Genomic DNA, 113,227 nt, shown 5'->3' with positions numbered 1-113,227 from the left:
ACGTATTTCGCATCCTCGCGGCGCATCGACACCGGAACCAGAATGCGGATCTTGTCGGCGGTCGGTTCCTCGCCGCGCTCGTACAGCACGGTTCGGTAGGCCGACGCGACGGCGGCGAGGGCGACATCATTGACGGTCACGTCGAAGGCGGCACGGATCTCCCCGATATCCGCCAGTGACGCGCGCGCGACCGCATAGCGCCGCTGTCGGCCGATCGGGCCGTTGAACGAGGACTCGACGGTCGGCGTGACGGCGGCGGAAACGACCGGTATCAGGGCACGCGCCAGGTCGATGGCCATCCTCGGCGTGGCAAGCGACAAGCGAATGCCCTGGGCGGCCATGTCGAACACACCCGTTCGCCGCCGCGTCCCGGTGCTCGTGCGCGGTGCACGCGTGCCGGATTCCGGATCGCAGAAGCTCGTGAACAGGCTTATGCCGGAGACCCCGTCCACCATGGTGTGATGGGCCTTGATGATCAGCGCCCAACGGCTGTCCGTCAGATGCTCGACGACCACGCATTGCCACAGCGGGTGATCGCGGTCGAGTCTTTCCTCGAATTCGGTCGCGACCAGTTCGCGCAGCGCCGCCTCATCGCCGGGCTCCGGCAGCGCCGTCCACCGGAGGTGATGTGCCAGATCGAAATTCGGATCGTCCTCCCACACCGGCGCGGTGAGATCCAAGGTTGCCCGGCGCACTCGCTGGCGGAGCCGGATATTGCGGGCCGAGCTGCTGGTCATCGCCGCGGTGAACTCCGCGCGGGTAGGTGCCGGACCGGCGAGGATCGCCACCGCACCGATTCCGAGACTGATGTGGCGGTCGGTGTCTTCCAGTTCCATGAAGCCGGAATCCAGCGGGCCCAATCCGGTCATCGCCGACGCCTATCCCGGCAGCCGCCGCGGCCTGCGCCATCGGCTGGGAAACTGCCTACCACAACGACAATTCTCATCGGTGGCGCGCTGCGGGGTGGAGATGCCAAGGTAACCGGGGACGGTGACGTTGGCCCCCAGGTGTCACTGCTCGCCGCGTTCATCCCATCGCGAGGTCGCGTCGGCGGAAGGCGACCACCGCGGCGCCGAAGCATCCCAGCCCGATCGCGGTGATCCACAGCGCGGGCGCGAGTGCGAAGTCCTGCATCGGCACTCTGGCCAGCGCGTGGAACGGGCTCAGCTGCAACGACCAGTTCGGCGCCTGCAGAGCGCTGCCCAGTGCGTCCCACAGGAAGACGGTCGCCACCAGCGCGTAGACGAAGGCGACCGCGCGCGGCGCCATGCCGAGCACCGCCGCGGTGACACCGACGGTGACCACGATGAGCGGCAGGCTGTTGGCCGCCGCCGCGAACAGGGAACCGAGCCCGACTCGGACGCCGGTTGCCGCCGCACCGGCCCAGATCGCCAGCGCGGCGATCACGCACACCGCCATCGCGAGACCGACGGCCAGCAGTGCCCGCCCGCACAGCCAGCCGATCCGTGAGCGCGGCATCGCCAGTACGATCTCCAGCCGTCCCGATGCTTCTTCGCCGCGCGCGGCGACCAGCAATGTCACTGCGAGCAGCGCGGCGATCAGTTGGATCAGGGAATAGAACGCGGCGATGAAGCCGTCGACGGCGATCTTGTCGCCGAAGAACTGGGCATATACCGGTGTGCGGCGCACGAAGTCGAGCGCGGTCTTCACCATGGCGCCCATCAGCAATGCGTAAGCTGCCGTGCCGACCAGCCAGAAAGCCAGATGCGCCGCCTCATCGCGCAGCGCGGCCTGCCATGACGCACCCAATAGCGCCCGGCGGGCCGGTCTGCTGTCGCGCACCGGCAGCACACCACTTCCGACATCCCGCATCGCCAGTAGCGGCAGCGAAACCACCACGGGCGCCACGATTCCCACCGCGATAACGGCAAGTACCAGTGGCGACGGCGCGGCGGGCGGGCGCAACAGCTCGAACCAACCCAGCGGCGTCACCCAGCGCAGCCACGGAATTCCGGAGCCGATATCGGCCGGTGCGCGCAGGATGAAGGCGACCACCAGAATTCCGGCCGCCAGCAATCGGGCCGCCCGGACGGTGCCCGCCAGCTGACTGGTCAGCGCCGCGATCGCCGCGAACAGCAACGCCGGAACTACCAGCTGGAGGCCGAGTTCCACGCAGTTGGCAAAGGTGATCAGATGCTGTGATACGCCATCGGCCGCCAATGCGGACACACTCACCGCGCCGATCACGATGGCCTGTAGCGCTGTGGCAATCAGCACTGCGGCGAACCACCGCCGCCGCGGCTGCAGTCCGCTGAGCACCAACTCGCCCCGGCCAGCGTCCTCTTCGCCACGCAACGCCCCGGTGGTGATGATCGCGGCCCACATCGCCATGATGATTCCGGCGAAAGTCATAGTGCGCCACGCGACCCATCCAGCCGGATCAGCGATGTCATAGGGGTAGCCGTACAGCACCCGCAGTGCGGTGTTGTTGACCAACGGCCCGAGTATCGCTGTGCGCGTGGCCTTTTCCGGGAATACCGAGACGAATGCCTGCAGCTGCGCTGTGCACATCACCGCCGTCAGGACCGTCATCGCGAGCAGCGACATCCGGTTGGCGCGCAGCCTGGCGCGGACGATGAGCGCCCCGCCGCGTACGGCCTCGTTCATCGCTGCGCCTCGGATTCGATCCGGCCGGAGTCGGTGGTCCCGTCGTGATAGTGGATGAGGAATATCTCTTCCAGGCTCGGTTCCCGGCTGTCGAGGGTCACCACCGGCATCGCGGCCAGTGCCGCGAGCAACGGTCCCATATCACCGCGCACCTGCAACGCCAGATGATCGCCGTGGTCGGCGACCTCCACACCAGCAAGGTGGCGTAGCGGTTCGATATCGATATCGGGTTCGGCGAAACTCACCTCGACACTGCGGGCCGACAGATGCCGCAGTTGCGCCATGGTGCCTTCGTCGATGAGCCGACCCGCGCGCAGGATGCCGACCCGATCACAGACCGCCTCCACTTCGCTGAGCACATGGGAGGACAGAAAGATCGTCTGCTCGCGTGCCTTTGCCTGGGCAACTGTCTCCCGGAACGCCGCCTCCATCAGCGGATCCAGTCCGGAGGTCGGTTCATCGAGGACCAGGATGTCCGCGCGCGTGGCAAAGGCCGCCACCAGCTGCACCTTCTGCCGATTGCCCTTGGACAGGGCGCGAACCTTCTTGTCGGCATCGAAATCGAAACGCTTCATCAGCACGTCGCGGTAGGCACGATCGCATCCACCCCGCAGATTCGCCAGATAGTCCAGCGTTTCGGCGCCGGTGAGCGCGGGCCACAGGGTGGGCTCGGAGGCCACATACGCACAGTGCCGATGCGCCGCGACCGGGTCCGACCAGGCATCGCGGCCCGCGATCCGCACCGAGCCCGCGGACGCCCGGTGCAGACCGAGCAGCACCCGGATCGTCGTGGTCTTGCCCGCCCCGTTCGGACCGAGGAAGCCATAGATCTCACCGCGGGAGATGTCGAGATCGAGCCGATCCAGCGCCAGCGTCCGGCCGTAGCGCTTCGTCAATCCGGATGCCTCGATGACCCCCATGGCGCACCTCCATCCATCCACGGATGTCACAGGTTCATTGTCGGCCCGGTTGCCGAGTGCGGGCTAGAGACTGCCGACACCCCAGGTGTGGTCCAGTACGTCCGCTCGCGGACGAGCGTGCGCACCCCACCGGCCGGGGCGGAATATCCGGCCGGTCCGGGCGATGCGCTAGGCCCGAGCCCGGAAGGTCCAGCCGGGGACCAACTGTTCGATCTGTCCGTGGCATTCGATTTCGATCGGTGGCAGGTTTCCCGGCTCTGACCGGACCTCGATGTCGCCACCGCTGACCCGGATGCGGAGTCGGTGCCCGCGGTAGGTGATCGGGAACGTCAGCGCACCGAGCGATGGCGGCCAGTGCGGCGCGAATATCAAACGTTCGCCACGGGTTTCGAGTCCGGTGAAGCAGCGTTGCAGCAGATCGATGCTGCCCGCCATCGCGCCGAGGTGGATACCCTCCGCGGTGGTGCCGCCCTGGATGTCACCGATATCGGACTCGAGGACGCTGTCGAAGAATTCCATGGCGCGGTCCCGGTTGGCGCGGGCCAGTACCCAAGAATGGACGACACTGCTCAGCGTCGAACCATGCGAGGTCCGGGCGAGGTAGTAGTCGATGGTGCGGGGGATCATTTCCGCGGGTAGTTCGTAGCCGAGTTCTCCGAGCAATTCTCGCAATTCGTCGGCGGACAGCAGATAGAACAGCATCAGCACGTCGGCCTGTTTGGCGGCCCGGTAGCGATTGATGTCGTCGCCCTCGGCCTCGAGTATTCGGTCCAGTCGTTGTATGTCGCCGTACCGTTGCCGGTAGCGCGCCCAATCCAGTTCGGCCAGTTGGTCGTAGCCCTCGAACTGGCTGATGACGCCATCATGGAACGGCACGTACATTCGGCGGCCGACATCGGCCCAATGCTGCGGCTCCGATGGCTGCACACCGAGGGTTTCCAGCAACTCGGTGCGTTCGCGCGGCGCGAGCAGGTCCAGTGCGTCGAGTGCCCGGCGCAATGCCCACACTGCCATGATGTTGGTATAGGCATTGTCGTCGATGCCGTCGAAAGGCCGTGCCGGATAACCGGAATGGAACTCGTCCGGGCCGATCACCCCACGGATGCGGTAGCGGTCCCGGGTGGTGTCGTAGGTGGCGATACCGGCCCAGAACCGGGCGATCTCCACCAGCATTTCGGTGCCGCATTCCCGGAGGAACTCGCGGTCGCCGGTCACCTGGTAGTACTGCCACACGTTGTGGGCGATCGCGATTCCGATGTGGTTCGCTCGCTGGCTCGGGTCGGGATTCCAACGCCCGGATCGTGGATTCAGATGCAACTGCTGACTTTCCTCGCGCCCATCGCTGCCGGACTGCCACGGGAACATCGCACCGGCGTGGCCGTTTTCGTGCGCGGCGCGGCGCGCCTCGGGCAAGCGCCGGTAGCGATACCGGAGCAATGATCGGGTCAGGGCGGGAAATCGCAGGTTCAGTACCGGGCAGACGAACAGTTCATCCCAGAACACGTGTCCGCGATACGCCTCACCGTGCAGTCCGCGCGCCGGGACGCCCACGTCGAGGTCGGCGGTATTGGGCGAGAGCGTCTGTAGCAGATGCAGCAGATGCACGCGCAGGACACGCGCCGCGTTCTTGCGGTCGGCGAGCTCGATGGACAGCCGGTCCCACAGGCGTTCCCAGGCCGCGACATGGCCTTCGAGGAGTTGCTCGAATCCGCCCTCGACACCGAGCCAGCGCACCACCTGCTCCTCCGGAGTCGAGATCGCGTGATCACGCCCGGTGCAGACAGCGACCATCTTCTCCACGGTGACCGCCGCCCCGGCGGCCACCTCGACGGTGAAATCGTGTCCGATCGCTGCGTCTTGTTCGACGAATTCTCCGGCACCGACGGTGACTTCCCCGTTCTGCAGGATCCTGCTGCGCGCGGCGAGCGCCACCGGAATTCCGGATTGGCTGGTCCGCACCGTCAGCAATACCGAATCCGCGGACAGTTTCGTCCCCCGGACTCCGGTGAGATGGTCGCCGGACAACCCCCGATAGCGTTCCACCAACAAATTTCGCACGGCCCCGTCGATCGCCGAACGGATCACGAGGCGTCCCGACCAGTTTTCGGCGACGACCGTAGCCCGCAGGGCACAGACATGCGGTCGGTGCATAGCGACCAGCCGGCGCTGCTCGACCGTGGTGATCCGGCCCGCGGCATCGCGGAACCGGAACCGGCGGGTGAGCAGCGCGCGGCGCAGGTCCAGTTCCTGCCGGTAGGACAGCAATTCGGCGGTGTCGACATCGAACCACCCGCCGTCCTCGATCCGGAAGGACACCGGCAGCCAGTTCGGCAGGTTGACCAGACTCTCGTTGGCAACCGTGTGCCCGGCGATCTCGTCGGTGAGCCGGTTGTAGATACCGGCTGCGTAGGTCCCGGGATAGTGGTGCTCCCCTGCCCGTGCTTCCGGCGCCGCGCCACGCGTGGCGAAGTAGCCGTTGCCGACGGTGCACAGTGCTTCGCGGAGTTTCTCTGTCTGCGGGTCGTAACCGTCGAAGACCAGTGTCCAGGCATCGGCCGCGTCCGCGTCGGATTCCCGATGCAAGGTCCCGGCAAGTCGGTCGAGGAGCTTTCTGACCCGGCTCGGTCCGTCCACCGCGAACCAGGCGGCCGTGCGCCGATCGCCATCTTCGCTGTGGCGCACCACGATTCCGATCCCGTGTGCCGTGACCGCGTCGAAGGCGTCCTCGTCGGTCAGATCGTCGCCGAGGTAGATCGGCAGCTCTGGGCGAGGAAGCTGTTCCAGGATCCAGTCCAGCGCCCGGCCCTTGTCCCAGTCCGTATCGGGGCGCAGCTCGGTCACCTTGCGGCCGTTGCAGATGCGGAGCCCGGACTGTTGCGCGACCGCGTGTACGGCGCCGATGACGCGGGCCACAACCTCCGGCGCGGCGTTGCGGTAGTGCACCGCGACGGCGAATCGCTTGTGCTCCACCAGAATTCCGGGAGTATCGGCCATTCGGTGGGTGAGCTCGTCTGCGGCAGCGGCGATGGCGTGCTCGGCGGCCGGTGCCTCGTCGTGCACGTGGTGGCCGCCGTCGGGATCGAGCAATTCGAAGCCGTGGCTGCCCGCGTACCAAATCCCGTCCAGCCCAATCCGTTTGCGCAGGTCTGTGAGATCGCGACCGCTGATGATCGCGACCGGGCAGACACCGGCGAGTTCGGTGATCGCGGCCGCCGCGCCGTCGACGAGTGCGGCGGCGTCCGGATCGGGCACGATGTGGGCGAGTGTTCCGTCGAAGTCCATCAGTACGGCCACATCGACGGTATCGAGTAGGGCCGATATCCGGGGCCAGGATTCCAGCGCACCGGGAATCTCCGACATGCGCCGGAACCCGGCCCGCACCCGCACCTCGGCCAGATCGGAAACCACGACATCGGCTCCGTGCGAACGCAGTTGATCGGCGTGCCCGGTTCGATCGATGCCGATCACCAGTGCGAAACCGCCCCGCCGCCCGGCCGTCACTCCCGCCTCGGCATCCTCGACGACGACCGTGCGGCCCGGATTCGCGCCGAGCCGCCGAGCCGCCTCGACCAACATGGCCGGATCGGGTTTTCCCGGCAGCCGCATGTCTTCGGCGACCATCCCGTCGACCCTTACCGCGAACAGGTCCCCGATCCCGGCCGCATCCAGCACCTGGGCACAGTTGCGGCTGGCCGAGAAGACCGCGGTTCCGATCCCCGCGCCGCGCAGTTCACGCACCAATGCGACGGTGGACTCGAAGACGGGGACGCCGTTGCGGGCCAGCCGATCCCGGAACAGATGATCCTTCCGGTTGCCGAGGCCGCAGACCGTGGCGGCGCCCTCGGGATCGGACGGATCCCCCCAGGGCAGTGAAATGCCACGTGCGGCAAGGAAATCCGCGACACCGCTGTACCTCGGCTTACCGTCGACGAAGCGCTGGTAGTCCGTGGCGGTGAAGGGCGAGTGATCCTGCCCGGGCTCGGCGGGGCGCGACGCCAGGAAGGCGTCGAACAGTTCGGTCCACGCGGCGGCGTGCATCGATGCGCTGTCGGTGACCACCCCGTCCATATCGAAGATCACCGCGTCATATCGGCGCGCGTCGATCAATCCCGCGGCCTGCTCGCCAGCTTCCACAGCTCAAGCCTGGGGCGATTCACCGGCCCGATCAAGAGCCGTAAGTCATGTGGAGCACGGCGTTGACAGGGCCGATCGCACCGTCCTGACGGTACCGATGGCCCAGCGGCCGCAGGTGGCGCTCATCGACGGCCTCCGGCGTCCCGGACCAGCGCGGCATCGGCCGAGTAGGTACCCGCCCCCACGATGAGCAAGAACACGCTGCCGCACAATTGGGCCAGGTCGACGCGGGACTCGTGCACGAAGTCCCACCACCCGGACTTGTCGGTGAACAATGCTGCCTCGCCCCAGAGGATGGGCAATTTGGTGATCAGCAGTGCTCCGACCATATCCACGATCATCGGGATCGCCGCCAAGCGCGTGAGCAGACCAACCAGAATCAGCGCACCGCAGCCGATTTCGAATATCCCGTCGAGTGGGGCAACGAACCCCGCCGCCGGGATATCGAGCTTGTCGAACCGGCCGGTGCCGAGCGCATCGGGCCGCAGAAACTTCAGAATGCCCTCGAAGAGAAAGACCGCGCCGACATACAAGCGGATCAGCACCACCGCGGCGGGCGCGGTGGTCTCAGTGATTCGGGCGAGCCAATTGCCGTTATCGAACATGCGACCTGCCTTTTCGGCCACAATTCTAGGTGGGTCGGAGATCCCGGGTGTACCGGATGCGGTGGTCGGTGAGGCGGGCCCGCTCCGCACATCACCACCGAGCCGCCGAAGCCCGGCCATACGGTGACCTTCGGCCCTGTTCGTCGTAACGTCACCATCGAACGATGAGCGGAGAGCCGGAAACTAGCCACAAGGAGGCCCATCGTGACTACCGCCCAAGACATCATGCGGTCCGATGTGGAATGCATCGGCGTGCGCGACACCATGGACACCGCCGCGCAGCGCATGCTCCGGTATGACGTCGGTGCGCTGCCGATCTGCAACGGGGAGGGGTGTCCCGTCGGCATCGTGACCGACCGCGACATCATCGTCAAGGTTGTCGGTGTCGGCGCGAATCCGAAAACAACCACCGCAGGTGAAATGGCGCAGGGTGCCGATGAGTTGCACACGGTCGAAATCGAGACCGATATCGATGATGTGGTGGCACTCATGGAACGATTCCGGATCCGGCGGCTCCCGGTGACCGAGCACGGCCTGCTTGCCGGCATCATCACCGAAGCCGACCTGGCACGACACCTGTCGGAGGCGACAGTCGGCGAGTTCGTCGAGGCGGTTTGCGCGCCGAACCTCCCGAGCGTCGCCGAGGCTTGATTCGTTCGGAACGCGGAATCGCAGGCTGAGCGCTACGAAGTTCGGGGTGCCCAGCAGGACCAGCGATGCCGCACACGATCCAGCGCGGAACCCGCTACCAGGGCCCGATCAGCGTGAGCGAATGACGATCATCGGGACCTCGACCGAATGCAGCAGGGTATTGCTGGTCGATCCGAGCAGCATGCTCGAGAAACCGCCGCGGCCGTGACTGCCGACGATAACCAGTTGGGCGTTCCCCGATTGGTCGAGCAGTGCGCGAGCGGGCCTGTCGGCCACGGTGATCCGGTGCACCGCCACGTCCGGATAGCGTTCGCCGAAACCTGCGAGACTCTCCGAGAGCAGGGCCTCGGCGACATCGTGGGCGGCATCCCACCCCGCGACGGGCAGGTCCGTTGCGCTGGTGTCGCTCCAGGCGTGCAGAGCGATGAGGTCGACCTTGCGGCGGGAGGCCTCCTCGAAGGCGATGTCGACCGCGGGCACACTGTTGGCGCTGCCGTCTACGCCGACCAGCACCGGCTGGGTCGCCGATACCGCATCGATCGCCGACATCCCGTGGATCACCGCGACCGGGCAGTGCGCGTGATGGGTCACGGCGGTACTGACCGAGCCGAGCAGCCCACGCTGGAACGCGCCGAGGCCCCGGCTACCGACCACCAACATCCCGGCGTGTGCAGAGCGCTCGATCAGTGTCATCGGAACCAGCTCGAACGTCACCTCGGTGGTGATGGCAAGGTCTTCCCCCGGCGCGGCGGTGCGCGCCACACGAGCGGCTTCGGCAACTATGCGCTCGCCGCCGCGCCGCAGCCACTCGGTATCGTCCTCGGTCAGCAGTGCACCCGGCCCGAAGCCGGTGGGAATCGCTACCGAGGTGAGGATATGCAGCGGCCTGTGGTGCAGCGCGGCTTCGACCGCTGCCCAGGCCGCGGCCTGATATGAATTCGCCGACCCGTCGACGGCCGCGAGGATCGGCTTATCCAGTGCTGTCAAATGTGGGGCGGAATCGCCCGTCACGGGCATTCCTCGGCAATCGGGCGACCGAGATTGCGCCACTGCCGGACCCATCCGGTGCTCTGTTGCCGAGGCGCCAGCCAGCCCCCGGCGAGCAGCAGCAGCCATGCGCTCAACCAGAGACCGGCCAGTGCCGCCAGGCTCGCGCCGAGACCGGCCAGTGCTGCCTCGGCCAGACGCGGTGGAGCCGATGTCGGAGCGCCGTCGGGTCCGAGCCATATCGGCACGTCCTTGCCGAGGGCCGCACTGCGGGGCACCCGCACGATCGCGATACCTTCCCGGCCGTTGTCGTTCCATTGCACCGTCGCCTCGAAACGACGTGCCGGAGTCCACACCGGCGGGGTCGTGACCGTCGCGCTGACCACGAATTTCGTCGCCTGCTCAGTCTGAATGCGGGCGGCCTCGGAGGAGTAGACGGCGGTGCCGATCGCCCCCGCTATCGGCACGGCGACGACCACAGCGAGCAACACAACGATCCGCAACAGTGATGCATTTCGATTCAATAGGCGTATCGGCGCGCGCGGGCTTCGCAGCGGCAACAACCACAGCCGGATGAGGCGAGTCCACGAGTCGTGGATCGGGATGACGGCGGACATCTGGGGCACCTCTGTCGACGGCTTCTACTACAACTTCGAGCATCCCGCTCGATCCGATCCGTGGGCAGAGACGAAAGTCATACACCGTTAGGGTCCTCCGACCCGCATCACACTCCGCCCGGATGGCTTCGACCGCGCTCGGCAGCGTGGGATAGAGGTGCTGGTTGCCGCAGAACCCGAAGAAATACGTGCCGACACTGCTTCAGCATTGAGCGCCGCGATCCCCAACGGACGGCCGAAATTCACCAGGTGTCGAAGGTCCTGGCGAATGTCCGACTTCGACCCTGCCGCGCCGATCACGCGGCGCGCATACTCAGCCTGAGCGGGCACGATCGTAGGGAGGATAGATCATGAGACATCAACGAGTTGCCGATGTCATGGCCCGCGACGTGGTCACCGTCCCGGTCGATGCACCGCTCCCGCAGGTGGTCCGTACCCTCGCCGAACGCCGTGTCAGTGGCGCCCCGGTGGTCGACGCGAACGGTTCGGTGGTCGGCATCGTCACCGAGGCCGACCTGCTCGGCAAGCAGGCCAGTGCCGGGGTGGCCGCACAGGCCTCGACATGGCGTCTGTGGCGGCGCAAATTCTTCGGCCGCGGCGTCACCGCACGGACCGCCGCCGACTTCATGAGCGCCCCGGTGATCACGGTGGAGCCCGGCACGCGAGTCAGCGCCGCCGCCGCGATCCTCGCCCGCAACCACATCAAGCGCGCACCGGTGGTAGACGCCGATGGCAGACTGCGCGGCATCGTCAGTCGCAAGGACCTGCTGTCGGTCTACCTGCGCGCCGACGCCGAGCTGGCCGCCGAGATCCGCTCCGAGGTACTCGATCGGGCGATGTGGGTGCCACCGACCGATGTCACCGTCGAGGTATCCGGCGGCGTCGCCACACTGCGCGGAAAGGTGGAACGGCGGAGCATGATCGAGGTCATCACCGCCCTCGCGACGGCGGTGGACGGCGTGGTCGAGGTGCGCAACGAGTTGGTCGCCGACACCGATGACACCCACATTCCGCCATCGACACCGGAGAATGTCGGCATCCTGCATCCCGAACAGTGACACCGCCACGGGTTTTCCGAGCCTCCGCTCACCACCAGTCCGGTGTCCCAATGGCAGTAGCGTCCTTCGGCCTACGGATCGGGGACCATCGCCAGCAGTTGGATCCGTCGGGAATTCGTACCGTTCGGGTATCCGGCTCAGCGCAGATCGAAGGGCTTCGCCATGAATTCTCAGCAGCGCGATAATCCACACCAGCTGGCCTCTGCACCGGTTGTCGTCGGCGTCGACGGGTCCGACGGGAGCCACCTCGCGGTCCGCTGGGCCGGGCAGGTCGCCGCGCTGCGCGGCCGTCGACTGCTCATCGTGCACGGCCTGGATCTCCTCGCGACCCAATCGCTGCTCGGCGGCTACCATGTGGTCCCCACCTCCGTGGTCGAAACCGTCCGTGCCCGCGGGGTGAAGATCGTTACCGCTGCCCGCGGGCTGGCCCACGACGTCGCACCCGAGGTCGAGGTCGCTACCGAGGTATCCGACGCGAGCCCGGCCCGGCTGCTGATAGATCTGTCGAAGTCCGCGTACCTGGTCGCACTCGGCGCCACCGGCAATGCGGGCATTTTCGCCCATCTGGGCTCCACGCTGCTCGCGGTCACCAGCCACGGGCACGGCAGTGTCGTCGTGGTCCGCCCGACCGATGCCGAACGACAGATCCGCCACGACGGGCCCGTCGTCGTCGGTATCGATGGCAGTCCCGTCAGCGAGTCCGCCATCGCGGCCGCGTTCGCCGAAGCGTCCGACCGCGAGACCAAGCTGATCGCCCTACATTCCTGGAGCGAATGGCATTTCGGCGAATTCGCCGGACAGGCCGGCTCCCATATCGATTGGCACGGTCTGGAAATCGCCGAGGACGCGGTGCTCGCCGAACGACTCGCCGGATGGACGGAGAAGTATCCCGATGTCCACGTCACCCGCAAGGTGTACCGGACCAGTCCGATGGATCGGCTGACGGAGTGGTCGAAATCCGCGCAACTGGTCGTGGTCGGCAGTCGCGGCCGAGGCGGTTTCACCGGCCTGCTACTCGGCTCCACCTCCAGCTTCCTGGTGCAGCACGCCCATTGCCCCGCCATGGTCACCCACTCCGGATAGCGGCATAGGCGTCACGCTCCCATGGCCTCATAAAGGAATCGACGATATGAATCCGATGCAGATGTTGTGTCAGATGTGCAGCCTGATGGGCGGTTGCCCGGGCGGCCCGATGTGATTTCCGGACATGGGCCGGTGAACAGAGCGAAGACTGCGCCATCTGGCACCGATGCCCCCTACCGCGCGGGCGGCCGAGCGACGAAGGTGAAGTGGCGGACATAGCCGTTGTGGCGCGACTCTCGGCAAGGAGTGCGAGCGATGAGTACCAGGGCCGACCGCAACATGATCGTTGTCGGCGTGGACGATTCGCCGACGGCGCTGAATGCGGCGCGCTGGGCCGCCTATCTGGCCGGTGCGCTGCACACGCCGCTGCTGATCGCCTGCGCACTGCCGCATGCGGTCAGCCCCGCACACCAGTTGGCCGACCGTATCCATTCGCCACACCTGTCCGATGCCGTCCGCGCGACACTCGAGCGCACCTGCCAGCTCGTGCGCACCTGCGATCCTGATCTGACCGTCAACGCGATAGGTCCGGAAGGCCCGCCAGCCGAAGCACTGGTGGCATTGAGCGCGCATGCGCGCATCGTCGTCGTCGGCGCACGGACTGCTTACGGGGAGCGGCTTCTCGGGCCGACCACAGTGCACGTCGCCCAGCACGCACACTGCCCGGTCGGGGTATGGCGTGGCGCGAATGGCAGGCCCATCCCGCGCGGTAAGCCGGTGGCGGTCGGCGTCGACGGGACCGAGCTCAGCATCCCGGCCCTGGCCCACGGTTTCGAGATCGCCGCGGCGCTCGAGGTGCCACTGACCGCGGTTCACTGCTGGCCGTCACGCATCGAACCGGTGGGCCACCATCTCGACCGGGGCGAGACGGAGCGAACTGTGCTGGCCGAGGCATTGGCGGGCTGGCGCACCGAGTATCCGGATGTCGAGGTCATGGAAATGCCCGTTCCCGGCCTGGCCCGCACGGTGCTGAAGGAGATAGCGCAGGAGGTGCAACTGCTCGCCGTCGGCAGCCACGGCCACCCGACCGCGACGGCGCTGATGTTCGGATCGACCAGCCGGGACCTGCTGCACCACACCACCTGCCCGGTACTCGTATGTCGGTCGTAAAGATACTGTCGTACAACGGAATACAGACTCGTTCGGCCAGTCAACCCTGATCCGGCCACGAGGCGTGAACTCGCGACACGTTCGGTCGTCGTCGATGAGATCGGCCCGCGCCTGTCCGGCTCGCGGCTTGTCGATCGGCAGCCGGCCGATGCGCCGACCGGGACCGTATCCGTCGTATCACCATCGTCTCGGTCCCGAGCACCGCGGGTCAGAGTCTCCGACCTGGACTGGTGCGAAACGTCCGCCACGGATCCGACTCTCGACCCTCGCCGCCGAAAACCGGCACACTGCCGCCATCGGGTCCGCGGATCCGAAAGCAGGACCATCGGCTCACCCGAGGGCACCCTTCGGCCCTAGGTCAGTGGCCGCGCTCAGCGCAGGCTGGGGCCCATAAACACCCGGAAGTACCCAGGAGGCCGACCATGCCGCATCATGACGATCCGCTCGGGCCCGCGGTGCAGACCGCGCACGACTGGCTGCGCGTTGTCGCCGACAGTCTCGATACCGACGACCGGGCCTTCGCCTACCGGGCACTGCGCGCCTGGCTGCACACCGTGCGCGACCGCATCAGTGTCAGCAGCTCGGCGCATCTGGCCGCGCAACTGCCCGAGGTCCTGCGCGGGGCCTATTACGAGGGCTGGGTGCCAAGTCATGTGCCGGCCCGGCACGGGGTCGGCGAATTCATCAGGCAATTCGCCCGCGAAGCCGGTATCGGTGCGGACGAGGTCGGGCCGGTCGCGGGTGCGGTCACGGCGGCGTTGTCGGAGCTGTTCTCCCCCGGCCAGTTGAACCGGATGTTCGCGGTGCTGCCGATGCACCTCTACGGCGTGCTGTGCGGTACGCGGACCGCGGTCGACGAGTCACTGATCGAATGGCAACCGGCCGCCGAGCAGCGCGCGGCCGGTCCGGTCGTCGAGCTCGAGGAGCGGGTGCGGGCGCTCGGCGATGCCGTCGCCGTACTGGCGCGCGGTCTCGAGCGACTGCCCGCGGACACCCCCGATAGGAATCGGTCGACCCAGGCGGCCCAGCAGGCACACCGCATTCTGCTCGCCGAAGGTCTGGTCGGTACCGACACGCGGGAGCGCTGACATGCTGCGTGCGACGATCCCGCTGGGGCGGGTCGCGGGCATTCGGGTCGGCACGCATTGGTCGGCGCTGGTCACCCTCGGCCTGTTCACCTATCTCCTCGGTCGCTCGCTCACCGATAGCTATGGGAACTCGGTGTCGGTCTGGTTGATCGCCGCGACCGGCGCGGTCGGTCTGTTCGCCTCCCTGCTCGCCCATGAGCTGGCACATTCGATCACCGCCCGCCGCCGCGGCACCCGCGTCGAAGTGGTCGTGCTGTGGTTGCTGGGCGGCGTATCCGAACTCGGTGACGAACCGAAGGATCCGCGCTCGGATCTGCGGATCGCATTGGCCGGACCGCTCACCAGCTTGGTGCTCGGCGCCGGGTTTCTCGGTGTTGCCGAGGTGGTCGGCGCGGTGGTCAGCGGGCCGGTGCCCGCGATGCTCGGGTGGCTCGGCGCGACGAATGTCATTCTGGCCATCTTCAATCTGCTGCCCGGCGCGCCGCTGGACGGTGGTCGGGTGCTGCGTGCGCTGGTCTGGAGGCACACCGGAGATCGGTTGCGCGCCGCCACCATTGCCGCGCGCAGCGGTCGGCTCGTCGGGCTCGGTCTGCTGATCCTCGGCGGCGCCGAGCTGCTCTTCGTCGGCGATGGTGGCGGGCTGTGGCTGATGCTGCTCGGCTGGTTCCTGTACTCGGCCGCGAATGGCGAACTGGCCGCCGCCGGACTGCGACATCGGCTGGGCGATACCCGGATTCGCGATGTCATGACCGAACATCCGCTGTCGGTTCCCGCCGACTGGTCCGTCGCCGACCTGCTGCGTTCTCAGATCGTGCATTCCGATCACCGCGTGTTCCCGGTGATCGATCAGGCGGGTCGGCCGATCGGCGAACTCGCCTGGTCCGATCTCGCGGCACTGCCCGCCGCGGCGCGCGAGAGTACGGCTGTGCGCAGAGTCGCCCGTCCGCTGGCGCCGACGGCCCGGGTGGTCGGCGACGAACCGCTCGCCACCGTGGCGTCCCAGGTGGTGCTGCGACCGGACTTCGACATCATCACGGTGATCGATCCGCACGGCCGACTCATCGGCGTGGTCACCGCCACGGATCTGACGCTGGCCGTCCAACGCAGCGCCCTCGGCCTGCCCGTCCACCGACCTGAACGGTATCGACCACCGAATACCACACTCTGACAAGATGATTCGGCCTATGAAGGGGCCGGGCGATGGGAGGCCCGCGATGAGCGATACGCAGGTCCGGCACGAAACATCTCGACCGATCTTCCGAGACCGGCACGAGGCGGGCCGGGTGCTGGCCGAACTGCTGGAGCATTATCGTGGCGATCCGGATGTCCTCGTGCTCGGACTGCCGCGCGGCGGGGTTCCGGTCGCCTGGGAGGTCGCCGCGGCACTCGGCGCACCGATGGACGCCTTGGTCGTGCGCAAACTGGGTGCGCCGGGACATCCGGAGTTCGCGATCGGCGCGCTGTCCTCTGGTGGGCGCATCGTGCTCAACGACGATATGGTGCGCGCGCTGCGGCTGACCGCCGATCAAGTGCGCAGCATCGCCCGCGACGAAGCCGAGGAGATGGTCCGGCGGGAGGCGGCCTATCGCGCCGACCGCGGCCCGATCGAGGTGACCGGACGCACGGTGATCCTGGTCGACGACGGATTGGCCACCGGCGCAAGCATGTTCGCCGCGATTGAGGCGATCCGCGAGGGCGAACCGAAGCGGATCGTGGTCGCCGTCCCCGCCGCACCGGAGTCGACCTGCCGAGAACTGGGCGCATCGGTCGACGAAATGGTCTGCGCGACAATGCCGATACCGTTCCGCGCGGTCGGTGAATGGTTCTGGGACTTCACCCAGGTCACCGACGAGCAGGTGCGCGCCCTGCTGAGCATCTCGACCACCGGCACTGCCGTCCCGCGCATCGACGCCGCAGCGACCGTCGGGGCCGCGGCCATCGACGCACCCGAGGGCATACCACCCACACACGTGCTCGAGGATCTGATCGGCGACGCGCGCTTGGTGCTGATCGGTGAGAGTTCGCACGGCACCAGGGAGTTCTACCGGTCTCGCGCGGCGATCACGCGGTGGCTGATCGAGGCGAAGGGCTTCACCGCCGTCGCGGCCGAGGCGGACTGGCCCGATGCCTACCGGGTGAATCGATACGTGCACGGGCGCGGCACGGACGCCACCGCCGGGGAGGCGCTGCGCGGATTCGAGCGCTTCCCGGCCTGGATGTGGCGCAATACCGAGGTCCGCGAATTCGTCAGCTGGCTGCGCGCCCACAACGCCGAGCAGCGGCGCGGCGACCAGCCGCAGACCGGGTTCTACGGTCTGGACCTCTATAGCCTGCACCGCTCGATGCAGGAGGTCGTGAACTATCTCGACCGCGTCGATCCCACCGCCGCGCAGCGCGCCAAGACACGCTACGCCTGCTTCGACCACGTCGCGGGCGACGATGCCCAGACCTACGGTTTCGCGGCCGCCTTCGGTGCGGGCAAATCCTGTGAGGCCCAGGTGATCCGGCAGTTGCTGGAGTTGCAGCGTCTCGCGATCGCCCGCGGCGAGCTGGAACCCGTCACCGCCGACGAACTGTTCGACGCACTGCGCAATGCCTGGTCGGTGCGCGACGCCGAGGCCTACTACCGGGCCATGTTCGGTGACCGGGTGTCCTCGTGGAATCTACGCGACCGGCACATGGCCGACACCCTCGACGCACTCGCCAACCATCTGAGCCGTTCCGGTGCGCGCGCCCCGGCTCGAATCGTGGTGTGGGCGCACAACTCTCACGTCGGCGATGCCCGCGCCACCGAAATGGGCGGCGAGGGCCAACTCACCCTCGGCCAGCTGGTGCGTGAACGCCACGGCCAGGACTGCCGTCTCATCGGCTTCAGCACCTGCTCGGGCACGGTGACCGCCGCCGAGGACTGGGGTGGGCCTGCCCGCCGCGAAACCGTGTGCACCGCATTGCCTTCGAGTCTGGAGGAACTGCTGCACGACACCGGTGACTCGGAATTCCTACTCCGCATGGACCTTTCCGGCGAAGCGGGAGAACTGCTGCGCCACCCCCGGTTGATGCGCGCGATCGGTGTGGTCTACCGGCCGGGTACCGAGCGCCAGAGCCACTACTTCCACACCCGCCCCGCCGACCAGTTCGACGCACTCGTCCACATCGACCGCACCACCGCGCTGGAACCGTTGGAGCCGACCAGCGACTGGATCACGGGCACCACGCCGGAGACGTACCCGTCCGGTCTCTGACCGACCACCGTCGGCACACATCATCGCCGTCGTTCGACCGTGCTGACGGCGATGCGCCTGGCCGGGCACCATCGGTGCACAACACGCAGCCGTGGCGCGGGGTCTTCGACGGCATCCGGCTGCACCTATATCGTGATAACGACCGGTTGCTGACCTCGGCGGACCCACTGGGCCGGCAGTTGGTGATCAGCTGCGGCGCGACGCTGCACCACGTGCGCACCGCCTTCGCCGCCGAGGGGTGGCACACCGACACCACGCGACTGCCCGATGTCGGACGCTCCGACTACTTGGCAATATGCGTCGCCCAGCGAAAGCGACAGCCGGTAGTTCACTCCGGGACCCGCTGAGGGTCAGCGGGTCCCGGGCGGCCTATCGATCAGGCACGGGCATGTTCGCGCGCCAACGCGCGGTCGCGCTGTTCCTCGAAGCGCGGGATCTTTACCCGCTGCATATCCTCTAGAAACGCGGCGAGCCGCTCTCGGATCTGTTCACCGCGTGCGCTGAAGTCGGTGCGGCCGAACAGATTCCACTGCCGCAATACCGGCCCCAGCACCTCTTCGAGGTGCTGGCGCAGGTCGTAGACACCGTGTTTGGCCATGAGCACGCCATTGCGGCGGAAGTTCGGCATACCGGCGCCGGGCATCCGGAAGTTCTCGACGATATTGGCAATGGCCTCGATTGCCTGATCCGGCACCAGATCCAGTGCCGCGCCACACATGGTGCGATAGAAGATCATGTGCAGGTTCTCGTCGGCGGCGATGCGCTGCAGCATCTTGTCGGCGATCGCGTCTGCACACACTCGGGCGGTGTTGCGGTGGGCAACCCGGGTGGCCAACTCCTGAAAGCTCACGTAGGCGACCGAATGCAGGAATCCGGCACCGCTGTCGACTTCGGCCTCGCCGACCCCCGACGAGAAGCCGCTGGTCATATGCACCATTCTGGCCTGTTCCAGCGCGACCGGATCGACGCCGCGGGTCACCACCAGGTAGTCGCGAATCACGGTGCTGTGGCGCATTTCCTCGGCGGTCCACCGGCCGACCCAGGTGCCCCATGCACCATCGCGGGAGAAGTTCTCGGCGATCTCGCGGTGGTAGGAGGGCAGATTGTCCTCGGTGAGCAGATTCGTGATCATCGCGGCCTTCGCGACCTCGCTCAGCCTGGATTGTTCGGCCTCCCAATCTGTTCCGCCGAGGGCGGCGAAGTTTCGCCCTTCGTCCCATGGCACGTAGTCGTGCGGATGCCAATCCTTGGTCATCGATAGGTGGCGGTGCACGCAGTCCTCGGCCATCGGCTCCAGTTCGGCGAGTATTTCGCGTTGGGTCAGCTCACGCGTCAATTGGTATTGCCTACCTTTCCTTCTCGATGAGTCCGTGGGCATCGGACCCCCATGCCACCACCGCGGCCCGGTGCCGCCCAGGGGCGACGGTCCTCGGCAACCCAGGACCGAATGCCCTCATCTCGCGGCCGCGAGCATGACCTCGGACGCAGCGGTGGGCCGACTCGCGCCGATGGTGACAATGGACCCTCAATCCGGTGCGCAATGCCCGTCGCGACCGCTGCTGTCGGCGCCGACACTCGAAGCATGAACACAAGCGATCGTGCGAGCACACCCGATCTGGAGGCGGTGCGATTGGCGCTGATGCTCGCCTGTCGGGCCCCCTCGGTGCACAACACCCAGCCATGGCACTGGGTGTTCGACGGCGCGCGACTGCGGTTGCACACCGACACCGATCGGCAGTTGCGCTCGGCCGACCCGCTCGGCAGACAACTGGTGATCAGCTGCGGTGCCGTCCTCGACCATGCGCGCCTGGCCTTCATATCGATGGGTTGGTTCGCCGAGGTCACCCGATTCCCCGATCCGAATGTGCCCGGGCACTTGGCCACCCTCGAATTCCGGCCGTGGCCGGGCGCGTTGAATACGACCGCCGCCCGGATCCGCGCCATCCGCCGACGCCGCACCGACCGGTTGCCGATGCTGGCACCGCCCGGCTGGCCCGACGTGCTCGCCGCGGTCCGCGAACTGGCCCGGCCACATCATGTGTCGGTCGATGAGATCGCCGAGAGCAACCGGCCACGGCTGGCCGCGGCCACCGAGCACGCCACCGCGCTGCGCCGCTACGATATGCCGTATCAAACCGAATTGCATTGGTGGACAGGGCATTCGGAGGTTAGGGAGGGTGTCCCGATGGCCGCGCTGGTATCGGATGCCGAGGCGGCCAGGGTCGATGTCGGGCGTCCCTTCCCGCCCGCGCCGTATTCGGGCCGCCGCGACCATCTCGAGGACCGGGCCCGGCTGGTGGTGCTCAGCACCCTTGGTGAGACGCCCGCGCAATGGCTGCATGCCGGCGAGGCGCTCTCGGAGGTGCTGCTCGAATGCACCGCACGCGGCCTGGCCACCTGTGCACTGACCCACATCACCGAACTCGCCACCAGCCGATCGGTGATCACCGACCTGATCCCCCACCCGGACCTACCCCAGGTCGTGGTCCGTATCGGCACCGCACCCGAAGACACCGACCCCACCCCGACACCACGGCGCCCGCTCGACGAGGTTCTGGAGATCAGCGCCGTCTGAGCGCCCACTTCGCATCCGCCTCGTCGCCACGATCACTGTCGGCAAGGTCGGAACCAACAGGTGGACGCCGGTCTTCGCGGCCAACACGGCCGCAGCCAGATCAAGAATGGGCGCCAGCACGGCGCGGTCGGCGCGGGAGGACGGCCGAAAGTCCCTCGGCGTGCGTCGGTTGGGCACTATGCGTGGACCTTGCGCGGACGTAGCGTCGGGGCAAAGAGTTCCGCGGGTAGTGGGCAGAGGAGAGCGAGATGCGCGCCCGGGTCGTCTACGAATCGATGTTCGGCAATACCGCAGCCATCGCCAAGGCCATCGCAGCGGGATTGGGCGAATACGGCGAGGTCGAGGTGCTGGATGTGGCGAGCGCCGCCCAGCGCCCCGCGCCGACGGTGGACCTACTCGTGGTCGGCGCTCCTACACATGCTTTCGGGATGAGCCGGACTCGAACCCGGCGTGACGCGGCAGCACGGACCGAGGCGCCGGTCACGGTCGACATCGGTATGCGGGAATGGCTGGACGCGGCGCTGCCGGTGCTGCCGGGCTCGCGGGCCGCGGCTTTCGGCACCAAGACCGCGAAACCGTCCTGGTTGCCCGGATCAGCTGCGCGAGGTGCCGGAAAACGGCTGCGGCGCTTGGGATATGAACTGGTGGACGCGCCGGCGGACTTCCGCGTCGAGGGCACCCTCGGCCCGCTCGCCGCAGGCGAGTTGGAACGCGCGCAGGCCTGGGCCGGTCGCGTGGCCCGCACTGAGCTCGACCGCGGCGCGGCCCGGTCCTGAGATCGGCGGAGGCGGCAATGGCGTACCGGGTCGAGGTCGTCGAATCGAACACCACCACCATGCTCGAGCTGCGCCGCATTGTGCGCGCCGACCAAGCGGGCGACGATGTCCGCGCGGGCATGCGGGCACTCTACGAGCTGGCCGAGCGCACCGGACTCGTTCCGACCGGAGCCCCCTCGACGACGTATTTGGGCATGCTCGGACCAGGTATGACCACCGAGGTGGACTTCGGCCTTCCGGTGACCGAGGCCGCACTCGATGACACCGCCGAGCAACTCAGCCTGCGCCATCTCGAACCGACCTTATTCGCCAGCATCAGACACCACGGCGACTACCACCGCATCGGTGACGCCTACCGCGCACTCGACGACTGGATCCGCCGCTCCAACTATCAACCGGTTGGACCGCCGACCGAGGTGTATCTGATCGCACCGGATGCGGCGGTACGATCTGGTGATCTCGTGACCGAGATCCGCAGGCCCGTCGCCGCCGCCCTCGCTATCCGGGTACCGGCACTGTTCGCCGATACCGTCTCGGAGCTTCGAAAGGCGTTGGCCGAGCAGGGATTCGGCATCATGACCGAGATAGACGTGCGCGCCACGCTGCAAACCGAACTCGACGTGCGTATGGACGACTATCTGATTCTCGGTGCGTGCAACCCGGTGCTCGCGCAGCGGGCGGTGGCCGCCGATCCCCGGGTCGGCCTGCTGTTGCCCTGCAATGTGGTGGTGCGCACCGACGGCGACGCCGTACTCGTCGAGGCGGTCGACCCGGTGTTGCTGCTGTGCGGCGAGGTGCTGCACCACACCGAGCAGCCCGAACTGCGCGCGGTGGCCCGAGAGTCGCGCGAACGCCTGGCAGCTGCCCTTGACCTTGTCGAAAAGCGCTTGCCGGATACGAAATAGCCGCAGTCGCGAGTGGCCGGATCAGGTGATCGGGTGGTCGTGGACCGTCCGATCGTTCAGCATGATGCCACCTCAGTGGCGTCGAAGGGATCCAATACGTCCTCGACCGGCCGCCGCGGCGTGACGGGCAGCGTCTCGGCACCCGTCGGCGCCCAGCCGATTCTGATCACGGCCTGGGGATAGCCGTAGTCGTCGAGGACGCCGACGCGGACCCGGTGCCGCATGGCCGGGATTTCGAGCGGTTCGGTCAGCAGACAGGTGGCCAACCCGATATTGGTCGCGGTCAGTAGCACCGCGCTCAACGCCTCGCCCGCGCACAGTCGCGAGAGTCGATCGTCGGCCGAGGTGCTCAGGACGAGGAGTTCGGCGCAATCGGGCTCGTGCGCTTCGTCGGACCATTGCACGCCATCATGCCTGCCACTCCACTCGGCCAGCTCGAGTGAATAGCCCGGGTCTCCCGCGTGCCGCTCGGCCGCGGCCCGCATCGCTTCGACCAAGCAGTCCCGCGATCTATCGGTCACCTGCCGCACGATCGCCCCCAGGGTCGCGGCGCGCTCGGTGACCAGCCCGAGGTATCCCGGCGGCACCGGCCACGAGCTGAAGTGCCTGCGATCGGTCCGCCTGCGACCGATGGCGGCGCTCAGCTCGATTTCGTGGGCAGTCGGCCGATGCCGTACCAGTTCGATCGATGCCAGGTGATTCGGTTGCGCCGGATTCGGCAGCCGGTGCACCACGGCCGACCAGCCGAGCGCCGCGAACGCGACCCGCAGATGATGCAGCGCCGCACCACAACTCACGACGAGATCACGTTGATCGGGGTCGGTCGAGGGGAGCGCCCGGGCCGGGTCCAGATACAGGTGCACGCTGCGGTCTCCGATCCGCCACCGCCACGGTTGAGTGTTCTGCGCCGACGGCGCCCGGATCGCGAGCTCCAGCGCCGCCCGCACGATGTGATCGTCGGGCAGTCCGTGATCCATTGCCGTCGTCCTTCCCCTCGTCCTTGGTCTCGTTTCACGGTTCCACCGCCACGGTGCCCCGGTAAGAGCAGGACGACCTCTTCTTGCGGGACTTCGGATGATGCTTGCCCGGATTCGCACACCGGTCCGGAAGTCCCGCCACATCGATGACCTTTGGCCATCACGCGGTCGCACTCGTTGCGAAATCCTGAGTGCATCGGCGAGACGCGATACATGCGTCGACAAAGACGGAGGTTCGCACCATGCCCGAATTCCATGGACGCAGCGCCGTCGGCCCGGGCGGCATCGGCGCGGCCATCGCACATCCGCCTGTCGAGTCCGGCGCAGGTGTCGTCGCCGCCGATCTCCTCGATGCCGAGGGCGCGGCGACGGCCGAATCTGGTGGCGCGACCGCGATATTGCGGCACCTCGACGTCACCGACGAACACCACTGGCGACAGGTACTCGACGACGCCGAAGCGAACTTCGGACCGGCCGAAGCGCACGGAACATGGCGATGAGTACGGCCGCTGCCGCGCAACTGCGGGAAACCCATACCGGCGTCGTGGTGCTGTGCGGGGACCGGGCGTACAAAACGAAGAAACCGATCGTCACCGACTTCCTGGATTTCAGCACGACCGAGCTGCGCGAGCGCGCCTGCGCCCGGGAAGTCGAGCTGAATCGGCGATTGGCACCGGATGTATATCTGGGCGTCGCGCACCTTACCGATCCGACGGGCGGCCCTGACGAACCGGTCATCGTCATGCGGCGGATGCCAGAAGACCGGCGATTGTCCAACATCCTGGCCGACCCGATCGTGCGCGGGCCGGAACTGGCCGCGCTGGTGGGGGTGCTGACCCTGTTCCACCGCACAGCTCGGCGCGGTCCGGAGATCGATCGCGCCGCAACACCGGAGGAACTGCGCGGCCGGTGGCGCCTGCTGCTGGACAGTCTCGTCGGACATTCGGCCGATGTCGTCGAACCAGCACGGCTCGCGCGGATCGATGAACTAGCGATGCGCTACATCGATGGCCGAAATCCGTTGCTGGCGAACAGGATCGCCGATGGTCGCATCGTCGACGGGCATGGTGACCTGCTCGCCGAGGACATCTTCGACCTCGCCGACGGCTTTCGGGTGCTGGACTGTCTGGACTTCGACGATCGACTGCGCTACGTCGACTGCCTCGACGACATCGCCTTCCTGGCCATGGATCTGGAATTCCTCGGCCATCGCGAGTTGGGTGATCGACTGCTCGAGGAGTATCTGCGCGCCACCGCCGACCCGGCACCGGTGTCGCTGCGCGATCACTACCTCGCATATCGCGCACTGGTCCGTGCGAAGGTCGACATCATCCGCTTCGGCCAAGGCGACACGGCCGCACGCGAGCGGGCACGCCGGCACGTGCGGATCGCGGTGGGCCACCTCGAGCAGGCGGCGGTGCGACTGGTGTTGGTCGGCGGTCTGCCCGGTACCGGGAAATCGACGGTGGCCGCCAACCTTGCGCTGGCCACCGGTGCGGTCGTCATCGCCAGCGACCATGTGCGCAAGCAGTTGCTGGCCGGGCACCAACTGACGGGTTCGATCGGGACCTACGGCGCGGGCGCCTACGCACCGGCGGGCAAGGCACGCGTCTACACCGAGATGCTGACCCAGGCCCACACCCTGCTGGGCTCCGGTGTGTCGGTGATCCTCGACGCCAGCTGGATCGACGCGACCGAACGACAGCGCGCGGCCACACTCGCCGAACGAACACACACCGACCTGGTCGAGCTGCGGTGCGTCTGCCCACCCGCGCTGGCCAGCGACCGGATTCGCCAGCGCGCGGCCGGCGAATCCGATGCCACACCCGATATCGCCATGGCCATGGCGGAGGCGACCGCCGCGTGGCCGGACGCGATCACTCTCGACACGACCATGCCGACGGACCACACCGCGGCCGCCGCGATGCAGGCGTGGCAGCGAACCGAATCGATACATCAAGGGATTTATGCCGATCCCGCGACCATCTCCGACGCGCCGAGTCTGCTGGCTCAGTAGTCTCGAATAGTAGGAGGTGTGCGGTGATGACCAGTGTCTTCTTGGTCGATGACCACCACATCGTGCGCCGCGGTGTGAAGGATCTGATCGATAGCGAACCCGATCTCGATGTCATCGGCGAGGCGGGCACCGTCGCGCAGGCCATGGCTCGCATTCCCGCGCTACGCCCGGAGGTCGTGGTGCTGGATGTTCGCCTCCCCGACGGCAATGGCATCGAACTGTGTCGTGAACTGCTGAATCAGCATCCGGAGCTGCACTGTCTGATCCTCACCTCGTTCACCGACGAGGAGGCGATGCTGGATGCGATTTTGGCCGGGGCCAGCGGATATGTGGTCAAGGACATCGGCACGGTGGAGCTGGTCGAGGCCATTCGCGAGGTCGGCGCGGGCAAGTCCCTGCTGGACAATCGTGCGGCCGCCGCCCTGATGGCGAAGCTGCGCGAGGAGGCCGGGGCCAAGAACGGGGTGGTGGCGAACCTCAGCGAACAGGAGCGCACGCTGCTCGGTCTGCTGGGTGAGGGGCTGACGAACCGGCAGATCGCCAGTCGGATGTTCCTGGCTGAGAAGACCGTCAAGAACTATGTCTCGCGACTACTGACCAAACTGGGGGTCGAGCGTCGCACCCAGGCCGCGGTGCTGGCCTCCAAACTCAACGAGCCCTCCAAGCACGAGTGAGTCAGCCGACACGATCAGATCGACCGATTGCTAGAGGCGATGCTGGTGGTCACCGCCGGGCTCGACCTCGACGACGCTCCGCGCTCGATTGTGCACACAGCCATCGAAATGGTGGAGTCGGATCGGTTCGTGGACGGCGCATCGGCGCAGGTGACGGCGTCCGCCAAGCCCGCAACGCCCGCTGCGGCGTCGATGCAATGGGCGTACGCTTATGTATCTACACCGGCCAGTAAGGTGTGCCACCGGTTCGCCGGGAGGTGGAGATGCTCAGCATCACCGAGCAGTTCAGCATCGAACGCGCCCCATGCGGGAAACAGCGGGGCGGGGCTCGTCACCGCGAAGACGACGAAGCGGGCCTGCTCATCGACGATCTGCATTACGACTGTGGCTGCCGCAAGATTCGGCACGAATACCACGACGGCAGCGTTCGGATCGAAACGGTCCGTCATGACGGCAAGGTCCTGATGGACGAGCACAGCGCCGATTTCGAGGTCTGACGCACGACGGTGGTGCCACCATGAACGCTTCTCACGATGTCGTGATCGTCGGTGGGGGCGGCGCGGGGCTGCGTGCGGCCATCGCCATCGCCGAACACAATCCGCAGTTGAGCATCGCGATCGTTTCCAAGGTCTATCCGATGCGCAGCCACACCGTCTCCGCCGAGGGTGGTGCCGCCGCTGTCGCCGGTCCCGGCGACAGTCTCGACGAGCATGCATACGACACGGTCTCCGGCAGCGATTGGCTCTGTGACCAGGACGCCGTTGCGGCCTTCGTCGAGGAGGCACCGCGGGAGCTGCTGCAGCTGGAGCATTGGGGCTGTCCATGGAGCCGCCGATCGGACGGGCACATCGCGGTACGGGCGTTCGGCGGCATGACGAACAACCGCACCTGGTTCGCAGCCGATAAGACCGGTTTCCACTTGCTGCACACCCTGTTCCAGACCGCACTGTCGTATCAGGACATCGTCAGATACGACGAATGGTTCGCCACGACATTGCTCGTCGACGACGGCAAGGTGGGCGGTATCGTGGCCATCGAACTGGCCACCGGACGCGTCGAGACCATTCTCGCCAGCGCTGTCATCGTGTGCACCGGTGGCTGTGGCCGGGTGTATCCGTTCACCACCAACGCCAACATCAATACCGGCGACGGCATGGCGTTGGCCTACCGGGCGGGCGCGCCGCTCAAGGATATGGAGTTCGTCCAGTACCACCCGACCGGCCTTCCGTTCACCGGCATCTTGATCACCGAGGCGGCGCGCGCGGAGGGCGGCTGGCTGCTCAACAAGGACGGCTACCGCTATTTGCAGGACTACGACCTCGGGACGCCATCACCGGTGCCGGTGATGCGGAGCATGGAACTCGGGCCGCGGGACCGGCTGTCGCAGGCCTTCGTGCACGAACTCGACAAGGGCCGGACCATCGGCACACCGTACGGACAGGTCGTCCACCTCGACCTACGCCACCTCGGTGCGGATCTCATCGATACGAAGCTGCCGTTCGTGCGCGAGCTGTGCTCGAAGTACCAGAACATCGACCCGGTCCGGGAACTGATCCCGGTACGTCCCGTCGTCCACTACATGATGGGCGGCATCCACACCGACATCCATGGCGCGACACCCCTGGCGGGCCTGTACGCCGTCGGTGAGGTCGCATGCGTCAGTATCAACGGCGCCAACCGGCTCGGTTCGAATTCGCTACCCGAGTTGCTGGTTTTCGGTGCGCGAGCCGGTCGCGCCGCCGCCGAGTACGCGAGCTCGACCACGGCCAGCCGGGCATCGGCGGTCCTGGCACGCGGCCGCGCCGAACAGGACCGGCTGGAACGAGGCCTCACCCGACATGCCGAGGGAACCGAGCGCATCGCCCAGATCCGCACCGAGATGCAAGAGACGCTGGAAACCAGTGCCGGGATCTACCGGGACGGCGACTCCCTCGCCGAGGCGGCCGAGAAGGTGCGCGAGCTTCGCGATCGCTTCGGCCGCGCTCGACTCGATGACCACAGCCGGGCGTTCAATACCGAACTGGTGGCGATGCTGGAACTGTCGTGCATGCTCGATGTGGCCGAATGCATCGTGGCCTGCGCGCTGGCACGGGAGGAATCCCGGGGTGCGCACCAACGGACCGATTTCCCCGCCAGGAACGACGAGCGGTTCCTGGCCCATTCGGTGATCAGTCGACAGCCGGACGGTTCGGGCCGCGTCTCGTACCTCCCGGTAACGATTACTCGCTGGCCTCCGGGCGAACGCGTATATGGGAGGTGATGGCGGTGGTGGACCGGATAACCCTGCAGGTCGCGCGCTACCGACCGGACCGAGATGACGAACCGGTACTCCAGCCGTATGAGGTTCCGCTGCGCAAGGAATGGACGGTGCTCGACGGCCTCAACTACATCAAGGACTACCTCGACGGAACGGTGTCGTACCGGTGGTCGTGCCGGATGGGCATCTGCGGCAGCTGCGGCATGACCGTCAATGGCGATCCACAACTGAGCTGCGCCACTTTCCTGACCGACTACGCGCCGGGCCCGGTGCGGGTCGAGCCGTTGCGCAACTTCCCGGTGATCCGGGATCTCGTCATCGAGATCAGCGACTTCATGCACAAGCTGACCGCGGTCAAGCCATGGCTGATCAGGAACGAACATCGGCCGCTCGATGAGGGCGAGTACCTGCAAACACCGTCCGAGATGGACGATTACCAGAAATACAGCATGTGCATCAATTGCATGCTCTGCTACTCGGCATGCCCGGTCTTCGCGCTCGAGCCCGAGTTCATCGGTCCGGCGGCGATCGCGCTGGCCCAACGCTACAACCTCGACTCGCGCGATGAGGGAGCCACAGACCGGCGCGACGTGCTGGCCTCCGCCGAGGGCGTGTGGTCGTGCACCTTCGTCGGCGAGTGCACCACCGCCTGCCCCAAGGGGGTCGACCCGGCGGGCGCGATCCAACGCTACAAGCTGACCGCGGCCACGCAATCGCTGCGAGATTTCCTCATGCCTTGGCGGGCACGATGACCACGACACCCCGGTTGTACCGAAAGCCGGTCGACACGTTCTGGTGGGCGCGACGTCGCTCGTACCTGATCTTCGTTCTGCGCGAACTCAGCAGCGTGTTCGTCGCCTGGTTCGTGGTATTTCTCCTGCTTCTGATCCATGCGGTCAGTTCCGGAAACGAGGAGTACCAGCGGTTTCTGAGCTGGAGCGCAAGTGGGTGGGTGGTCGCGCTGAACACCATCGCCCTGCTGTTCGTACTGCTGCACACGGTCACCTGGTTCGATCTCGCGCCCAAAGCGATAGTGGTGCGGGTAGGCAACCGGCGCGTTGCGCCGGGCGTGATCGTTGGGCTGCATTACCTGCTGTGGGGTCTGCTGACGGCGATCGTGTTGTTGGTGGTGCTGTGATGACCACCAACAAGATGAAGACGAACAAGATGTCCCTGGAACCGTTGGTGTGGCTGCTGTTCGGCATCGGCGGGATGGCCGCCGCGCTGCTCGTACCGGTGCTGCTGTTCCTGTTCGGCCTCGCCTTCCCGTTGGACTGGATTCCCGCGCCGGACCATGCGCACCTGCTCGCAGTGTTGCGTCATCCGGTTACCCGGCTGGTGCTTTTCGGACTCTGTGTGCTGGCGCTGTTCCATTGGGCGCACCGCTTCCGGTACACGCTGGAGCACGGCTTGCGGCTCGAACAGTTCAGTACATTGATCATCGCGGTCTGCTACGGCGGCGCCGTCATCGGCTCGGGGACCGCCGCTTATCTCCTGCTGCGCGTGCCGTCCTAATCGATCCAGGCGACAGCGCGCAGCGGAAACGAGCCCATCGCGCGCACTGGCGCCGGTAGTGCGACCAGCCTGGCGCCGATATCGGGAACCGCGTCCAGGTTCGTCATATGTTCGATGATCGGGATTCCCGCACCGAGCAGAGTGTGGTGGCACGGTCGGGTCGGCAGGGTCATATCGTCGATGTCGAGCGAGTCGATTCCCACCAGCGCCACATTGGCCGCGACCAGCGCATCGGCGACCTCGCCGACCAGGAACGGATGCTCGGGACCCCAGTATGCGGACGAACCCCACCGGGCCGACCATCCGGTGTGCACGAGCACCGCCTTGCCCCACAGCCGCGCCGGGTCGCCGAGCACATCCGGTCCCACCGCACGGATTTTCGCTGCGCGGATCATCACGATCGGCACGTTGAACAGCCGTTCCAGCGGCAGCTCGGCAATATCGGCCCCATCGGCGTGGAATTGGAAGGGCGCGTCGATATGGGTCCCGGTGTTGCCGACCATATCCACCCGCGCGATGTCGTAGGTCATATCGATCAGCGGCGACTGCTCACGCGAAACATCGGTGGTGACTCGCGGTCCGGGCAAGCCTGGATAGGTGAGCATGCCATCCGCGATCGGATGGGACAGCTCCACAACCGCCCTGCTCATACCAGGGACCGTACCGGCTCTCGGTCTTTAGAGGGTCGAACCAACGCTGATAGCCATATGAATCGAACAGAAACCGGTCTCGCTCTGATCCCGGAACGGTCCCGATTGTTGCGCCCCTACCGTGACTCAGGCTCAGGGAGTATCGAGCAATGGCTCATCGCTTCCGCCGGTCGTCCGGAGGGCGAGTGTAGGTTTCGGTGTCCAGTAGATCCGGCCGTTTTCGAACTCCTGGTAGGTCCCGGTGTCGAAAGGGATTTCGTCGGATGTCGGCCAACCGAGGAGCCCGTTCTCGAATCCGCTTCGGTTCCATCGCTCCCGGATTTCGCCGTGCACCCAGTACACCGGCCGACCGTAGCGCAGATAGAGAGCCCCGTTCTGGAAGCCCTGCACGTCGCCCCATGCTTCGCCGTTCGGGTCGCGCAGCACGGTGTGATCGGTGACCGGATAGCCCAAAGGTCCCGCTTCCCAACCTGTTTCCGCGTATTTCCCGAACAGCGATTCCGGGATCGGATGCGCACCGGTGGACGGATGCCAATAGATGTACCCGTGCTCGAACTGGACGAATCGGCCCACACCGTCGGCCGTCTTCAATTCGCCCTCGGGGCCCAGCCGCGAACCCAGCCAGGGCGATTCGGCCGCCTTCGCACCGATTTCGCCATCGGCGGGCGCGCCACCGGTGAACTCTCGGACGTGGCTTTCGAAGACGCCCCAGGGGAAGTTCCAGCCAACGTCGGTATGCGTGCCGATCCCGAGGCACTCGGTCACGTATTTGTGGTCGGAGATGCCGTCCCTGCGCGTATACGGCGGGGCGATGACATCGGTGGCGAAGCCATATTTCTTCGCGTCCTGAACGGCCAGCCACGCCGCTATCCGCAGGTCGTCTTCGATGGCCAGCCATTCTTCCCTCGACCAGGACGCCCGGCTGCCCGCGAAACACAGATTGATCGTCTGGCTGTTGGCATCCAGGACCGACCACGACGCGTAATCGGTATCGACGACATCGCAGACGATCCCGTCCTTCAGCGTGTAGTGATACGAGACGCCGTTGGCCGGGTTGTTGAGATACTCCGCCAGCGATTCGGCCGTGCCATTGCCTTCCTGGGTGTGCAGCAGGAAGTTGGTGATTCGAGCGCCCCAGCGGTCCGAGCGGGAGTTTCCCATCCGGTCGAGTTCGGTGTATGCGGGAGCGTTCACGATGTGTTCTCCTTGCGTCGCAGTGCGATTGATGGACCACTGCCCGAAGTCGGCAGCCAAGATGTCGTTGACATCGACCGAGCTTGCGTCGATGAGCGGGCCCGGATTGGTGGGGGTATCGATCACGCGCTGATAGAGGACGGCTTCGGGGGTATCGAGCCGGTTTCCGGACCATGCGCGCGTCTGCCAGGCCCAGTACCGGCCCTCGGAAGTCCGGCCGATCACGTCGTCTTCGATGGCCCAGGCGCACACCTTCGACGAGCCGTAGATACCGGTCCACTCCTGCCCGATCGAGTCGTTGACACCCCGGAAGAAGTCGACCGCCCCGTCGTTCCAGTCGTTCAGGCCGATGTCCTCGTCCACCGCGAAGAAGATCGGGCACCGGTCGGATCCACCGGCAGCGGAATGGATTTCCCTGGCCTGACGGCCCATCCGCTGCCCGCCGTGGTAGCCCGTGGTCCAGTCCGATGGCGCCTGGGCGTCACCGGGCTTTCCGTACTGCCATATCGAAACAATTTCGAGGCCAACGGCTTTCAGGCGATCGACATAGTCTTTGGTCACCGGCTTGGCGCCGAAATCGGCTCCCGGTCTGCTCGGTGATACATAGACGAGGACAGCACTATGACCGGCTGCCTTGATGGCCGCGGGATCGATCAAACGTGCGGCGAAATCGACTGCCGTCGACATGAGGGAACCTCCATCGGTCGAGGACGGCGGGTGCATGGCAGCGGCACTGGGTCGAGCCGGTTCGATCCGGCGGGTGCCCAGAGTGCCTGTGCCGCTTGAAATGCAGATGCGGGGTGACACCGTTGGGGTCTTCGGTGGGGTGGTCGACGGTCATGTCGGCCCCATGAGGTCCCGGTTGTCACGCGCCTCGATCACGATGCCCCCCATGAAGACATAGCCGACCGGCTGTAGCGAAGCAGTTGCCCTACCGAGTAGAGCAGGGTTCGTGACGCGGTTCCTCATCTGAACGGATGAGAACGACAGGCCCCGTCGATGACCTTCGGGTGAGTAGAATCGAGTGTCGGACTACTCGTGTGAAGTGCCTTCCCAAGACGTATGACAAACTCTGGATGATTGCCGTTTCTCTTGTGCTGCAGGTCATTTCATATGGCGATGACAATCGAGAGGTTCTCCGCAATCGTTGCGCGAATCAATCGCGCGGCGCTGCATCCCCGTGACTGGTCGCAGGCGGTGCACGATATCGTCACGGCGCTGGGCGCGCACCACGGCGGCTTGGTCGTGTCCGGCTCGAGTAGCCGACAGATGACCGCGTGTTCGCTCGGGGCGGACGACTTGCGCCACAGCTACAACGCTCGTTTCTGGCGTATCGATCCGATCGCGAGTGCGTTCGAGCACGAACCCGCCGGTGTCATCACGACATGCGAGGAACTGTTGGGGTCGGATTACCTGCGCAGGCATCCGTTCTTCCGCGACTGGACGGCTCCGCACCGGCTCGGAAACGGAATGCTTGCGCTTCTCACCAGTGGCGCAAAGACATCGTGGATCGGGGTGTACCCCGATCCGGGCCACGACTTCGACCGAGCACAGGCGATATCGACAATGCGCCTGCTGCTCCCCCACCTGCGGCACGCACTGAACGTTCAGTCCTGCTTGACAGATGTCCGGACCGAGCGTGATCGAATCATCGCCGTGCTCGATCTGCATCGGCACGGGCTGGTGATCGTATCGAGTTGCGGGGCAATCAGTTACGCGAACCCGTCGGCATTGTCGATCCTGGAATCGCGAGACGGCCTCGCCATGGGACGCTGCGGACACCTCGAGTCATTGGACAGCCGATCCGCTGTCAGTCTGCGCGCCATCATCAATTCGGCGCTGCGCGAATGCGGGCCGTCCGTCGGAGGGCGCGCCCTCATTCCCCGGCTCGGCGGCGGCAGTTCGTACGCACTGCTGGTGTTGCGGCTGGATCCGAGGGTCGGCCACGACGAGCGCACCTCGGCGGCGCTCGTCGTCATTGTCGACCCGGACCGGGAATTATCGGGCGGGTCGAAGGCGTTGCGGCAACTGTACGGGTTGACCGGGGCCGAAGCGCGCGTCGCGATGGCGGCGCTGCGCGGCGAAGGGCTGCGGTCGATCGCGGAGGAACTCGCGGTCTCGGTGAACACCGTGCGCACGCACCTGCAACGCGCCTTCGAAAAGACCGGAACGCATCGACAGGCCGAACTGGTTCGGATGCTGACAACGGTGCTGTCCGGAACCGGCCAGTTCGACAGACCTGCCGACACGATCGATGACCATGGGTGACTCGAGCCCGGGGCACGCGCCATCTCGTCCAGGAATCGTCATGGCTCCAGCCTCATCACCGATATGGAATGCGGGCGTTGGGCTCCCGCGCGACCCTCGACCGCTATGCGCTCGGGCCCGGCCGGAATCTAATACAAATTGGATTCATAACTGGGCGATCTGATCCCGAGGCAGTCAGGCGTCGCCGCCTAGCTTTCAGCGCGCTCCGCAGGTCCCCGTCGGGGTGTACTGGCAGGGGTTTTCGTTGCGGCCTCGGTACTGATCGTGGTTGTCGCTCCTGGAGCGCACTCCGGATCCGTAACCGCTGTTGTTCTGGCTGTGGTCGGTGCTATTGGGTCGTGCTCCGGATCCGTAGCCATGACTGTTCCCCGGGGCGTGCGAATCCCGAGGTCCGGCCGAGGCCGCGAAAAGGTGGGGTGAGGCGATCGTCAGGGTCACCAGCGCGATGCTGATCAGAGTCACCACCACCACTCGACGCACTGTCCAGAACTTTGTCGCGATCTCCATCAGTTATCATCCCGTCAATTAATGTGCCGCTATATAGCGATACGTTAATCGATGGTACGTCGTGAAGGGAAGGTCTTTTCGCGGATTCGTGCCCGCCAGATCGCGTCGGCGCCTCCGAATAGACCTGCTGACCTGCGCTTCTGGCGGTGACTCGGGTACGCGTGAGGCGAACGAGGTAGCTGGGCACAACCCGCCTCGGCCCAGGAGACTCCGACATCGGCACAGCCATACATTCGGCCACGATGCACTCGCGGAACCGCCCTCGCGCACTCGAACGGAGATCAGGGCCGTGGCCACCAGCCATTCGCGTGACGGGAAGGCGAGTGGGTCAGGTCCGGCGAACGGATATCTGCACGACAAGCGGATCGCTGGCTTCGGCTTCGACCGAACCGCATATCGGGGCGCTCACCACGCTGAAGCGCCGTGCGTCACGACATCCCGCGCGGTTCGTGACGACTCGGCCGCTCGCAACCGATCGGGCCCGGGCGAAGAAATAGCCCTGTTCGGTAGGTCAGCTGCCGTTCGAGGTGCTGGGAGATTTCGGCTGTTGCCGCAGGATCGTCGTCGTCGCGGTGCGGCAGTGATTCCGGTGGCCCGAGCCGAGATCGCACTGCTGGGCAGCCGCGGCCCCGGCTCGGGCACGCTCGGTGTGACTACTTGGCCGACAACATGTTCCGGCCACGGTCGGCGTCGGTCGCGGAGTCGCTCAGCGACGGGCCCGTTGGTGTCGGTCCAGGGGATATTCGGCGTCCGATGCTCGGCCGATCGGCACTCGGGCCGCTTTTCCCGGCTGCTCGGGCAGATGACGTCCGCCGGATGGCCGCGAGTACGCGGTGCTCATCGCAACTGAGTGTCTGGGCTGGGCTCGGTCGAGGCGGTGCAATGCGAACGCGGCGAGCGCGCCGATCACGATGAGCCCCAACCACACTGCCCAATCGACTCCGGCGGCGCGGGCGGCGCCGACTACGGCGCCGGTTGCCAAGTTGCCTGCCAGAATGCCGACGCCGACCACCGTGTTGTAGAACCCGTAATGGGTTGCCACACGCTTCCCGTTGGCCAGGGATACGACGGTGTCCATCTCGAACGGGAATACCGCCGCGGTGCCGACCGCCAGCAATGCCGCGGATATCAGCAATGCCACCACGGCCGCGCCGACGCCGAAGCGCCCGGGCTCCGGGATTATCACCAGGGGCAGGAATGACATGGCGAGTATGCCCATCCCGACGACCAGGCTGCGTCCTGTCCCCCACCTTTGACGGAACCAGGCGGTGACGCGTAGTTGACCGGCGACCGCTACCACCCCGGACACCACGAACAGTGCCGATACCAGGAGGTGTGCCCGCGCGCCCGCGATGAACTCCGCCTGCAGCGGCAATGCCAGATAGACCTGGAACGACAGCACATACGAGCCGATCATCGCGACCGCGAAGGCGAGGAACCGACGGTTCGCGACCACGGCCCGCCAGTCGTCGAGAACCGATGACTTCTCCTCGGCGAGTTCCGCCGGTCGGGTCGGGAGCGCGCACAACTGCGCCACCGTCAGCGCCGCGAATGCGAGCGCGGCGGTACCCGCGGTGACCCGGAAATCGACCGCCATCAGCGCGAGTCCGACCAGTGGTCCGGCCAGGATGCCCGCTTGATAGAAGATGTTGAACACGGCGAATGCCTCCACCCGCCGCTCCCCGGTATCGGCCGCGAGGTAGGCGCGCACCGCCGGGTTGAACAGGGCGCCCGCGAAACCTGTTGCCGCCGAAGCGATCAGCAGACCGGGCAGGGATGTCGCGAAGACCAGTAGCGCGAAACCGCCGGTGCGCAGCAGACATCCGGCCACGATCAGCGGTTTGTAGCCGAGCCGGTCGGCCAGCGTGCCACCGATCAGGAACATGCCCTGCTGCGAGAAGTTGCGCACACCCAGCACCAGACCGACGGCCCACGCCGCCAAGCCGAGCGGCCCCGCCAGATATCCGGCCAAATACGGCATCAACATGTAGAAGCCGAGATTGATGCCGAACTGGTTGACCATCAACAAACGTGCCGGGAGGTCGAAGCTGCGGAACTTTCCGAATACCGTCACCGGGCTGCCCCTCGAGCCGAAGCCCGTTCGCGCGGGTCGACAACTGTGCCGCAACGGGTCCAGGCGGTCACTACCCGTTCGCCCGGATGCGTGATGGTGTCGGGGTCGATCGGCGGCGCGGCATCGAGCAGTCCGTGCTCGGCGCAGTAGGTGTCGCTGTAGACGGTGTCGAAATAGCGTTGCGGGCCATCGGGAAATACGGCCGCGATCCGGGCATCGGCGTCGTGGGTGCGCGCCGCCCAGCCCGCGACCAGCGCCACCGCGCCGACGCTCCAGCCGCCGGTGGCATAGTGTGTCGCGGCCAGCGTGCGGCATGCCCACACCGCCTCCGGCGGTGCGACCCAATGGATTTCGTCGAACGCGCCGTAGTCGACATTTGTCGGGTAGATGCTCGACCCGAGACCCCGCATCAGCCGTGGTCCCGCCGGTTGGCCGAAGATCGTGGAGGCCACGGTGTCCACGCCGATGAGCTTCAAGTCGGGGTTGAACCGCCGCAGCACCCTCGCGACCCCGGCCGAATGCCCGCCGGTGCCCACCGCGCACACCAGAACGTCCACTGTCCCGAGCTGTTCCACGAGTTCGAGCGCCAACGATTCGTAGCCGTCGACATTGTCGGGGTTGTTGTACTGGTCCGGGCACCATGCTCCGGATTCCTCGGCCAGCAATTCGGCGACCCGATCCCGACGTGCTTGTTGCCAACCGCCGTTCGGGTGCGGCTGCGCGACGTGATCCACGCGCGCACCATAGGCGGCGAGCATCTGGGCGACGATGGGCTCCAAGCCTGGATCGGTCACCACCGTGACCGGATGGTGGTACACCATGCCGGCCAGCGCCAATCCCAAACCCAGTGTGCCGCTGGATGATTCAATGATTCGCGCGCCGGCTTCGAGCTCGCCGCGCGCTTCGGCTCGCCGCACCATGTGCAGCGCGGGGCGGTCCTTCATGCCGCCGGGATTGAATCCTTCGAGCTTGGCCCAGAAACCCCGACCGGCGGGTGCGAGCGGGGCGCCGACCCACAGTACCGGGGTGTTGCCGACCAGCGCGCGGGCCTGCCGGGCAGCGCCCGGCGCCGGAATCAGTGCCGGAGGCACCTCGGGCCAGTCGAGCACGATCTTGTTCATGACTGTCGCTTCCTGTATCGAGACCGCCATGCGGCGGTGCGGACGTTGCACGGCAGCGAACACCGGCCGACGACATACAACGTCGGCCTGGCGCTGACCGATCAGCGTCGGGCGATACAGAACCGTTCGAGAATGTCTCGACCAGCAGCGACGGGCGGGCATACCGGCGGACCGCGCACACCCCCGGCGAGCGTCGAGTGAATGGCTGCGGCAACGATGGCCACGACCGCGATCAAGGCGAGTAGGCGCAGCGCCGCGAAGTTCTCGGCCTCGCCCGCCCGCACCGATTTCACGATGCAATGGGCGAGATGCACGCCGCAGGATTCGTGCGAAGCGTCGATGACCACGTGAGGGGAATCGCCGAGGGCGACAGTGAGAATGTCTCCCGGCACCATTTGGCCATGAACATCGGAGTGCTCGTGGTCGTCCGTGTGAGCGCAGTGGACCATCGGCGCCACGAGCAGCATCGCGATGAGCACCGCTACTACGGAGCCACCGTGCCGCAACCGCCCGATGAGGTTCACAGTGAGCCAACTATAGCGACTGTCGGGCAACACGTAACCTACTACCTCCGTACGTACTTAGTTGCAGTGCGACGCATCACAGCTGTCGACCTTGCAGTTATACCCCCTAGGGGTATAACTTTCTCGATGTCGAACGAACAAGATCGAGAGGCCGAAACGATGACCACCCAGACTTACGCCGATCACCACGGCGCGCACGGCGATCACGCCGGGAACCACAACCACACCGCCCACGCCGGGCACGCGGCTCCGGCTGCCCACGCTGACCATGCCGGGCACCACGACCATGTCGGACATGGCGGCGGACTCCCGGGCGGACTTCAGATCACCCAGGACGGCTACCAATTGCAACTCGCGGACCCGATCATCGGGACGGGTGATATCGACTTCCGGTTCCGGATCCTCGGACCCGACGGCAAGCCGGTCACCGACTACACCGCCATCCACGACCGCGAGCTCCATCTGATCGTGGCCCAGCGCGAGCTGACCGGGTTCCGGCACGTGCACCCCCAGCTCACTGCCGACGGGACCTGGACCGTGCGCTTGCATCTCCCGGAGGCGGGCGCCTACCGCGTCTTCACCGATATCGCCCCGCGAGCCCTCGGCAAGACCATCACTCTCGGCGCGGACCTCGCCGTCGCGGGCGCATACGAACCGCGCCCAACCCCCGAGGCGACGCGCACCGCGATCGTGGACGGATACGAGGTGACCCTCGACGGCGAACTGGTTCCGGGTGCGGGCCGACTGCTCACCCTCACCGTCCGCAAGAATGGCGAACCGGTCACCGACCTGCAGCCCTACCTGGCCGCCTACGGTCATTTGGTGATCCTGCGCGCTGGCGATCTGGCCTACGTCCACGTCCACCCGAATGGTGAACCCGGTGACGGGGTGACCGCGCCCGGACCGGACATCACGTTCCATACCGCCGTGCCCGGCCCCGGAACCTACCGTCTGTTCCTGGATTTCAAGCACGGCGATGTCGTCCGTACCGCCGCCTTCACGCTGCCGACCACTGCCTGATCGCTGAAATCTGTTGAGCGGGTAGATCTTCCACCCGATCGCTGCCTGTCCCGGAGAGGAGTCCGTTATGTGCGAGTGCCGCTGTCGCAATATCCGCGATCCACCCGACTCATTTCCCAGGAAGGGTTTGCGATGCGCTCCATGCCCATGATCACCACACTGTTCAGCCACCGTGACTATCTGAAACTGTTCACCGCTCAGGTGTCGGCCCTGTTCGGCACCGGGCTCACCACCGTCGCACTCGGGCTGCTCGCCTACGAACTCGCCGGGGCGGACGCGGCGGTCGTCCTCGGCACCGCGCTGACCATCAAGATGCTCGTCTACGTGACAGTCGCGCCGGTGGTGGCCGCCTATGCCGACCGATTGCCCCGCAGGATCTTCCTGGTGGCGCTCAACGTCATCCGAGCCGCCATCGTGCTGGCTTTGCCGTTCATCGACCAGGTGGGGCAGATCTACGTGCTGATCGCGGTGCTGCAAACCGCCTCGGCCGCATTCACGCCCACCTACCAGGCGATCATCCCGGATATCCTGCCCGACGAACGCGAATACACCAGAGCGCTGTCGGCCGCGCAGTTGGCCGCCACCATGGAAACCCTGCTGAGCCCGATGCTGGCCGCGGCCGCACTGACCGTGATCAGCTTCCACTGGTTGTTCGTCGGCACCGCAATCGGATTCGTCATCTCGGCTGCCCTGGTGATCACCACCCGCATCCCGAACGCGACCGCCGCCACGCAGGGCTCATTCCGGGAACGCATCACGGTGGGCATGCGCATCTTCGCCGCGACGCCACGGCTGCGCGGCCTGCTCGGATTGAACCTCGTTGTCGCCGCGGCCGGATCGGTGATCATGGTCAATACCGTCAACTACGCACGCGACACCCTCGGCGGCACGCAGTCCGGAGTAGCGATGCTATTGGCCGCCAATGGGTTCGGCACCATGATCGTCGCGCTCTCGCTGCCCCGGGTCCTCGATCGGATCGGCGCCCGGCCGGTGATGCTGGCGGGTGCGGCCACACTGATCACCGGACTTGGCTCAGCCATCGCACTGTCGACCACCGAAAGCGGCGACTGGCGATGGGGCGCCGCGATCGGGGTGTGGGCGCTCATCGGTGCGGGCACCGCGGCGGTGCTGACGCCGACCGGGCAGGTCCTGCGGCGCTCCTCGCAACCCGCCGACCGCCCGGCGCTCTTCGCGGCGCAGTTCTCGCTGTCGCATCTGGCCTGGTTGATCACCTATCCGGTCACGGGATGGTTGACCACGGCCGCCGGTTTCACCACCACGTGGACAACGCTGGCGGTACTCGCCGCCGCGGGAATCACTGTGGCAGTGCGGATGTGGCCACGGCACGACCCGCAGGAGCTGACTCACCTACATGAAGTCGGCACCATCGCCCCGGCCCGGCTGGCTGATGCCGCCCGCGTCGACGAACGCCACTACCGGCACACCCACCTGTTCGTCATCGACGCCGAACACCGCTGCTGGCCGACACCGGCGGAACGGACGCTGGAACCCGCCGTGGCAGCGTAGCGATCGACACTGCTCGAGGCGAGATGCGGAGCGGGCACCCGAAACCGGGTGCCCGCTTCATCATTGCGTTTCGTCGATGAGGAGTGCGACCCGATCGACTCAGTTCTTGGCGAGTGCTTCGCCACGGATCCACTGGAACAAGGTGGGGTTGTCGGCTGTGGTGATGACGCCGACGGTGGCGCGGACGTAGCGGTCATCGTCCAGCATGGTCAACATGCTCGCGGCCAGGTCCACCCGAGCGGTGAACCTGCCGTCGGCGTGGCCCTCGACGACGGTGTAGTCGGTGACCGACGGCAGGTGGTAGAGCCCGCTCGGGCGCACGATCGTCCAGTCCAGATCGCTGGCGCGGATCAATGTTTCCATCCGCCGCATATCGTCGTACAGCGTTTTACCCACCACACCCGTCACATACGGCAGTAATACGCGGTTGAACAGCAACCCGCCATCGGAATACGGCTGCGGGTCGACAGCGCCGGAGCTGACGACGGCGAGCCGACGCACCCGATGCCGTTCCATGGCGGCGACAATATTGGCCACACCACGCGAATAGGTGCTGATCGGTTCCTTGCCGGCGGGCACTCCGAGCGCCGACAGCACCGCATCCCGCTCCGCGACCGCGGCGTCGACGGCCACCGGATCGAACACATCGGCTCCGACCACCTCGAGGTGATCATGGTGCAGCGGAAACGCTTCCGGCTGCCGGGTAACCGCGGTGACCTGATGTCCGGCGGTGAGTGCCTGACCGGTGAGCAGGCGGCCGGTGGGACCATTGGCTCCGAAGACCGTGATACGCACGACAACTGTCCTCTCTGGTTACTACGCCTGCTGGGACACGGCCAGGGCAGGCACACGCAGCGGGCCGAGGGCTTGCGCCCACGCCAGCAGCTCGTCGACCAGCCTGTGCACCTGCGCCACGTGGAGCTCCCGCGGCCGGAAATCCGTGAAATTCACGAAGTCCTCACCCAGCGTCAGCGCCACCTGCGGCCCGATATCCGCCATTCGCAGCACGCCCGCCTGCGCACGCAGCTTCTGCACCGCCATGACCGCGCCGTAGATGCCGTAACCGACGTAGGCGACCGGCTTGCCGGCCCACTCACGGTGCAGGTAGTCGATAGCGTTGCTGAGTGAGGCGGGCGGAGCGGTGTTGTACTCGGGCGTAACGAAGATGTAGGCGTCGCACGAGCCGATCCGCTCGGCCCACCGCCGGGTGTGCGGCTGCTGGCCCGGCGCCCGGCCCGCCGGAATCGGCTCGTCGAGCAGTGGCAACTGGTGGTCCTTCAGGTCCACGAGTTCGAACTTCGTGGCGTCGCCGGCGTATTCGGCCGCCAGCTGCTGTACCCATTGGGCCACCCGGTCACCGTTGCGGCCGGGCCGGGTACTGCCGATGATGATGCCGATCTCGAGCATGTTCGATCCTCCGGTGGTGCTGTTCATCAGAAGCTGGAAACGCCTGCGCGGGCGCTGGCGAACGCGCTGTGGGTCACCATTTCCTTGAGGGCGACCGCGGGCCGTCCGGCGACGTAGATGCGCCGGACCGTGTCGTCGGCGTGGGTGAACTGGGCTACCGCGTCCTTCCTGCCCAGCGAAAAGCCACGGCTGAAATACGGGAAGGAGTGCGGCTTGGGCTTGCGGCCTTTGCGCAGGCGAGCGAAATTGTCGGCCGCGTGAATGGCTTGCGGCAGTGCGGTATAGCAGGCGAAGCGCGCTCCGGGCACGGCCGCGCAGTCGCCGACGGCGAAGATCCGCTCATCGCTGACGCTGCGCAGGAACTCATCGACGACGGCACGACCGCGCGCATCGACGGCGAGACCACTGCGCGCCGCGAGGTCGGGGACACCTGACACGATCGCCCACAGGGTCAGATCGGAGGCCAGCTCCGAACCCGACCGCAGCCGCACGACACCGTCGAACTGCCCTGCGCCCGCACTGATTTCGGCCACCTCATCGTCGACGATCTCGACTGTGAGCCGTTCCAAGCCGGAGCGAACCCGCCCGTACGTGCCTTCGGAAAGGCCGCCGCCCACCGAGGAACCGACCAGCCGCACCCGCACATCCGGTCTGGCCTCGGCTATTTCGGCCGCCGTCTCGATGCCCGTCGGACCACCCCCGATGACGGTGACCTGGCCGCCCGCGGGCAGGTCGGCCAGCGCCGCGCGAGCTTGTTGCGCGCCTTCCCACGTGCCCACCGGGACCGTTCCCGACATCGGCACAACGGTGCTGCCCACGGCCAGGAAGGCGTAGTCGAAGTCGATTCGCTCACCGTCGGTGAGGGCGATGGCACCGTCGCCGATCTTGTCGACGGTGCCGACCCGTGTTCTGATGCCTTCCCGCAGCATCTCTGCCAGGGGCGTGGCCGCCGAGTATGTTCCCGCGATCTGCTGGTGCAGCCGTACCCGCTCCACGAAGTCCGGGCGCGGGTTGATCACCGTGATCTCGGCATCCTTCACCTTCTTGGCGACCCGGTTCGCCACGAGCGTGCCCGAGTAGCCGCTGCCCACTATCAACACCTGCATGTCGGCCTCCTGTCTGCGTAACTGGACGAACATAAGATGCCGACGGCCGCGCCGATGTGACGTCGCAGCAGCGTGACATCCGTCACCGATCAGAGATGTCACAAAGCGGGCGGGACCGGCGTCTGGTGTGTGTGGCACAGTCGAGAGCGGACAACAGGCAGGAGTCGGCGATGAGCGAAGGCGGCGAGCGAACGATCGATACGGCCGAGCCGTGGCCGCACGACCGACCGGACCCAGCCACCGATGCGTTCCTCGCGCACCGCAACCTGCTGTTCACCGTCGCCTACGAGATGCTCGGCTCGGCCGCCGACGCCGAAGACGTGCTGCAGGAAACCTGGCTGCGGTGGGCCGGAGTCGACCTCCCGACCGTGCAGGATCAGCGCGCCTACCTGGTGCGCATCACCACCCGCCAGGCCCTGAGCCGACTGCGCACCCTGGACCGGCGCAAGGAGTCCTACGTCGGCCCCTGGCTGCCCGAGCCGCTGCTCACCGCCCCCGACGTGGCCGAGGACATCGAACTGGCCGACAGCGTCTCGATGGCGATGCTGCTCGTGCTCGAGACACTCACCCCGACCGAGCGCGCGGTGTTCGTACTGCGTGAGGTATTCGACCTGGCCTACGACGAGATCGCCGAAGCCGTCGACAAATCCCCGGTCACGGTCCGCCAGATCGCCCACCGCGCACGGGCACATGTCGCGGCCCGCAGACCGCGCGGAGTCGTTTCCTCGGCCGAGACCCGAGACGCACTCGCGGCATTCCAGCGAGCGGTCGAAACCGGCGATATCCAGAGCCTGCTGGCGATCCTCGCGCCCGACGTGGTGGCGCTCAACGACGGTGGCGGCATCAAACAGGCCCTCCCGCGCCCCATCGTCGGGGCCGACCAGGTGGCTCGACTGTTCGCCGTCTACTGGAACACGATCGGCGCCACCGCGACGCTGCAACCGACCCAGGTCAATGGATACCCGGCACTGATCATCCGGCTCGACGGGGAGCTCGACAGCGTGATGGCGGTGCGCATCGACGACGGACTCATCAGCGGCGTCTACTCGGTGCGCAACCCGCAGAAGCTGTCGCATATGGAACGCGAAACCTCGCTGCACCGCTGACCCCGAAACGCGGACCCGCCTGCACGCGATGAACACGCACCCACAGCGCGGGCCGCATCGCGAAATCGAGTAGTGAACTACCCGTGACCAGCAGCGATAGCTGCTTGAAGCTGATGGTGCGGATCGCAATCCGAGCATGATGTGCGGGAGCCGGAGCCATGGGTGACATCGACGTGTGGAAAGACAGGGTGCTGTCGGTCCTCGACACCGTGCCCCCGGGCAAGACGGTGAACCAGAAGAGGTTGCTGACCATGGTCGCCGCGCGGTTCGCCGCCAAGTTCGAGGCGGGCGAACGCGATTCGATGGCCGGCGAGCCGATGTGGTGGTTGGCGGTTTCCGACGCTGTGAGCAAGCTGCGCGACGAAGAGTTCATCGCGCAGGGGGCGATCGAACTCACCGTGCTCGGCCGGAGCCAGGCGCCCGCCGCGATCCTCCGCGCAGCGGCCTATGTTCCGGCGCAGACGCAGACGCCAGCAAACGGCTCGCCGGGCAGGCTGCCGGTGGCGGGCGTGATCGCGCCACCGTTGCGCGCCCATCTCGAGACACGCAGATCCGAGCACGCCCGAACGGCCGCGATGGGTATCGCGATGCCAGCCGGGGCGGACGGTCCGATATCCGTCATGGTCGAGCTCAACGCCGGCTACGGCCGCGGCCTCAATGCCGCGTTCAACCGGCTCAAAGAGCTCTGGAAGCTTGTCATGGCTGCCGGTGCCCCGTACCGCCTCACAGACGAGTACGCGACCGGCCGGTTGACCCAGGACCAGATCGAGGGGCTCGTGTCAGCGGATGCCGTGGCGTCGGACATGCTGGCCCGGGCCATGCAACGCATCTGGCCGGATTTCGAAATCCACGGTCAGATCGACCAGTCCTTCGTGACGATCAAAGCCGAAGCCGCCCAACGATCGTTCAATGCCTACGGCGAGGGAATCGTCTGGGCCGTGGTGGATTCGGGCATAGACCAGAGCCATCCGCATTTCCTCGCCAATGCGACCCTCAGCGATCGATCCGTGCGCGATCTGCATCGGACCTGCCCGGGAGACGGACCTCCTGTTCGTGACGGTGCTCTCGTGGACGAGGAGGGGCACGGTACCCACGTCGCCGGAATCATCGCGGGCGGACTCAGCGGATGGGCGAAAAAGGTTGTCGTCACCGAGAATCGGTACAACACCGCCGACGGCGCCGAGCTGCGCCGGCGTACGGTCGCCGAGCCGGCGCGCCTTTGCGGGATCGCGCCGCGGGCAAGGCTGGTGAGTCTCAAGGTGCTCGGCGCGAAGGGGAATGAAACGGCACGCGTCGGGCGGGTGATCCAAGCGCTGTCCTATGTGCGCAAGGTCAACGCGGCCAGCGATAGCGCACTCCGTATCCACGGCGTAAACCTGAGCCTCGGCTACGGATTCGATCCGGCGTGGTACGCGTGTGGGAGCAGTCCGCTGTGTATCGCGGTCGACAAGCTCGTCCGCAGTGGCGTCATCGTGGTCGTCGCGGCCGGTAACTCGGCCTACGTCAGCCTCTTCGTCGAAGACCAGAACGCGCCCAACCGATTCAGCACCGGAATGACGATCAACGATCCGGGAAATGCCAAGCGAGCGGTCACGGTCGGTTCGACGCACCGCGATGCGCCGCATACCTATGGCATCTCCTACTTCTCGTCGCGAGGGCCGACCGGCGACGGGCGGATGAAGCCGGACCTGGTGGCTCCGGGCGAACGGATCACGTCCGCTGCCGCCGGCAAGCTCGGTGCGGACGCCTTTCGATCATTGGGCAGAGGTGAGGAAGGCGCGGCCGTGTATATCGAGCAGAGCGGCACCAGCATGGCCGCCCCGCATGTGTCGGGTGCCATCGCCGCGTTCCTGTCGGTCCGGCGCGAATTCATCGGCGACCCCGAATCGGTCAAGCAGATCTTTGTAGAGTCGGCGACGCCGCTGGGGCGCGATCGCTATCTCGAAGGCGGCGGACTCCTCGACCTGATGCGAGTCCTGCAATCCGTCTGAACCTGGCGACCAAGGAGTGATAGAAATGCCGGAATTTGTTGGCGATAAGCCACTGTGGATCGTTTCGTTCGATAAGGACGGCGATGTCGATCGGGTCGGCGCGGACGAACTCGTCGCGGGCGTGCGCGAGCGGGCGGTCACCGACCTGATGGTGTTCTCACACGGCTGGAACAACGACCGGAGTAAGGCGGTCGATCTGTATCAGCGGTGGTTCGGAAAGCTGGACACATTGCCGACCGTCGCGACGCGCCGGATCGGCTACGTGGGCGTGGTGTGGCCGTCGGAGCGCTGGACCGACGAACCGATCGGGGATTTCACGCCGGCCGCGGCGCCCACCGGAGCCGCGGCGGCGGGCCGCCGGGAATCCGTTCCCGCTGGATCACCTGCGCTCGATGCCGACACCTTGCAGATGTTGAAGGCGACCTTTCCAGATGGTGCGCAACAGCTCGATCGGATTGCGGAACTGTTGGGAACCGAAGAGCCGGACAGTGACACCTTCGACGAGCTGTTCGGACAGATGCGCGAGTTCAGCATCGCCACGTTCCCGGGAAATGCCGACAGCGAAGGCCCGGACGACAGCGCGGACACCGGGTTTCCCCCGATGCTCAGCCCGGACAACGATGCGTCGAAGGTGTTCCGGAACTTCGCGATGGAGCTGATGAGATCGGGCGTCGACCTCGATTCGGCGCAGGGTGGCGCTGCCGGAATCGGTGACTTTCTCGGGAAGGTGCTACACGGCGCCAAAGAGGCGCTTCGGACGCTGACGTACTGGCAGATGAAGAACCGCGCCGGTGTCGTCGGCGAGCAGGGCCTGGGACCGCTTCTGGGACAGTTGAATCGGGAATTCCCGAGTCTGCGCATCAATCTGATCGGGCACAGCTTCGGCGCGCGGGTCGTGTCGTATGCCCTGACCGGGCTGCCCGACGGCCTGGTCCCGTCGCCGGTGAAATCTGTCACGCTGCTGCAGGGTGCGTTCTCGAGCTTCGCCTTCGCGGATCCGTTACCGTTCGATCGGAACCGCCGTGGCGGTCTGGCCGGACGATCCAGCCGGGTGGACGGGCCCGTTTCGGTCTGCTTTTCCAGCCACGACGGAGCATTGGGCAATTTCTACCCCCTTGCGTCGAAGGTCGCGGGAGACAACGCCGCGGGCGCGCACGGTGACAATCCGTGGACGGCGATGGGAGCAGTCGGCGCATTCGATGTGGCCCAGGTAGAGCTACGCGGCGTAGGCGACGACTATCCGTTCGCCGGGGGCGAGCTGATCAATATCGATGCCTCCGACACCGTAATGAACGGCAATCCACCGTTCGGCGCACACAGTGACATCGTGCACGAAAACCTGGCCTGGGTTGCCGTGAAGGCAGGCAAGCTCGACACGCCGTGACCCAACTTCGACTCCCGCGAATGAGGGGTCGCGGCGGGGCGCATCTCGGGCATACGAGGATCCCATGGCGAACAACCCTCATCACCTGACGCGAAGCAGTAACCGAGCCGTTCCCAGCGATCCGGCGATCGCCACCCAAGCGGGACTGGCGGCGGTGGTCGCACGGTTCGCCGGCGCATGGGATGAGCAGGACTCGGCACCCGAGCTCGCCGAGTACCTACCCGGACCTGCCATATCGGAGTTCCGCAGGATCTGCCTCATCGAGTTGATCAAGGTCGATATGGTCAATCGGTGGCGGCGTGACGAACAGCCCAAGCGGCTCGGCGACTACACCAGTGAATTTCCTGAACTCCGGGCGATTCCGCTACCACCGGACCTGGTGTACGAAGAGTTTCACTGTCTGCAACGCAAGGGCGTGGCGATTGATTCGGCGGCATACGCGCAGACAGCCCGGTCTGGACTCGACACCCGCTACCGCAGCACGCTGATCGCAAGTCCACGCGCGCACGGTGCGCTCACACGTCTCGATATCGGTGACCGGATCGACGATTTCGACCTGCTGCTCGAGCTCGGGAGCGGCGCATTCGCAAGTGTCTTCCTTGCCCGTCAACTGTCGATGGAACGGCTGGTGGCACTGAAGATCTCCCACAATCACGGGATGGAGCCGCAGACACTGGCGCAGCTCGACCACCCCTATATCGTTCGCGTTTTCGACCAAAGACTGCTGGAAGATCGCGACCTCAAACTGCTCTACATGGAGTACGTCCCCGGCGGCACCCTGCTGAGCCTTTTACAGCGCGCCGTCGACGTGTCACCGAGTCGGCGCAGCGGCCGGTTGCTGCTCGATGTCGTCGACGAAGTGTTGGGCGAGAAGGGCATTCGTCCTACCGGGTCCGAAGCTCGCCGCACCATCGCCGCCCTGTCGTGGCCGGAAACGATTGCCTGGCTCGGCCGCAGACTCGCCGAGGCCCTCGACTATGCCGCACAGCGCGGTGTGCTGCACCGAGACATCAAGCCAGCGAATGTACTGCTGACTGCCGAAGGTGTCCCGAAATTGGCGGATTTCAATATCAGCTTCAGCAACCACATTCCGGGTGCCGGTCCCGCCGCATACTTCGGCGGGTCGCTGGCCTACATGTCACCCGAGCAGTTGGAAGCATGCCATCCGTATCTGCTGGGACGGGCCGAGGATCTCGACGCCCGCAGCGACATCTATGCCCTCGGAGTAATGCTGTGGGAGCTGCTGACCGGCCGAAGGCCATTCGACGACGAGACCGACGCCGGCGATTCGGCCCCTTCGCTCGAACGCATGCTCGCCCTGCGGCGAGGAGGAATCGGGCACACCGCACTCGCCGACCTGCCCCCTGACTGCCCCGAAACGTTGCGCCGTGTGCTGTCGACCTGCCTCGCACCGCGGCCCGAGGACCGATGGGCCTCCAGCGGCGAGCTCGCCCAACAACTGACACTGTGCCTGGACGCCCGGGCTCGAGATCTCGTCGACCCACCACGCGGCAGTATGCGGCAGCGACTTGCCCTGCGGCCGGTGCCGGTCGTGACGACCGCCCTCATCATCGGGCAGGTACTGGCTCTGCTCTATCTCTACGAACACAATGTGACGCTGTTGAACACGCACCTACCCGCCACGGGCAAGCCGACCTTCGCCAGGATGGTGACGATCGTCGGCGTCAGCTTCCACCTGTTCTGCGCCGGACTCATTCTCTACCTCTCCCACAGCGTCATCACCGTGCCGTGGGGAATGCGCAAAGGCAGACGATACAGCGCAGCAAAACTGGCGAGAACTCGATCGGACACCCTGGCCTGCGGCAAGCGCGCCGCGCTGATCATGTTGGCGGGATGGGCCTTAGCGCTGATCGTCCTCGGTACAACAGTGCTCATGGTGAGCGAACTGCCCGCCGGGATGCTGATCAACATCTTCGCCACCCACCTGCTGTGCGGGGCCATCGCAGCCGTATACCCGTACTTCCTTGTCGACTACCACGTGGTGCGCTGGTACTACCCGGCTCTGCTGCTCTATGGCAGAACTACCGCCACCGACGCCGAACAACTCGGCCGACTGGCGCGTCAAGCGACTCGAATGTTGCTGGCCGCCGCATTGATCCCGCCCCTCGGTGCGGCGCTCGGGACGATCTTCCTGGATCCGAGCGATCTGCGGTCGGTCATCGGCTCGATCATCGGTCTGACCGTGGGCGGGGCCGCTGCCTTCACTCTGTCGTTCGCGCTGTACCAGCCGCTGCGCGCAGATCTCGAAGCGCTCGGACGATCGGTCAATGCCGAACTACCGCACCGCGCACAACCGGGCCCCGACGCCGAGAATCGAGTCATACCAACGCATCACCGGTAGCTCTCGCCATGCGCCGACCGTTGGCTGTTGTGCGCGGCTGGGATCGAGGTCAGTACCGGGCGTTATTCGGTCAGCCCGCTCGGTGGGGCATCGGTGTCGGAGCCAGGTGGCATCATCGGCGTATGGTCACCGTCGAGGATGTGCGCGAACTGGCGCTTACCTTGCCTCGCTCCTACGAGGCGGTCGTCGCGGACCGCATCAAGTTCCGCGTCGGGCGGATCGTCTACATCGCCTTCTCCCGCGACGAATCCGTCATGGGCTTCGCCTTTCCCAAGGCCGAGCGCGCCACGCTCATCGCCGCCGAACCGGAGAAGTTCCGGCTGCCACGGCCATCGGATCAGCGCTACAACTGGGTCGACTGCTGGATGGCCGCGATCGACGAATACGAGATGCGCGAATTGATCATCGACGCTTGGCGAATGGTCGTACCAAAATTTCTGCACGACCATCCCAGCACATCCATCGCTCTACGTCGCCAGGGCTGAGACAGCGGCGCCCGCGAATTTCGGGAGCGAACAGTCACACCGCTGCTGTCAGGGAAAGATTCCAGAAGGCAGCGTAGCGGCCATTGCGGCGCAGCAGTTCGTCGTGGCTGCCTTGCTCCACGATTCGGCCATTGTCCACAAAGATGATGCGATCGGCGCGTTGGATGGTCCGCAGCCGATGCGCGACCAGCACCACCGTTCGGCCCGCCATGAGGCGTTCGATGCCTTCGTGGACGGCGGCTTCGTTCACCGGGTCCAGTGCGGAGGTCACCTCGTCCAGCAATACGATGGGCGCGTTCTTCAGCAATGCTCGTGCGATCGAAATGCGTTGGCGCTCACCACCGGACAGCAGTGCGCCGCCCTCGCCAACGTTGGTCGCCCATCCTCCGGGCAATCGCTCGATCACCTGGTCCAACCGCGCCGCCGTCGCCGCCGCCCGCACCTCGGCAACGCTTGCGTCGGGACGGCCGAGGCGTACGTTCTCCTCGATCGTGCCGTCGAAGAGATAGACATCCTGGAAGACAATGGCGATCTGCGCCATCAATACCTTCGTGTCGATCGCGCGCACGTCGACACCACCAACCCGCACCGCGCCCGCGTTCACGTCATAGAACCGCGCGAGCAACTGCAGCAATGTGCTCTTACCCGCACCCGACGGTCCGACAATGGCGAGCCGCTGGCCCGCTGGCACGGACAATGACACATCGTCGATCACCGTGCGGCCGCCGTGCTCGAATGCGACGGACTCGAACTCCAGGTCATGGCCGACCGGCCGGATCGGATCGAGAGCCTCCGGCAGCGGATCGGTGCGCAAGACCGTGTCGAGTCCGGCGAGCACGGAACGTGCGCCGCGCAGTTTGCCGCCGATAGCCGACAGTGACAGCAGCGGATCCGCACAGCGCGCTGCCAGCACCAGGATCGTCAAAACCTCTGCCGCGCCGATGCTTCCGCTGAGCGCGAGGTAGGCGCCCAGGAACAGCAATACGGTGAACACTGTCTGCACCGTGAGCGTCAAACCCAATACGCCGGGCAGCGCCGACAGGGTGGAACGGCGGGACGCGCGCTGGAGGTCCTGCAGCGAGTCGTCGAGCAACCGGAAGCGTTCGACGGTCCGACCGCCCGCGCGCAGCACCGGCTGGGCCTGGAGATATTCGACGACTCGCCCGGTGGCCTCATGGTCACGCTCGGCATGCTGCGCATCGGTGGTGGCTGTCGAGCGTCTGGTCCAGATCTGGATCGCCGCCACGATCGGTGCGGCGACCAAGGCGGCCAGCCCCATCTGCCAATTGAAGGCGAGCATCACGACGACGATCGTCAAAGGGGTCACACAGGCGCAGATGAACGGTGCGAGCAGATGCGCGATAACGCTCATCGCCTGTAGGACGCCACGGCTGGCCAGCACGGACACCTCCCCCACACGGTCTGCGCTGTACCAGCCGATGGGCAATCGGGCCAGATGATCGCCGAGACGGTGGTACATACCGCGCAATAGCGTTGTCCCGACGCGGAAACCGGACAGATCGCTGCGATAGCGCAGCGCCCCGTAGACCGCGACCGCGGTACCGAACGCGATCAGCCAGGGCCGTGCATCTCCGGGACTGCTCCCGAACAGTTCCCGCAGCACCGGAACCAGCAGTGCGTAGGACAAACCCTCGGCTATCGCGGTTGTGGTCATCAGGGCTACGGTGCGACGCACCGGCCTGGCGTACTCGTGTCCCAGCACGCGTAGCAGCATTCGAATCATCGGGGCTCGTCTCCTTGCGCTATGCCAGCGGGGTTTCGATCTCGTCGGCGATAGCCGATCGATGGGATTGCCAGAACGCGGCGAATCTTCCGTTCTGTGCGAGCAATTCGGCGGGCCTGCCGCGCTCGACGATCGACCCGTTCTCCAGCATCACGACGGTATCGGCGTCGGCGACGGTCTCCAGGCGATGGGCGATGACCAGAATTGTTCGATCCCGCGCCAGTGTCGAAAGGGCTTGGCGCACAGCCAGTTCGGTCTGCGGATCGGCGAAGGCGGTCGCCTCGTCGAGCACCAGAACGGGGGTGTCGGCGAGCAGGGCGCGTGCGATGGCGATCCGCTGTGCCTCGCCACCGGAGAGTCCGGCCTCTGCATTGATCACCGTTTCGTACCCGCGCGGCAACTCGAGGATTCGGTCATGAATATTGGCCAGCCGGGCGGCGCGAACCACGTCGTCGAGGTCGGCATGCGGTACCGCCAGCGCGATATTGTCCGCGACCGATGCGCGCAACAGGCGAACGTCCTGGAAGACGAAGGAGACCATCTGGTACAGCTCGCGGCTGCCGAGCTCGCGCAGATCGACACCGCCCAGCGCGACCGAACCGTGAGTCGGGTCGAAGAACCGCGGCAACAGCTGAACCAACGTGGATTTTCCGCTTCCCGACGGTCCGACGACCGCGGTGACCGTCCCCGGTTCGAGCACTAGATCGATCCCGCGCAGCACCTCGTGATCGGCGTCGTAGCCGAATCGAACGTCACGCAGCTCCACCCGGTGGCCTTGTGGCGCAACCGGTTTCGCGGGTTCGGGGAGCGACGGCACCTCGAGTACGTCTCGGATCCGGCCGACCGCGCGTCCGGCGGCTTGCATATCGTCGAAGCCGTGGCCCAGAGCCGCGACCGGAGCCGTCAGGCCCAGGCCGAGCAGTAGGAAGGGCAGCAAGTCGGCGGGTGCCATGCCGCCCGACGTGATCAGCGCCGCACCGCCGATCAGCACGACCAGCAGCACGAACGGCGGTGACAGCGCCAGCTGCATTCCCGCGGCGATCCCGGAGACACCGTGCACCCACTGATAGAAGCTGTTGACGAAATCATCTGCGGCCGTGCGGAATTTGCGATGGGCGCGCCCGGATCCGCCGAACGCCTTGACCACCGAGATACCCTGCACAAACTCGATGGCCGAATCCGAAATCCGCCCCATGGCCGCATCGAATTCCGTCTGCTCGCGCTGCCGGAGCGGGGTCATCATCAGGGGGACCAGCGCCATTGCCAGCACCACCGGTATCAGCGTGATCAGCGTGAGCCGCCAGTCGACGGTGAACAAGTAGATCAGCGATACCAGTGGCACCACGAATGCAGAGACGAGTTCGCCGGGGGTGTGGGCGATGAACGGGTGTACAGCACCCACGTCCTCCCCCACCACCTTTGCCAGCTCGCCGGTCCGGCGCTGGGACAACCAGCCGATCGGCACCCGCCCCAGCCGCTCGGCCAGTTTTCGGCGAAACGAGAGTTGTACTCGGCCGTCGAGAATATGCCCGATTCCCGATGACGCGGCTGTGCAGACCAGTCGGATGAACAAGCCGACCGCACCCGCGATCACGACGACCCGGACATGATCGTGATCGATCTGGTTGGGCGACAACAGGGTTCGACCCAATTCGACCACTGCCAGCAACGGCGCCAGACCCGCGATAGCGCCGATCACCTGCAGGATGACAACGGCCGCGAAACTCCGTACGTAGGGTCGCAGCAGCCCCGCCAGGCTCTGTCCCGCTGCGGAATCGGCATCCGGTGGTGATGTGGAATGGCCCCTCGCTTGGGCAAGGTGTGTGGTGGTCATCGCTATCCCGTCCCGCCGCGCCCTATCGCGCCGCTGCGCCAGAGCGCTCCAGCAAGTGGCTGCGCAAGTGAGCCAGGATCTCGGTGCGTGCGGGCCGGGCCGCGGGCACCAGGCCCGGCATGCTCAGGAAGGCGTGCACCGCTTCCGGGTAGCGGGTCAGCGTCACCTCGACGCCCGCCTTTCGCAGCCGCTCGGCGTAGGCCGGAGCCTGGTCTTCCAGCGTGTCCAGACCCGCGGACTGGATGAGGGCCGGAGCGAGTCGTGCGAGGTCGTCGCTCTCGATCGGTGAAATCGCCCGGGCGTCGAACGATGCGGGTAACGCAATGCGTTGCACGGCACGGCAATTGGCCGGGGTGGCGGTCGGGCTGTCGGCGTTCTCGGTGAACGAGGGGTACTCGAAGACGCGGGCGGTCCAGTCGAGCTGCGGGTTGATCAGCACCTGGGCGCGCACCGGCAGCCCGAGTTCCTTCGCCTTGATCGCGGTGAGCGCCGCGAGCGTGGCACCCGCACTGGCGCCGAGCAGGGCGAGCCGAGTCGGATCGGCTCCCCACACGGGAGCCAGTTCGAGTAGGTGGGACACGGACTCGTAGGCATCCTCGATGGGTGCGGGCACCGGGTGCTCGGGCGCCAGCCGGTAGTCGACCGAGATGACCACGGCCGGGCAGTTGACCGCCAGGTGACTGAGCAGCCAGTCGTCCTGATCCGGTGCGCCACCGATGAATCCGCCGCCGTGGAATGCGACGATCAGCGGCAGGTCCGTGCCCGCGCGCTCGGGCCGGTACACGCGAATGCCCAGCCGCCGCTCGGGCAGATCGAGGACGGGTGTGGTGATGGTCGCGCCCCGATCGGGCTTGCCGGTGGCGAGCCGACCGATCGCGGAGCGGCGCTTGCGGAACTGCGCTTCGCGCAATTCGATGACCGCATCCGGAGTGATCGAATCCCAGTCCGGTTCGGTCGATAGCGCGGTGAGAATTCGAACCCGCAGTGGAACTTTGCCTCGCATGATGTGCCCTCCGGCTGGTAGTGGTGCTCTGGTCGACCGCCGCCTTGCTGGCGGTATGGCGATACCCTGGCAGTTGTGACCGTGGGTGCGCTTTCGGAAATATGCGGTACGACAAAGTCGCCGCTGGTGTGGGTGCGGCCGGGTCATGTCGGCTATATCGGGCCAGAACTCGGCGTGGACCTGCATTCACCCTCGGTCGCGGTGCTCAGCGTCGGTCTCGACGAGCCATTCGTCCTGGAGTCCGCCGCGCACGGGGATATCCGCACCGGCAGCTCGTTCGCCCCCGCTCGCGCGGTGCACCGCGTCGTCGCCCCCGAGAAGTGGATCCTGCTGCTGTTCGTCGACCCCGCGGGTGCGCCCGCCACCGGCATCGCGGAGGAGATGACGGCGACCGCCGGGCCGTACGGTCTCGGCCACCGGCGCGAACAGGAGCTCATCGACCTGTGCCGTGACGAGGATGTGGATCCGGACCGAATCTTCGCGCAGGCCGTCACCGGCCGGGCACCGGCCGCCGATCAGCGGATCGAGTCGGTCGCCGCCGCGATCCGCCAGGACCCGAATCGCACATTCCGGGCCGAAACCATCGCCGCTGACCTGGGCCTGTCCACCACCCATTTCCTCCGGCTGTTCAGCCAGCAGTCCGGCACCACGTTCCGCGGATATCAGCGGTGGACCCGCGTCATGCACGCGATCCGCGACGCCGCCACCGGCCGCGATCTCACGCGATGCGCCACCGACGCCGGTTTCGCCACCCCATCGCACTTCAGCGAAACCTTCCACCACATGTTCGGACTGTCCGCCACCGCGGCGCTGCGCTCCGGTATTCGCTTCGATCTCGGAACCTAGCCTGCGCCTTGTCGTTTCGATAAATTGCGGACTTTTGGGGTGGCAATCTGGGCGCGGTGGCTGTTGTTCTCGCGGCACGCACCTCCGCACGAACGGCAGGATTCGGCGTTCTCTTCGAAATAGGTTGTGGGCCAGCACTATTGCCATTTCGGCTCGGGCAGGACAACCCGCTCGCCATCGTGACACATCAACGATGCGATTCGCCTCGACGCCCAACTAGAACCTGTTACAGTCTGCCGACTCGGGGCGCTCTCCTGCGCCTCATATCGGAAGGTTTCGCTCATGTACGACCGACGCCCCTCGGCCAACACCGGCGTTCGCCAAGGGATGACCCGCCGGAAATTCTTGGCGGGCACTGCAATTGCGGCCGGAGCAATGGCACTGGGTCCGGCCGCGTGGACCGCGAAGGCGTCGGCGGCACCCATCGGCAATGGGGATCACGTACCGAATCTGATTATCGGAAGCGGCTACGGCGGAGCGGTCGCGGCACTGCGCTTGTGTCAGGCGGGCAAACAGGTCGCGATGATCGAGATGGGGCAGAACTGGACCACGCCCGGGTCGGACGGAAAAGTCTTCTGCACCATGATCGATCCGGACGAGCGGTCGTACTGGTTCCGGACCAGGACCGATCAGCCGATCGGCTATTTCGTCGGTGCGGATATCAACCGAGACATCAGCCCGAGCGACGCCGGTGTGCTCGACTCGGAGCATTTCGCGACGACGCGGGTGTATCAGGGCCGCGGCGTGGGCGGTGGCTCGCTGGTCAACGGCGGCATGGCTCCGCTGCCGAAACAGGACTACTTCCAACAGATTCTGCCATCGGTGGACGCGTCGGCGATGTACTCCACCTACTTTCCCCGGGCTCAGGCCGCACTCGGGGTCAACAATGTCGACCCGGCGTGGTTCGAGTCCGCCGAATGCTACAAATACGCGAGGGTCAGTCGAAAGACCGCCAACAACGCCGGCTACGCAACGACATTCGTGCCGAATGTCTACGACTTCAGTTATATGCAGAAGGAGCAGGCGAATATCGTCACGCGCTCGGCGCTGGGCGGTGAGGTGATCTATGGCAATAACTTCGGAAAGCGCTCACTGGACAAGACCTATCTGGCGGTGGCCGCCGCGACCGGCAAACTGAGCATCTCCCCACTGCACAAGGTCACCAGCGTGGCACCGGCCGCGAGCGGCTACACGGTGGTCATCACGCAGATGGATGTGCTCGGCAATACGGTGGCGACCAAGACCGTCACCGCGGATAAGGTGTTCTTCGCGGCAGGCAGCGTCGGTACCAGCAAGCTGCTGGTGACGATGAAAGCGCTGGGCAAGCTGCCGAACCTGGCCGATGCGGTCGGCGCGGGCTGGGGCAACAATGGCAATGTGATGGTTGGCCGGGCCGGGCTGGATTTGACCGGGGCATTGCAATCGGCGATTCCGTGTATGGGCGTCGACAACTGGGCCGATGCCAATGGTCCGGTGTTCGCCGAAATCGCCCCGTTCCCAACGAATACCGAGAACGGCGTGAATCTCTATCTGGCGATCACCAAGAACCCCAACCGCGCTCGGTTCACCTACAACTCGTCCACCGGCGGGGTGGACCTGTCCTGGCAGGCGTCCTACACCCAGCCCTCGATAGATGCGGCGAAACGAGTATTCGACGCCATCAATTCCAAGGCGGGCACGATCTATCGGACCGATCTGTTCGGCGTCTACAAGATCTGGGGCGACGACTTCGTGTACCACCCCCTCGGCGGCTGCCTGCTCGGACAGGCCACCGATAACTACGGCAGGCTCAACGGATACTCCGGTCTGTACGTCATCGACGGTTCGCTGATTCCCGGCAGCACCGGCGTCAACCCCTTCCTGACCATTACCGGCCTCGCGGAACGCAATATCGAAAAGATCATCGCCTCCGACCTGGCATGACCTGCCGTCTCAGAGCGAGCGGGAGATGATTTCCTTCATGATTTCGCTGGTGCCGCCGTAGATGCGGTTCACGCGGGAGCCGGTGTACATATTGGCGGTCGGGTACTCCATCATGCAGCCGTAGCCGCCGAAGAGTTGCAGGCAGCGGTCGACGACCTTGTCGCAGGTTTCGGCGGCGAACAGCTTGGCAGGAGATCGCGCCGAATCAATCGGGCACGTATTTCAGAACGGCCAGAGCTGGCCGATCTGCCCGACCAGAAGCTGTGGCGCATCGACCCGGCCGCCGACTAGGCTCCCGATGCGACGGCAGCCCCGAGCGACTGAAGAACCGCGGATGGTTGACGATCACGATCCGGTCGGAGCCCGGGGGCCGGCACGAACCAGCCTTCGAGCGGCGTCCCGTCCTCGGAGGGGTACGTGACCTCCTCGAAGTCCAGCCCGTGCTCGGGCGGGGAGTGCGGCACAGGCGAGCGCGGCGAGGTGCTGAAACGATCGGCGATCGCGTCGAGCACGGTCAGGCCCCCGTTCGTGTCACGCCGCCGTCGACGTGCAGGATCTGGCCGGTGATGAAGTCGGCGTCGTCCGAGACCAGGAAGCTGAGGGCGTTGCCGAGATCCGCCGGGATCGACCGGCGCTTGATGGTCTGCATGGCAGTCATGCGGGCGAACACCTCGTCGGCAGTCGGGCCGTCCGTCCTGACGCGGCCCAGGAAGCCCTGCGTCGCCACCAGGCCGGGCGCGATCGCGTTGACCGTGATGCCGCAGTCGCCGAGCTCGTTGGCGAGCGCCCGGGTCAGCGCGTGCACGGTGCCCTTGCTGGTCAGGTACGCGAGGTCGCGGTTCTGCGTCATGGTGATGCCCGAGCCGGTGTTGACGATGCGCCCCCACCCGGCGGCCCGCATCCCCGGCGCGAACGCCTGGGCGAGGAGCAGGATCGCCTCGACGTTGACCGCCTGCACCCTGCGCCACAACTCGACCGTCACGTGGTCGAGATCGGTGAAGGGGAAGATGCCGGCGTTGTTGACCAGGATGTCGCAGCGCCCGTACCGGTCGAGGACCGTGCCCACTACGGCGTCGACCTGCGACGGCTCGCTGATGTCGCACACCAGCCCCAGCTTGTCCCCACCGCCCGTCAGTTCCGTCACGGCCTCCGCCGGGTCGTCGATGTCGACAGCGACCACGTTCGCGCCGTCCGCGGCGAGCCGCTGGCAGTATGCGTACCCGATGCCGCGAGCCGCCCCGGTCACCAGGGCCGTCTTTCCGTCAAGCGCCACGGGTGAACTCCAATCCGATCTGGGTGGCGATCGCGAAGTAGTCCTCCAGGTGCCAGGTCTGCACGATGCGGCCGTCGACCACCCGGTGGAAGTCGGCCGCCCGGAACTCGACCTCGCGGCCGGTGCCCTCGACGCCGAGCAGTTCCCCTGTCTGCTTCGCGCGGTTGACCGCCCGCACCGCGACCATGTCCCCGTTCACGACGACGTCCTCGATCTCGATGGTCAGGTCGCTGAACACGCCGCGAAGGTGAGCGATGCTCGCCTTCCAGCCCTCCGGTCCGCCCCCGGTGCGCAAGGGCGGGACGGCCTCCCACTTCGCGGCGAGGGCCTCGTCGACCAGCGCGGTGTCACCGGTGGAGAGGGCCTCGTAGAAGCGCCGGACCGCGATCTCATTGTTCGTTGGCATGGATCTCACGCTAGGGACGTACACCCTCGGTCATCAAAGATCTATTCCGGAACACGTAATACGATTCAGGCATGACGGACCTCGACCTCCGGTTGGTGCGCTACTTCACCGTCGTCGCGTCACACCTGCATTACGGCCGAGCCGCGGCCGAGCTGCGCATCGCGCAGCCGTCGCTGAGCCGACAGATCAGCCAGCTCGAGGCCCAGGTGGGTGCGCGGCTTCTCGACCGTACGCGGCAAGGTACACAGCTCTCCGAAGCGGGAGAAGCCTTCCTCCCCCACGCACGAGCCTTGTTGCGGTCGTCCCATCAGGCCGCGGCCACCGCCCGGGCCGCCGCGCAGCCAACCCGGATCACCATCGGCTACACCGCGGGCCTGATCGTCACCCCGGCGGTGCAGAACGTGCGGCACAAACACCCCGACGCCGACGTACGCACGTTGCACCTAGATTGGAACGAGCCGCGCGAGGCCCTGCTCAACTGGCGGATCGACGCGGCCATCACCCGGCTGCCGCTGCACACCGACGGCCTGCACGTCACGATCCTCCACGACGAGCCGAAGATGCTGCTCGTACCGGTCGGGCACCGGCTGGCGGGCAAGGAGTCGGTTACGCTCGACGACATCGAGCACGAGCCGATCCCCCGCTTCCCGGATCCGGAATGGGACGCGTACTGGCGCATCGACCCGCGGCCGGGAGGCCGCCCCGCACCCGACGGACCCCCGGTCGAGACCATCGAGGACAAGCTCGAATGCATAGCCGCCGGGCAGGCCGTGGCAATCATCCCGGCCGCCCTGCACACCGGCGGCACCCGACCCGACCTCACCACCATCCCGCTGCACGGCGTCGAACCGAGCCACGTCGTCGTGGCAACCCGGGCTGCGGACCGCAGCCGACTGGTGGCCGCGTTCCGCACGGCGGCCCGTGACTGCCTGAGCTGAACGCCAGTTTTCCCAAGATCGTTGGTCACGGGCCTTCTTCGCGCTGGCCGCCTATGTCAGCATCGATTCGATCCTGTCCCTGGTGAGAGTTGGCGGCGAGGCTCGGCATTCGCCGGTCGGTATCGGGCTGGCAGCGGTGAGCCTGGCGATCATGCCGGTGCTGTCGTGGGCGCAGCGTCGTACCGGGCACGAACTCGGTTCCGCCTCAGCGGTTGCCGACTCGAAGCAGACTTTGCTCTGCACGCACCTGTCGGCGGTGCTGCTGACCGGATTGCTGATCTGCTGCCCATCCCCCATGGCTCTCGGTGTGAGCGACCCGCTGCTGGGCACGAATGCGCGTGCTGCGCCTGAATCGCACCGATATGGTCGATCGCCATCCGGCGTGCTGATCACCTGGTTGGGGTGCCGGTAAGGATCGTGTCACCAGCCGCGAGTCGCCAGTGTCGGTTCGCAGTGTCGCGGTCGAGGTGACGGTAGATCGTTTTACGCGAGACGCCGAAGGTCCCACCGATCTGGGCGACGGTGTACTTGCGCTTGCCGCGCTGGTCGCGTTTGTCGTACATCTCCCGCGCCTCGAGGACCTGTAAGTGGGTCAGGCTCGAGGCCGGCCACCGACGCGCCCGCGGGCCCGCGCAGATTCCAAACCTTCGCGGGTGCCTTCGCTGATCAGGTCGGCGGTCATCTCGTCCATGGCAGCGAGGACGTGGAACAGGAATCGTCCGGCGGGGGTGGTGGTGTCGATGCCTTGTTCGAGCACGATCAGGCCGATTCCGCGTTCGTCGAGTGCGGCGGCGAGTTCGGTCATGTGCCGCACCGACCAGGGACGGCCGCGACAGCCGAGTGATTACCAGTTCGTCGCCGCGCCGCAGATGGTCGAAGCACTTATCCCATTCCGGGCGGCGTGCGAGTTTGCCCGAAGCCTTGTCCACCCAGATCTGCTCGCACCCTGCGGCGTTGAGTGCGTCGATCTGGGAGTCGTCTTTCTGTCCGCGCGTGGAGACCCGTGCATACCCGAACCGAGCCATGCCCGGAACTGTCCCATAAAGGGCCGACAAAGCCACGTTGCGTCCCATAGATTCCGCACACGGATTGTGTCCCGGATCGGGAGGTCGCCGACCTGGGGATTCCGGCGAGTACCGGCAGCAGCCGATTCTGGGTCGAAAACGCACGTTTTCGACCCAACACACCGCGTGATCAGCGGCCTTGCAGCTCACTATTGCCAGCATGTGTGCGGAGCTGACCCGCTCGATGCAGCATGCGCAAAACGGGTTCGAGCGTCTGTGTTGGTTGTTCAGTTGCGGCCAGAGGTGATGTAGTAGTACATGGGGTCGATCATGTCGATGAGATGTTCGATTTCGTTGTCGGTGAAGCGGTTTCGACGGCTGATGGTGATCAGCACGAGGTCGTTGATCGTTTTGGCGATGGTGTCGAATTCGCTGATGGGTGGCGCGGGTGCGGTGCTGGTTGCGCTTCGCGACGGGTTTACGCGTTTCAGGTCGGCGCTGGCGTTGGCGGCCAACGTGCGGAGAATGCCGCTGGCGCCGCGTGGGCTTGCGGCGGCAGTGTGGTCGTAGAACTGAATGGCGGCTTGGATCAGTGCCGCTGGGTGAGGATGAACAAGGGAGTGGTCGGTTCGGTCGGCGTCTGTGCGCTCGGCGGGCTCGTTCGCCATTCCGTCGAGCTGGGTGAGGGATTGCGCTTTCGCTGTCAGGTAGCGCGCAACCAGGATGTCTCGGAAGGTGCCGTATTCAGCGGTTCGGAGTAGGTCGATCGCTGCCTGTTCGTAGTTTTCTACGGCCGAAACGATGCGGTCGAATTCGGCGGTAGGGTCGGGCCGGTTGAACCGGCGGGTGAAATCATCGAGGCGCAGTAGGGCTCGGATGTTGCCTTCGTGGCGGTGGCGTTCTGTGGTGGTTGCGGGGAAGCAGGCCAACAACTTTCGCGTCCAGTTATCTATGTTGTCGCCGAAGATCGTGGCGCACAGCTGCTGGTGTTCGGGATGGGTTGCATAGGCCATGTGGATTCGGTGCAGTCCGACGATGACATCGGCGAGTTCGTTTGCCCGTAGGGTGTCTTGCGGCTCCCGGGCGATCCTCGGGGTGGGGCCGCACAGCTCGATCAGCGCGGTGGCGATCAGGTGATGCGCTCGCATTTCGCGGTCAGGATCTTCTTCGCCGAGGGCGCGGGCGTGTTCGGCGTGGAATCGCGCCAGTTCGTGGTGCAACTGCCAGCCGAGGGCGTCGGCGAATGTCATCTCGGTTTCTTTGATGGACCGGATCCGGCTCAGCCCGGTGGGCTCGTAGTCGGGTTTCCTGCACAGGGCCATTTCGGCGGCTGCCGCTGCGCGGGTGGAGCGGATCCCCATCATGCAGTCCAGGCGCGCTGCCGGATCGACCAGGGCGATCCCGCGGCGCGCCCAGTCACGGGCCGCGACTACCGGTTGCTGATCCCCGCGGCGCCGTTGTTGCAGGTGGCGTTCGGCCAGCTCGGCCGCCCAGAACAGCATGTCGGAGCGCTCATTGCGGGTCGATGCGTGGTCGAACTGTTCTTCCAGACGAGCGATGTCGTAATGCCGGGCGGAGAACCGCGCCTCCAATCGTTGCGCATCGACCCCGTCACCCCGAGTGCCGGCGTGTTCGCCTCGCGCGGCGAGCGCTGCGATCTGCTCTGGGACCGGCCGATTGTCGGCTGTCAGGTTCTCGATAACCGCGGCGGCAAGTGCTTCGAAGGTTCTGAAGTGTTTCCACATGGTGGCCTTCGGGATCGGGCCCTCGGTGCCGTCGCGTCGAATGTATCCACGGGCACTGCCGCACACATCGGCGAGCGTGAGCCGTTCGATCGAACTGCCCGGACGGGGTGTGGTGATTCTGTCCATCATCACGTGCTCGGCGGCGGCGACGATCATCGCCCTGGTGTGTTCTTCGAGTGCACGGCCGGCCCGCGCCTGGTAGCTCGTTGCACCGCGGTGCATTGCTGTAGACGACATGACCTCTGAGTCTATTGCAGTGCACATAGTTGTGTACTCGTCTATTCCAGCTAGTGTCGGCTCCTGAAGATGAAACCGGCAGCCCCGGTTCGAGGGAGGACTCATCTATGGAGACGACTGGCGCGAAACATGCTCTGCTGCAAAAGAATCTGACAGCAGCGCGTGAGCCGACAGGGGCGGCGGGAATCGCCAAACGCGCCGCGAAGAACATTCCCAGCCCGCGCGAGCGCATCGAAATGCTCTTGGACCCAGGTAGTTTCATCGAAGTCGGTGCGCTCGTGAGGCAACCGGGACGTGCTGATGCCCTCTACGGTGACGGCGTGGTCACCGGGCGGGGCACGGTCGATGGGCGTGCGGTAGTGGTGATTTCGCACGATCAGACGGTGTACGGCGGATCGATCGGGGAGATGTTCGGGCGGAAGGTTGCCGCAGCAATGGACTTGGCGGCCGATGTCGGGTGCCCGTTCGTCGCGATCAACGATTCTGGTGGTGCCTGGGTACAGGACACGGCGACCTCGCTCGCGTGGTACGCGGCCCTGAGCCGGCGGCAGCTACGCATGTCCGGTCTGGTCCCACAGGTGTCGTTGATGCTGGGCAAATGTGCTGCGGGGGCGGTCTATTCACCGATCAACACCGATGTGCTGATAGCGACCGAATCCGCCTACATGTTCGTCACCGGCCCCGACATCATTCGTGAGACCACCGGTGAAGAGGTCACCCTCGAAGAGCTCGGTGGCGCGTTCAACCAAGCCCAGAACGGAAACATCCACCACGTCGCCGCCGACGAACGCGCGGCATTCGCTTGGGCGCGCAACTATCTGGGCTTCATGCCGTCCAGCTGCTTTGACCAGCCACCGATCGTGAATCCGGGCATTGAGCCCGCCCTCACCGACAGCGACCGGGAATTGAATACGATCATTCCCGATTCCGACCGGGCCGGATACGACATGTACGACATCCTGGCAAGGATCTTCGACGACGGCGATTTCCACGAAGTCGGCGATGCCGCCGCTCGCAATCTGATCACCGGCTTCGCGCGGGTCGACGGCCGCAGCATCGGTGTGGTTGCCAACCAGCCACTGGTGGCCAGTGGGGCGATCGATGCCCGTTGTTCGGACAAGGCGGCGCACTTCATCCGGCTCTGCGACGCATTCGGACTGCCTCTGGTCTTCGTTGTCGACACACCGGGTGTCCTGCCCGGCGTCGAAGAGGAAAAGATCGGCGTCATCAAACGCGGCGGCCGATTCTTCTACGCCGTCACCGAAGCCACCGTGCCGATCGTCACCGTCATCGTGCGCAAAGCCTACGGTGGCGCCTACGCCGTCATGGGATCCAAGCAACTTGGCGGCGACATCAACCTCGCCTGGCCCACGGCGCGCATCGCCGTCATGGGCGCCGAAGCTGCCGTAAGCCTGACCCAGCGCCGCCAACTCGCAGCCGTCCCGGACAGCGAGCGGCCGGCCCTGCGCCAGCAGCTGATCGACTTCTACAACGCCACCATGGCCATCCCGTGGACCGCCGCCCAACGCGGCTACATCGACGCGGTTATCGAACCGGCCCATACCCGACTGGAGATCCGCAAAGCGCTGCGCCTGCTCCGCGACAAAGACATCCAGCACGGCCCCCGCAAACACCACCTACTGCCGCTCTAGAACTCAACCGGCCAGTGACGGACACGCTTCCCTATCGACTGGTCAGACATCCGGTCTGCCTGGCGCTGGATTGACCGCGGCCGACACCCAAAGGCGGGCCGAACGTCCTCAATTCGGGATGGGAATGAGTTGCCCGCGGGGTGCGGCGTTGGAAACGACTGGGCCAGCCATCGAGACGAAACTGTAGAAGGGATCCACCAATGTCCAAGCCCGAAGCGCCGCGCCCGTCCGATCTCACCGCTGGGCGAGCAGGCACGCGGTCGCAGCCCAGCCCACAGGTGCTCCGTCGGATGATCAGCATGTACCCGCCATTCTTGGGTTCCGGCATCCGTGTCGCCCATATCGCGGACGACTGGACGCGCGTAGAGGTCACGCATCGAATTCGCCGATGGAACCGCAACCCGAACCAGGCAGCCTTCGGTGGCACGTTGTACGCGATGACCGATCCGTTTTTCGGGATCATGGCAGGTGGTCAGCTCGGAGCCGGCTATCGTATCTGGACCAGCGGCGCGAGCATGGAGTTCATCGCACCTGGTCGCGAATCGGTGACCGCCACCATGTCGCTCCCGCTCGATGCGGTAGCGAAGATCCGTGCCGCTACCGACGATGGCAGCAAGTCGATCACCACACATACCACTGAAATCATCTCCAATGCAGGCGTTCTCGTTGCACGAATCACTCAGCAGTTGTATGTGCGTCGCGCTGAGTAGCGACCTCGCAACGATCTCCACAACCGTCGCAGAAAAGTCCTGCCGGCTACATGAGCGTGCGTTCGCCCGACCTGTCACCTCCGCAGTGGACGCTGCCTGCCCAAGCAACTAGCCGTTGCTGCCGGCTACATGAGCGTGCGTTCGTGTCAATGGCCATTTGTGGGTCGCCGCTGGTGGCCAGGGGTGAAGTCCCCACCCCCTTGTCGGGGGTGGGGTGGTTAGTTCAGGGGCGTTCACCTCGCTTGTCGCGGTGTTTCATGCGGTAGGAGTCGCCGTCGGTGATGATGACGGTGGCGTGGTGCAGGAGTCGGTCGAGGATGCTGGCGGCGGTGGTGTGTTCGGGTAGGAACCGGCCCCATTGCTCGAATGGCCAGTGTGACGCGATGGCCAGTGAGCGGCGTTCGTAGGCGGCCGCGACGAGCCGGAACAGCAGTTGGGTGCCGGTGTCGTCCAGGGGTGCGAACCCGATTTCGTCGAGTATCACCAGGTCCGCGCGTAGCAGGGTATCGATGATTTTGCCGACGGTGTTGTCAGCCAGTCCGCGGTAGAGGGTGTCGATCAGGTCGGAGGCGGTGAAGTAGCGGACTTTGTGCCCGGCGGCGATGGCGGTGTGGCCGAGTCCGATCAGGGTGTGGCTCTTGCCTGTGCCCGGTGGCCCGATCAGCGCGAGATTGTGTTGTGCGCGAACCCATTCCAGGCTCGACAGGTAGTCGAAGCTGGCCTGTGGGATGGACGAGGCGGCGACGTCGAAGCTGTCGAGGGTCTTGGTGACGGGGAACGCGGCGGCTCTGAGCCGGTTGCGGGCGTTGGAGGCGTCGCGGGCGGCCAACTCGGCCTCGATGAGGGTGCGTAGCACCTCTTCCGGGGTCCACCGCTGAGTCTTGGCGACCTGCAGAACTTCCGGTGCGGTGCGGCGGACCGCGGCCAGTTTCAACCGCCGCAGCCCAGCATCGAGATCGGCTGGCAGTTCCGGGATCGATTTCGGGGCAGCAGTTTTCGATCGAGTCGTGGTCATGAAGCGCTCCCGTCGCGGGTGATTTTGTAGGCGTCGAGGGAGCGGGTCGGTGCGGTGGGCAGGTCCAGCACCAGTGCGTCACCGGCCGGGCGGGGCTGCGGGGTGCCGGTGCCGGCGGCGAGGATGGAGCGGACGTCGGCGGCGCGGAAGCGGCCGAACGCCACCGCCCGCCGCAACGCTGCCACCAATACCGGCTCGCCGTGGGCGGCGCCGAGCGCGAGCAGAATCTCCAACTCCTGCCCCAGGCGGGTGTTGCCGATCGCGGCCGCGCCGACGAGAAACGCTTCGGCGTCTTCACCGAGCGCGCAGAACTGTTGCTCGGCAGTGGTTTTCGGACGCGGCCCGCGGCTGGGCGCCGGGCGGGGCCCGTCGTAGTGGTCATCGAGGATCGATGCTTCACCGGGTGCGACGAGTTCGTGCTCGGCCACGATCACCCCGGTGGCCGGTTCGAGCACCAGCAGGGCACCGACATCGATGATGATCGCGACTTTTTCGCCGATCAGCCGGGTCGGCACCGAGTAGCGGGCCGACCCGTAACGAACACACGAGAGCCGGTCGACGGTGCGGGTCACCGCTGGTGCGCCGATCTCGAGCCGCAGTGACGGCAACGGCCCCAACAACTCCCGCTCGAGGGCCAGGCGTTCGTCCGGGATCGCGCAGATCTCCGAATGCATCAGCGAGTTCACCTCCGCGCACCAGGTTTTCGCCGCTGCGTTGGCCTCGGCCAAGGTCACCGCCCGCCCGGTCATCGCGGCCTCGGTCAGCAGCGGGACCGCCAGATCCCGCTGGGCATAGCCGCATAAGTTCTCCACGATGCCTTTGGACTGCGGATCGTTGGCATGGCACCAATCTGGTGAGAATCCGTAATGTGTTGCGAACCGAACATATTCGGCGGTCGGGACGACCACGTTCGCGACGACCCCGCCCTTCAAGCAGCCCATCCGGTCGGCCAGCACCCTGGCGGGGATCCCGCCGATCGCGGCAAACGCTTCGGCGATCAAGGCCAGCGTCGTGGACTGCTTTTGATCGGCGGCGAACGCGGTGAACCGCCACCGCGAGAACGCCAGCACCGCGCAGAACAACTGCAACCCGGGCGCGACCTGCGCCCAGTCGATCACCAGATACTCACCCGGCGACCACACCGCGGGCCGACGACCCCGATGATTATCCTTGCGCCACAACGCTTTCTGTTCGGCAACCAGCCGACGGAAATTCCGCGGCGACCCCTCGTAACCGGCGGTCCGCGCCGCCGGGAGTAGTCGCTTGGCCGAGATCCGGCCCTTCGACTTCTCGACCCGCTCGGCGACCAGCTCGCGCACTGAATCGTAATTGCGGGGCCGCGGCGCCCGCTCCGGCGGCCGACCGCCGGACTCGACACGCTCGATGACCCGTTTCACAGTCTTGTGCGTAGTGCCGCACAACTCAGCGGCCCCACGATAGGTTCCGACCTCTCGATAGGCGGAAATGATATCCATTCGCTCCCTCGCAGACTTCAATGGAACTCCCTGGGTAGTGACGGATGACAGTTGGCGCTATCACCGTCACTGCCCAGGCCACGAGCTCCGGGCATGACACGACGAGCAAGGGAATGGGGACTTCTACCTGGCCGCCAGCGGCGACCTACCGGCGACCACCAGCGGGGACTCTGTCATGGCCACGGACAGTTCGCCCGACCTGTCACCTCCGCAGTGGACGCTGCCTGCCCAAGCAACTAGCCGTTGCTGCCGACCACTCCGAACATCGCTGAACGAGCCTTCGAACATCGACAGGACTTCCGGTTGCACTGCGTGAAAGTGCCTTCCGTCTCGAAACCGTGGTTTCGAGACGGAAGGCGGTACACCGCGAGCCCTATCTGCCGAGTGCCAGGCGACTGTTCATGTTCAGCGTGACCTCGCCGTACGGGAGCACGTGCGACCAGAACAGCGGGGGCAGGCCCCGTTCGTCCTCTGCGGTGAGTTCGACCGGGCAGTCGGGGTCGTCGAGGATGTCCTAGATCATCAGGACGTTCACATAGACGAGAGCGGCCTGGCAGATCCGCAGACACACCACACTCATCTCCTGTTCGTCGCGGCGATTCGACGCGATTTCGGAGTTCTTGCCGTAGAAGATGCCGTTCCATGCCTCGACCACGTTCAAGCCGCAGTTGATCTCCCGTTGCAGCAACCGGGAGCGCAAGTAGCTGGCCGGAAAGACGGTCTTCTGGGCGCGGCCGAGTTCGATCATCGTCTGATAGGTCGGTTGCGTGGAGTTGGCCTTCATGAACCGGCGCAGGATCGCCTCGGTGGAGGCGGCGCCGGTGCGGATCGCGGTGGCGTACTTGACCATCTGGTCGTACTGCTCGGCGGTCTCCGGTGGGTCCACGCTGACTGAAGGACTTTCAGCGGGAACCCACGGGAATTCGGTGTGCGGGGCCGGGATTCGCGGTGGGTTCCGGCGAAGTCTAGCTGTGGTGTTTCACCATGTTGGTTTACACGCGCGTCGCGGTCAGTCCTACCGCTTCACCTGATGGCCCGGTGTTTCTTTGTGCAAGCCGCTGTGCCTACGGTCATCAACAGCGCGGGGTGCGTCTCCTGGAGGCGATAGTGCTGCGGCGAGTGCGGCGACCACGAAGACAAAGACGGTACAGACGAGCGTAAGGCGATTCCCGATGTGCCCGGCGAGGAGCCCTGCAATGAGTGCGCCGAGCGCGGCTGTTGTTCGATTGATCGAACGCCGGGTGGCGTTCACTCGGCCAAGAAGCTCGTCGGGCGTGAGCGCCTGCCAAAAGCCCATCTCATTGGAGTTCTCCGTGCCGGCGGCGAGTCCTTGTAGAGCCAGCGCGACAAATAGTAGAGCAGCGCCGACGTCGGTGGCAGGGGCGACGGCCACGAGAAGCCAGGTGATCGGGTACGCCACACGCGCGGCGATGATCACCCGTCGGGATCCGATCCAACCACCGCACCAGGGTGCGATCGACGCGCCGACCAGGCTGGTGACTCCGAAGACCGCCAGCAATGCCCCGAACATATAAGCAGTGAATCCGAGCGATCGCAAGGCGAGCAGTGAAAGTACCGTCATAGCAACGCCATTGGCGAGAAACCAGACATGCGTCGACACCGCCAGTGGGCCGAGCGTGCGATGGCGATAGGTCCACCGCAGGCCGTCGCGGATCTCCGCACGAAGATTGCGAGCGCGAGCCTTGGGTCGGGGCTCGTCGACCAGGATGCTCGCGATGAGTGCGGCATCGACGACGTAGCTGATCGCGTCGAGAGCGACCGTCATGGGGGCTCCGAACAGACCGACGATTCCGCCGCCGATTGCCGGTCCGAGAGTCGTAGCGGCGGCGTCTGTTTGATCGAGGCGCGCATTGGCCGTGACCAGTCCCGCTCGGGGTACGAGGCGAGGAAGCAGCGACTGGGTTGCCGCGAACCCGAAAACCGAGAAAGCGCCGAACGACAACAATGCGATGACCAACGTCCAGATCTGCAGTACTCCCGTGAGCCATAGCGCCGGGACTGCGCCCAGGGAGAGCGCACGCCCGATGCTTGCCCACACGAGAATGGGTTTACGACGCCACCGATCGGCGTAGACGCCTGCGATGAGTCCGAGCGCCGCGTATGGCACGAACTGAGCGGCGCTGACGACGCCGACCTCGAACGGTGTCGCACCGAGTACTTGGACTACCAGAACGGGCATCGCAGCCGCGGTCGCCGCCGAACCGAACGAACTGATCGCCGCGGCCGCCCAAAAGCGGTGAAACGAAGAGCGAGGGGAACAAGCGAGATCACCCATCAGATCCCTCCCTCACCCGTTCTGCACTGACAGTGGACGAGGGTCGACGGCCCATCGAATGCCACCGCCTGCGCAACCGTCTCAGGCCGGCACTGCAGTTGTCGTTGGAGACCTACCGTGTAAGCAATGTCATGAAACAGCACACAACCGAAGTAGACGTAGATGGTCGACACCGACCGAGGCAGGGCGCGAGTGTCTCCGTCGAGCAGCAGCGTCAGCCAGCATCTGACCGGCTCGGCAATCCTGGCGTGAGATCGCTTGTGACACAGTCGATCCAGGATCATGTCGCGGTTGCCGAATCGCCGTCGAGGAGGTCCAGATCGGTGAGGACTTCGGCGAGCCGTGGCCGCGACACCCAGCGATGCGGGCGCGAGCGGACCTCGCTGAGCAGCACCCGCTGTCCGGCGGGACGCCTTTCCAGGACCGTGACCAGACCGTCAAACACACACATCGTGGTGGACGGGCTCCAGCCGCGGGCCTGGCCGAATTGCCAGGCGTGCTGCGCGGCGGCTCGCAGCATCGGGTCCTCGGCGGTCAGTGCCGGATGCTGCCAGCGCGGCGGCACCGGTTCACCGTTTTTGCGCCGATCGTAGGAGTCCAGCGCGGAACATCCCTTGCTGCAATAGATTCGGTGTCTGCGGCGCTTGTCCGGCAGTGGTTTTCCGCACCGCTGGCAGTTCACCGCGGCGGCATCGACCGGCCGTCGCGGCTGCGCGGCAGAACTGGGTGGGCCTCGCCGACAGCCGCGGCAGTCTCCTCGGCAGCCGGCAAGGGTGTCGCGACGGTGTCGGTTGAAAGCGCGCAGGCACCGGGCCGGGCGCGGCATTTACGTGGCACCTTTGCGCGCGGCGCTCGCCCTGACTCGCTCCGGGCGTGATGCCTCAGATCGGTTGGTCCGCAACTGCTTCGATTGCAGACCTGACAATAGATGTCTATATGTTCGGACAAATGATCCGATTCGTCAGATTTCGACTGTCACCGTTTCAGCGGCTGAGTACGGTTGTGTCGAAGAAGTGCCGCGAGGCCCGGTACACGTGCCGACCCATTTCGACCGGGCGTCCGGAACTGTCGAAAGCGACGCGCTGCATGGTCAGCACCGGCGCGTTCGTTCGCTCCTCCAGCAGCTGAGCCTCTGCCCGCGTGGCGCTGCGCGCGCCGATTCGCTGACGCGCGAGGGCGATGTGAATCCCCTTGGCCCGCAGGCATTCATAGAATCCGTGCAACTCGAGCTGGTCGGGCGCGGGCGCGAATTCGGCGGGTACATAATTGGTCATGACGGCCAGCGGTTCACTTCCGGCACGGCGCAGCCTGCGAAAGGTTACGAAGCGGGCATCCTCGGGCACGCCGAGTTCCTTCGCGATATCGATATCGGGAGCGCCGAGTTGGTAGTCGAGCAATTCGGTGGTCGGCTCCTGCCCTGCGGTGAGCAGGTCGTCGTACAGGCTGGTCAATTCGACCGGGCGATGCACCTGATTCTGTACCACCTGGGTTCCCACCCCGCGTCTGCGCATCAACAGCCCCTTATCGACCAGCGCCTGGATCGCTTGTCGAGTGGTCGGCCGCGACAGATTGAGCCGCTTGGCCAGGTCCAGTTCGTTCTCGATGCGGTCACCGGGGGTGAGTCGACCGTTCAGTATCGCGTTCTCGATGCCTTGTGCCAGTTGGAAATACAGCGGGACCGGACTTGTGCGGTCGATCGCGATATCGAGTGGCGCTGGCATCGTGGCTCCTCGGGGCGGGCGGGTGCTGGTGAACGCCGTTTCATCCACTGTAAGGCACTCCGAGTCTCCCGGTTTCAATATGTCTGTAAGTCAGTATGTCCGGACAAAGTCTTGACAAGGCGGTATGGCGTGGCGCACAGTCTGGACAGGCGGCAATGCCCGTCCAGTTGGACCAACCCTGGAGTCAGCCTGTGAACGCTCAATTCGAGGTCGTGTCGACCGGTCGGGTCGGCGTCGACATCTATCCGCTCCAGTCCGGAGTCGGCCTGGAAGATGTCGACACCTTCGGCAAGTTCCTCGGTGGCAGTGCCGCCAATGTCGCGGTGGCAGCGGCGCGGCTGGGGCGGCGCACCGCGCTGTGGTCCGGTGTCGGCGCCGATCCCTTCGGTCGGTACGTACGGCGTGAACTGGTCCGTCTCGGCGTCTCGGATGCCCTCCTGCAGACCACCGATCGCTTCGCGACACCGGTGACCTTCTGCGAGATCTTCCCGCCCGACGATTTCCCGCTGTACTTCTACCGCGAGCCCAGCGCGCCGGACCTGCAGATCACCGGTGGACAGGTGGATCCCGAACTCATCCGCGGTGCCGGTGTGTACTGGTCCACCGTCACCGGCCTGTGTCAAGAGCCGTCTCGCGCAGCGCATTTCGGGGCCTGGTCGATCCGCGAGCGCCGACCGCTGACCGTATTGGACCTGGACTACCGGCCGATGTTCTGGGCCGAGGAGAGCCAGGCCCGCGCACAGGTGCGCCGAGCCCTGGCACAGGTCACGGTGGCGGTCGGCAATCGCGAGGAGTGCCGCATCGCCGTCGACGAGACCGACCCGCATCGGGCCGCCGACGCGCTATTGGATCTGGGGGTCGAACTGGCCATCGTCAAACAGGGCCCGGATGGTGTGCTCGGCAAGACTCGCCACGAATCGGTGGTGGTGCCGCCCGCAACCGTCGAGGTGGTCAATGGCCTCGGTGCCGGAGATGCCTTCGGCGGCAGTCTGTGTCACGGCCTGCTCGCCGGGTGGGATCTGGAGACCATCCTGCGCCGCGCCAATGCCGCCGGGGCTATTGTCGCCACCCGGCTCGAGTGTTCCACCGCCATGCCGATGAGCGCGGAAATCGACGCACTTGTCGAGCTGTCACCGACCGGGAGTGCCAAGCCATGAAGGTAGCCGAGCTGACCGAGGTGCGTGCGGCCGATCCCGGCGCCGTCGCCAGGGCCTTCGCGGCCAGGACACGCCGTGGTCTGGTGCGCGGCGACGGCCGGTTGATGATCATCGCCGCCGATCATCCCGCCCGCGGCGCACTGGCGGCCGCGGGCAACCCCTACGCCATGAACAGCCGCATGGAGTTGCTGGATCGGCTGGTCACGGCATTGGCCCGGCCGGGTGTCGACGGCGTGCTCGGCACCGCGGACATCCTCGAGGACCTGCTGCTGCTCGGTGCGCTCGAGGACAAGGTCGTATTCAGCTCGATGAACCGGGGTGGTATCGCGGGGGCGGATTTCGAGCTCGACGACCGGATGACCGGGTATACCGCGCGTGCGACGGCCGCGGCCGGGCTCAATGGCGCCAAGATGCTCAATCGGTTCGATCTCACGGATCCGGGCACCCTGTCCATGATGACGGCGAGTGCCGCCGCCATCGATGAGCTCGCCGCGCTCGGCCTGGCCGCCCTGCTCGAGCCGTTCATATCGCACCGGCCCGCTGGTCCGGGGACAAAGGTGGTCAACGACCTATCGCCGGATGCGGTCATCAAAAGCGTTCATCTGGCTCAGGGACTTGGCTCCACATCGGCCTACACGTGGCTGAAGCTGCCCGTCGTCGCGGAGATGGACCGGGTCATGGAAGCCACCACCCTGCCCACCCTGCTGCTCGGCGGCGATCCGCAGACAGATCCGGACGATACCTATGCCCATTGGGCGAAAGCTCTTGCGCTGCCGGGAGTTCGGGGGCTGATTGTGGGCCGCGCCCTGCTGTATCCACGGGACGGCGATGTCGCGGGCGCGGTCGATACGGCCGTATCGCTGGTGCGGTGATCACCATGCACAGCAAGTATTTCGTACCCGCCACCCGCAACTGCCGTGCGCCGTACACAGTGGAACTCACCCAGGAGTCGGCGGGCTGGGAGCACTGCAGTCTGCATGTCATCGAACTCGGGCCGGGACAGTCCCATCGCACCCACAGCCGCACCGATGAGATCGTCGTCGTACCGCTGTCCGGTTCCTGCACCGTGGTCTGTGCTGGCCAGCCGTGCGAATTGGCCGGGCGTGAGAGCGTTTTCGACGGCCCGACAGACTTCGCCTACATCGGCCGGGACAACTCCTACACCGTGACCACCACCAACGGCGGGCGATTCGCGCTCGGTGGCGCTCGCGCGCAGCGGCAGCTCCCGTTCCGTTATGTCCCCGCGGTCGATGTGCCGGTCGAGTTGCGCGGTGCGGGCAACTGCAGCCGTCAGGTACACAACTTCGCGACCGCGGACACCTTCGAGGCCGACTCGATCATCGCCTGCGAGGTGATCACGCCGGGCGGCAACTGGTCGTCGTATCCGGCACACAAACACGACGAGCTGACCGATACCGAAACCCCGCTCGAGGAGATCTACTACTTCGAATTCGCCCGTGGCGCGGATGATTCGCCGGGCTTCGGCTACCACCGCGTCTACGGAACTCCCGAGCGGCCGATCGATGTGCTCGAGGAGGTCCGCGACGGCGATGTGGTGCTGGTACCGCATGGCTACCACGGCCCGTCCATCGCCGCGCCCGGCTACCACATGTACTACCTGAACATCATGGCTGGTCCCGGACCGGAACGGGCCTGGCGGATCAGCGACGACCCGGCACAGGCGTGGCTGCGCGGCACCTGGACCGATACGGCGATCGATCCGAGACTTCCCATGAGCGCGAAACAGACTCGACAGTGAATCCGATTCCGGACGCCTACGCGCCGACGTAGGCCGCGAGGTGTTCGCCGGTGAGGGTGGGGCGTTCGGCGACGAGGTCGGTGGGTGTGCCCTCGAAGACGATCTTGCCGCCGTCGTGGCCAGCGCCGGGGCCGAGATCGATGATCCAGTCGGCATGCGCCATGACCGCCTGGTGATGTTCGATGACGATGACCGACTTGCCGGAGTCGACGAGCCGGTCGAGCAGGGCCAGCAGGTGTTCGACGTCGGCGAGGTGCAGGCCCGTTGTCGGCTCGTCGAGCACGTAGACGCCGCCCTTCTCGGTCATATGGGTGGCCAGCTTGAGCCGCTGCCGCTCGCCGCCGGACAGCGTGGTGAGCGGCTGGCCCAGGCTCAGATAGCCGAGCCCGACGTCGGCGAGTGCCTGAATGATCTTGTGCGCCGCCGGAATCCGCGCCTCGCCGGTGCCGAAGAACTCCTCGGCCTCGGTCACCGGCATGGCCAGCACCTGGCTGATATCGCGGCCGCCGAGGTGGTAGTCGAGCACCGCTGCCTGGTACCGCTTCCCCTCGCACTCCTCGCAGGTGGTGGCGACGCCAGCCATCATCGCCAGATCGGTGTAGATGACACCGGCGCCATTGCAATTGGGGCACGCGCCCTCGGAATTGGCGCTGAACAGCGCCGGCTTCACGCCGTTGGCCTTTGCGAACGCCTTGCGAATCGGCTCGAGCAGTCCGGTGTAGGTGGCCGGATTGCTCCGCCGCGAGCCGCGAATCGCGCCCTGGTCGACCGAGATCACCCCTTCGCCCGCGGGGATCGAACCGTGCACGAGTGAACTCTTGCCGGAGCCCGCGACGCCCGTGATGACGGTGAGCACTCCGAGCGGGATGTCGACGTCGACATCGCGCAGGTTGTTCGTCGTCGCGCCGCGAATCTGCAATGTGCCGTTGGGCTTTCGCACCGTCTTCTTCAGTGCGGCGCGGTCGTCGAAATGGCGCCCGGTGATGGTGCCGCTGGTGCGCAATCCCTCGACGGTCCCCTCGAAACAGACCGTGCCGCCGCCCGCACCGGCCCCCGGCCCGAGGTCGACGACGTGGTCGGCGATGGCGATCGTCTCCGGTTTGTGCTCCACGACCAGCACCGTGTTGCCCTTGTCCCGCAGTCGCAGCAGCAACTCGTTCATCCGCTGGATGTCATGGGGGTGCAGGCCGACGGTCGGCTCGTCGAAGACGTAAGTGACGTCGGTGAGCGCGGAGCCGAGGTGGCGAATCATCTTGACGCGCTGTGCCTCGCCGCCCGATAGCGTGCCCGACGGCCGGTTGAGCGAGAGGTAGCCCAGCCCGATCTCCACGAACGAGTCGAGGGTGTGCCGCAGCGAGTCGAGCAGCGGCGCCACCGACGGCTCCGCGAGCCCGTTGACCCATTCGGCGAGATCGCTGATCTGCATCGCGCAGGCGTCGGCGATGCTCTTGCCCTTGATCTTCGATGACCGGGCTTGGTCGCTGAGCCGGGTGCCGTCGCACTCCGGACAGATGGTGAAGGTGACCGCGCGCTCCACGAAGGCGCGGATGTGCGGCTGCAGCGCATCGACATCCTTGGACAGCATCGACTTGCGGATCCGCGGGATCAGGCCCTCATAGGTCAGGTTGATGCCCTCGACCTTGATCTTGGTCGGCTCCTTGTAGAGCAGGTCGTTGAGCTCTCGCTTGGTGAACTTCTTGATCGGCTTGTCCGGGTCGAAGAAGCCGCAGCCGGTGAAGATCCGGCCGAACCAGCCGTCCATGCTGTAGCCGGGGATGGTGAGCGCACCCTGGTTGAGCGACTTGGCGTCGTCGTAGAGCTGAGTCAGATCGATGTCGTTGACCGAACCCCTGCCCTCGCAGCGTGGGCACATGCCGCCGGTGATGCTGAAGCTGCGGCGCTCGCGCACCGTCTGCCCGGAGCGCTCCACCGTGACCGCACCCGCGCCACTGATCGAGGCGACGTTGAACGAGAACGCCTGCGGGGAGCCGATGTGCGGCTTCCCGAGTCGGCTGAACAGGATGCGCAGCATCGCATTGGCGTCGGTGGCGGTGCCGACGGTGGAACGCGGATCGGCCCCCATTCGCTGCTGGTCGACGATGATCGCGGTCGTCAGCCCTTCGAGTACGTCGACCTCCGGCCGCGCCAGCGTCGGCATGAAACCCTGAACGAAGCTGCTGTAGGTCTCGTTGATCAGCCGCTGCGACTCCGCGGCGACCGTATCGAATACCAGCGAACTCTTGCCCGAACCGGAGATGCCGGTGAAAACCGTCAGCCGACGCTTGGGGATCTCGATGCTGATGTCCTGGAGGTTGTTCACGCGAGCGCCGACCACGCGGATGAGATCGTGGCTGTCGGCTACCTGGGGTGTGGGCGATTGCGTGTCCGTCTTCTTGGCCATGCTGATCGTGTCTCCCTCTGTTACGCGGTCCGCCTTCGCGGGCTCCTGCGGAGTCGCCTGGCTCGATCCAACCAGCGTCGAGCAGTGCGTTCGGTTGTTCTTCGTCGGCACGGGGCCTGGCAACTGTTTGCTGTGCCGGTGGCGGGCGGTGGCCGCCACCGGCATTGTCGTTGGCTCATTCGCCCAGCTGTCCGCGCAGGTCGGGGCGGTGATTACCGGACTACTCGGCGGGTTGCCGCAAGGCCCGATACAGCTGCCGGATAGCTCAGCGCAGTTGCTTGATGCGGACCATATTGCCCGCGGGATCGCGGAAGGCGCAGTCCCGGACCCCGTACGGCTGCTCGGTCGGTTCCTGGACGACCTCGGCAATATCGCTGGCCTGCAGCGTTTCGAAAACGCCGTCGAGATCCTCGGTGGCCAGGTTGATGCTGGCGTAGGTGCCCTTGGCCATCATCTCGGTGATGGTGCGGCGCTCATCGTCGGTGATGCCGGGGTCGGCGGCGGGCGGATGCAGGACGATGGAGATGGGCTGGCCGACCGGGCCGACCGTGATCCAGCGCAACCCGTTGTATCCGACGTCGTTGCGGACCTCGAAGCCGAGAGCGTCACGATAGAAGGCCAGTGCGGCCTCCGGGTCGTCCTGCGGAAGGTAGGTCTGGTGAATGATGATGTCCATGGCGATCACGCTAGTTGCGACTCGGTAGCCCGCGCTTCTCGATTCCTGATCGGTCTGGTCACCTGCTTCGCCACGCAGGACGGCATCCCCTCCATCGCGCTCGCCTGTTGGTCTCGATAGACGCTGGGCGGCACGCCGACCAGTTCGGTGAAGCGAGTGCTGAAGGTTCCCAGCGACGAGCAGCCGACGGCGAAGCACACCTCGGTGACGCTCAGGTCGCCACGACGCAGCAGCGCCATCGCCCGCTCGATGCGCCGCGTCATCAGATAGGCGTAGGGCGGCTCGCCATACGCGAGTCGGAACTGGCGACTCAGGTGCCCTGCCGACATATGCGCGTCGCGCGCGAGCGCGTCGACGTCCAGTGGCTGCGCGTACTCCCGGTCGATTCGGTCGCGGACGCGACGCAGCCGCGCGAGATCGCGTAGGTGGTCCTCCGTTGCTGGTCTGCTGGTCACCAACCAGATCGTGCCATAACGGAAGTCCGGTGGTCGAGCGCCGGCCGTCACGCGCTCAACCGCCGCAGGCACGGGAAATCGCTAAAATCCGCACGCGGTGTCGACAGCCGACATGGCGCCCATGAACGCCGGATCGTTGATCACGCTCTGTCGATCCGAGTCCGCCACCGCCGCCAGCCGATTCAACTGCGCCACCGCACCGCCGACGGCGACCCGCACCCGGCCATCGTCGGCATTGGCCTCGGCATCGGCGAACTTCGTGGTGAGCTCGGCCCACACCCGCTTCGTCTCCGCGAGGCCGCCGCCATTGGAGGTGTCGATCGCATCGGTCTTGGCGCTGAAATCATCGATCGCCGTACTCAGCACCGCGCACGTGGCACTGTCGCCAACGGCGTTCGCGGACCCGGCTACCGCGACGCCACCACCGATCACGCCGATCACCGCCGCCATCGTGAGAACTGCGCCGCGCATGCGATCACTACCTTCCTACTTCTGTTGTGAGCCAGCACTTTGTACCAGCGTGCCCATACTGTGGCAACTCCGAGTCTTTAAGCGGCACAGTCGTGCTCACGGCTCGGTTCATCGGGTGCGGTGTCGTTTCGGGCAGTGAGTACTTCGATGAGTACTTCGGCGGATTCGGTGGCGATGCGGCGGCCATAGCGTTGGTGGTGTCAAATCCCGAAGCGTCGGAAGGATATCGACGATGACTTATCCCGGAAACTCGGCCTGGCAGCGCAGCGAGAACGCTCGCCACATGGCGTGGGCGCGTCAGTCGACGGCGGATGCCCATCGGCTCTCGCGCCGTTATTCGACCTCGCCCGGTTGGCGCATCGCGAATGTGGTTGCGGCGCTGGTAGTCGTCGGGGTGCTCGTCGTCGCCGCACCCTTCGTCCTGGCGATCCTGAGCGTCGTCGGTTTGTAGACGCCTCAGGTGGTGCCCGCGCTCATACCGCCGGAGATGGTGCTGGCTGCGCCGTTGAAGTGACGGCCGTGTTCGCCGACCAAAAGCAGGATCGTCTCGGAACCTCCTGCGGCACAAACAGATCGTCGTTGGGAGCGGCGAACATGGCTCTCGGCGATGGGCGCACCGGAGGCGATCCCCGCATTGGCGAGCAGGATATCGATCCGGCCGAACTCGGCGATGGCGCGTTCGGCACCGCGTATCAGCTTGCGGCCCAGCCCGACCAGCGGATGACGTCGATGGCGACGACCGGGCCGGGTGGCGGCTGGGTCAGATACACCGGATAGCGTGCGGCGAGCAGCTGTTGGGCCAGTAGCGCTTCGGAGTCGTCGGTGATGCGCGCGGTGCCATCCGCTCGGGACCACCACAGATGCGTCCAATCGGCGCTGTAGTGATCGGCGAGAACGGCAACCGACGGGTTCGCGGCGATATTCGCCAAGCGGCGCAGCGCGGTAGTTGTCTTCGGCTTCGCATCGACCGCGGTGTAGATGATGTCGTCGGCGACCGCGAATACGATCGGCACGAGGTGCGGACGCAGGTCTGCGGACACGGTGGCGAGGCGGGCTACCGGTTCGGTCATGAACCGTTCGCGCGCCACCTTCGCGGTCAGCCGCATTGCACCCGTCCTGCCTGCCGGGCGGCCAGAAAGTCATCGACGATGCGGGTGCAATCGGCGCGATCGTCGCGTGCCAGACCCGCGAGCTTCGCGAGGAGGATCGGGCCGACGAGCTGCAGCAGCGCGAGTTCGGAGTCGTAGTCGGCGAATCGTGCTGCGGTATCAGGGTTTCCGAGTACGGCTTCGAATGGGGTGCGGTGCTGCTCGATGAATCGGTGACGCAGGTCGGCCAGTGCGGAGCCCTGATCTGCCACCTCGGGGCTCAGCGCAAGCCAGGCCAAGGTGGTGAGCTGCAGCGGTGCCTCATTGATGAGTCTGGCCTGGTGGTAAAGCAATTCGACGAGCCGAGTGCGCAGCGTTCCGATGGTCGGGGCCTCGGCTGGCGGCGGTAGCAGTCGGTCGAACGTCGCGGCGAGCAACTGGGTACTGCTGTCGAAGTGCCGATAGAGGGTGGTGCGCGCGACCTTCGAGGTGCGGACCACCGCATCGATGGTGACCGCTTCGATACCGCCGGACAGCAGCAGTTCGGCCGCCGCATCCAGTAATCGGTTGCGGGACCGTATCTTTCGCGGATCTTCGGATTCCTGGACGGCCATGTCCAACGAAGTCTATCGCAACCATGGAGTCAAATGCTACCGATAGTAGTGTAGCGATACCAATAGTATCGTTTTGTGTCGAGGAGCCCATGGAGACCGTCGAGATCCGGGAAGCGCCGCGCCTGCCCCGGTCACTGTGGTGGATGCCCAGCGTGCGGTCGCTGCGCACACTGCGCCCCGGCGGTCTGCTCGTCTCCCTGCGCGCATTCGGACCGCGGCGGCCTGAATGTGGTCCAGGTTCAATGGTTTCGGCTGGCGGTCTCCTGTCTGGCCGTAGCGCTAGTGGTTGCATCCATGGCGGCGCTGTACACGGCGTTGCCGAGCATTGCCGTCGATATCGGCGCCAGCCAGGCGCAGCTGACCTGGATCGTCGACGGCTACACCCTGGCGCTGGCATGCCTGGTGCTGCCCGCCGGTGCGCTCGGAGATCGGTAAGGGCGGCGCGGCGCGTTGATCGTCGGCCTACTCGTGTTCACCGTCGCCTCACTGCTGCCGCTGCCGGTGCGCGACCCGGCCGTGCTGATCGCCGCGCGGGCGTGGGGCGGGCGTGCGGGCCGTACGATGCCAGCTGATCCCGTCATTCGAGTCTCGAAGGGGCGTCACCGATGCCGATCGACCAGCTCGTCACCAAATTCCGCGCTGTCGATACCACGGCGATCTGCGACGCCGATAAGTCGACGCGAGTGCTGGACAGCGCGATTCGACCCCGATCCGCCGAGCCGCGCATCTTCGGCCCCGCCTTCACCGTCCGCTGTCGCGGCGACTTCCTCGCGGTCTTGCGGGCCGTCGAGACGGCCGCGCCCGGCGATGTCCTGGTGGTCGATGGCGGCGGCGCCGATATCGCCTTCGCCGGAGAGTTGTTCGCCCGCGGCGCGCTCGTGCGCGGCCTCGGCGGCATCATCGTCGACGGCGGGTACCGCGATATCGCCTATGTGCGCGATTGCGCGCTGCCGGTGTACAGCCGATTCGTTACCCCGATGGCGGGCACCACTTCTCAACTCGGCCAGTTGCAGATCCCGGTGCGCTGCGGCGGTGTCGAGGTGGCTCCCGGTGAGCTGATCCTGGCCGATGCCGAAGGAGTCATTGTCGTCGATCCCGAACGGATCGAGGCATTGCTCGATGCAGCGGCAGCGGTCAAGGAAGCCGAAACCAAACTTGTCGCGCTGCTCGACGCCGGGGCGACGCTCAGCGACGGCCTGAACGTCGCCGAGCACACCGCCGCACTCGAGCGCGGCGAACCCTCGGCACTGCGGTTCCTGGTCTGACGGCCCGTAGTATTGGCGGCTGTGTCCGCACCCGAATCGCTCGCCGAGGTCCGTGCCCGTATCGATGCCGTTGACGCGGAGTTGATCCGTCTTCTGGCACAGCGCCAGCGCCTGGTGCGGTCGGCGGCGGCGTTCAAGACCGATGAACACGCTGTCCGCGCGCCGGATCGGGTTGCACAGGTGGTGGCGTTGGCCCGCGAGCGCGCCACGGCGGCGGGTCTGGCCCCAGCCGTCGCGGAGTCGGTCTGGCGGGCCATGATCGATGCCTTCATCGAACTCGAACTCACCGAGCAGGCAGCGCTGCGACAGGGCTGATCTCGCCATCAGGGGCCGTAATGATTCGGTCGTCGCTGTAACGCGTTGACTCGGGTGTCAGGCCTGTCGGGTCGAGCGGCGGCGCGTAATCCGTTGCCACCAACTGGGTTTGGCTGGTAGTGGCGCACTATGTGGGCTCGGCGCGGTTGCTTTCGGCTGCTTGTTCCGGCGCGCAGCGGTTCGGTCACGGCGCCACTGCGCGACAACCTCTTCGGTATTCACCGGTCCGACCCGAACATACGGTCCGTGCGGCATTCGAAGCCAGTCCACGATGCGCTGGTTCAGCTCCGATACCATTTCGCGAACCTCGCGCTCGGAAGCCATATCCCGCACCAATTCCGGGAGTTCCTCGATATCGCGGCGCAGTATCAGGGATGGGGGCAACAGGCCGTCCGCACGCACTCCTTCGCCATGCAAGTAGCCCTTCAGCCACCAGTTCTCGTCATCGACGGAGTTCGGAATCGGTTTGCCCGCGCCGCGGAGGTTGTCGAATTCGCCGCGTTCGGTGGCCTCGCGGATCTGTTTGTCGATCCACGACTCAAAGGTGACACCGAGGGGTTTGCGCTCGGTCATGGCGATAGCTTCGACGCAACGTCCATATCGCCAGTCTACGGACGTCCAGAGGCACTCAGGATCGCTGCCGGAGCGGCGGCTGCTTCTCGAAATCCTCGATATCGAACAGACCACTGCAGCTGAGTTCTACATTCGTGACCTGCGTGGAACGTACTGCGGTTGTGATGTGGTCGAACACCGGGATATCGGCCATCCTCGATCAGCACGTCGGTCTCCGGGTCTGCTGGTAAGCATGTCTTCCATGACCAGCCATGTCCTCGCAATCGATCTCGGCAAGACCGGCTGTCGCGGTTCATTGCGCATCGATGGCAGCCAGACGGGTTATGCCGAAGCGCCGGGTGCGCCGGGACTGGCCCATGCGGCGGGTATCGCCGAGGCGGAGCGAGCGATTCGTGCGGTCATCGACCAGATATCGCCGATGCCGAATGCTTTCACGCTGTCGGTCGGCGCCGCCGGTGCCGCATCGGCCCCGGATGCGGCAGCCTTCCTGGCTCGTCGACTTGCCGAGTTCGCCGATGCGGTGGCGGTCACCTCCGACGCGGTCACCGCACACGCGGGGGCGCTCGGCGGATCGCCCGGTGTGGTGCTGGCGATCGGAACAGGAGCCGTGGCGACGGCGGTGGACGCGGCGGGCGGGTTCACCAGGGTCGACGGCTGGGGACCGCAACTCGGCGACGAGGGCAGCGGCGGCTGGATAGGCATGGAAGGTCTGCGCGCCGCATTGCGTGCCCACGATGGCAGGGGGCCGCAGACCGTCCTGGTCGAGAAGGTCGGCCAACACTACGGCATCGACCTGGACGCGTTGCCGAAATTCCTTGGTGAGCACGACAATCCGGCCTTGGCGGCCGCCAGCTTCGCGCCCACCGTCGCGGCCGCCATGGACGACACCGCGGCAGCGATCATGGTGACCGCCGCCCGCGCACTCGGCCGCACCGTCCGCGCCGCCATCGAACAGTCCGGCCTGCGTCCGCCGGTCCCCTATGCGATCACCGGCGGACTCACCAAACTCGGTGCGCCACTGCTGGACCCGCTCAACCGGCAGATAGCCGACGTGATCGAGCGCCGCGACCCACTCGGTGATCCGATCGACGGTGCGGCCCTGCTCGCCCTCGACCGGACCACCGCGCTCGAAGCCCTGGTCACCCGAATTGTCTGACAATCATTGACAGATATCATGCAGACGCTGACACTTAGTTTCATTCCGTCCGCCGCGTCACCGGGGAGCTGCGTTGAACGCACTCGATCTCGCCGTCATCGTCATCTATCTCGTCGCCGTCGCGTGGATCGGCCTGCGGCTGTCCGGAAAGCAGAAGTCCAGCAGCGACTATTTCGTCGGTGAAGGACGAATGCCGTGGTGGACGGTGTGTTTCTCGGTGGTGGCCACCGAAACCAGTGTGCTCACCGTCATCTCGATTCCTGGCGGCGCGTACACCGATCAGGCCTTCGGAAATGTCGAGCTGGCCATCGGTTACATCATCGGGCGCACGATAGTGGCGATCGTGCTGATCCCGCTGTACAAGCGCGGCGGGTTCGTCAGCGCCTACCAATACCTCGAGCTGCGCTTCGGCCGCTATCTACAGGGCGTGGCATCGGTGACCTTCGTGTTCACCCGGCTGCTCGCCGAGGGGGTGCGATTGTTCGCCTCCGCCATTCCGATCAAGTTGCTGCTCGGTGAGTTCGGGCTCGACTTCGGCTACGACGCGATCATCATCGCGCTGACACTGCTCACCGTCATATACACCTACCTGGGCGGCATCAAGGCGGTGATCTGGACCGATGCGCTGCAGATGGGCCTCTACCTCACCGGTGCGCTCATCGCGATCGGTGTGCTCACCGGTCATGTCGGGGCCTCGGGGTGGTCGGATGCGTTGCACGCGGGCAAGTTCCGCGTCTTCGATTCCGATTTCGGTATCGCGCACATACTGACCAGCACCTTCGCGCTCCCGACGGCGATTATCGGCGGGGCGATCTTCGCGATGGCCTCACACGGTTCCGACCAGTTGATCGTGCAACGCATCCTGGCGACGCGGTCGTTGCGCGACAGTCAGAAGGCGATGATCGGTTCTGGCATCTTCGTTGCCATCCAGTTCGCCGCATTCTCCCTGGTCGGTGTGCTGCTCTGGTCCTACAACGGGGGAAAGACGGCCAAGGAACTCGGGCTGGCCAGTGCGGACAGCCTGTACCCCAATTTCATTCTGCACGGGCTGCCGGTGGTGATCTCCGGGTTGCTCGTCGCCGGAATCCTCGGCGCGGCAATGGGTTCGCTGTCCTCGGCCCTGAATTCGATGGCGAATTCGACGGTTGCCGATATCGTTCGCAGCTTCTCACGCCGGACGCTCCCCGATGACACGCTGCTGCGGCTCGCTCGGGTGATGACCCTGGTGTGGGCCGCGCTGATGGCATTGTTCGCGATGGGTTTCAGCGCGACGACCGGCAATGTATATCTGACGGCACTCACCATCGCCGGATACACCTACGGCGCGCTGCTCGGCGCGTTCCTGCTCGGGCGGCTGGTGTCGCGCGCGAACCAATTCGACGCGATCGTGGCGTTCATCGCCACGGTGATCGTGATGACATTCGTGGTACGGGTCGTCAAGATCGATGTCACGGTTGCGGGGAAGGTGGTCGAAAAGGGTATCGCGGCACAGTGGTTGGTGCCGATCGGCGTGCTCGTGACCCTGATGGTCGGGGCGATCGCGAGTCTGTTCCATCCCGCCTCCACGCCGCGAGAGCCGGAACCTGTTGCGGCGGTGGCATAGTGCGCGTCATCGGGTTGATGTCGGGGACGTCGCACGATGCGATCGATGCCGTCGGCGCGGATATCGTCCTGCGGGAGGAGACCGTGCATGTCGAACTCATCGGACAGCTGAGCCGACCGTATCCGGGCTCGTTGCGATCGGAACTCATCGCCGCGTTGCCGCCGGGTTCGGTCGATATGGCGACCGTGTGCCGACTGGATACCGCGATCGGTCTGGCCTTCGCCGACGCGGCCGACGCCGCGATGGGCGAATTCTTCGGCGGCAGCGCCGATCTCGTCGCATCGCACGGTCAGACCGTTTACCACTGGGTGGCAGACGGAAGGACCCGTGGCACGTTGCAGCTCGGTCAGCCGGCTTGGATCGCCGAACGCACCGGAGTACCGGTCGTCAGCGACTTTCGCTCGCGCGATATCGCCGCGGGCGGACAGGGCGCGCCGCTCGTAGGGCTCTTCGATGTGCTGTGGCTGGCCGGACGCCCCGGACGCGCGGCGGCACTGAATATCGGCGGGATCGCCAATGTCACCGTCACCGGTGATCAGCCGGTCGCCTTCGACACCGGACCTGGCAACGCGCTGATCGATGCCGCGGTCGAGCGCGGCACCGGCGGTGCCGAGCATTTCGATCGCGATGGCATGCGCGCCGCGCGTGGGAAGGTCGAGGCGCGGTTGCTGGAAACCCTTCTCGCGGAACCCTATTACCGCGCACCGGCACCCAAGACCACCGGGAAGGAGCTGTTCAACCACGCCTATCTGGAGCGCGTGTTGGACGGCCGTACCTTATCCGCCGACGATATTGTCGCGAGTGTGACCGAGCTGACCGCACGCACCATCGCCGACGCCCTCGCGCCGCTGCGCCCGACCGAAGTCATCGCCTCGGGCGGCGGAACTCGCAATCCCACCTTGATGGCGCTGCTCGGCGCGCACCTGGACGGCGCGAAACTGTGCACCTCCGATGAACTCGGACTTCCCTCGGCCGCGAAGGAGGCGACCGCATTCGCTGTGCTCGGGTTCCTCACCGCACACGGCCTGGCGGGCAGCGATCCCGGCTGTACCGGTGCGAGACGCGCGGCAATACTCGGGTCGATCACCCCGGGAGCGGCCGGATTCACGCTGCCCGCCGCGCCGACCACCGAGCCCCGACGACTCAGGGTGAACGATGTCCGAGGGTGATGACGTCCGCACTCGCCTGCTGGCCGCACTGCCGCGGCTCACACCGACCGCGCTGCGCGTCGCGCAGGTGATCCGGCACGATCCGGGCGCCGCCGCACAGCTGACGGTGAGCCAGCTCGCCGAGCGGTCGGGCACCAGCACCTCCGCGGTGGTACGGCTGGCCAAAACGCTGGGCTACGAGGGTTATCCGCAGCTGCGGCTCGCGCTGGCCGCGGTCGGTGGCGAGGAGGGATCGCCGGTCTTCGCCACCGATATCGATGCCGATGACGAACTGTCGAAGGTGCTGCACAAGCTCACCGCCTTCGAAACCGAGGGCATGGTCGCGACCGCGGAGCTTGCCGATCCGGCGACGATGGAGTCCGTAGTCGACGCACTGGTGGGTGCGCGGCGCGTGCTGCTGGTCGGCATCGGCGCTTCTGGACTTGTCGCGATGGATATGGCTCAGAAGCTGACCCGCATCGGAATGTGGTGCGCCGCATGCACATCCGAGGATGATGCGCTGGTGCAGGCCAGCCTGCTGCAGGCGGGCGATGTGAGCGTCGCGTTCTCGCATTCGGGCGAAACCGCCGCGGTCGTCGAAGCGGTGCGCCGATCCGCCGAAGCGGGCGTGACCACGGTCGCCGTGACGGCCGGAACACATTCCAGACTGGCGAATTCCGCCGGGCACACGGTGCTGGTCGCCGGGCGCGAAGACGGATTCCGTTCCGCGGCAATGGCCAGCCGCATGAGCCAGCTGCTCATTGTCGACGCGCTGTACGTCGGGGTTCTGCAACGCACACCGTCCGCCGCCAAAGCCCTGCGCCGCACCTACGAGGCGGTGGCCGATCGCCGAACCAAGGAGGCCGAATGAAACTCGTGACACCGGTGGCACGGTGACCGAAATCGGTTCGCTGACCACGGAAGCGGTCAACCCGCGCACCACCACACTGGACTCGATGCCGATCGATGAGCTGCTGCGCACCATGAACGCCGAGGACGCCGGTGTGGCTTCGGCGGTGGCGCAGGCGATTGCGGAGATCGCGCGGGCGGTCGAGTTGATCGGGGAAACACGGTGGCGTGGCGGCCGACTGATCTATGTCGGCGCGGGCACCAGTGGTCGTCTCGGCGTACTCGATGCGGTGGAATGCCCGCCGACCTTCGGCACCGATCCCGGCGAGGTGCTGGGGATCATCGCGGGCGGACCGCAAGCATTCCTGCGCGCGGTCGAGGGCGCCGAGGACGATCCGGCCCGCGCCGCCGCCGACCTGTCCGCGATCGAGCTCACCCGCGACGATGTGGTCGTGGCACTGACCGCGAGCGGACGAACCCCCTACGCCATCGGTGCGTTGCTGCATGCCCGCTCGATCGGTGCCGCTACGGTCGCCATCTCGTGCAACCGCAATGCCGAGGCCAGCGCACACGCCGACGTCGGCATCGAAATCGACACCGGCCCCGAGGTTTTGACCGGTTCCACCCGCCTGAAAGCGGGCACGGCACAGAAGATGGTGTGCAATATGCTCTCCACCGCCGCCATGGTCCGAGCTGGCAAGGTCTACGGCAATCTGATGGTGGACGTGAAGCCGACCAACGCCAAACTCATCGACCGCGCCCGCCGCATCATCGCCGAAGCAACCGAAGCCGATCCCGCCACGGCCGCAGCCCTTTTGGAAGCGGCCGACGGCCACGTCAAAACCGCCATCGTCATGCGCCTGGCCGGAGTAGACGCACCGGCGGCACGGCGACTTCTGCACGACGCGGACGGCCGGGTGCGCGACGCCATCAGCTAGATCCTGCTCCTACGCCACGGGATGGCTCAGTGATACTCGGGTGTCAGCGGAATCGGCTTGCCGTCCGCCACTGCCGTCACGACCGCATCGGCATCGACGGCGCGGTACTCCTCGCCGTATACCGCACCGTCGCGGCGTGGGGCCTCCATGACCGCGGCGGCCGCGGTCGCACCGAGATCCACCGGCACGAACCCGGCGTCGGCAATGAGCCCGGCCACGATCAGCTTGGCTTCCGCATCGTCACCGCAGAGCCACTGCACCACCCGGTCATCGCCGACTCTGTGAGCGGCTTCGGCCTGAAAACTCGAGGTCAGCGTGTTGAACGACTTGGTGTAGCGCGCGCCGGCCATCCGCTCGGCATTGAACTGCGCGGCCGTCACACCTTCGGGTGGCTGTGGTGCACCGAACTGATTCGTGGTGTCGATGACGATCTTGCCCGCGAGGGATCCCGCCTGCGCCAACGCCTCCGGCAATACCGGCCACGGCACCGAGATCACCACGACATCGGAGATCGCGACTGTCGCGGCGGGTGCACCGACCGTGACGCCGCGCCCGATGTCGGCGGCCAGGTCCGTGAGCGTGTCCGGATTCCGGCTGAAGGCCAGTTGGACCTGGTGTCCCGCCATGGCCAGTTGGCGGGCGATACCGCCGCCGATCCGGCCCGCGCCGATGATGCCGATTCTCATACCACTCCTCGGTAGCCGAAATTCTCCCGACGCACTGTTGGAACTGCGCGGGGCCAATCGTTTTCGACGCTACCCTGGCTCACAGTTCCGCGGCCCGGCGGAACGCTGTGTCGGCAATTCGGAGGCACCATGTTGTCCCTGCAGGAGATTTCGGACCGTTTGGAGATCGAGGACCTCATGGTCCGGTACTCGCATGCGGTCGACACCCACCAGTGGGATCTGCTCGATGATGTCTTCACCGCCGATGCGCATATCGACTATTCGGCGATGGGCGGCGCGGTGGGAGATCTCGAATCGACGAAGAAATTTCTCGCCACCGTCATGCCGAACTTTCTTGCGTTCCAGCATCTGATCAGCAATTCGTCGATCACCGTCGATGGTGACACCGCCACCGGGCGCACCATGTGTCACAACCCGATGCTGGTGTCGACCGGTGAAGGTCAGCAGAGTCTGATGCTGTGCGGGCTCTGGTATCTCGACACTTTCGAACGTATCGATGGCCGGTGGCGGATCAAGCGGCGGGTCGAGGAGAAGAGCTTTATGTTCGTCGCGCCGGGTACTGCCTGAATACGAACCGAGGCCCCCGGTTTCGGGAGCCTGGGTTTCATTCGGTCATTCGTGTTGGCATTTGTCGCCGCCGCATGAGCAGGTGCCGCCCTCCTGACAACCGCACCGGCAATCGGGACCGCAGGCACAGGGCGCAATGCTGGGAATCATCGCAGAACCTTTCCGAAGTAGGAGATTGCTGCCCGAGAACACCGCCGAGATATAGCCGGAAAGCATAGTTGCGCGTTATTGGGATACCTTTGCGCGGACCATAACGGTCGCGATGGCCTCAGCCGGTCTTGCGCGCAACGGCGAAGACCCGCCGGAACGGCAACCAGGTGGTGCCGTCGAGTTGGCGCGGGTAGGCCGCGCGCAACAGCGGCGCCAGCTGTGCGGTGAACCCTTGCCAGGCCGCATCGTCGAGTGCATCGCGAACCGGGCGCAAAGCGGTTCCGGTGACCCACTCCAAGACCGGATCCTCTCCCGACAGCCGTTGCAGGTAGGTCGTCTCCCAGGCGTCGACTTCGGCTCCGGCCAGCGTGAGCACCTGCGCGTATCCGCTGGGATCGAGCACATCGCGCGGCTGCAGGATGCCCGCGGGTGCGAGCCGGTCGCGCCATTCGTCGCGGGCCGCGAGTTCCCTGATCGCGCGATGGGAGGGCGCGTCGAAGTTGCCAGGAACCTGCAACGCGAGCCAGGCGCCCGCGGGCAGCGCATGCAGCCATCGCGGCAGCAGGGTCGTATGCGTCGGCACCCACTGCAGCACGGCATTGGTGATGACGACATCGGTGCCCGGGGCCGGTTGCCAGTCCTCGACCGCGCCGAGTGTCGCGTCGATGCCGAGACCGCGTGCCGCGGCGACCATTTCGGGTGACGAGTCGGAGGCCTCGATAATCGCTCCCGGCCAGCGTTCGGCCAGCGATGCGGTGAGATGTCCGGGGCCACAGCCGAGATCGACGACACGTTGTGGATCCTCGGCCCCGATTCGACCCAGCAGATCGAAGAAGGGGCGCGAGCGGTGGTCATCGAAGGCCAGATACTTCTTGGGATCCCACATCGGCAGCTCCAGTCGTAGGCTCAACCAAACCGTACGTACGTACTGTATTCCTCCGAAGGTCCGTCCGGCAAGGAGTGTGCCGGAATTTCGAACCCGCCCTCGGAGTTGGTGCGGGAGATGCCGTGAACGATGGGAGTGAAGTGAACGATTTCAACGCGCAGGTGATCAATGAGTTCCGCGCGAACGAGGGCAAGGTCGGTGGCATGTTCGAGGGTGCCCGGATGGTGCTGGTCACGACGACGGGCGCCAAGTCCGGCCGCCAGGTCACCAGCCCGCTGGTCTATCTCCCGGACGGCGAGCGCATCGTGCTCATCGCCTCGAACGGCGGCGCGGACAAGCATCCGGCCTGGTATCACAATCTGCGTGCGAATCCCGAGTTCACCGTGGAGATCGGCACCGAGAGCTACCCGGCGAAGGCCGAGGTGGTGACCGGTTCCGAACGCGACGAACTGTATGCGCGAATGGTCGAGATCATGCCGGGATTCGGCGAATACCAGGCCAACACGTCCCGGGTGATTCCGGTCCTCGCGGTGTACCGCCAGGCGGCCTGACACGTGGTTGCGCCGCGGCCATGTGGGGTCGCGGCTCAACCAAGCCGATCTCGATTGGCACTGCATATTCCGCTGATCAGGATTTGTCGCCGAACCACCGGCGCAGCGCCTCGAGCAGACCGGCGTGCGCGCCGGAGTCCGCAGCCCAGGCCACATAGCCGTCCGGGCGGATCAGTAGCGCGGAAAGCTCCCGTGGTGCAACAGGTTTCGCCGTGACGACGCGCACCGCATCGGACCGCGTCGCCGATGCCGAGATTGAGGCCCTGTCCGCCGAACGGCGAATGCACATGGGCCGCATCGCCCGCCAGCAGCACACGACCGTTGCGGTAGTCGGTGACCTGACGGGTGTTATCGGTGAACCGGGTAGCGGAATGCACGGCGATGATCTCGACCGGGACACCCGAGACCGCGCGCAGGCTGGCCTGCAATTCGGCCGCGGTCACCGGCGCGGTGCGGTCGGCGGGCGGGCCGTCGAGTTCCACCGTGACGAAACGACCCGGCATCGGGCCGTTGACATAGATTCCGTTGTCGGTGCAGTTCCAGCCGGGCCGCAGCTGCCCGGCGAAAGCCGGGTCGTCGAAGTCGACATCGGACGTCTCGAGCATGATGCCCGCGAAAGACCGGCGAACGGCAGGCGCTGGGGGGTCACCTCGGGGCTCAGATACGTACCGGCGGCGCGCATGCGCTCCAGTGCCGCGTTCTGGTGTTCGAGCAGGTCGGGCAGCAGTCCGCGCCGGTAGAAGGCCTGTGCGGTCGGCACATTGATCGCACCGGCCTTGATGGTCATATCGGGTTCGGTCAGCCGTTCGACCACCAGCACATCCACACCGCCGAGGCGCAGTTCGCAGGCGAGTATCAGTCCGACCGGTCCGGCTCCCGCGACGACCACATCGAATGTCTGGTTCATGAACCCGACTCTGCCGTTCGATGATTGCGGAGGCCTTGCGTCGGCTTGCGTGCGCCTTGCGTCGGTCCCGCGGGTGCTGGTGACCGGAGCGGGCCTGCGCGAGCCGCACATCCTCGGCTATTTCCGAAGTTGTGCGAGCTGGTGGATTCTGTGGTCTGGCGGCGGTGCGGCGTAGAGAATCGAGTCGGACGAAGGAGATTCATGGAACCGATTGTTTCCGTCACCGGCGGCAAGATTCGTGGCCGGACGACCGCTGGAGTGAGCGCATTTCTCGGAGTGCCGTACGCGGCCGCGCCGGTCGGGCCCGCGCGGTTTCGACTACCGACGCGGGTGTCGGACTGGCAGGGTGTTCGGGATGCGCTCACCCACGGCGCCACCTGTGCGCAATCGCCGTATCCGCCGCCGATTCACGCGCTGATCGGCAGTGACGGGATACCGGGCGACGAATATCTGAACGTCAATGTGTGGACGCCGGATGCGGGTGGTTCGGGACTGCCGGTCATGGTGTGGATTCATGGCGGCGCCTATGTCCGGGGATCCAATGCCAGGGCGATCTATGACGGTGCGGGGTTCGCGCGCGATGGGGTCGTGCTGGTTTCGATCAACTATCGGCTCGGCATCTCCGGATTCGCGGCGGTGGCGGACGCTCCGCTCAACCGCGGACTGCACGATCAGCTGTTCGCTCTGCGGTGGGTGCAGGAGAACATCGAAGCGTTCGGCGGGGATCCGAACCGGGTCACGATATTCGGTCAATCGGCGGGCGGCATGAGCGTGGCGACGCTGATGGCTTCGCCGCTGTCGCGCGGATTGTTCCAGCAGGCGATCATGCAGAGCGGCAACGGCTCCGCGGCGGTCGCCGCCGAAGATGCGCGCAAGCTGGCCGGTGAACTGGCCACGATGCTCGGGATCAGTGCCGTCGCAGACGATTTCGGTCGTCTCGGCCCCGAGGGAATTCGCAGCGCGCAGGATAGGCTCGCGCTCGAGTTGATGAGCGATCCGGATCCGGAGCGCTGGGGCTCGTCGATCATTGCGAGCGGGCTCGGCGTCATGAGTTTGCTTCCCGTGATCGATGGTGAGGTGGTCGAGGGCAGGCCGCTCGCCGTGCTCGCCGAGCAGCCTGATCGGGCCATGCCGTTCATCGCGGGATGCACTGCGGAGGAATTCCGCTTCTTCACGGTCCCGACCGGCGTCGCTGCCGGAATCACCGCGGAGACATTGCCTTTCGCACTCACTCGCTATGGGCTGGATCCCGCTCTCGCGGATATCTATGGAGCGAACCGCCCGGCAGCCGCGCCCGCGGATATCTTCGCCGCGATCATCACTGATAGGGCCTTCCGTTCCGACACCTTGCACCTCGCACAATCGATCGCCACAGCGGGCGCGCCGACCTACGCCTACGAGTTCGCTTGGCCGTCAGGCATCGACGGGCTCGGCGCGTGCCACGTACTGGAGGTGCCCTTCGTCTTCGATGCGCTCGACGGCGCGCGCACACTGACCGGACCCAACCCACCCCAGGCGCTGGCCGACGAAATCCATTCGGCGTGGGTGGCTTTCGCCGAGCACGGCGATCCCGGATGGCCGCGGTTCCAGCCAGATACCCGGCTGGTGCGGATCTTCAACAGCCCGGAATCGGTCGACGTCAGTGATCCGCGTGAGGATGAGTTGGCGGCGTTGCGGAAGTCGGTCGCCTAGGGCAGGGGCTCGCGGGCGCTGTGCGTGCGCCGCATCATGTTCTAAGGTTGGTGTTCGCGACTGGCGTCACGTGGATAGACCACGAGGAAGCGCACAATCGGAGCGTCGTCCGCCTGGGTGCTCCCGAACTCGAGTTCGGGATATGGAACACAGCAATGGATTTGCGGTACGGCATGAATCCTCATCAACGGGCCCGGATCATCGACGGCAGCGCCGGTCACATCCGAGTGCTGTGCGGGGTGGCCTCGATGATCAACTATCTCGATGCGCTCAATGCCTGGCAGTTGGTCGCCGACGCACAGCGCGCGACCGACATGGTGGCGGCCGCATCGTTCAAACACGTCTCTCCGGCGGGAGCGGCACTGAACGGGGCGCTCGACGAGACCATGCGCGAGACGTGGGGGCTGGGAACCGCCCAGCTGGGACCGCTTGCCGCAGCCTATGTCCGGGCTCGCGACGCCGATCCTCGGTCGTCGTATGGCGACATGATCGCGGTCTCCGAGCCGGTGGACGATGAACTGGCCGAACTGCTGGCAACAGTGGTGTCCGACGGCATCATCGCGCCGGGCTTCGCGCCCGGTACCGTCGCGAAGCTGGCCCGCAAGAAGCGCGGCCGCTATGTCGTCTTCGAGATAGACCCCACCTACCGCCCGCCGGCCACCGAGATTCGCACCGTGTTCGGTGTCGCCATCGAGCAGGACCACGATCGGCAAGCAATCACCGCAGACCTGATTCGTTCGATCGAGGGACCCGCGCTCACCGATGCCGCCACCGCGGATGCATTACTGGGCATGATCACGGCCCGCTACACCCAATCCAACACTGTGGTCCTCGTGCGTGATGGCATGACTGTCGGTGTTGGGGCCGGGCAGCAGTCCCGTGTCGACTGCACCGAGCTCGCCGGAGCCAAGGCGCGAACCTGGTGGCTGCGTAGGCATCACAGCATTCGGGACCTCCCCCTGCCAGCGGATCTGCCGCGTCAGCAGCGGTTGAACTGGCAGATCGCCCTCGCCGCCGGCACCCTCACCACGACCCAACACGACGAACTCGCAGAACTGCTCACCCGACCACATCCTCCGATCGAGGCTCGAGAACACGCAGCATGGCGGCGCCGGCTCAGCGGCATCACTCTGGTATCCGATGGCTACCTCCCGTTTCGCGACAATATCGACGTCGCCGCCGAACACGGAGTCGCGGTCGTCGTCGAACCGACCGGCGCCCTGCACGGCGAGACGATCGCCGACGCCTGCCGCGAACACCGCATAACACTCGCCCGCACAGAACTGCGCCTGTTCCACCACTGACACGAATATTCACGCCACTGCCCGCGACCAGCCTCTTGTGTTCACCGCCCGGAGCATCGCCTCGTGTGGGAGGGTGGGGTTCGCTCGTGAATTCGGTTCTGTGGATACCGCTTACGAGGCCTGAAAGAATCCGAAAGCGAGGAGCGGCTTGGTGGAAGCAACGATCGATGTGGCCGGGTTGGTGGGGCATCGCTATCGTGCGGATGACTACTACGAAGTGGGTCGGGAGAAGATCCGCGAATATGCGCGAGCTGTGCAGGATTTCCACCCGGTGCACTGGAACGAGGATGCTGCCGACGAACTCGGATACGCCGGTTTGGTCGCGCCGACTACGTTCATTTCGATTGCCGCGATGCTGGCCAACCGCAAGCTTTTCGAAACTGTCATCACCGGCTACGACGTGTTCGTGCAGACCGATCAGGTCTTCGAGATGTACAAGCCGGTGCTCAGCGGTGACCGGTTGGTCAGCGATGTCGAGCTCGCCGCGGTTCGTCGCATAGCAGGCAAGGATCTGCTCACCATCAAGAACACCTTCACCGACCAGACAGGCCAGGTTGTGCAGATCATGCACACAACTGTCGTCGGTGTCACCGGCGAGGACGTCGACGCCGGCATCAGCGACGCGATGGAACGGGTGATCATGCACGGTATCGACGTGCCCTCGCGCACCGCGGCCGCGAGTCGCGCGGGCGCGGATGAGCAGGTCGTGACGGACCCCGTTTCTGACACCGGACCACGCCACTCCCCTATCGCCCGAACGCGAATCCCGCGCACCGTGATCCGATTCGAGGACATCACGGTCGGTGACGAGCTCGCTCCTCGGATCGCACAGCTGACGCGGGGTGATCTGGTGAACTATGCCGGTGTAGCCGGGGATGCGAACCCGATCCACTGGCACGACGGTGTCGCTGCGCTCGCGGGTCTTCCTGACGTGATAGCGCATGGCATGCTGACCATGGGCCTGGGGGCAGGATACGTCACCGGCTGGCTCGGTGACCCAGGCGCTCTGACCAGGTACGGGGTCCGGCTCTCGAACTACACGGTTGTCGAAGCCGCGTCCGTCGGCAGCGTCGAGTTCACCGGGCGCATAAAGTCGGTTGACCCCGAGACCAGGACTGCTGTCGTCGTCATCGTCGCGAAGTCCGCGGGCCGCAAGATCTTCGGCCTCGCCACCGCGGATGTCCGCCTCGCGTAGCGTTTTCCGGCGACTACTGCTGATACCCCGACGCGTGCGGTAGCGCCGGTTGCTGGCAGCGGTGGATGGCGGTGTTCGGTAGCCGTGTCGGCAGGTGGCTCAGCGTGATTCGAGCAGGCGCGATGACGGTTCGCTGGAAATTGTTGTGGCGGAAGCACGTAGCGCGGTGCGGGCCGCGACCACGGCCGGGTGGGTGCCGGTGCCTCGCCGGTAGGCCAAGTGGGTTTTGCGGCGCGTCGGCAGGGCGGTCAGCACCACGTTGGGCGGTGGGGTGAGTGCGCCGAGTTGTGGGACGAGGGCGACGCCCTGTCCGGCCGCGACCAGTGCGAGGACGGTGCTGAAGTCGTCAACGTGGTGGCGAACCCGTGGCGTGAATCCGGCTGCCTGGCAAGCCCGGATCGTCATCGTATGGCAGAGCGTGCCCGGTGTGCCGACGATCCAGGAGGAGGTGTGGTGCTCAGAGAGGTGCACGGCGGTGCGGGCGGCCAGGTAGATCGTCTCCTCCAGCAGTGGTTCGGTGTCCAGGGCGGGATCGGGCTCGGCGGGCACAAAGTCGTACTCCTGGACCAGTGCGATATCCAGCGCGTCGGTGCGCAGCGCGTCCGGGACGGTCGCCGGATCCAGTTCCGTCACAAGCAGTTCCAGTCGCGGATGGTCTCGGCTGAGCGCGATCAGGGCCGGGGACAGGATGGTCGCGACCGCCGTCGGGAAGGCTCCGATGCGCAGCGTCCCGGTGAGCGCGGCGCGGGAGGCCGCGAGGTCGGCCGTGGCCTGCTCGAGTGCGGCGAGAATGGTTTCCGCGTGTTCGACCAGGGTGAGCGCGGCGGGTGTGAGCGTGACGCGTCGTCCGGTTCGCTCGAGCAGCGGCACACCGGCTTCCCGTTCCAGCGCGGTCAACTGCTGGGAGACGGCCGATGGCGTATAGCTCATCGCCTCCGCGACCGCCGCGATCGTCTTGCGGTGGGCCAATTCGCGCAGCAGGCGCAGCTTACGAACATCGAGCATCAGCTCAGCTTATGCTTATCGGAACAAATGTGAACTGGACCTGAAGCATCGGTACGCGGCAGTCTGGGAACCATGACGCTCACCGGCCTGTTCGTCCCCCTGATCACGCCTTTCTCCGCCAACGGCGAATTGGCTGCCGATGCCCTTGCTGGTCTCGCCCATGAGGTGCTCGACGACGGCGCGACAGGAATCGTCGCCCTCGGTACCACCGCCGAAACCGCCACCTTGACCCCCGAAGAGCGCCGCCGCGTCCTCGATATCTGCGGCACCGTTTGCCGAGAACGCAACGCCCCGTTGATCGCCGGTGCGGGCACGAACTCCACCGCCGCCTCGGCCGAAGCCCTCGCCGCCCTCGGCTCCACCGTGACCGCCGCGCTGACCGTCGTCCCCTACTACACCCGGCCCTCAGAAGCGGGTGTGCTCGCCCACTTCCGCCACCTGGCCGAAACCAGCCCGGTCCCCCTCATCATCTACAACATTCCGCACCGCACCGGCCGCACGCTGAGTCCCGACACCCTGCACCGACTGGCCAGCACCCCGAACATCATCGGCTTCAAACACGCGGTCGGCAGCATCGACGACACCACCATCACCTTGATGAGCACCATCCCGCCGGATGTCTCGGTCCTCGCTGGCGACGACCTGCACGCCGCCCCACTCCTCGCCCTCGGCGCATCGGGCGCCATCCTCGCCAGCGCCCACCTGGCCACTCCTGCCTTCGCCACCCTGATCCGCCTGTGGCACAGCGGCCCCATCGCCGACGCCCGCCAACTCACCCACCGCCTCACCCTCCTATCCGCAGCCCTGTTCGCCGAACCCAACCCCGCGGTCATCAAATCCGCCCTAGCCGCCCAAGGCCGCATCCCCACCCCCACCGTCCGCCTCCCCCTCCTCCCCGCCTCCCCTGAAACCACCGCCTCCGCCCTGGAAGCCCTGGCTCAAATCCCCACATCCGTCCCCGCCTGACCACCAGCACTACATCCGGTGCCCGTTATCTTCTTCGACGTCATGTGACGGCGAACCATCCTCCAGATATGCCGTCATGCCCTCGGTACTAGCCCGGCGCGCTGCTGCCATGCGCCGAGCCAACACGGAAGTCGCTTCGCGGCCTCGACGTCATCGCACCACGCCCACCTTCGAAGCTCTTCCGCCGGAAGGGTTATCGCCGCTGTCTGATCGGCGCTGAGCGCTCCACCGTCATAGACCAGCATCACCCCGTCGCTGGGATAGAGACCGGGAGGAACCCGATCCACCACCAACAGACGCCCCATGGACACCCGTCAGGTCCAACTCCTCATCGAGCAGCGACTCCGCCAGCTTCCACAACTCGTCCGGCATCAACCGGTTGGAGAACTCGACGAGACACCATGCAGCACAACGATTCCCGACGCACCCTGCTTGCATCACATAAACGTCGGACACCGTTCTTTGATGGCGCGCGAAGGAGGTGGTTTTGGCAAACGTACATCTAAACGCATGCCCCCGAAATATTCGGGCCTGACCCATTATTAATGGCGGTATGGTGTTTGACCACCTCCTAGTCGCGTACGCCGAAGCAGTCTGTCCGACCGGCAGTCATGCTATCAACTGGCTCGAACTGCCTACCCCCCCAAGAGTGGTAAGTACAACTGGCTATGGCATACCGATCGGCATTCACGATGCCCTGGACAACCACCACCAACCCGCGCGAAAGGCACAGCCTCGCAATATGTTCGATCAATGCGATATTGAACGCGCCAGCCTCGTCCGACTCCCGCACCATCTCCCGCCGAACCACATCCTGTGCCACCACCGCACAGGTCCCACGATCGAATCTGCGCTGCAACGCGGCAGCAACTGTCGACTGCCCTGAAGCGGAGTTCCCACGAATCACGACGAGGGTACTCAGCACCGCTCGATCGAGTGCATCCTGACCGACTACGGTTGGCGGTCCGGCGGGAACGCCGTCGGATGAATTGCGGCAGCGGTGATTTCGATCTGCTCGGCCAAGTCGAGAGTGTCTGCGGCGCACGTCGTATCGACGCGGATTACCGGGCTCGGTTCCAGTGGTCGACCGTGCTCGGCCCTGACCCGGTCACCCTCCCCGCCGGGAACACGGGCGGTCGCCGAACTCGACAGCTTCGGGCCATCGCCGAAGACGTTTCCTCCGACGTAGTAGACCGTTGCCTGGCAGCGCGACCGCTCAGAAATCGGCGACTCGCCGCGCTGGCGCAGCGAATCGAGCGGCCAGCGCGTGAGTGGGTGGAATGGTTATACGACCGCGAAATTGTCGCCGTCGCGGTCGAGCGCTCGTTGCAACTCGGCAGCAGCGAGCTCGTGATCGGCTGACACTGTCACCCGCGAGGTGCCCTTGGTATCGAGATCGACAGTCACCGATTCGACCCCGGGCAGTTGGATCACTACGTCCTTGATGGTCTGCGCGCACCCACGGCAGTGCAGCCCGTCGACAGAAAAGACCTGGGTAGACATACAAATCTCCCTTCTCGGACGGCCTCGATTCTAGCCCGCGCCTCGCTGGCTGATCGCATCGACACGACGACCCGATGTTGTCGTGCCCTGCCGGGGCTTACCGTGGCGCGACCGGTTCCGGAGTTCCACACGATTCCTCGAGGCCTCATTGCTCAGCTGAATCGAAGCCGGTCGGCCGCCGGTCGATCAATTCTCGAGACTCTGGCCGATACGTACTCCCGCGGGATTGCGCTGCGGGTTCTACCACGCCATCCACAGCGCTCGCGATGACCTGCGGCGCGCCGGATTCGCTGGTTTCGCGGCCGTTCCTCCGGTGGAGGAATTATCGGATCCCGACCAAGACGCGGTCGTCGCCGTACTGCCATACGATTCCGGCTTCGGCTAAGCCCGCGTCGTACGCGAAGGCGATGTAGTCGTGGACGGTGGGCCGGTCGTGAACCGTGTGAGCGAATCCCCCGTCGCGCAGGCGCACCAGGTCGGCGAGTTCAGGAGCGCGGTCGACCGCGGCCCACCATGCCTCCCAATCCTCCGAGCACGCAGTTCCCACCCGTTCGGCTCGGCGGGCGGTCATAGCTCTGCCGAGCGCGTCCAGCTGCGAGCCGGTCGCCCCCTCGTAGAGATGGTCCCCGTTGATGAACAGACCACCGGGTGCGAGCGCGGCCGCACAGGTCCGGATCAGCGCGCGCAGCGGTTCACGGTTCATCCAATGCAGAGCGGTGGTGCTCACGAACGCATCGGGCGCTCGATGCAGTCGGAGTCTGTCGAGCCAATCACGCTCGCACAGATCGGCGTTGACCGTGCGGAATCGCGGTGACCCCAGGCTCATCTCGGCCAAGGCCAACAGAAGTGGATCCACGTCCACACCGACGATGGTAGCGGCAGGCATTCGCGTGAGCAGTCGGTCCGACAGTGTTCCCGGCCCGACGCCGAGGTCGACGATCAACGGGTCCATCCGGCCGACAAGTTCGGTCAAGACGTCGCCGATGACCTCGAATCGTTGTTCGCGATCGGGCATGTAGTGCTCTTGCTGGCGATCCCACCGGTCGATCCAGTACCGCGCTCGCGATATATCGAGTTTGCTAGTCGTCACACGAATACTCCTCGGAGGTAAGGTATTTCGCGCACCCTGCGGTAACCGCCGCTCGGTCGGCCCCGTCGGCGTGGTTCGAGGCCTCAGCATAAGTGCGCCGAGCCCGATATAAGACCATTTGGTCCGGTTCGGAGCGGAAAGACTTCCCCGAGCGCCTACGACCCAGCACATCTGTCGGGTCGCGCCGCGAGCATCTTCATATCACCCAGAATCGGCATCCGGCCGCCCCGCAACCCGGTCATGTGTTGCGGTTCCACGATCCTGCACAGCTGCAATCCCGCAGAGCCGCAATGAATTTCGAAGACCGCGATGGTGGGGCCGGCCATTGTCCGTGATCGGCGCAGATCCCGAAGCGGGTCGCAATCCGATCTCCGGGTGCGGGCAGAGTCGAATAACGCCGGACACCGGAACCGGCTGACTAGCAATATGGCCCAACGGTTCGACTACGACGATAGTTCGATCGCTTCCGAATCGAGAACGGAACATGGACCCGCCGCCGACGGGCAGCGGTGTGGGTCAGGGTTGAGAGCCTGCCAGTGGTAGATCCGCCGAGTTCGAATCCCGGATTCCACACCATCGAGGCCGCCGGAGATGTTTTCGTGCCGAATACCAGCGGTATGCCTACTGTGCCGCACAATTGGACGCGGATGAAGGTTCGGCCAGAGGTAAGTCATGAATATTCGCAAGACACTGGTGGTTTCGGTGCTGGCACCGTTGTTGGTTGCCGGCTGCGCACATGACGGCTCGAAAACCGTCGCGCACGCGGTGATTCAACCCCCTGCCGCAAGACAGACCTTGCAGGTGCCGGTCGGTCCAGGACCCTCCGGCACGTACACGGTACAGGCGCAACCGGCTCCGGGCAGCTGCCACTACCGCAAGTCCGGCGACGGGCAGCCACTGCCCGATCCCGCGTGCACTCCGGGAGCGGTCAATCCGAAGGTTGCCGCGGACAACCTCGGCGACACCATCTGCAAGGGCGGATACACTTCCTCGATCCGCCCGCCGGCCAACATCACCAACCGGGAGAAGGACGCCAACGCGAAGTCCTACGACTACACCGGCCCATTGCATGACGCCGAGTACGACCACCTGGTGTCGCTGGAGCTCGGCGGTGACCCCAACGATCCGCGCAACCTGTGGGTGGAGCCACCGTCACCCGATCACAAACCGGGCGCGGGGCCGAACAATCCGAAAGACGCCGTCGAGAACAAGTTGCACACGCTGGTGTGTTCCGGCACGGTCGCCTTGACCGACGCCCAGAATGCCATTGCCACCGACTGGACCACGGCTTTGGCCGTCGTCGGCCACCCTGACGGCAAGTAGACCACCCGCCATATCGGTGGGGTATCAGCCGCGCAAGGTGAACAACGCGGCGCTGCCGATGCCCGCGACCAGGCAGTAGACGGCGAACGCGGTCAGCTTCTCGGTCTCGAAGTACGAGGTGAGGAACATGACCGAGACATAGGACAGCACGCCCGCGACCACCGAACCCGCCAGAGCAGGACCGAGAATGTCATGGTTCTTGGGCTCGAGCAGTTCGGGCGTCTCGAGCACGCCGGCGGCGAGGATGAAATGTCCGACCGGTCAGTCCACGCAGGGGATGTTGGATCCAATGCTGGTGGTGACGGGTTTGCCGGAGTCGGGTGCCTCGTCGGCGGGTGTGGAGGTGGTGGCGCCGGTGGACGAGGTCGTGGGCGAACCTGTGCCGGTCGAGGTGGACGAACTCGACGATGATGTGCCGGAACTCAATTCGTCGGGCAGGGTGAAGTCGCTGCCGATCACGATCTTGATGTGGCCGGGGTCGAGGCTCTTGGAAGCGGCCGTCGGTAGCCCGCCGAGTAGATCCGCGGCCTGGGTGGCATCGGTGTCGGCGCCGGTGCCGTAGTAGACGACCGAACTGGAACCGTCGGTGTAGGCGGCGTTGCCGATGGTGCCTTTCTGGAATCCCTTGTCGGCCAACGCGGTTGACACTTTCGCGGCCATACCCGTCGCGCCGCCCGCGTTGACGACATCGACGGTGCTGGTGGGTGTGGTCTTGGGTGCGCTGGGGGGAGCGGCCTGCACACCGAACGCCGTGCGCACCGTCTTTTTGATGGCGGCCGGGTCGATGATGTTGACGTCTTGGCCGTCGACGGTCTGGTATCCTGCACGGGCAGGGTCTGAAATTCGATCGGAATCGAACCGGCCTTTCCCATGGTCTGCGCGAAGTCGAGCACATTCCAGCCCTGGGAGAGCACCACATCGTTCTGGGCGGCGTTGATCAGCTGCTGCATCTTGCCGATGTTGGTGAGTGTGCCGGACTCCTTGAGCTGTTTGGCGACCGAGGTGAGGAACGCCTGCTGGCGGTGGGTGCGGTCGAGGTCGCCGTTGTCGAGTTCGTGGCGCTGGCGCACGAACGACAGCGCGTTGGCGGCATCGAGATGCTGGGGTCCGGCCGGAAACACCGCGCCGGAGTAGTACTCGTCGTTGACGGCGTGGTTGAGACACACATCGACACCACCGAGAATGTTGGCCAGGTCGTAGAAACCGACGAGGGAGACCTCGGCGAACCGGTTGATCGGTACTCCGGTCAGTGCCTTCACGGTTTGCACGATGGATTCGCGACCGGCCTCTCGGCCCTGGCGTTCCAGTTCGACCTTGTCTTTGACGCCCTGGTTGGCGAGCTTCTGCTCGACTATCACCTTCTTCAGCCCATAGGCTTCCTTGATCTTGGCGTGGTCGTAGCCGGGGATCCCGGTGACCGCGACGTAGTCGTCGCGGGGGATGGAGAAGGCGGTGATCTTCTTCAGATCCTTCGGAATGTGCACCAGAATCAGCGAATTGGCGTTGTAGCCGCCTTCGCTGCCGTCACCGGCGTGCAACTGGTCCATGACGTCTTTGGGCAGATCGTTGCCGTTGCGGTCTTTACGTGTGTCCAGTCCGATCAGCAGGATGTTCATATCGCCGTCGAGCGCGGCGGCGTCTTCGGAACTGATGGCCCCGGACCGGTCGAACCCGTCATCGACGGCGCGCTCGGTGTAGTACGCGAATCCGGTGCCCGAGACGACGACCACAGCGGTGGCGGCCACCACCAGGCGCACGCCGGTCCGTGCGACCCTGACCTGCCACGACGACGATTGCGCGGACTGGGGGCGACGGTTGGGCCGCACCGGCAGATACCGGTCGGTCGGGCCCTCGGCGGTGTCGGTCGCCTCCGCGCGCGGCGCTCGTCGACCACCCGAGCCCACCGCCCGCGCACCGGCACCACGGGGCACCGTTCCCGAGCCTTCGCGCCCGGCGTGCGAATCCGCCGCGCCCGATCCGCTACGCTCGGCACGAGACGTACCGCGGTCTTCCGTACGGTGTGAGCGCCCGGTGCTCCCGGCGCGGGCGGCCACCGCGCGAACCTCTTCGACAGGCGTTTCCGGCCGAGCATGACGACCACCAGACCGGTGAACCACGACCGGGATCGGTTCGGTTTCGTCACTCATCTCGCCGTCAAGCCTCACATCACTGTGCCGCGCGGAATCCGCCGATACTATTCGCCAGGTTGAACCATCCTGCACGACGTCGGTGTCACAAGCACATCCACCACCGACACACCGGGTGCAGCGCGCCGGGTCGAACCGTGAAGTTCAGCGGATGGGAAATCCCGCACCGTGATCGCGATGGCCAAAGTCCGCCGCGTCGGCAGGGAGTAGCCCCTTGCGACAGCCCGATGACGCCATGACTGCGAACACGAGCAGCCAGGAATTCTGTGTGCTGGTGCCAGAGTTCGTGGCACAATGGCGATCTCGCAGTAGGCTCGATGGAGTGACAATCGGAGCGGGGGGACCGCGGGCTGGGCCACTGTCCGGTCGGACCACGGTTGGGGCGCGGTTGCGGGACGCGGTATTCGCCGCCCATGAGGACGCGACTCGGGCCGCCCAAGCGGCCCTGCGGGCCGGGTCACCGGTGAACCGAGATCTGGTCGAGCTGATCGAGTTGCAGCGGCGCATCGCCTACCTCGCCGACCAACTCGATTTCACCGGCATCGACTGTGCCTATTGCTCGATCGATGACCCTCCCCGCGCGACGACCGAGTCGCCCAGCAGGCCAACGACAACACAGCAGACGACTGCTCCCCGGCTCGGGATGAGTATCCCCGAGCCTTTCCCCGACCCACGCGTGTCGCCGGTTGTGGAGCGCGGTCCAGGGGTAGGCGGCGCATTCGGGTCGACGTTGCCGCGACCGCTCGTGGGCGGACCGTCGTGGACGCCGTTTCGGTTCGAGAAGGAAGGGATTGCCATGGGTGTCACACTGGCCAAGGGCGGCAATGTTTCGCTGTCGAAACAGGCACCGAACCTGACCGCGGTATCGGTCGGTTTGGGTTGGGATGTACGGGCCACCACCGGCGCTGATTTCGACCTGGACGCCAGCGCGTTAGCGACCGGCCCGACCCAGAAGGTGCTCTCGGATCGGCATTTCGTGTTCTACAACAACCTGCGCTCCCCCGAAGGCACGATCGAACACACCGGCGACAACCTCACTGGCGAAGGCGAAGGAGACGACGAGGTCATCAACGTCGACCTCGCCGCGACCCCCGCGACGATCACCAATATCTTCTTCCCGGTATCCATCCACGAGGCCGATCAGCGCGGTCAATCCTTCGGACAGGTCCGCAACGCCTACATCCGAGTAATCGATCGCAGCAACGGCGCCGAGCTGGCCCGCTACAACCTCACCGAGGACGCCTCCACCGAGACAGCGATGGTGTTCGGCGAACTGTACCGCCACGGCACCGAGTGGAAATTCCGTGCGATCGGCCAAGGCTATGCGTCGGGGCTGGGCGGTATCGCCCGCGACTACGGAGTCAACGTCTGACCGGCTCGAGATCGCGCGGTGGTGCGGCGGTTGATGGTGCTGCTCACCGCAATGATCACCGTGACCAACGGGTGGTCGGCGATCCGCCTGGTCACCAGATCGTGCAAGGCCAGTAGGACGACGCGTTCGTTCTCTTTCCGGGCTTCCTCACCCTCGCCGCGCATTGACCGGCTACAAGAAACTCGTGTGGTGTCGTGGCCATCGACGCCGCATGCTCGGCGCGAGTCGACTGAAAGCCAATGTCTACGTCGCAGCGTAAAGTGCTGTCTGCGTTCCGCATTCGACTCTGACGGACTGACTTGCTGTGTGGCCGACAGGGATCGGCGAGACGGGACCGCGATGTTGTTCGTAGCACTCATCTTCGGAAGGACGCATGTTGACCACAACCGAACCCGAGCTGGAGGGTCTGTATGCGGCCATTGAGAAATCCGCGCGGCTGGTGAACGTCCCCTGCGCGCGAGACACTGTCTGGCCCACCCTGACCGCATACGGCACGATGCTCACGCAGTCGGTGATCTCTTTGAGAGTGGTCACCGAAGCCCGCCGCTCGGGAGACCTCGACTACCGTTTCTTGACGCTGCCGAGAGACGTCGACCCTTACGATATCGCGCTTTCGAACAAACTGATTCCCGAGACCGATCATCCGATCGGCGCTCTGCTGGACCAGGTCCGGAAACAGTGCCCCGTCGACAGCTACGGGATCGACATCGGTGTAGTCGGCGGCTTCAAGAAAATCTGGCCGTTCTTTCCTGCCGATGGCATGCAAAAGGTATCGGAGCTTGCCGCACTCCCGGCCATGCCGCCCAGTCTCGCCGAGCACGCCCGCATGTTCGCACGCCACGGCTTGGAGGACAAAGTCGGCTTGCTCGGCATCGACTACTACGACAAGACGATGAACGTGTATTTCCCCGGACTGTCGGCCGACTACTTCGAACCTCGCGCCGTCGTGGCGCTGCACCGAGAAGCCGGACTTCCCGACCCGAGCGATCAATTCCTCTCGCTCACCGAGAAAGCATTCGATATATACGCCACCATAAGCTGGGAATCTCCTCGGATCGAGCGGCTCTGCTTCCCCGTGATAACACCGGACCCGACAAGACTCCCAGTCCCGATCGACCCGCGCTTCGAACAACTTGTCGACAAAGTTCCGATCAGCACGACCGAGCGTCGATTCACCTATGCCGCCACCTCGTCGCCCAGCGGAGAGTCCTACAAGTTCAGTTGGTTTTACCAATGGCAACCCAGAATGCTGGACAAGATGAAGACGTCCGATTCATAGAACGCCAATAGGGCGTTCTCCGTGCCAACTGAAGCAATCCCGCCACTGCTCGTGCAGTCCGTCAATGGCGGTGTGATCGGAGGAAGTAGCCCCGGCAACCCGCCTCCCTCTACACCTCCTCGGCCCTCGCCAAGGCCGAACTCGGCTGGGAGCCCTGACATCGTCGCCGACGCCTGGACCTTCCACCAGTCCAGGCCATCCTGAACGACGCAAAGGATGGTGCGGTCGCTGCCGAGGCATCCCGCTAGGCTTCATCGGTGACTTTCACTACGAACGAGCAGCAGTTCCTCGCGGAGGCCGGGATCGGTCGGCTGGCCACGGTATCGCCCGACGGCGTTGTGCAGAACAACCCGACCAGCTATCGGGTGAATGCCGACGGCACCATCGACATCGGCGGTATGCGCATGCGCACCAGCCGCAAGTACCGCAACGTCGAGGCGGGCAGTCGGGTGTCGTTCGTCGTCGACCAGCAGGTCTCGTTGGAGCCGTACGTCATTCGCGGCATCGAGGTGCGCGGCACGGCCGAGGCGCTCGACGACCAGGAGCCGCCGTTCCCTCCCCAGGAGCGCTCGATCATTCGGATCCATCCCGAACGGATCATCTCCTGGGGTATCGACGGCGGCTCCTTCGAGTTCACCAGTCGCACGCCCAACAGCTAAATGGTCGCGCCCGTAAGTCCCTTGGGGGGCCTGCGGGCTCGAGCCCTGCCCACCGGCCACACCGCCGGGCTCCCCGAAGACGCCCTCGACACTGTCTGCGGCCTCTACCTCAACGCCCCAACCGCCTGGACCCACTCCTCAACAGACTTACGGGCGCGACGACTCAAGCGATCACACCCAGGTCGTGACGAGCGGTGCCGACAGCGGGACCCGGGTCGGTCGCGACCACGCGGTGGAGCAATTCCGAGTAGACGTCACGGAAGTCGACGGTGGACTTCAGATCTCCGTTGTCGAGGTCGGTGAGGCTGGGCTCTTCGCCGTAGAAGCCGCCCTTGACCCGCGCTCCCGCAACGAACACCGGCCCTGCAGTGCCGTGGTCGGTGCCCTGAGAAGCGTTGGCGGCGACGCGGCGGCCGAATTCGCTATAGGCCATGAGAACTACGTCGCGGCCACGGGGATGCCCTGCCATATCCGTCAAGAACGCCGACACCGCCTCGTCGAGCCGTCCGAGCAGTTGCTGCTGGGTGCGGCGTTCATCGGCATGGGTGTCGAAGCCGCCCAAGCTGACCGAATACACCTGGGTGGGCACACCCGCCTTGATGCACTGGCCGACGAGCGCGAGCTGGGCGGCGAGCGGATTACCCCCAGGGGCGGCGGGTTTCGCACCGATCGAGGAAAACGTCTGGGTCACAGCCTGTTCGGCGTGATAGCCCGCGCAGACGAGCGCCTGGGCGGGACTGTCGCGGGGGTCGGCGGCGGCGAGAGCGGCCGATGCGGCGGATAATTCGGGCGATAGCGGGGCCGAGGCGGGATCCAAAGCCGCTGCGGTGTGCTTCTCCCCTATCGCCAGCTGCGGCAGCACGGGGCCGATATTGACCGCACGCACCGGATCGTCGCCGGTCGCGTCGAGCCAGCGCCCGATCCATCCGGTATTGATCGGGCGGTCCGGAGCGGCCGTCTGCCAGATGTCCATCGAGCGGAAATGGCTGTGATCCGGGTGCGGATAGCCGACCCCGCGCACGATCGCGAGGTTGTGGCTGCCCCACAGGTCCGCGAAGCCCTTCATCGCCGGATTGAGTCCGAGCTGCCCGTCCAGGTGCAGTACCTCCTGCGGCTCATACGACAATTCCGGTCGCGCATCGTGATAGGCGTTGTCCGCGTAGGGAATCACGGTGTTGACGCCGTCGTTGCCGCCGTACATCGTCACCAGGACCAGGATTCCGGTGCCCGGTGCCAGGGGTGCGGTGGCGGCGTGCCGGTGTACCTCCTCCCAGGTGATCACGGAGCCACCGGCCAGCCCGAGCGCACCCAGTACGCTGCTGCCGACAAGGAACTGTCTGCGATTGAATCGAGCCATGGTTCGATGACTTTCCGGTCAGCTGGTCAGGTATTCGGGTGTGTTCACCGCGATCGCGGTGAGCCGGACGGGATCGTTTCGGACCGCCGCGAGCACGGTGGCGCTGCGGTCCGACCAGGCGCCGATGCCGAGCTGGTAGCCGACCGCATCGAGGCGATCGCCCGGCGCGGCGGACGAAATCCGGCTCAGGTCAGCCTTTTTCACGAGCTCAGATGCAGCGGTGAGCCGAATCTGGGCCGCGGCCGTCGACATCCACGCTTGGCCGTGCGGCCAGCCGCCGACCGACGGCGGGTAGAACGGCAGCTGTCCGAGATTGCGCAGCACACCCGCCAGCTTCTTGACCTCGGCGTCGTTGTCCATCGGCACCGCCAGCGCCCGCACCATGCCGATCAGCCATTCGACCGGACCGTGCACGACAGTGTCGTGCACGGCGGCGAATTCGTCGTCGGTGAGGATCGCGACCACCATCCCCGCGGCATCGCGGTTCGGCCCGTAGGCCGCCGCGGCACGATCGATCGCTGGTTGCGACGGCGGTGTATCGGAGCCGAGCTGCTGCCACATCCGCCCGGCCACATAGCGAGCCGACTCGGGCCGGCCGAGCACGATATCGCAGAATTCGCGGGCGCCGAGCGAACCCGTCACGCCGAGTAAGGTTTTGGGGCCGGGATCGTGGCGCTGGGAATTCAGCGTGGCGACACCGCGGCCGTCGATCGTCCACCCGGTCAACGCACGCGCGCCTTCGCGCACATCGGTCTCGGTGTAGCCGTTGGCGTGCCCGAGCGCGAACAGTTCCAGGAACTCGCGCGACAGATTCTCGTTGGGCGCCTTCGCCGAATTACTGGTGCCGTCGAGCCATTTGAGCATGGCCGCGTCGGTGAGCATCGCGTAGGCCAGCGCGCCGAAGTCGCCGGTGCCCAGAGTGCGCAGCTTCTGGTTCTGCGCGGCCAGGGCGGCGGCGTTGCGAACTTTGGCCGCCGATGTCGCGAAGTGGTTGTGCCACAACAGGGTCAGCTTCTCATGGATCGGCTGTTGTACGGCGGCCATGCGCCGTAACCACCACGCAGTCAGCATTGCGAGTTCGTTGTTGCGTTCGGCGTTGTACCGTCGGCGGGCCTCGGGCGTCGCGTTCTTACCCGGTGCGGAGGTCTCGGCGAACACCGGCAGCGGCGTCGCCCGCGCGCCGGCATCGGCGTCCGGGTCGGTGGTCAATGCCGATCGCAGATAGTCGGCGGGCTGCTGCGCACGCACGGCATCGATCTCGGCTCCGGTCGCACCGAAGCCGGCGCGACGAAGCACGCGCGCGGTGCGCATCCACTGCGCCGATTGGCTGCCCATGATCCGAGTATCGCGCCGGCCCCGGCGTTCATCGGCTCGTTCCTTGCGACCCTTCAGGCAATCTTCAGCTCGCAGGCGCAACAATGACACTTGTGCAGCCGGGACGAATACTTGTCATCGAGGACGCCGAGGCCATCCGGGTCGCGGTGCGATCGGGGCTGACCACGGCCGGACACGAGGTGCTCAGCCGGGAGCACGGCCAACAGTTGGAGCGCGATCTCGCGCAGTTCCGGCCGGATGTGGTCGTGCTCGACATCATGCTGCCCGGACGCGACGGATTCACCCTGCTGGAAACCGTGCGCGCCAGATCAGGGGCGGGTGTCATCATCCTGACCGCCCGCGACGGTATCGAGGACCGGCTGCGCGGGCTGCGGGCCGGCTCGGATGATTATGTGGTCAAACCGTTCGACCTGGCCGAGTTGGTGGCCCGGGTCGATGCGCTGTTGCGGCGCATGGGCAGACTCCAGACCAAGACCACGATCGGCGACCTCGTCATCGACGCCGAATCCGGTGCGGTGCACCGTGGTCGCGAGACCATCGCGCTGACCCTCACCGAGTTCAAGCTCCTCGGCTATCTCGCCGCGCATCGCGACCGGGTGGTCACCAAGGCCCAAATCCTCACCGCCGTATGGGGATACGAGGATTACGACCCCAACCTGGTCGAGGTGAATGTCAGCGCGGTTCGGCGCAAGCTGGAGGCACACGGACCGCGACTGCTGCACACTGTGCGCGGCCTCGGCTACACCTTGCGGGTCGGCGACCAGTGAGCTGGCAGCGCAGGGTTGACCACCACCGCTCTCATCGGGCCGAGGTGCGATGAAGACGGTGTCGCTACGCAGGCGCGTCACGCTCACCACCGCTACGGTGCTCGCTGCGGTACTGATCGTCGTTTCGCTGGTGGTGCACGGGTTGTTCTCGCTGGCGCTGAACCGCAGTCAGAACGCGGTGCTCGCCGACCGCGTTCAACTGGCCCAGCAACTTGCCGGCCAAGGCATCTCGCCCACCGATCTGCTCACCCGGATCGATGCACGGTCGGTGCGGGCGCGGCTCGTCCTCGCCGACGGCCGCACCTTCGGCAGCCTGAACGCCCAGCACGAGGACCAGTCCACGGTGAAGACCAGACACGTGCTGCTCAACGGCCAAGGCGAGTTGGACCACGCGCGAATGACCCTGCAACTCGATACCAAACTGTTGGCCGGAGCGCAGTCAAAGCTGGTGGGCGTACTCGTGGGCACCACCGCCGCCGCGCTGCTCGTCATCGTCATCGGGTTGCCGTTCGGTATTCGGCGCGCCCTCGCACCATTGGATTCGATGACCGTACTGGCTCGCGAGATCGCCCGCGGCCGACGCGGGCGGCGGTTGTCGCCATCGCGACCCGACACCGAACTGGGACGCACCGCAACGGCTTTCGATGAAATGCTGGACGCACTGGAAGGCGCCGAGGCCCGAGCGCAGGCCTCCGAGGAACGGATCCGTACCTTCGTCGCCGACGCCGCGCACGAGTTGCGCACCCCGATCACCGGAATTCGCGCGATCGCCGAAGCGGTCCTGCAGCAGCCGCCCGACGCCGATCCCGACGCCAGCCTGCAGATGCAGATGCTATTGGTCCGCGAAGCCCAGCGCGCGGGCCGGTTGGTCGACGATCTCGTCGATCTGGCCCGCATCGACGCCGGACTGCGGCTGCGGCACACACCGACCGATCTATACGACCTCGCCGATGCCCAGTTGAATCGGATGCGGCTGCTGCACAGCGATATCGAGTTCGAACTCGCGGGCGACCATGTGGTCGCGGCCATCGACCCCGAACGTGTCAACCAGGTGCTGTTGAACCTGCTCGAGAACGCCTGCCAAGCCATGCCGGACAGCGGCACGGTGACAGTGCGGGTCGGCGCGACCAGCAACCTGGCCGAGGTGACGATCAGCGACACCGGCCCGGGGGTGCCGTCCGGCGAACGCGAGCGGATCTTCGACCGGCTGGTGCGTCTGGACCAGGCACGCGATCGCCGCGCGGACGGTTCCGGCCTGGGACTTGCCATCGCCCGCGGCATCGCCAGAGCCCATGGCGGCGACCTGATCTGCCTCGACCCTGCGCCCGGACAACACGGTGCCGTGTTCGTGCTGCGGCTGAAGATCGCCTGAAGATAGTGCCGCGACAAGTGCGCTCGGCAGGTCGGGTCGGCAGATTCGATGGGGACATATCCCTCCGACCACTGGAGTAAGAATGAAGCGCAGTCTCGTTGCTGCCACCCTTACCGGCCTCGCCGGCCTGGCCATCGCCCTGCCCGCGACCGCCTCCGCCGACCCCGGACCGCAATGCAACCCCGCGGCCGCGGCCCAGGCGAAGGCGGACAGCGCTCCGAAGGTCGCGGCATTCCTGGCGAGTCACCCGGACTTCGCCGCAGAAGTAGCGAAGGTGAA

Annotated in this window: 107 protein-coding genes, 7 pseudogenes and 1 riboswitch (2 of these 115 running past the window's edge); of the genes and pseudogenes, 58 read left to right on the top strand and 56 right to left on the bottom strand. The window is 65.8% G+C overall.

The window, feature by feature from the left end; genetic code table 11:
- The 5 genes from ACQP0C_RS20850 to ACQP0C_RS20830 form a co-directional block, all read right to left on the bottom strand.
- On the bottom strand, positions 1-869 hold the 5' portion of the coding sequence (locus ACQP0C_RS20850) for a wax ester/triacylglycerol synthase family O-acyltransferase (protein WP_433722205.1). 502 nt of this gene lie to the left of the window's left edge; only the first 869 of its 1,371 coding nucleotides appear in the window; it begins with the start codon at positions 867-869; the stop codon falls past the left edge of the window.
- A gap of 157 nt (positions 870-1,026) precedes the next feature.
- Positions 1,027-2,628, bottom strand: coding sequence for a hypothetical protein (locus ACQP0C_RS20845; RefSeq protein WP_433722203.1), 1,602 nt, complete (start codon positions 2,626-2,628; stop codon positions 1,027-1,029).
- Positions 2,625-3,548, bottom strand: a complete 924-nt coding sequence (locus ACQP0C_RS20840; protein ID WP_433722201.1) for an ATP-binding cassette domain-containing protein — start codon at positions 3,546-3,548, stop codon at positions 2,625-2,627. Before ACQP0C_RS20840 ends, ACQP0C_RS20845 begins: the two co-directional genes overlap by 4 nt.
- A 168-nt stretch (positions 3,549-3,716) precedes the next feature.
- The gene (otsB, locus tag ACQP0C_RS20835; RefSeq protein ID WP_433734606.1) at positions 3,717-7,616 is read right to left on the bottom strand and encodes a trehalose-phosphatase; all 3,900 of its coding nucleotides are present in this window, start codon (positions 7,614-7,616) and stop codon (positions 3,717-3,719) included.
- Positions 7,617-7,804: 188 nt separating this feature from the next.
- Positions 7,805-8,287 (bottom strand): DoxX family protein, encoded by a 483-nt coding sequence (locus ACQP0C_RS20830; RefSeq protein ID WP_433722199.1) that lies wholly within the window; start codon positions 8,285-8,287, stop codon positions 7,805-7,807.
- 204 nt (positions 8,288-8,491) lie between these two features.
- On the opposite strand from ACQP0C_RS20830, the gene ACQP0C_RS20825 reads away from it, so the two are divergent.
- A complete protein-coding gene (locus ACQP0C_RS20825; RefSeq protein WP_433685291.1) occupies positions 8,492-8,938 on the top strand; it encodes a CBS domain-containing protein in 447 nt (148 codons plus the stop codon).
- Positions 8,939-9,046: 108 nt separating this feature from the next.
- On the opposite strand, the gene ACQP0C_RS20820 is transcribed toward ACQP0C_RS20825, so the two are convergent.
- Entirely contained in the window at positions 9,047-9,949 is a 903-nt protein-coding gene (locus ACQP0C_RS20820) for a universal stress protein (RefSeq protein WP_433722197.1), read from the bottom strand.
- A complete protein-coding gene (locus tag ACQP0C_RS20815) occupies positions 9,946-10,542 on the bottom strand; it encodes a hypothetical protein (protein ID WP_433722195.1) in 597 nt (198 codons plus the stop codon). The genes ACQP0C_RS20820 and ACQP0C_RS20815 overlap by 4 nt, the downstream gene beginning before the upstream one ends.
- A 350-nt stretch (positions 10,543-10,892) precedes the next feature.
- Here ACQP0C_RS20815 and ACQP0C_RS20810 point away from each other — a divergent pair, with 350 nt between their 5' ends.
- From ACQP0C_RS20810 to ACQP0C_RS20780, 7 genes are all read left to right on the top strand, one after another.
- Positions 10,893-11,600 (top strand): CBS domain-containing protein, encoded by a 708-nt coding sequence (locus ACQP0C_RS20810; protein ID WP_433722193.1) that lies wholly within the window; start codon positions 10,893-10,895, stop codon positions 11,598-11,600.
- A 162-nt stretch (positions 11,601-11,762) separates the two neighbouring features.
- The gene (locus tag ACQP0C_RS20805) at positions 11,763-12,683 is read left to right on the top strand and encodes a universal stress protein (RefSeq protein ID WP_433722191.1); all 921 of its coding nucleotides are present in this window, start codon (positions 11,763-11,765) and stop codon (positions 12,681-12,683) included.
- Positions 12,684-12,938: 255 nt separating this feature from the next.
- Positions 12,939-13,793: a universal stress protein gene (locus tag ACQP0C_RS20800; RefSeq protein WP_433722189.1), complete on the top strand. Its 855-nt coding sequence runs from the start codon at positions 12,939-12,941 to the stop codon at positions 13,791-13,793.
- A gap of 422 nt (positions 13,794-14,215) precedes the next feature.
- Positions 14,216-14,881, top strand: coding sequence for a DUF2267 domain-containing protein (locus ACQP0C_RS20795; protein ID WP_433722187.1), 666 nt, complete (start codon positions 14,216-14,218; stop codon positions 14,879-14,881).
- Between the two features lies 1 nt (position 14,882).
- Positions 14,883-16,049, top strand: a complete 1,167-nt coding sequence (locus tag ACQP0C_RS20790) for a site-2 protease family protein (RefSeq protein ID WP_433722186.1) — start codon at positions 14,883-14,885, stop codon at positions 16,047-16,049.
- Positions 16,050-16,095: 46 nt separating this feature from the next.
- Entirely contained in the window at positions 16,096-18,123 is a 2,028-nt protein-coding gene (locus tag ACQP0C_RS20785; protein WP_433722184.1) for an erythromycin esterase family protein, read from the top strand.
- A 74-nt stretch (positions 18,124-18,197) separates the two neighbouring features.
- Complete coding sequence (locus ACQP0C_RS20780; protein ID WP_433722182.1) at positions 18,198-18,470, top strand: hypothetical protein; 273 nt, start codon at positions 18,198-18,200, stop codon at positions 18,468-18,470.
- A 29-nt stretch (positions 18,471-18,499) separates the two neighbouring features.
- Here the strand turns inward: ACQP0C_RS20780 and ACQP0C_RS20775 are convergent, their stop codons facing one another.
- Positions 18,500-19,459, bottom strand: coding sequence for an acyl-ACP desaturase (locus ACQP0C_RS20775; RefSeq protein ID WP_433722180.1), 960 nt, complete (start codon positions 19,457-19,459; stop codon positions 18,500-18,502).
- 246 nt (positions 19,460-19,705) lie between these two features.
- Between ACQP0C_RS20775 and ACQP0C_RS20770 the strand changes: the two genes are divergently transcribed.
- From ACQP0C_RS20770 to ACQP0C_RS20760, 3 genes are all read left to right on the top strand, one after another.
- Positions 19,706-20,698, top strand: a complete 993-nt coding sequence (locus tag ACQP0C_RS20770) for an Acg family FMN-binding oxidoreductase (protein ID WP_433722179.1) — start codon at positions 19,706-19,708, stop codon at positions 20,696-20,698.
- A gap of 248 nt (positions 20,699-20,946) precedes the next feature.
- Complete coding sequence (locus tag ACQP0C_RS20765) at positions 20,947-21,474, top strand: flavodoxin family protein (protein WP_433722177.1); 528 nt, start codon at positions 20,947-20,949, stop codon at positions 21,472-21,474.
- Positions 21,475-21,491: 17 nt separating this feature from the next.
- Entirely contained in the window at positions 21,492-22,379 is an 888-nt protein-coding gene (locus ACQP0C_RS20760) for a DUF302 domain-containing protein (RefSeq protein WP_433722175.1), read from the top strand.
- 56 nt (positions 22,380-22,435) lie between these two features.
- Here ACQP0C_RS20760 and ACQP0C_RS20755 read toward each other — a convergent pair whose 3' ends face one another.
- Complete coding sequence (locus tag ACQP0C_RS20755) at positions 22,436-23,356, bottom strand: Acg family FMN-binding oxidoreductase (protein ID WP_433722173.1); 921 nt, start codon at positions 23,354-23,356, stop codon at positions 22,436-22,438.
- 242 nt (positions 23,357-23,598) lie between these two features.
- Here ACQP0C_RS20755 and ACQP0C_RS20750 point away from each other — a divergent pair, with 242 nt between their 5' ends.
- From ACQP0C_RS20750 to frdD, 8 genes are all read left to right on the top strand, one after another.
- The gene (locus tag ACQP0C_RS20750) at positions 23,599-23,856 is read left to right on the top strand and encodes an SDR family oxidoreductase (protein WP_433722171.1); all 258 of its coding nucleotides are present in this window, start codon (positions 23,599-23,601) and stop codon (positions 23,854-23,856) included.
- Positions 23,853-25,373: an AAA family ATPase gene (locus ACQP0C_RS20745; protein ID WP_433722169.1), complete on the top strand. Its 1,521-nt coding sequence runs from the start codon at positions 23,853-23,855 to the stop codon at positions 25,371-25,373. The genes ACQP0C_RS20750 and ACQP0C_RS20745 overlap by 4 nt, the downstream gene beginning before the upstream one ends.
- Positions 25,374-25,399: 26 nt before the next feature.
- Positions 25,400-26,047 (top strand): response regulator transcription factor, encoded by a 648-nt coding sequence (locus ACQP0C_RS20740; RefSeq protein WP_433722167.1) that lies wholly within the window; start codon positions 25,400-25,402, stop codon positions 26,045-26,047.
- 263 nt (positions 26,048-26,310) lie between these two features.
- Complete coding sequence (locus ACQP0C_RS20735) at positions 26,311-26,544, top strand: hypothetical protein (protein WP_433722165.1); 234 nt, start codon at positions 26,311-26,313, stop codon at positions 26,542-26,544.
- Positions 26,545-26,564: 20 nt separating this feature from the next.
- Positions 26,565-28,307: a fumarate reductase (quinol) flavoprotein subunit gene (gene frdA / locus ACQP0C_RS20730; protein WP_433722164.1), complete on the top strand. Its 1,743-nt coding sequence runs from the start codon at positions 26,565-26,567 to the stop codon at positions 28,305-28,307.
- Between the two features lie 5 nt (positions 28,308-28,312).
- Entirely contained in the window at positions 28,313-29,056 is a 744-nt protein-coding gene (locus ACQP0C_RS20725) for a succinate dehydrogenase/fumarate reductase iron-sulfur subunit (protein ID WP_433722162.1), read from the top strand.
- Positions 29,053-29,442, top strand: a complete 390-nt coding sequence (locus ACQP0C_RS20720; RefSeq protein WP_433722160.1) for a fumarate reductase subunit C — start codon at positions 29,053-29,055, stop codon at positions 29,440-29,442. The genes ACQP0C_RS20725 and ACQP0C_RS20720 overlap by 4 nt, the downstream gene beginning before the upstream one ends.
- Complete coding sequence (gene frdD / locus ACQP0C_RS20715; RefSeq protein ID WP_433722158.1) at positions 29,442-29,819, top strand: fumarate reductase subunit FrdD; 378 nt, start codon at positions 29,442-29,444, stop codon at positions 29,817-29,819. The genes ACQP0C_RS20720 and frdD overlap by 1 nt, the downstream gene beginning before the upstream one ends.
- Here the strand turns inward: frdD and ACQP0C_RS20710 are convergent.
- Both ACQP0C_RS20710 and ACQP0C_RS20705 read right to left on the bottom strand, forming a co-directional pair.
- Positions 29,816-30,469 (bottom strand): cyclase family protein, encoded by a 654-nt coding sequence (locus tag ACQP0C_RS20710; protein WP_433722156.1) that lies wholly within the window; start codon positions 30,467-30,469, stop codon positions 29,816-29,818. The genes frdD and ACQP0C_RS20710 overlap by 4 nt on opposite strands.
- A 132-nt stretch (positions 30,470-30,601) precedes the next feature.
- The gene (locus ACQP0C_RS20705; RefSeq protein ID WP_433722154.1) at positions 30,602-32,350 is read right to left on the bottom strand and encodes a glycoside hydrolase domain-containing protein; all 1,749 of its coding nucleotides are present in this window, start codon (positions 32,348-32,350) and stop codon (positions 30,602-30,604) included.
- A gap of 432 nt (positions 32,351-32,782) precedes the next feature.
- Here ACQP0C_RS20705 and ACQP0C_RS20700 point away from each other — a divergent pair, with 432 nt between their 5' ends.
- Entirely contained in the window at positions 32,783-33,931 is a 1,149-nt protein-coding gene (locus ACQP0C_RS20700; protein ID WP_433722152.1) for a helix-turn-helix transcriptional regulator, read from the top strand.
- A gap of 1,213 nt (positions 33,932-35,144) precedes the next feature.
- Here ACQP0C_RS20700 and ACQP0C_RS20695 read toward each other — a convergent pair.
- The 3 genes from ACQP0C_RS20695 to ACQP0C_RS20685 all read right to left on the bottom strand — a co-directional run bounded on the left by ACQP0C_RS20695 (position 35,145) and on the right by ACQP0C_RS20685 (position 38,157).
- The gene (locus ACQP0C_RS20695; RefSeq protein ID WP_433722150.1) at positions 35,145-36,512 is read right to left on the bottom strand and encodes an MFS transporter; all 1,368 of its coding nucleotides are present in this window, start codon (positions 36,510-36,512) and stop codon (positions 35,145-35,147) included.
- A complete protein-coding gene (locus tag ACQP0C_RS20690) occupies positions 36,509-37,633 on the bottom strand; it encodes a PLP-dependent cysteine synthase family protein (protein WP_433722148.1) in 1,125 nt (374 codons plus the stop codon). The genes ACQP0C_RS20695 and ACQP0C_RS20690 overlap by 4 nt, the downstream gene beginning before the upstream one ends.
- A 101-nt stretch (positions 37,634-37,734) precedes the next feature.
- Positions 37,735-38,157, bottom strand: a complete 423-nt coding sequence (locus tag ACQP0C_RS20685) for a hypothetical protein (protein WP_433722146.1) — start codon at positions 38,155-38,157, stop codon at positions 37,735-37,737.
- A gap of 126 nt (positions 38,158-38,283) precedes the next feature.
- On the opposite strand from ACQP0C_RS20685, the gene ACQP0C_RS20680 reads away from it, so the two are divergent.
- Positions 38,284-39,177, top strand: coding sequence for a hypothetical protein (locus ACQP0C_RS20680; RefSeq protein ID WP_433722144.1), 894 nt, complete (start codon positions 38,284-38,286; stop codon positions 39,175-39,177).
- A gap of 147 nt (positions 39,178-39,324) precedes the next feature.
- The gene (locus ACQP0C_RS20675) at positions 39,325-40,704 is read left to right on the top strand and encodes an MFS transporter (protein WP_433734605.1); all 1,380 of its coding nucleotides are present in this window, start codon (positions 39,325-39,327) and stop codon (positions 40,702-40,704) included.
- A 99-nt stretch (positions 40,705-40,803) separates the two neighbouring features.
- Here the strand turns inward: ACQP0C_RS20675 and ACQP0C_RS20670 are convergent, their stop codons facing one another.
- From ACQP0C_RS20670 to ACQP0C_RS20660, 3 genes are read right to left on the bottom strand one after another with little or no spacing between them, the layout of a single operon-like run.
- Positions 40,804-41,499 (bottom strand): NAD(P)-dependent oxidoreductase, encoded by a 696-nt coding sequence (locus tag ACQP0C_RS20670; RefSeq protein WP_433722142.1) that lies wholly within the window; start codon positions 41,497-41,499, stop codon positions 40,804-40,806.
- Positions 41,500-41,520: 21 nt separating this feature from the next.
- Complete coding sequence (locus ACQP0C_RS20665) at positions 41,521-42,111, bottom strand: NADPH-dependent FMN reductase (RefSeq protein ID WP_433722140.1); 591 nt, start codon at positions 42,109-42,111, stop codon at positions 41,521-41,523.
- Between the two features lie 26 nt (positions 42,112-42,137).
- Positions 42,138-43,217, bottom strand: a complete 1,080-nt coding sequence (locus ACQP0C_RS20660; protein WP_433722138.1) for an NAD(P)/FAD-dependent oxidoreductase — start codon at positions 43,215-43,217, stop codon at positions 42,138-42,140.
- A gap of 170 nt (positions 43,218-43,387) precedes the next feature.
- On the opposite strand from ACQP0C_RS20660, the gene ACQP0C_RS20655 reads away from it, so the two are divergent.
- From ACQP0C_RS20655 to ACQP0C_RS20635, 5 genes are all read left to right on the top strand, one after another.
- Positions 43,388-44,323, top strand: coding sequence for an RNA polymerase sigma-70 factor (locus ACQP0C_RS20655; RefSeq protein ID WP_433722136.1), 936 nt, complete (start codon positions 43,388-43,390; stop codon positions 44,321-44,323).
- A 158-nt stretch (positions 44,324-44,481) separates the two neighbouring features.
- Positions 44,482-46,314, top strand: coding sequence for a S8 family peptidase (locus ACQP0C_RS20650; RefSeq protein ID WP_433722134.1), 1,833 nt, complete (start codon positions 44,482-44,484; stop codon positions 46,312-46,314).
- Between the two features lie 25 nt (positions 46,315-46,339).
- Positions 46,340-47,698: a serine-threonine protein kinase gene (locus ACQP0C_RS20645; RefSeq protein WP_433722132.1), complete on the top strand. Its 1,359-nt coding sequence runs from the start codon at positions 46,340-46,342 to the stop codon at positions 47,696-47,698.
- 64 nt (positions 47,699-47,762) lie between these two features.
- Complete coding sequence (locus tag ACQP0C_RS20640) at positions 47,763-50,060, top strand: serine/threonine-protein kinase (RefSeq protein WP_433722130.1); 2,298 nt, start codon at positions 47,763-47,765, stop codon at positions 50,058-50,060.
- 122 nt (positions 50,061-50,182) lie between these two features.
- A complete protein-coding gene (locus ACQP0C_RS20635) occupies positions 50,183-50,545 on the top strand; it encodes an MmcQ/YjbR family DNA-binding protein (RefSeq protein WP_433722128.1) in 363 nt (120 codons plus the stop codon).
- Between the two features lie 34 nt (positions 50,546-50,579).
- On the opposite strand, the gene ACQP0C_RS20630 is transcribed toward ACQP0C_RS20635, so the two are convergent.
- The 3 genes from ACQP0C_RS20630 to ACQP0C_RS20620 are packed head-to-tail and all read right to left on the bottom strand — an operon-like array spanning position 50,580 to position 55,126.
- Complete coding sequence (locus ACQP0C_RS20630; RefSeq protein ID WP_433722126.1) at positions 50,580-52,289, bottom strand: ABC transporter ATP-binding protein; 1,710 nt, start codon at positions 52,287-52,289, stop codon at positions 50,580-50,582.
- A gap of 19 nt (positions 52,290-52,308) precedes the next feature.
- Positions 52,309-54,123: an ABC transporter ATP-binding protein gene (locus ACQP0C_RS20625; protein ID WP_433722124.1), complete on the bottom strand. Its 1,815-nt coding sequence runs from the start codon at positions 54,121-54,123 to the stop codon at positions 52,309-52,311.
- 22 nt (positions 54,124-54,145) lie between these two features.
- Positions 54,146-55,126 carry an alpha/beta hydrolase gene (locus ACQP0C_RS20620; RefSeq protein WP_433722123.1) on the bottom strand — a complete coding sequence of 327 codons (981 nt, stop codon included), beginning with the start codon at positions 55,124-55,126 and terminating at the stop codon, positions 54,146-54,148.
- Between the two features lie 75 nt (positions 55,127-55,201).
- Here ACQP0C_RS20620 and ACQP0C_RS20615 point away from each other — a divergent pair, with 75 nt between their 5' ends.
- Both ACQP0C_RS20615 and ACQP0C_RS20610 read left to right on the top strand, forming a co-directional pair.
- Positions 55,202-55,972 carry a helix-turn-helix domain-containing protein gene (locus tag ACQP0C_RS20615; protein WP_433722121.1) on the top strand — a complete coding sequence of 257 codons (771 nt, stop codon included), beginning with the start codon at positions 55,202-55,204 and terminating at the stop codon, positions 55,970-55,972.
- Between the two features lie 282 nt (positions 55,973-56,254).
- Complete coding sequence (locus ACQP0C_RS20610) at positions 56,255-57,895, top strand: GMC oxidoreductase (protein WP_433722119.1); 1,641 nt, start codon at positions 56,255-56,257, stop codon at positions 57,893-57,895.
- A gap of 9 nt (positions 57,896-57,904) precedes the next feature.
- On the opposite strand, the pseudogene ACQP0C_RS20605 reads toward ACQP0C_RS20610, so the two are convergent.
- The 3 genes and pseudogenes from ACQP0C_RS20605 to ACQP0C_RS20595 form a co-directional block, all read right to left on the bottom strand.
- Positions 57,905-58,090 (bottom strand): annotated as a pseudogene (locus ACQP0C_RS20605) (acyl-CoA dehydrogenase family protein); the annotation flags it as partial.
- 319 nt (positions 58,091-58,409) lie between these two features.
- A complete protein-coding gene (locus ACQP0C_RS20600) occupies positions 58,410-59,168 on the bottom strand; it encodes an SDR family NAD(P)-dependent oxidoreductase (RefSeq protein ID WP_433722117.1) in 759 nt (252 codons plus the stop codon).
- Complete coding sequence (locus tag ACQP0C_RS20595) at positions 59,158-59,574, bottom strand: ester cyclase (protein ID WP_433722115.1); 417 nt, start codon at positions 59,572-59,574, stop codon at positions 59,158-59,160. The genes ACQP0C_RS20600 and ACQP0C_RS20595 overlap by 11 nt, the downstream gene beginning before the upstream one ends.
- Positions 59,575-59,645: 71 nt before the next feature.
- Between ACQP0C_RS20595 and ACQP0C_RS20590 the strand changes: the two genes are divergently transcribed.
- Together ACQP0C_RS20590 and ACQP0C_RS20585 are read left to right on the top strand one after the other, a co-directional pair.
- Positions 59,646-60,512, top strand: coding sequence for a LysR family transcriptional regulator (locus tag ACQP0C_RS20590; RefSeq protein ID WP_433722113.1), 867 nt, complete (start codon positions 59,646-59,648; stop codon positions 60,510-60,512).
- 31 nt (positions 60,513-60,543) lie between these two features.
- Positions 60,544-60,924 (top strand): annotated as a pseudogene (locus ACQP0C_RS20585) (cation transporter); the annotation flags it as partial.
- On the opposite strand, the gene ACQP0C_RS20580 reads toward ACQP0C_RS20585, so the two are convergent.
- The 4 genes and pseudogenes from ACQP0C_RS20580 to ACQP0C_RS20565 form a co-directional block, all read right to left on the bottom strand.
- On the bottom strand, positions 60,902-61,075 hold the full coding sequence (locus ACQP0C_RS20580; RefSeq protein ID WP_433734832.1) for a hypothetical protein: 174 nt from the start codon (positions 61,073-61,075) through the stop codon (positions 60,902-60,904). The pseudogene ACQP0C_RS20585 and the gene ACQP0C_RS20580 overlap by 23 nt on opposite strands.
- A gap of 29 nt (positions 61,076-61,104) precedes the next feature.
- Positions 61,105-61,317: a recombinase family protein gene (locus ACQP0C_RS20575; RefSeq protein WP_433722111.1), complete on the bottom strand. Its 213-nt coding sequence runs from the start codon at positions 61,315-61,317 to the stop codon at positions 61,105-61,107.
- A 34-nt stretch (positions 61,318-61,351) separates the two neighbouring features.
- Positions 61,352-61,537 (bottom strand): annotated as a pseudogene (locus ACQP0C_RS20570) (recombinase family protein); the annotation flags it as partial.
- 266 nt (positions 61,538-61,803) lie between these two features.
- Positions 61,804-63,498: a hypothetical protein gene (locus ACQP0C_RS20565; RefSeq protein ID WP_433722109.1), complete on the bottom strand. Its 1,695-nt coding sequence runs from the start codon at positions 63,496-63,498 to the stop codon at positions 61,804-61,806.
- Positions 63,499-63,605: 107 nt separating this feature from the next.
- On the opposite strand from ACQP0C_RS20565, the gene ACQP0C_RS20560 reads away from it, so the two are divergent.
- On the top strand, positions 63,606-65,150 hold the full coding sequence (locus ACQP0C_RS20560; RefSeq protein ID WP_433722107.1) for an acyl-CoA carboxylase subunit beta: 1,545 nt from the start codon (positions 63,606-63,608) through the stop codon (positions 65,148-65,150).
- A 290-nt stretch (positions 65,151-65,440) separates the two neighbouring features.
- Positions 65,441-65,860 (top strand): DUF4442 domain-containing protein, encoded by a 420-nt coding sequence (locus ACQP0C_RS20555; protein ID WP_433722105.1) that lies wholly within the window; start codon positions 65,441-65,443, stop codon positions 65,858-65,860.
- A 223-nt stretch (positions 65,861-66,083) separates the two neighbouring features.
- Here ACQP0C_RS20555 and istB read toward each other — a convergent pair whose 3' ends face one another.
- The 6 genes from istB to ACQP0C_RS20525 all read right to left on the bottom strand — a co-directional run bounded on the left by istB (position 66,084) and on the right by ACQP0C_RS20525 (position 72,367).
- Positions 66,084-66,875 (bottom strand): IS21-like element helper ATPase IstB, encoded by a 792-nt coding sequence (gene istB, locus ACQP0C_RS20550; protein ID WP_433722103.1) that lies wholly within the window; start codon positions 66,873-66,875, stop codon positions 66,084-66,086.
- Positions 66,872-68,371 (bottom strand): IS21 family transposase, encoded by a 1,500-nt coding sequence (istA, locus tag ACQP0C_RS20545; protein ID WP_433722101.1) that lies wholly within the window; start codon positions 68,369-68,371, stop codon positions 66,872-66,874. The genes istB and istA overlap by 4 nt, the downstream gene beginning before the upstream one ends.
- A gap of 493 nt (positions 68,372-68,864) precedes the next feature.
- Positions 68,865-69,236 (bottom strand): Tn3 family transposase, encoded by a 372-nt coding sequence (locus ACQP0C_RS20540; RefSeq protein ID WP_433722100.1) that lies wholly within the window; start codon positions 69,234-69,236, stop codon positions 68,865-68,867.
- A 129-nt stretch (positions 69,237-69,365) separates the two neighbouring features.
- Positions 69,366-70,646: an MFS transporter gene (locus tag ACQP0C_RS20535; protein ID WP_433722098.1), complete on the bottom strand. Its 1,281-nt coding sequence runs from the start codon at positions 70,644-70,646 to the stop codon at positions 69,366-69,368.
- Positions 70,647-70,926: 280 nt separating this feature from the next.
- Entirely contained in the window at positions 70,927-71,211 is a 285-nt protein-coding gene (locus ACQP0C_RS20530; RefSeq protein WP_433722096.1) for a hypothetical protein, read from the bottom strand.
- A 418-nt stretch (positions 71,212-71,629) separates the two neighbouring features.
- On the bottom strand, positions 71,630-72,367 hold the full coding sequence (locus ACQP0C_RS20525) for a GntR family transcriptional regulator (protein WP_433722094.1): 738 nt from the start codon (positions 72,365-72,367) through the stop codon (positions 71,630-71,632).
- Positions 72,368-72,522: 155 nt separating this feature from the next.
- Here ACQP0C_RS20525 and iolC point away from each other — a divergent pair, with 155 nt between their 5' ends.
- Genes iolC through iolB form a run of 3 tightly spaced genes read left to right on the top strand, consistent with a single transcriptional unit; the run spans position 72,523 to position 75,283 of the window.
- Positions 72,523-73,524: a 5-dehydro-2-deoxygluconokinase gene (gene iolC, locus ACQP0C_RS20520; protein WP_433722092.1), complete on the top strand. Its 1,002-nt coding sequence runs from the start codon at positions 72,523-72,525 to the stop codon at positions 73,522-73,524.
- Positions 73,521-74,396 carry a Cgl0159 family (beta/alpha)8-fold protein gene (locus ACQP0C_RS20515; protein ID WP_433722090.1) on the top strand — a complete coding sequence of 292 codons (876 nt, stop codon included), beginning with the start codon at positions 73,521-73,523 and terminating at the stop codon, positions 74,394-74,396. Before iolC ends, ACQP0C_RS20515 begins: the two co-directional genes overlap by 4 nt.
- A 5-nt stretch (positions 74,397-74,401) precedes the next feature.
- On the top strand, positions 74,402-75,283 hold the full coding sequence (gene iolB, locus ACQP0C_RS20510; RefSeq protein WP_433722088.1) for a 5-deoxy-glucuronate isomerase: 882 nt from the start codon (positions 74,402-74,404) through the stop codon (positions 75,281-75,283).
- Positions 75,284-75,299: 16 nt separating this feature from the next.
- On the opposite strand, the gene ACQP0C_RS20505 is transcribed toward iolB, so the two are convergent.
- From ACQP0C_RS20505 to ACQP0C_RS20490, 4 genes are all read right to left on the bottom strand, one after another.
- Positions 75,300-77,684 (bottom strand): ATP-binding cassette domain-containing protein, encoded by a 2,385-nt coding sequence (locus ACQP0C_RS20505; protein ID WP_433722086.1) that lies wholly within the window; start codon positions 77,682-77,684, stop codon positions 75,300-75,302.
- 265 nt (positions 77,685-77,949) lie between these two features.
- A complete protein-coding gene (locus ACQP0C_RS20500; protein WP_433722084.1) occupies positions 77,950-78,360 on the bottom strand; it encodes a VOC family protein in 411 nt (136 codons plus the stop codon).
- A 5-nt stretch (positions 78,361-78,365) separates the two neighbouring features.
- Positions 78,366-78,815, bottom strand: coding sequence for a helix-turn-helix transcriptional regulator (locus tag ACQP0C_RS20495; RefSeq protein ID WP_433722082.1), 450 nt, complete (start codon positions 78,813-78,815; stop codon positions 78,366-78,368).
- Between the two features lie 81 nt (positions 78,816-78,896).
- Positions 78,897-79,286, bottom strand: coding sequence for a hypothetical protein (locus tag ACQP0C_RS20490; RefSeq protein ID WP_433722080.1), 390 nt, complete (start codon positions 79,284-79,286; stop codon positions 78,897-78,899).
- A 232-nt stretch (positions 79,287-79,518) separates the two neighbouring features.
- On the opposite strand from ACQP0C_RS20490, the gene ACQP0C_RS20485 reads away from it, so the two are divergent.
- Positions 79,519-79,737: a hypothetical protein gene (locus ACQP0C_RS20485; protein ID WP_433722079.1), complete on the top strand. Its 219-nt coding sequence runs from the start codon at positions 79,519-79,521 to the stop codon at positions 79,735-79,737.
- Positions 79,738-79,978: 241 nt separating this feature from the next.
- Here the strand turns inward: ACQP0C_RS20485 and ACQP0C_RS20480 are convergent, their stop codons facing one another.
- Together ACQP0C_RS20480 and ACQP0C_RS20475 are read right to left on the bottom strand one after the other, a co-directional pair.
- Positions 79,979-80,392 carry a TIGR03668 family PPOX class F420-dependent oxidoreductase gene (locus ACQP0C_RS20480; protein WP_433722077.1) on the bottom strand — a complete coding sequence of 138 codons (414 nt, stop codon included), beginning with the start codon at positions 80,390-80,392 and terminating at the stop codon, positions 79,979-79,981.
- On the bottom strand, positions 80,383-80,988 hold the full coding sequence (locus ACQP0C_RS20475; protein ID WP_433722075.1) for a TetR/AcrR family transcriptional regulator: 606 nt from the start codon (positions 80,986-80,988) through the stop codon (positions 80,383-80,385). The genes ACQP0C_RS20480 and ACQP0C_RS20475 overlap by 10 nt, the downstream gene beginning before the upstream one ends.
- Before the next feature lie 294 nt (positions 80,989-81,282).
- Here ACQP0C_RS20475 and ACQP0C_RS20470 point away from each other — a divergent pair.
- The 3 genes and pseudogenes from ACQP0C_RS20470 to ACQP0C_RS20460 all read left to right on the top strand — a co-directional run.
- Positions 81,283-81,558: pseudogene (locus tag ACQP0C_RS20470) on the top strand (MFS transporter); the annotation flags it as partial.
- A 35-nt stretch (positions 81,559-81,593) separates the two neighbouring features.
- Positions 81,594-82,253, top strand: a complete 660-nt coding sequence (locus ACQP0C_RS20465; RefSeq protein WP_433722073.1) for an RraA family protein — start codon at positions 81,594-81,596, stop codon at positions 82,251-82,253.
- A 21-nt stretch (positions 82,254-82,274) separates the two neighbouring features.
- Positions 82,275-82,568: a chorismate mutase gene (locus ACQP0C_RS20460; RefSeq protein ID WP_433722071.1), complete on the top strand. Its 294-nt coding sequence runs from the start codon at positions 82,275-82,277 to the stop codon at positions 82,566-82,568.
- Positions 82,569-82,625: 57 nt separating this feature from the next.
- Here the strand turns inward: ACQP0C_RS20460 and ACQP0C_RS20455 are convergent, their stop codons facing one another.
- Complete coding sequence (locus ACQP0C_RS20455; RefSeq protein ID WP_433722069.1) at positions 82,626-83,141, bottom strand: DUF1992 domain-containing protein; 516 nt, start codon at positions 83,139-83,141, stop codon at positions 82,626-82,628.
- Between the two features lie 241 nt (positions 83,142-83,382).
- Between ACQP0C_RS20455 and ACQP0C_RS20450 the strand changes: the two genes are divergently transcribed.
- The 5 genes from ACQP0C_RS20450 (at position 83,383) to murQ (ending at position 88,835) form a co-directional block, all read left to right on the top strand.
- Positions 83,383-84,297 (top strand): N-acetylglucosamine kinase, encoded by a 915-nt coding sequence (locus ACQP0C_RS20450; protein WP_433722067.1) that lies wholly within the window; start codon positions 83,383-83,385, stop codon positions 84,295-84,297.
- Between the two features lie 73 nt (positions 84,298-84,370).
- Positions 84,371-85,900: a sodium:solute symporter gene (locus tag ACQP0C_RS20445; RefSeq protein ID WP_433722065.1), complete on the top strand. Its 1,530-nt coding sequence runs from the start codon at positions 84,371-84,373 to the stop codon at positions 85,898-85,900.
- Positions 85,900-87,069 (top strand): anhydro-N-acetylmuramic acid kinase, encoded by a 1,170-nt coding sequence (locus ACQP0C_RS20440; RefSeq protein ID WP_433722063.1) that lies wholly within the window; start codon positions 85,900-85,902, stop codon positions 87,067-87,069. The genes ACQP0C_RS20445 and ACQP0C_RS20440 overlap by 1 nt, the downstream gene beginning before the upstream one ends.
- Positions 87,056-87,919, top strand: a complete 864-nt coding sequence (locus ACQP0C_RS20435; protein WP_433722061.1) for a MurR/RpiR family transcriptional regulator — start codon at positions 87,056-87,058, stop codon at positions 87,917-87,919. Before ACQP0C_RS20440 ends, ACQP0C_RS20435 begins: the two co-directional genes overlap by 14 nt.
- Before the next feature lie 22 nt (positions 87,920-87,941).
- Entirely contained in the window at positions 87,942-88,835 is an 894-nt protein-coding gene (gene murQ / locus ACQP0C_RS20430; protein WP_433722059.1) for an N-acetylmuramic acid 6-phosphate etherase, read from the top strand.
- Positions 88,836-88,861: 26 nt separating this feature from the next.
- Here murQ and ACQP0C_RS20425 read toward each other — a convergent pair whose 3' ends face one another.
- Entirely contained in the window at positions 88,862-89,578 is a 717-nt protein-coding gene (locus ACQP0C_RS20425) for an NADPH-dependent F420 reductase (protein WP_433722057.1), read from the bottom strand.
- 72 nt (positions 89,579-89,650) lie between these two features.
- Between ACQP0C_RS20425 and ACQP0C_RS20420 the strand changes: the two genes are divergently transcribed.
- Positions 89,651-90,088 carry a nuclear transport factor 2 family protein gene (locus ACQP0C_RS20420; RefSeq protein ID WP_433722055.1) on the top strand — a complete coding sequence of 146 codons (438 nt, stop codon included), beginning with the start codon at positions 89,651-89,653 and terminating at the stop codon, positions 90,086-90,088.
- A 268-nt stretch (positions 90,089-90,356) separates the two neighbouring features.
- On the opposite strand, the gene ACQP0C_RS20415 is transcribed toward ACQP0C_RS20420, so the two are convergent.
- Positions 90,357-91,124, bottom strand: coding sequence for a trans-aconitate 2-methyltransferase (locus ACQP0C_RS20415; protein WP_433734604.1), 768 nt, complete (start codon positions 91,122-91,124; stop codon positions 90,357-90,359).
- Between the two features lie 122 nt (positions 91,125-91,246).
- Here ACQP0C_RS20415 and ACQP0C_RS20410 point away from each other — a divergent pair, with 122 nt between their 5' ends.
- Positions 91,247-91,675 carry a nitroreductase family deazaflavin-dependent oxidoreductase gene (locus ACQP0C_RS20410; protein WP_433722053.1) on the top strand — a complete coding sequence of 143 codons (429 nt, stop codon included), beginning with the start codon at positions 91,247-91,249 and terminating at the stop codon, positions 91,673-91,675.
- Positions 91,676-91,751: 76 nt separating this feature from the next.
- Here the strand turns inward: ACQP0C_RS20410 and ACQP0C_RS20405 are convergent, their stop codons facing one another.
- The 3 genes and pseudogenes from ACQP0C_RS20405 to ACQP0C_RS20395 all read right to left on the bottom strand — a co-directional run bounded on the left by ACQP0C_RS20405 (position 91,752) and on the right by ACQP0C_RS20395 (position 92,582).
- Positions 91,752-91,991, bottom strand: a complete 240-nt coding sequence (locus ACQP0C_RS20405) for a hypothetical protein (protein WP_433734603.1) — start codon at positions 91,989-91,991, stop codon at positions 91,752-91,754.
- Positions 91,900-92,178 (bottom strand): annotated as a pseudogene (locus tag ACQP0C_RS20400) (FAD-dependent monooxygenase); the annotation flags it as partial. The pseudogene ACQP0C_RS20400 and the gene ACQP0C_RS20405, both read right to left, overlap by 92 nt.
- Complete coding sequence (locus tag ACQP0C_RS20395; protein WP_433722051.1) at positions 92,115-92,582, bottom strand: FAD-dependent oxidoreductase; 468 nt, start codon at positions 92,580-92,582, stop codon at positions 92,115-92,117. The gene ACQP0C_RS20395 and the pseudogene ACQP0C_RS20400, both read right to left, overlap by 64 nt.
- A 201-nt stretch (positions 92,583-92,783) precedes the next feature.
- Between ACQP0C_RS20395 and ACQP0C_RS20390 the strand changes: the two genes are divergently transcribed.
- From ACQP0C_RS20390 to ACQP0C_RS20380, 3 genes are all read left to right on the top strand, one after another.
- Positions 92,784-94,274: a carboxylesterase/lipase family protein gene (locus tag ACQP0C_RS20390; protein WP_433722049.1), complete on the top strand. Its 1,491-nt coding sequence runs from the start codon at positions 92,784-92,786 to the stop codon at positions 94,272-94,274.
- 46 nt (positions 94,275-94,320) lie between these two features.
- Positions 94,321-94,400: riboswitch (ZMP/ZTP riboswitch) on the top strand.
- A 29-nt stretch (positions 94,401-94,429) separates the two neighbouring features.
- Positions 94,430-95,578 carry a phosphoribosylaminoimidazolecarboxamide formyltransferase gene (locus tag ACQP0C_RS20385; RefSeq protein WP_433722047.1) on the top strand — a complete coding sequence of 383 codons (1,149 nt, stop codon included), beginning with the start codon at positions 94,430-94,432 and terminating at the stop codon, positions 95,576-95,578.
- Positions 95,579-95,726: 148 nt separating this feature from the next.
- Positions 95,727-96,773: a fused (3R)-hydroxyacyl-ACP dehydratase subunits HadA/HadB gene (locus ACQP0C_RS20380; RefSeq protein WP_433722045.1), complete on the top strand. Its 1,047-nt coding sequence runs from the start codon at positions 95,727-95,729 to the stop codon at positions 96,771-96,773.
- Positions 96,774-96,872: 99 nt separating this feature from the next.
- On the opposite strand, the gene ACQP0C_RS20375 is transcribed toward ACQP0C_RS20380, so the two are convergent.
- Positions 96,873-97,778 (bottom strand): LysR family transcriptional regulator, encoded by a 906-nt coding sequence (locus ACQP0C_RS20375; RefSeq protein ID WP_433722043.1) that lies wholly within the window; start codon positions 97,776-97,778, stop codon positions 96,873-96,875.
- 72 nt (positions 97,779-97,850) lie between these two features.
- Here ACQP0C_RS20375 and dapA point away from each other — a divergent pair, with 72 nt between their 5' ends.
- Positions 97,851-98,744 carry a 4-hydroxy-tetrahydrodipicolinate synthase gene (dapA, locus tag ACQP0C_RS20370; RefSeq protein WP_433722041.1) on the top strand — a complete coding sequence of 298 codons (894 nt, stop codon included), beginning with the start codon at positions 97,851-97,853 and terminating at the stop codon, positions 98,742-98,744.
- Positions 98,745-99,315: 571 nt separating this feature from the next.
- Here dapA and ACQP0C_RS20365 read toward each other — a convergent pair.
- The 3 genes from ACQP0C_RS20365 to ACQP0C_RS20355 all read right to left on the bottom strand — a co-directional run bounded on the left by ACQP0C_RS20365 (position 99,316) and on the right by ACQP0C_RS20355 (position 101,337).
- On the bottom strand, positions 99,316-99,651 hold the full coding sequence (locus ACQP0C_RS20365) for an adenylyl-sulfate kinase (RefSeq protein WP_433734602.1): 336 nt from the start codon (positions 99,649-99,651) through the stop codon (positions 99,316-99,318).
- A 377-nt stretch (positions 99,652-100,028) separates the two neighbouring features.
- On the bottom strand, positions 100,029-100,247 hold the full coding sequence (locus ACQP0C_RS20360; protein WP_433722040.1) for a heavy-metal-associated domain-containing protein: 219 nt from the start codon (positions 100,245-100,247) through the stop codon (positions 100,029-100,031).
- 322 nt (positions 100,248-100,569) lie between these two features.
- A complete protein-coding gene (locus ACQP0C_RS20355; protein WP_433722038.1) occupies positions 100,570-101,337 on the bottom strand; it encodes a class I SAM-dependent methyltransferase in 768 nt (255 codons plus the stop codon).
- Positions 101,338-102,009: 672 nt separating this feature from the next.
- Between ACQP0C_RS20355 and ACQP0C_RS20350 the strand changes: the two genes are divergently transcribed.
- Entirely contained in the window at positions 102,010-102,660 is a 651-nt protein-coding gene (locus ACQP0C_RS20350) for a hypothetical protein (protein ID WP_433722036.1), read from the top strand.
- A 24-nt stretch (positions 102,661-102,684) separates the two neighbouring features.
- Here ACQP0C_RS20350 and ACQP0C_RS20345 read toward each other — a convergent pair whose 3' ends face one another.
- The 4 genes and pseudogenes from ACQP0C_RS20345 to ACQP0C_RS20330 form a co-directional block, all read right to left on the bottom strand.
- Positions 102,685-102,906: an undecaprenyl-diphosphate phosphatase gene (locus tag ACQP0C_RS20345; RefSeq protein WP_433734601.1), complete on the bottom strand. Its 222-nt coding sequence runs from the start codon at positions 102,904-102,906 to the stop codon at positions 102,685-102,687.
- A 15-nt stretch (positions 102,907-102,921) separates the two neighbouring features.
- On the bottom strand, positions 102,922-103,119 hold the full coding sequence (locus ACQP0C_RS20340; protein ID WP_433734831.1) for a hypothetical protein: 198 nt from the start codon (positions 103,117-103,119) through the stop codon (positions 102,922-102,924).
- A 42-nt stretch (positions 103,120-103,161) separates the two neighbouring features.
- Positions 103,162-103,320 (bottom strand): annotated as a pseudogene (locus ACQP0C_RS20335) (LytR C-terminal domain-containing protein); the annotation flags it as partial.
- 380 nt (positions 103,321-103,700) lie between these two features.
- Positions 103,701-104,207: pseudogene (locus tag ACQP0C_RS20330) on the bottom strand (LCP family protein); the annotation flags it as partial.
- A 1,396-nt stretch (positions 104,208-105,603) separates the two neighbouring features.
- Here ACQP0C_RS20330 and ACQP0C_RS20325 point away from each other — a divergent pair.
- Positions 105,604-106,179 (top strand): TerD family protein, encoded by a 576-nt coding sequence (locus tag ACQP0C_RS20325; RefSeq protein WP_433734600.1) that lies wholly within the window; start codon positions 105,604-105,606, stop codon positions 106,177-106,179.
- Here ACQP0C_RS20325 and ACQP0C_RS20320 read toward each other — a convergent pair.
- On the bottom strand, positions 106,161-106,343 hold the full coding sequence (locus ACQP0C_RS20320) for a hypothetical protein (protein WP_433722034.1): 183 nt from the start codon (positions 106,341-106,343) through the stop codon (positions 106,161-106,163). The genes ACQP0C_RS20325 and ACQP0C_RS20320 overlap by 19 nt on opposite strands.
- A 209-nt stretch (positions 106,344-106,552) precedes the next feature.
- Here ACQP0C_RS20320 and ACQP0C_RS20315 point away from each other — a divergent pair, with 209 nt between their 5' ends.
- Together ACQP0C_RS20315 and ACQP0C_RS20310 are read left to right on the top strand one after the other, a co-directional pair.
- Positions 106,553-107,458 (top strand): aromatic prenyltransferase, encoded by a 906-nt coding sequence (locus ACQP0C_RS20315; RefSeq protein ID WP_433722032.1) that lies wholly within the window; start codon positions 106,553-106,555, stop codon positions 107,456-107,458.
- 257 nt (positions 107,459-107,715) lie between these two features.
- The gene (locus tag ACQP0C_RS20310) at positions 107,716-108,117 is read left to right on the top strand and encodes a PPOX class F420-dependent oxidoreductase (protein ID WP_433722030.1); all 402 of its coding nucleotides are present in this window, start codon (positions 107,716-107,718) and stop codon (positions 108,115-108,117) included.
- 163 nt (positions 108,118-108,280) lie between these two features.
- On the opposite strand, the gene ACQP0C_RS20305 is transcribed toward ACQP0C_RS20310, so the two are convergent.
- Both ACQP0C_RS20305 and ACQP0C_RS20300 read right to left on the bottom strand, forming a co-directional pair.
- The gene (locus tag ACQP0C_RS20305) at positions 108,281-109,474 is read right to left on the bottom strand and encodes a DUF1501 domain-containing protein (protein ID WP_433722028.1); all 1,194 of its coding nucleotides are present in this window, start codon (positions 109,472-109,474) and stop codon (positions 108,281-108,283) included.
- An 18-nt stretch (positions 109,475-109,492) separates the two neighbouring features.
- A complete protein-coding gene (locus ACQP0C_RS20300; protein WP_433722026.1) occupies positions 109,493-110,809 on the bottom strand; it encodes a DUF1800 domain-containing protein in 1,317 nt (438 codons plus the stop codon).
- 83 nt (positions 110,810-110,892) lie between these two features.
- Between ACQP0C_RS20300 and ACQP0C_RS20295 the strand changes: the two genes are divergently transcribed.
- The 3 genes from ACQP0C_RS20295 to ACQP0C_RS20285 all read left to right on the top strand — a co-directional run.
- Complete coding sequence (locus ACQP0C_RS20295) at positions 110,893-111,576, top strand: response regulator transcription factor (protein ID WP_433722024.1); 684 nt, start codon at positions 110,893-110,895, stop codon at positions 111,574-111,576.
- Positions 111,577-111,625: 49 nt separating this feature from the next.
- Positions 111,626-112,948 (top strand): sensor histidine kinase, encoded by a 1,323-nt coding sequence (locus ACQP0C_RS20290; protein ID WP_433722022.1) that lies wholly within the window; start codon positions 111,626-111,628, stop codon positions 112,946-112,948.
- 82 nt (positions 112,949-113,030) lie between these two features.
- On the top strand, positions 113,031-113,227 hold the 5' portion of the coding sequence (locus ACQP0C_RS20285) for a hemophore-related protein (RefSeq protein WP_433685197.1). 127 nt of this gene lie beyond the right edge of the window; 197 of the gene's 324 nt are visible here — the first part of the coding sequence; it begins with the start codon at positions 113,031-113,033; its stop codon lies beyond the right edge, outside the window.

The sequence above is a fragment of the Nocardia sp. CA-129566 genome, from assembly GCF_050956075.1.
GTDB lineage: Bacteria > Actinomycetota > Actinomycetes > Mycobacteriales > Mycobacteriaceae > Nocardia.
The sequence above is the reverse complement of the archived record's forward strand: the minus strand, read 5'-3'. Positions and strand labels throughout refer to the sequence as shown.

Bases quoted from the DNA above. Each gene is read 5' to 3' on its own strand.
- ACQP0C_RS20845 (WP_433722203.1), bottom strand. From the start codon at position 2,628: ATGAACGAGGCCGTACGCGGCGGGGCGCTCATCGTCCGCGCCAGGCTG.
- ACQP0C_RS20840 (WP_433722201.1), bottom strand. From the start codon at position 3,548: ATGGGGGTCATCGAGGCATCCGGATTGACGAAGCGCTACGGCCGGACG.
- otsB (WP_433734606.1), bottom strand. From the start codon at position 7,616: ATGGACGGGGTGGTCACCGACAGCGCATCGATGCACGCCGCCGCGTGG.
- ACQP0C_RS20830 (WP_433722199.1), bottom strand. From the start codon at position 8,287: ATGTTCGATAACGGCAATTGGCTCGCCCGAATCACTGAGACCACCGCG.
- ACQP0C_RS20815 (WP_433722195.1), bottom strand. From the start codon at position 10,542: ATGTCCGCCGTCATCCCGATCCACGACTCGTGGACTCGCCTCATCCGG.
- ACQP0C_RS20810 (WP_433722193.1), top strand. From the start codon at position 10,893: ATGAGACATCAACGAGTTGCCGATGTCATGGCCCGCGACGTGGTCACC.
- ACQP0C_RS20805 (WP_433722191.1), top strand. From the start codon at position 11,763: ATGAATTCTCAGCAGCGCGATAATCCACACCAGCTGGCCTCTGCACCG.
- ACQP0C_RS20800 (WP_433722189.1), top strand. From the start codon at position 12,939: ATGAGTACCAGGGCCGACCGCAACATGATCGTTGTCGGCGTGGACGAT.
- ACQP0C_RS20795 (WP_433722187.1), top strand. From the start codon at position 14,216: ATGCCGCATCATGACGATCCGCTCGGGCCCGCGGTGCAGACCGCGCAC.
- ACQP0C_RS20790 (WP_433722186.1), top strand. From the start codon at position 14,883: ATGCTGCGTGCGACGATCCCGCTGGGGCGGGTCGCGGGCATTCGGGTC.
- ACQP0C_RS20785 (WP_433722184.1), top strand. From the start codon at position 16,096: ATGAGCGATACGCAGGTCCGGCACGAAACATCTCGACCGATCTTCCGA.
- ACQP0C_RS20770 (WP_433722179.1), top strand. From the start codon at position 19,706: ATGAACACAAGCGATCGTGCGAGCACACCCGATCTGGAGGCGGTGCGA.
- ACQP0C_RS20765 (WP_433722177.1), top strand. From the start codon at position 20,947: ATGCGCGCCCGGGTCGTCTACGAATCGATGTTCGGCAATACCGCAGCC.
- ACQP0C_RS20760 (WP_433722175.1), top strand. From the start codon at position 21,492: ATGGCGTACCGGGTCGAGGTCGTCGAATCGAACACCACCACCATGCTC.
- ACQP0C_RS20755 (WP_433722173.1), bottom strand. From the start codon at position 23,356: ATGGATCACGGACTGCCCGACGATCACATCGTGCGGGCGGCGCTGGAG.
- ACQP0C_RS20750 (WP_433722171.1), top strand. From the start codon at position 23,599: ATGCCCGAATTCCATGGACGCAGCGCCGTCGGCCCGGGCGGCATCGGC.
- ACQP0C_RS20745 (WP_433722169.1), top strand. From the start codon at position 23,853: ATGAGTACGGCCGCTGCCGCGCAACTGCGGGAAACCCATACCGGCGTC.
- ACQP0C_RS20740 (WP_433722167.1), top strand. From the start codon at position 25,400: ATGACCAGTGTCTTCTTGGTCGATGACCACCACATCGTGCGCCGCGGT.
- ACQP0C_RS20735 (WP_433722165.1), top strand. From the start codon at position 26,311: ATGCTCAGCATCACCGAGCAGTTCAGCATCGAACGCGCCCCATGCGGG.
- frdA (WP_433722164.1), top strand. From the start codon at position 26,565: ATGAACGCTTCTCACGATGTCGTGATCGTCGGTGGGGGCGGCGCGGGG.
- ACQP0C_RS20720 (WP_433722160.1), top strand. From the start codon at position 29,053: ATGACCACGACACCCCGGTTGTACCGAAAGCCGGTCGACACGTTCTGG.
- frdD (WP_433722158.1), top strand. From the start codon at position 29,442: ATGACCACCAACAAGATGAAGACGAACAAGATGTCCCTGGAACCGTTG.
- ACQP0C_RS20710 (WP_433722156.1), bottom strand. From the start codon at position 30,469: ATGAGCAGGGCGGTTGTGGAGCTGTCCCATCCGATCGCGGATGGCATG.
- ACQP0C_RS20705 (WP_433722154.1), bottom strand. From the start codon at position 32,350: ATGTCGACGGCAGTCGATTTCGCCGCACGTTTGATCGATCCCGCGGCC.
- ACQP0C_RS20700 (WP_433722152.1), top strand. From the start codon at position 32,783: ATGACAATCGAGAGGTTCTCCGCAATCGTTGCGCGAATCAATCGCGCG.
- ACQP0C_RS20690 (WP_433722148.1), bottom strand. From the start codon at position 37,633: ATGAACAAGATCGTGCTCGACTGGCCCGAGGTGCCTCCGGCACTGATT.
- ACQP0C_RS20680 (WP_433722144.1), top strand. From the start codon at position 38,284: ATGTCGAACGAACAAGATCGAGAGGCCGAAACGATGACCACCCAGACT.
- ACQP0C_RS20675 (WP_433734605.1), top strand. From the start codon at position 39,325: ATGATCACCACACTGTTCAGCCACCGTGACTATCTGAAACTGTTCACC.
- ACQP0C_RS20665 (WP_433722140.1), bottom strand. From the start codon at position 42,111: ATGCTCGAGATCGGCATCATCATCGGCAGTACCCGGCCCGGCCGCAAC.
- ACQP0C_RS20660 (WP_433722138.1), bottom strand. From the start codon at position 43,217: ATGCAGGTGTTGATAGTGGGCAGCGGCTACTCGGGCACGCTCGTGGCG.
- ACQP0C_RS20655 (WP_433722136.1), top strand. From the start codon at position 43,388: ATGAGCGAAGGCGGCGAGCGAACGATCGATACGGCCGAGCCGTGGCCG.
- ACQP0C_RS20650 (WP_433722134.1), top strand. From the start codon at position 44,482: ATGGGTGACATCGACGTGTGGAAAGACAGGGTGCTGTCGGTCCTCGAC.
- ACQP0C_RS20645 (WP_433722132.1), top strand. From the start codon at position 46,340: ATGCCGGAATTTGTTGGCGATAAGCCACTGTGGATCGTTTCGTTCGAT.
- ACQP0C_RS20640 (WP_433722130.1), top strand. From the start codon at position 47,763: ATGGCGAACAACCCTCATCACCTGACGCGAAGCAGTAACCGAGCCGTT.
- ACQP0C_RS20635 (WP_433722128.1), top strand. From the start codon at position 50,183: ATGGTCACCGTCGAGGATGTGCGCGAACTGGCGCTTACCTTGCCTCGC.
- ACQP0C_RS20630 (WP_433722126.1), bottom strand. From the start codon at position 52,289: ATGATTCGAATGCTGCTACGCGTGCTGGGACACGAGTACGCCAGGCCG.
- ACQP0C_RS20625 (WP_433722124.1), bottom strand. From the start codon at position 54,123: ATGACCACCACACACCTTGCCCAAGCGAGGGGCCATTCCACATCACCA.
- ACQP0C_RS20620 (WP_433722123.1), bottom strand. From the start codon at position 55,126: ATGCGAGGCAAAGTTCCACTGCGGGTTCGAATTCTCACCGCGCTATCG.
- ACQP0C_RS20610 (WP_433722119.1), top strand. From the start codon at position 56,255: ATGTACGACCGACGCCCCTCGGCCAACACCGGCGTTCGCCAAGGGATG.
- ACQP0C_RS20595 (WP_433722115.1), bottom strand. From the start codon at position 59,574: ATGCCAACGAACAATGAGATCGCGGTCCGGCGCTTCTACGAGGCCCTC.
- ACQP0C_RS20590 (WP_433722113.1), top strand. From the start codon at position 59,646: ATGACGGACCTCGACCTCCGGTTGGTGCGCTACTTCACCGTCGTCGCG.
- ACQP0C_RS20580 (WP_433734832.1), bottom strand. From the start codon at position 61,075: ATGTACGACAAACGCGACCAGCGCGGCAAGCGCAAGTACACCGTCGCC.
- ACQP0C_RS20575 (WP_433722111.1), bottom strand. From the start codon at position 61,317: ATGACCGAACTCGCCGCCGCACTCGACGAACGCGGAATCGGCCTGATC.
- ACQP0C_RS20565 (WP_433722109.1), bottom strand. From the start codon at position 63,498: ATGTCGTCTACAGCAATGCACCGCGGTGCAACGAGCTACCAGGCGCGG.
- ACQP0C_RS20560 (WP_433722107.1), top strand. From the start codon at position 63,606: ATGGAGACGACTGGCGCGAAACATGCTCTGCTGCAAAAGAATCTGACA.
- ACQP0C_RS20555 (WP_433722105.1), top strand. From the start codon at position 65,441: ATGATCAGCATGTACCCGCCATTCTTGGGTTCCGGCATCCGTGTCGCC.
- istB (WP_433722103.1), bottom strand. From the start codon at position 66,875: ATGACCACGACTCGATCGAAAACTGCTGCCCCGAAATCGATCCCGGAA.
- ACQP0C_RS20535 (WP_433722098.1), bottom strand. From the start codon at position 70,646: ATGGGTGATCTCGCTTGTTCCCCTCGCTCTTCGTTTCACCGCTTTTGG.
- ACQP0C_RS20525 (WP_433722094.1), bottom strand. From the start codon at position 72,367: ATGCCAGCGCCACTCGATATCGCGATCGACCGCACAAGTCCGGTCCCG.
- iolC (WP_433722092.1), top strand. From the start codon at position 72,523: ATGCCCGTCCAGTTGGACCAACCCTGGAGTCAGCCTGTGAACGCTCAA.
- ACQP0C_RS20515 (WP_433722090.1), top strand. From the start codon at position 73,521: ATGAAGGTAGCCGAGCTGACCGAGGTGCGTGCGGCCGATCCCGGCGCC.
- iolB (WP_433722088.1), top strand. From the start codon at position 74,402: ATGCACAGCAAGTATTTCGTACCCGCCACCCGCAACTGCCGTGCGCCG.
- ACQP0C_RS20505 (WP_433722086.1), bottom strand. From the start codon at position 77,684: ATGGCCAAGAAGACGGACACGCAATCGCCCACACCCCAGGTAGCCGAC.
- ACQP0C_RS20500 (WP_433722084.1), bottom strand. From the start codon at position 78,360: ATGGACATCATCATTCACCAGACCTACCTTCCGCAGGACGACCCGGAG.
- ACQP0C_RS20490 (WP_433722080.1), bottom strand. From the start codon at position 79,286: ATGCGCGGCGCAGTTCTCACGATGGCGGCGGTGATCGGCGTGATCGGT.
- ACQP0C_RS20485 (WP_433722079.1), top strand. From the start codon at position 79,519: ATGACTTATCCCGGAAACTCGGCCTGGCAGCGCAGCGAGAACGCTCGC.
- ACQP0C_RS20480 (WP_433722077.1), bottom strand. From the start codon at position 80,392: ATGCGGCTGACCGCGAAGGTGGCGCGCGAACGGTTCATGACCGAACCG.
- ACQP0C_RS20475 (WP_433722075.1), bottom strand. From the start codon at position 80,988: ATGGCCGTCCAGGAATCCGAAGATCCGCGAAAGATACGGTCCCGCAAC.
- ACQP0C_RS20465 (WP_433722073.1), top strand. From the start codon at position 81,594: ATGCCGATCGACCAGCTCGTCACCAAATTCCGCGCTGTCGATACCACG.
- ACQP0C_RS20455 (WP_433722069.1), bottom strand. From the start codon at position 83,141: ATGACCGAGCGCAAACCCCTCGGTGTCACCTTTGAGTCGTGGATCGAC.
- ACQP0C_RS20450 (WP_433722067.1), top strand. From the start codon at position 83,383: ATGACCAGCCATGTCCTCGCAATCGATCTCGGCAAGACCGGCTGTCGC.
- ACQP0C_RS20435 (WP_433722061.1), top strand. From the start codon at position 87,056: ATGTCCGAGGGTGATGACGTCCGCACTCGCCTGCTGGCCGCACTGCCG.
- ACQP0C_RS20420 (WP_433722055.1), top strand. From the start codon at position 89,651: ATGTTGTCCCTGCAGGAGATTTCGGACCGTTTGGAGATCGAGGACCTC.
- ACQP0C_RS20415 (WP_433734604.1), bottom strand. From the start codon at position 91,124: ATGTGGGATCCCAAGAAGTATCTGGCCTTCGATGACCACCGCTCGCGC.
- ACQP0C_RS20395 (WP_433722051.1), bottom strand. From the start codon at position 92,582: ATGAACCAGACATTCGATGTGGTCGTCGCGGGAGCCGGACCGGTCGGA.
- ACQP0C_RS20390 (WP_433722049.1), top strand. From the start codon at position 92,784: ATGGAACCGATTGTTTCCGTCACCGGCGGCAAGATTCGTGGCCGGACG.
- ACQP0C_RS20385 (WP_433722047.1), top strand. From the start codon at position 94,430: ATGGATTTGCGGTACGGCATGAATCCTCATCAACGGGCCCGGATCATC.
- ACQP0C_RS20375 (WP_433722043.1), bottom strand. From the start codon at position 97,778: ATGCTCGATGTTCGTAAGCTGCGCCTGCTGCGCGAATTGGCCCACCGC.
- dapA (WP_433722041.1), top strand. From the start codon at position 97,851: ATGACGCTCACCGGCCTGTTCGTCCCCCTGATCACGCCTTTCTCCGCC.
- ACQP0C_RS20360 (WP_433722040.1), bottom strand. From the start codon at position 100,247: ATGTCTACCCAGGTCTTTTCTGTCGACGGGCTGCACTGCCGTGGGTGC.
- ACQP0C_RS20350 (WP_433722036.1), top strand. From the start codon at position 102,010: ATGAATATTCGCAAGACACTGGTGGTTTCGGTGCTGGCACCGTTGTTG.
- ACQP0C_RS20325 (WP_433734600.1), top strand. From the start codon at position 105,604: ATGGGTGTCACACTGGCCAAGGGCGGCAATGTTTCGCTGTCGAAACAG.
- ACQP0C_RS20320 (WP_433722034.1), bottom strand. From the start codon at position 106,343: ATGCGCGGCGAGGGTGAGGAAGCCCGGAAAGAGAACGAACGCGTCGTC.
- ACQP0C_RS20315 (WP_433722032.1), top strand. From the start codon at position 106,553: ATGTTGACCACAACCGAACCCGAGCTGGAGGGTCTGTATGCGGCCATT.
- ACQP0C_RS20305 (WP_433722028.1), bottom strand. From the start codon at position 109,474: ATGGCTCGATTCAATCGCAGACAGTTCCTTGTCGGCAGCAGCGTACTG.
- ACQP0C_RS20300 (WP_433722026.1), bottom strand. From the start codon at position 110,809: ATGGGCAGCCAATCGGCGCAGTGGATGCGCACCGCGCGCGTGCTTCGT.
- ACQP0C_RS20295 (WP_433722024.1), top strand. From the start codon at position 110,893: ATGACACTTGTGCAGCCGGGACGAATACTTGTCATCGAGGACGCCGAG.
- ACQP0C_RS20290 (WP_433722022.1), top strand. From the start codon at position 111,626: ATGAAGACGGTGTCGCTACGCAGGCGCGTCACGCTCACCACCGCTACG.